This is a genomic window from Agromyces intestinalis, from assembly GCF_008365295.1.
Taxonomy (GTDB): domain Bacteria; phylum Actinomycetota; class Actinomycetes; order Actinomycetales; family Microbacteriaceae; genus Agromyces; species Agromyces intestinalis.
The window spans coordinates 1989743-2105085 of record NZ_CP043505.1 but is presented as its reverse complement, the minus strand read 5'-3'; the positions used below and the strand labels follow the sequence as shown (position 1 = coordinate 2105085).

Annotated in this window: 100 protein-coding genes and 1 tRNA gene (2 of these 101 running past the window's edge); 30 read left to right on the top strand and 71 right to left on the bottom strand. The window is 69.6% G+C overall.

Annotation, left to right across the window (positions count from 1 at the left end; translation table 11 throughout):
* The 3 genes from FLP10_RS09615 to dnaK form a co-directional block, all read right to left on the bottom strand.
* A protein-coding gene (locus tag FLP10_RS09615) for a DnaJ C-terminal domain-containing protein (RefSeq protein ID WP_149160662.1) crosses the window boundary here: on the bottom strand, positions 1 to 359 show its 5' end (the start). It extends 634 nt beyond the left edge of the window; 359 of the gene's 993 nt are visible here — the first part of the coding sequence; the start codon lies at positions 357 to 359; its stop codon lies off the left edge, out of view.
* Positions 360 to 485: 126 nt separating this feature from the next.
* Complete coding sequence (locus tag FLP10_RS09610; protein ID WP_149160661.1) at positions 486 to 1127, bottom strand: nucleotide exchange factor GrpE; 642 nt, start codon at positions 1125 to 1127, stop codon at positions 486 to 488.
* Between the two features lie 2 nt (positions 1128 to 1129).
* Positions 1130 to 2998 carry a molecular chaperone DnaK gene (gene dnaK, locus FLP10_RS09605; RefSeq protein WP_149160660.1) on the bottom strand — a complete coding sequence of 623 codons (1869 nt, stop codon included), beginning with the start codon at positions 2996 to 2998 and terminating at the stop codon, positions 1130 to 1132.
* Positions 2999 to 3274: 276 nt separating this feature from the next.
* Between dnaK and FLP10_RS09600 the strand changes: the two genes are divergently transcribed.
* From FLP10_RS09600 to crcB, 4 genes are all read left to right on the top strand, one after another.
* Complete coding sequence (locus tag FLP10_RS09600) at positions 3275 to 4477, top strand: GTP pyrophosphokinase (RefSeq protein ID WP_149160659.1); 1203 nt, start codon at positions 3275 to 3277, stop codon at positions 4475 to 4477.
* Positions 4478 to 4647: 170 nt separating this feature from the next.
* Entirely contained in the window at positions 4648 to 5166 is a 519-nt protein-coding gene (locus FLP10_RS09595) for a universal stress protein (protein ID WP_246149977.1), read from the top strand.
* Positions 5163 to 5606: a fluoride efflux transporter FluC gene (locus FLP10_RS09590; protein WP_149160658.1), complete on the top strand. Its 444-nt coding sequence runs from the start codon at positions 5163 to 5165 to the stop codon at positions 5604 to 5606. The genes FLP10_RS09595 and FLP10_RS09590 overlap by 4 nt, the downstream gene beginning before the upstream one ends.
* On the top strand, positions 5603 to 5980 hold the full coding sequence (crcB, locus tag FLP10_RS09585; RefSeq protein ID WP_149160657.1) for a fluoride efflux transporter CrcB: 378 nt from the start codon (positions 5603 to 5605) through the stop codon (positions 5978 to 5980). Before FLP10_RS09590 ends, crcB begins: the two co-directional genes overlap by 4 nt.
* Positions 5981 to 6364: 384 nt before the next feature.
* On the opposite strand, the gene FLP10_RS09580 is transcribed toward crcB, so the two are convergent.
* From FLP10_RS09580 to FLP10_RS09530, 11 genes are all read right to left on the bottom strand, one after another.
* The gene (locus FLP10_RS09580) at positions 6365 to 7342 is read right to left on the bottom strand and encodes a hypothetical protein (RefSeq protein ID WP_210418370.1); all 978 of its coding nucleotides are present in this window, start codon (positions 7340 to 7342) and stop codon (positions 6365 to 6367) included.
* Between the two features lie 202 nt (positions 7343 to 7544).
* Positions 7545 to 8051, bottom strand: a complete 507-nt coding sequence (locus FLP10_RS09575; protein WP_149160656.1) for a flavin reductase family protein — start codon at positions 8049 to 8051, stop codon at positions 7545 to 7547.
* 38 nt (positions 8052 to 8089) lie between these two features.
* Positions 8090 to 8809, bottom strand: a complete 720-nt coding sequence (locus FLP10_RS09570; protein ID WP_168209155.1) for a winged helix-turn-helix transcriptional regulator — start codon at positions 8807 to 8809, stop codon at positions 8090 to 8092.
* A 197-nt stretch (positions 8810 to 9006) separates the two neighbouring features.
* Complete coding sequence (locus tag FLP10_RS09565; RefSeq protein WP_149160654.1) at positions 9007 to 9420, bottom strand: acyl-CoA thioesterase; 414 nt, start codon at positions 9418 to 9420, stop codon at positions 9007 to 9009.
* Positions 9417 to 15056, bottom strand: coding sequence for a type I polyketide synthase (locus FLP10_RS09560; protein WP_168209154.1), 5640 nt, complete (start codon positions 15054 to 15056; stop codon positions 9417 to 9419). Before FLP10_RS09560 ends, FLP10_RS09565 begins: the two co-directional genes overlap by 4 nt.
* Positions 15057 to 15061: 5 nt before the next feature.
* Positions 15062 to 16102 carry an enediyne biosynthesis protein UnbU gene (locus tag FLP10_RS09555; RefSeq protein WP_210418369.1) on the bottom strand — a complete coding sequence of 347 codons (1041 nt, stop codon included), beginning with the start codon at positions 16100 to 16102 and terminating at the stop codon, positions 15062 to 15064.
* The gene (locus FLP10_RS09550) at positions 16099 to 17988 is read right to left on the bottom strand and encodes an FG-GAP repeat domain-containing protein (protein WP_149160652.1); all 1890 of its coding nucleotides are present in this window, start codon (positions 17986 to 17988) and stop codon (positions 16099 to 16101) included. The genes FLP10_RS09555 and FLP10_RS09550 overlap by 4 nt, the downstream gene beginning before the upstream one ends.
* On the bottom strand, positions 17985 to 18860 hold the full coding sequence (locus tag FLP10_RS17915; protein WP_425457643.1) for a DUF1702 family protein: 876 nt from the start codon (positions 18858 to 18860) through the stop codon (positions 17985 to 17987). Before FLP10_RS17915 ends, FLP10_RS09550 begins: the two co-directional genes overlap by 4 nt.
* Positions 18861 to 18919: 59 nt before the next feature.
* The gene (locus tag FLP10_RS09540; protein ID WP_149160650.1) at positions 18920 to 20242 is read right to left on the bottom strand and encodes an MFS transporter; all 1323 of its coding nucleotides are present in this window, start codon (positions 20240 to 20242) and stop codon (positions 18920 to 18922) included.
* Positions 20239 to 20658: an SRPBCC family protein gene (locus FLP10_RS09535; RefSeq protein ID WP_168209153.1), complete on the bottom strand. Its 420-nt coding sequence runs from the start codon at positions 20656 to 20658 to the stop codon at positions 20239 to 20241. Before FLP10_RS09535 ends, FLP10_RS09540 begins: the two co-directional genes overlap by 4 nt.
* Positions 20655 to 21854 carry an ABC1 kinase family protein gene (locus FLP10_RS09530; RefSeq protein WP_168209152.1) on the bottom strand — a complete coding sequence of 400 codons (1200 nt, stop codon included), beginning with the start codon at positions 21852 to 21854 and terminating at the stop codon, positions 20655 to 20657. Before FLP10_RS09530 ends, FLP10_RS09535 begins: the two co-directional genes overlap by 4 nt.
* 209 nt (positions 21855 to 22063) lie before the next feature.
* Here FLP10_RS09530 and FLP10_RS09525 point away from each other — a divergent pair, with 209 nt between their 5' ends.
* Together FLP10_RS09525 and FLP10_RS09520 are read left to right on the top strand one after the other, a co-directional pair.
* Positions 22064 to 23260: a HEAT repeat domain-containing protein gene (locus FLP10_RS09525; protein WP_210418368.1), complete on the top strand. Its 1197-nt coding sequence runs from the start codon at positions 22064 to 22066 to the stop codon at positions 23258 to 23260.
* Between the two features lie 215 nt (positions 23261 to 23475).
* On the top strand, positions 23476 to 24249 hold the full coding sequence (locus FLP10_RS09520) for a helix-turn-helix transcriptional regulator (RefSeq protein ID WP_149160647.1): 774 nt from the start codon (positions 23476 to 23478) through the stop codon (positions 24247 to 24249).
* 114 nt (positions 24250 to 24363) lie between these two features.
* Here the strand turns inward: FLP10_RS09520 and FLP10_RS09515 are convergent, their stop codons facing one another.
* Positions 24364 to 26016, bottom strand: a complete 1653-nt coding sequence (locus FLP10_RS09515; protein ID WP_210418367.1) for a SulP family inorganic anion transporter — start codon at positions 26014 to 26016, stop codon at positions 24364 to 24366.
* Positions 26013 to 26396 (bottom strand): ArsR/SmtB family transcription factor, encoded by a 384-nt coding sequence (locus tag FLP10_RS09510; RefSeq protein ID WP_149162189.1) that lies wholly within the window; start codon positions 26394 to 26396, stop codon positions 26013 to 26015. The genes FLP10_RS09515 and FLP10_RS09510 overlap by 4 nt, the downstream gene beginning before the upstream one ends.
* Before the next feature lie 283 nt (positions 26397 to 26679).
* Here FLP10_RS09510 and FLP10_RS09505 point away from each other — a divergent pair, with 283 nt between their 5' ends.
* Positions 26680 to 27558: a serine protein kinase RIO gene (locus FLP10_RS09505; RefSeq protein WP_246149976.1), complete on the top strand. Its 879-nt coding sequence runs from the start codon at positions 26680 to 26682 to the stop codon at positions 27556 to 27558.
* A gap of 34 nt (positions 27559 to 27592) precedes the next feature.
* Here FLP10_RS09505 and FLP10_RS09500 read toward each other — a convergent pair whose 3' ends face one another.
* Complete coding sequence (locus FLP10_RS09500; protein ID WP_149160644.1) at positions 27593 to 29155, bottom strand: YncE family protein; 1563 nt, start codon at positions 29153 to 29155, stop codon at positions 27593 to 27595.
* 127 nt (positions 29156 to 29282) lie between these two features.
* Between FLP10_RS09500 and FLP10_RS09495 the strand changes: the two genes are divergently transcribed.
* The 3 genes from FLP10_RS09495 (at position 29283) to FLP10_RS09480 (ending at position 35888) form a co-directional block, all read left to right on the top strand.
* Entirely contained in the window at positions 29283 to 30731 is a 1449-nt protein-coding gene (locus FLP10_RS09495; RefSeq protein WP_210418366.1) for an MFS transporter, read from the top strand.
* A 261-nt stretch (positions 30732 to 30992) separates the two neighbouring features.
* On the top strand, positions 30993 to 32426 hold the full coding sequence (locus tag FLP10_RS09490; RefSeq protein ID WP_149160643.1) for an FAD-dependent oxidoreductase: 1434 nt from the start codon (positions 30993 to 30995) through the stop codon (positions 32424 to 32426).
* A 186-nt stretch (positions 32427 to 32612) separates the two neighbouring features.
* Positions 32613 to 35888, top strand: a complete 3276-nt coding sequence (locus FLP10_RS09480) for an ExeM/NucH family extracellular endonuclease (protein WP_246149974.1) — start codon at positions 32613 to 32615, stop codon at positions 35886 to 35888.
* 54 nt (positions 35889 to 35942) lie between these two features.
* Here the strand turns inward: FLP10_RS09480 and FLP10_RS09475 are convergent, their stop codons facing one another.
* From FLP10_RS09475 to FLP10_RS09445, 7 genes are all read right to left on the bottom strand, one after another.
* Complete coding sequence (locus tag FLP10_RS09475) at positions 35943 to 36992, bottom strand: zinc-dependent alcohol dehydrogenase family protein (protein ID WP_149160642.1); 1050 nt, start codon at positions 36990 to 36992, stop codon at positions 35943 to 35945.
* Between the two features lie 182 nt (positions 36993 to 37174).
* Entirely contained in the window at positions 37175 to 38290 is a 1116-nt protein-coding gene (locus tag FLP10_RS09470) for an ABC transporter ATP-binding protein (protein WP_149160641.1), read from the bottom strand.
* Positions 38287 to 39423, bottom strand: coding sequence for an ABC transporter permease (locus FLP10_RS09465; RefSeq protein ID WP_149160640.1), 1137 nt, complete (start codon positions 39421 to 39423; stop codon positions 38287 to 38289). The genes FLP10_RS09470 and FLP10_RS09465 overlap by 4 nt, the downstream gene beginning before the upstream one ends.
* Position 39424: 1 nt before the next feature.
* Positions 39425 to 40405: an ABC transporter permease gene (locus FLP10_RS09460; protein WP_149160639.1), complete on the bottom strand. Its 981-nt coding sequence runs from the start codon at positions 40403 to 40405 to the stop codon at positions 39425 to 39427.
* Positions 40402 to 41499: an ABC transporter ATP-binding protein gene (locus tag FLP10_RS09455; RefSeq protein WP_149160638.1), complete on the bottom strand. Its 1098-nt coding sequence runs from the start codon at positions 41497 to 41499 to the stop codon at positions 40402 to 40404. Before FLP10_RS09455 ends, FLP10_RS09460 begins: the two co-directional genes overlap by 4 nt.
* Before the next feature lie 75 nt (positions 41500 to 41574).
* Entirely contained in the window at positions 41575 to 43242 is a 1668-nt protein-coding gene (locus tag FLP10_RS09450; protein ID WP_149160637.1) for an ABC transporter substrate-binding protein, read from the bottom strand.
* Positions 43243 to 43289: 47 nt separating this feature from the next.
* Positions 43290 to 45851, bottom strand: coding sequence for a beta-glucosidase family protein (locus tag FLP10_RS09445; RefSeq protein WP_246149973.1), 2562 nt, complete (start codon positions 45849 to 45851; stop codon positions 43290 to 43292).
* Positions 45852 to 46068: 217 nt separating this feature from the next.
* Between FLP10_RS09445 and FLP10_RS09440 the strand changes: the two genes are divergently transcribed.
* Complete coding sequence (locus FLP10_RS09440; RefSeq protein WP_149160635.1) at positions 46069 to 46707, top strand: TetR/AcrR family transcriptional regulator; 639 nt, start codon at positions 46069 to 46071, stop codon at positions 46705 to 46707.
* Positions 46708 to 46778: 71 nt separating this feature from the next.
* Here FLP10_RS09440 and FLP10_RS09435 read toward each other — a convergent pair whose 3' ends face one another.
* The gene (locus FLP10_RS09435) at positions 46779 to 47411 is read right to left on the bottom strand and encodes a MarR family winged helix-turn-helix transcriptional regulator (RefSeq protein WP_149160634.1); all 633 of its coding nucleotides are present in this window, start codon (positions 47409 to 47411) and stop codon (positions 46779 to 46781) included.
* 97 nt (positions 47412 to 47508) lie between these two features.
* Here FLP10_RS09435 and FLP10_RS09430 point away from each other — a divergent pair, with 97 nt between their 5' ends.
* Positions 47509 to 48228: a MarR family winged helix-turn-helix transcriptional regulator gene (locus FLP10_RS09430; RefSeq protein ID WP_246149972.1), complete on the top strand. Its 720-nt coding sequence runs from the start codon at positions 47509 to 47511 to the stop codon at positions 48226 to 48228.
* Between the two features lie 114 nt (positions 48229 to 48342).
* Here FLP10_RS09430 and FLP10_RS09425 read toward each other — a convergent pair whose 3' ends face one another.
* Positions 48343 to 49509 (bottom strand): hypothetical protein, encoded by a 1167-nt coding sequence (locus FLP10_RS09425; protein ID WP_149160633.1) that lies wholly within the window; start codon positions 49507 to 49509, stop codon positions 48343 to 48345.
* 121 nt (positions 49510 to 49630) lie between these two features.
* Positions 49631 to 50305, bottom strand: a complete 675-nt coding sequence (locus FLP10_RS09420) for a TetR/AcrR family transcriptional regulator (RefSeq protein WP_149160632.1) — start codon at positions 50303 to 50305, stop codon at positions 49631 to 49633.
* Positions 50306 to 50389: 84 nt separating this feature from the next.
* Here FLP10_RS09420 and FLP10_RS09415 point away from each other — a divergent pair, with 84 nt between their 5' ends.
* Positions 50390 to 51427 carry an alpha/beta fold hydrolase gene (locus FLP10_RS09415; RefSeq protein WP_149160631.1) on the top strand — a complete coding sequence of 346 codons (1038 nt, stop codon included), beginning with the start codon at positions 50390 to 50392 and terminating at the stop codon, positions 51425 to 51427.
* Here FLP10_RS09415 and FLP10_RS09410 read toward each other — a convergent pair.
* Together FLP10_RS09410 and FLP10_RS09405 are read right to left on the bottom strand one after the other, a co-directional pair.
* Positions 51420 to 51779 (bottom strand): hypothetical protein, encoded by a 360-nt coding sequence (locus FLP10_RS09410; protein WP_149160630.1) that lies wholly within the window; start codon positions 51777 to 51779, stop codon positions 51420 to 51422. The genes FLP10_RS09415 and FLP10_RS09410 overlap by 8 nt on opposite strands.
* Before the next feature lie 106 nt (positions 51780 to 51885).
* The gene (locus FLP10_RS09405; protein WP_149160629.1) at positions 51886 to 53421 is read right to left on the bottom strand and encodes an FAD-dependent oxidoreductase; all 1536 of its coding nucleotides are present in this window, start codon (positions 53419 to 53421) and stop codon (positions 51886 to 51888) included.
* A 227-nt stretch (positions 53422 to 53648) separates the two neighbouring features.
* Here FLP10_RS09405 and FLP10_RS09400 point away from each other — a divergent pair, with 227 nt between their 5' ends.
* Complete coding sequence (locus FLP10_RS09400; protein ID WP_149160628.1) at positions 53649 to 54263, top strand: flavodoxin family protein; 615 nt, start codon at positions 53649 to 53651, stop codon at positions 54261 to 54263.
* On the opposite strand, the gene FLP10_RS09395 is transcribed toward FLP10_RS09400, so the two are convergent.
* The 4 genes from FLP10_RS09395 to FLP10_RS09380 form a co-directional block, all read right to left on the bottom strand.
* Entirely contained in the window at positions 54264 to 55367 is a 1104-nt protein-coding gene (locus FLP10_RS09395) for a carboxylate-amine ligase (RefSeq protein ID WP_149160627.1), read from the bottom strand.
* Positions 55364 to 55855 carry a CinA family protein gene (locus FLP10_RS09390; RefSeq protein WP_149160626.1) on the bottom strand — a complete coding sequence of 164 codons (492 nt, stop codon included), beginning with the start codon at positions 55853 to 55855 and terminating at the stop codon, positions 55364 to 55366. The genes FLP10_RS09395 and FLP10_RS09390 overlap by 4 nt, the downstream gene beginning before the upstream one ends.
* A 93-nt stretch (positions 55856 to 55948) precedes the next feature.
* Positions 55949 to 56554 carry a dCTP deaminase gene (dcd, locus tag FLP10_RS09385; protein ID WP_149160625.1) on the bottom strand — a complete coding sequence of 202 codons (606 nt, stop codon included), beginning with the start codon at positions 56552 to 56554 and terminating at the stop codon, positions 55949 to 55951.
* 31 nt (positions 56555 to 56585) lie between these two features.
* Positions 56586 to 57443 carry a hypothetical protein gene (locus FLP10_RS09380; RefSeq protein ID WP_149160624.1) on the bottom strand — a complete coding sequence of 286 codons (858 nt, stop codon included), beginning with the start codon at positions 57441 to 57443 and terminating at the stop codon, positions 56586 to 56588.
* 162 nt (positions 57444 to 57605) lie between these two features.
* Between FLP10_RS09380 and FLP10_RS09375 the strand changes: the two genes are divergently transcribed.
* Positions 57606 to 57676: transfer RNA gene (locus tag FLP10_RS09375), tRNA-Gly, on the top strand.
* A 24-nt stretch (positions 57677 to 57700) separates the two neighbouring features.
* Here FLP10_RS09375 and FLP10_RS09370 read toward each other — a convergent pair.
* On the bottom strand, positions 57701 to 58540 hold the full coding sequence (locus tag FLP10_RS09370; RefSeq protein WP_149160623.1) for a nucleotide-binding domain containing protein: 840 nt from the start codon (positions 58538 to 58540) through the stop codon (positions 57701 to 57703).
* A gap of 91 nt (positions 58541 to 58631) precedes the next feature.
* Here FLP10_RS09370 and FLP10_RS09365 point away from each other — a divergent pair, with 91 nt between their 5' ends.
* From FLP10_RS09365 to FLP10_RS09355, 3 genes are read left to right on the top strand one after another with little or no spacing between them, the layout of a single operon-like run.
* Positions 58632 to 58982: a DUF2200 domain-containing protein gene (locus FLP10_RS09365; protein WP_149160622.1), complete on the top strand. Its 351-nt coding sequence runs from the start codon at positions 58632 to 58634 to the stop codon at positions 58980 to 58982.
* 44 nt (positions 58983 to 59026) lie between these two features.
* Positions 59027 to 59362: an L-rhamnose mutarotase gene (locus FLP10_RS09360; protein WP_149160621.1), complete on the top strand. Its 336-nt coding sequence runs from the start codon at positions 59027 to 59029 to the stop codon at positions 59360 to 59362.
* The gene (locus FLP10_RS09355; protein ID WP_168209151.1) at positions 59359 to 60228 is read left to right on the top strand and encodes an amidohydrolase family protein; all 870 of its coding nucleotides are present in this window, start codon (positions 59359 to 59361) and stop codon (positions 60226 to 60228) included. Before FLP10_RS09360 ends, FLP10_RS09355 begins: the two co-directional genes overlap by 4 nt.
* Before the next feature lie 48 nt (positions 60229 to 60276).
* Here FLP10_RS09355 and FLP10_RS09350 read toward each other — a convergent pair whose 3' ends face one another.
* Positions 60277 to 62940: a DUF1349 domain-containing protein gene (locus tag FLP10_RS09350; RefSeq protein WP_246149971.1), complete on the bottom strand. Its 2664-nt coding sequence runs from the start codon at positions 62938 to 62940 to the stop codon at positions 60277 to 60279.
* A gap of 206 nt (positions 62941 to 63146) precedes the next feature.
* Between FLP10_RS09350 and FLP10_RS09345 the strand changes: the two genes are divergently transcribed.
* Complete coding sequence (locus FLP10_RS09345; RefSeq protein ID WP_149160619.1) at positions 63147 to 64301, top strand: mandelate racemase/muconate lactonizing enzyme family protein; 1155 nt, start codon at positions 63147 to 63149, stop codon at positions 64299 to 64301.
* A gap of 61 nt (positions 64302 to 64362) precedes the next feature.
* A complete protein-coding gene (locus FLP10_RS09340) occupies positions 64363 to 65127 on the top strand; it encodes a FadR/GntR family transcriptional regulator (RefSeq protein WP_246149970.1) in 765 nt (254 codons plus the stop codon).
* Between the two features lie 9 nt (positions 65128 to 65136).
* Here the strand turns inward: FLP10_RS09340 and FLP10_RS09335 are convergent, their stop codons facing one another.
* From FLP10_RS09335 to FLP10_RS09320, 4 genes are all read right to left on the bottom strand, one after another.
* A complete protein-coding gene (locus FLP10_RS09335) occupies positions 65137 to 66084 on the bottom strand; it encodes a carbohydrate ABC transporter permease (protein ID WP_149160618.1) in 948 nt (315 codons plus the stop codon).
* Entirely contained in the window at positions 66071 to 66913 is an 843-nt protein-coding gene (locus FLP10_RS09330) for a carbohydrate ABC transporter permease (protein ID WP_149160617.1), read from the bottom strand. Before FLP10_RS09330 ends, FLP10_RS09335 begins: the two co-directional genes overlap by 14 nt.
* A gap of 170 nt (positions 66914 to 67083) precedes the next feature.
* A complete protein-coding gene (locus FLP10_RS09325) occupies positions 67084 to 68490 on the bottom strand; it encodes an ABC transporter substrate-binding protein (RefSeq protein ID WP_246149969.1) in 1407 nt (468 codons plus the stop codon).
* A gap of 18 nt (positions 68491 to 68508) precedes the next feature.
* Positions 68509 to 69501, bottom strand: a complete 993-nt coding sequence (locus tag FLP10_RS09320) for an aldo/keto reductase (protein WP_149160616.1) — start codon at positions 69499 to 69501, stop codon at positions 68509 to 68511.
* A gap of 103 nt (positions 69502 to 69604) precedes the next feature.
* On the opposite strand from FLP10_RS09320, the gene FLP10_RS09315 reads away from it, so the two are divergent.
* Positions 69605 to 70636, top strand: a complete 1032-nt coding sequence (locus tag FLP10_RS09315; protein WP_149160615.1) for a zinc-dependent alcohol dehydrogenase — start codon at positions 69605 to 69607, stop codon at positions 70634 to 70636.
* Positions 70633 to 71388, top strand: a complete 756-nt coding sequence (locus FLP10_RS09310) for an SDR family oxidoreductase (protein ID WP_149160614.1) — start codon at positions 70633 to 70635, stop codon at positions 71386 to 71388. Before FLP10_RS09315 ends, FLP10_RS09310 begins: the two co-directional genes overlap by 4 nt.
* Before the next feature lie 47 nt (positions 71389 to 71435).
* Here FLP10_RS09310 and FLP10_RS09305 read toward each other — a convergent pair whose 3' ends face one another.
* The 6 genes from FLP10_RS09305 to FLP10_RS09280 form a co-directional block, all read right to left on the bottom strand.
* Entirely contained in the window at positions 71436 to 71819 is a 384-nt protein-coding gene (locus tag FLP10_RS09305) for a hypothetical protein (RefSeq protein ID WP_149160613.1), read from the bottom strand.
* 55 nt (positions 71820 to 71874) lie between these two features.
* Complete coding sequence (locus tag FLP10_RS09300) at positions 71875 to 72258, bottom strand: SHOCT domain-containing protein (RefSeq protein WP_149160612.1); 384 nt, start codon at positions 72256 to 72258, stop codon at positions 71875 to 71877.
* Positions 72255 to 76970, bottom strand: a complete 4716-nt coding sequence (locus tag FLP10_RS09295) for an Ig-like domain-containing protein (protein ID WP_149160611.1) — start codon at positions 76968 to 76970, stop codon at positions 72255 to 72257. Before FLP10_RS09295 ends, FLP10_RS09300 begins: the two co-directional genes overlap by 4 nt.
* Positions 76971 to 77230: 260 nt before the next feature.
* Positions 77231 to 78082 carry a class II glutamine amidotransferase gene (locus tag FLP10_RS09290; protein WP_149160610.1) on the bottom strand — a complete coding sequence of 284 codons (852 nt, stop codon included), beginning with the start codon at positions 78080 to 78082 and terminating at the stop codon, positions 77231 to 77233.
* A gap of 27 nt (positions 78083 to 78109) precedes the next feature.
* Positions 78110 to 79495 (bottom strand): serine hydrolase domain-containing protein, encoded by a 1386-nt coding sequence (locus FLP10_RS09285; RefSeq protein ID WP_149160609.1) that lies wholly within the window; start codon positions 79493 to 79495, stop codon positions 78110 to 78112.
* A gap of 49 nt (positions 79496 to 79544) precedes the next feature.
* Entirely contained in the window at positions 79545 to 80867 is a 1323-nt protein-coding gene (locus tag FLP10_RS09280) for an ATP-dependent DNA helicase (protein WP_149160608.1), read from the bottom strand.
* Between the two features lie 132 nt (positions 80868 to 80999).
* Between FLP10_RS09280 and FLP10_RS09275 the strand changes: the two genes are divergently transcribed.
* Positions 81000 to 82046, top strand: coding sequence for a hypothetical protein (locus FLP10_RS09275; RefSeq protein WP_149160607.1), 1047 nt, complete (start codon positions 81000 to 81002; stop codon positions 82044 to 82046).
* Positions 82047 to 82183: 137 nt separating this feature from the next.
* On the opposite strand, the gene FLP10_RS09270 is transcribed toward FLP10_RS09275, so the two are convergent.
* The 12 genes from FLP10_RS09270 to FLP10_RS09215 form a co-directional block, all read right to left on the bottom strand.
* Positions 82184 to 84148, bottom strand: a complete 1965-nt coding sequence (locus FLP10_RS09270; protein ID WP_210418364.1) for a bifunctional copper resistance protein CopD/cytochrome c oxidase assembly protein — start codon at positions 84146 to 84148, stop codon at positions 82184 to 82186.
* 120 nt (positions 84149 to 84268) lie between these two features.
* Entirely contained in the window at positions 84269 to 84556 is a 288-nt protein-coding gene (locus FLP10_RS09265) for an HU family DNA-binding protein (protein ID WP_149160606.1), read from the bottom strand.
* A 198-nt stretch (positions 84557 to 84754) separates the two neighbouring features.
* Complete coding sequence (locus FLP10_RS09260; RefSeq protein WP_149160605.1) at positions 84755 to 85990, bottom strand: arginine deiminase; 1236 nt, start codon at positions 85988 to 85990, stop codon at positions 84755 to 84757.
* A 37-nt stretch (positions 85991 to 86027) separates the two neighbouring features.
* Complete coding sequence (locus tag FLP10_RS09255; protein WP_246149967.1) at positions 86028 to 87521, bottom strand: basic amino acid/polyamine antiporter; 1494 nt, start codon at positions 87519 to 87521, stop codon at positions 86028 to 86030.
* Positions 87522 to 87686: 165 nt separating this feature from the next.
* Positions 87687 to 87992 carry a 30S ribosomal protein S14 gene (gene rpsN / locus FLP10_RS09250; protein ID WP_149160604.1) on the bottom strand — a complete coding sequence of 102 codons (306 nt, stop codon included), beginning with the start codon at positions 87990 to 87992 and terminating at the stop codon, positions 87687 to 87689.
* 2 nt (positions 87993 to 87994) lie between these two features.
* On the bottom strand, positions 87995 to 88162 hold the full coding sequence (rpmG, locus tag FLP10_RS09245) for a 50S ribosomal protein L33 (RefSeq protein WP_149160603.1): 168 nt from the start codon (positions 88160 to 88162) through the stop codon (positions 87995 to 87997).
* On the bottom strand, positions 88162 to 88398 hold the full coding sequence (gene rpmB, locus FLP10_RS09240) for a 50S ribosomal protein L28 (protein ID WP_149160602.1): 237 nt from the start codon (positions 88396 to 88398) through the stop codon (positions 88162 to 88164). The genes rpmG and rpmB overlap by 1 nt, the downstream gene beginning before the upstream one ends.
* Positions 88399 to 88625: 227 nt before the next feature.
* Positions 88626 to 89024 (bottom strand): Fur family transcriptional regulator, encoded by a 399-nt coding sequence (locus FLP10_RS09235; protein ID WP_149160601.1) that lies wholly within the window; start codon positions 89022 to 89024, stop codon positions 88626 to 88628.
* A complete protein-coding gene (locus FLP10_RS09230; RefSeq protein WP_149160600.1) occupies positions 89021 to 89866 on the bottom strand; it encodes a metal ABC transporter permease in 846 nt (281 codons plus the stop codon). Before FLP10_RS09230 ends, FLP10_RS09235 begins: the two co-directional genes overlap by 4 nt.
* Positions 89863 to 90819, bottom strand: coding sequence for a metal ABC transporter permease (locus FLP10_RS09225; protein WP_246149966.1), 957 nt, complete (start codon positions 90817 to 90819; stop codon positions 89863 to 89865). The genes FLP10_RS09230 and FLP10_RS09225 overlap by 4 nt, the downstream gene beginning before the upstream one ends.
* A gap of 22 nt (positions 90820 to 90841) precedes the next feature.
* Entirely contained in the window at positions 90842 to 91699 is an 858-nt protein-coding gene (locus FLP10_RS09220) for a metal ABC transporter ATP-binding protein (protein ID WP_149160599.1), read from the bottom strand.
* Positions 91700 to 91703: 4 nt separating this feature from the next.
* Positions 91704 to 92798, bottom strand: a complete 1095-nt coding sequence (locus tag FLP10_RS09215; RefSeq protein ID WP_149160598.1) for a metal ABC transporter substrate-binding protein — start codon at positions 92796 to 92798, stop codon at positions 91704 to 91706.
* A 121-nt stretch (positions 92799 to 92919) separates the two neighbouring features.
* On the opposite strand from FLP10_RS09215, the gene FLP10_RS09210 reads away from it, so the two are divergent.
* Complete coding sequence (locus FLP10_RS09210; protein ID WP_168209150.1) at positions 92920 to 93402, top strand: GNAT family N-acetyltransferase; 483 nt, start codon at positions 92920 to 92922, stop codon at positions 93400 to 93402.
* 54 nt (positions 93403 to 93456) lie between these two features.
* Here the strand turns inward: FLP10_RS09210 and FLP10_RS09205 are convergent, their stop codons facing one another.
* The 4 genes from FLP10_RS09205 to FLP10_RS09190 form a co-directional block, all read right to left on the bottom strand.
* Positions 93457 to 94920: a dihydrolipoamide acetyltransferase family protein gene (locus FLP10_RS09205; RefSeq protein ID WP_149160596.1), complete on the bottom strand. Its 1464-nt coding sequence runs from the start codon at positions 94918 to 94920 to the stop codon at positions 93457 to 93459.
* A 60-nt stretch (positions 94921 to 94980) separates the two neighbouring features.
* Positions 94981 to 95940, bottom strand: coding sequence for an alpha-ketoacid dehydrogenase subunit beta (locus FLP10_RS09200; RefSeq protein ID WP_149162178.1), 960 nt, complete (start codon positions 95938 to 95940; stop codon positions 94981 to 94983).
* Between the two features lie 98 nt (positions 95941 to 96038).
* Positions 96039 to 97172, bottom strand: coding sequence for a thiamine pyrophosphate-dependent dehydrogenase E1 component subunit alpha (locus tag FLP10_RS09195; protein WP_246149965.1), 1134 nt, complete (start codon positions 97170 to 97172; stop codon positions 96039 to 96041).
* 29 nt (positions 97173 to 97201) lie between these two features.
* Entirely contained in the window at positions 97202 to 98320 is a 1119-nt protein-coding gene (locus FLP10_RS09190; RefSeq protein WP_246149964.1) for a histidinol-phosphate transaminase, read from the bottom strand.
* Positions 98321 to 98372: 52 nt separating this feature from the next.
* Here FLP10_RS09190 and FLP10_RS09185 point away from each other — a divergent pair, with 52 nt between their 5' ends.
* Positions 98373 to 98756: a phage holin family protein gene (locus FLP10_RS09185; RefSeq protein ID WP_149160594.1), complete on the top strand. Its 384-nt coding sequence runs from the start codon at positions 98373 to 98375 to the stop codon at positions 98754 to 98756.
* Between the two features lie 23 nt (positions 98757 to 98779).
* Here the strand turns inward: FLP10_RS09185 and FLP10_RS09180 are convergent, their stop codons facing one another.
* From FLP10_RS09180 to FLP10_RS09170, 3 genes are all read right to left on the bottom strand, one after another.
* Positions 98780 to 100246 carry a WXG100 family type VII secretion target gene (locus tag FLP10_RS09180; RefSeq protein ID WP_149160593.1) on the bottom strand — a complete coding sequence of 489 codons (1467 nt, stop codon included), beginning with the start codon at positions 100244 to 100246 and terminating at the stop codon, positions 98780 to 98782.
* Positions 100243 to 100581, bottom strand: a complete 339-nt coding sequence (locus tag FLP10_RS09175) for a hypothetical protein (RefSeq protein ID WP_149160592.1) — start codon at positions 100579 to 100581, stop codon at positions 100243 to 100245. Before FLP10_RS09175 ends, FLP10_RS09180 begins: the two co-directional genes overlap by 4 nt.
* A gap of 91 nt (positions 100582 to 100672) precedes the next feature.
* Entirely contained in the window at positions 100673 to 101650 is a 978-nt protein-coding gene (locus FLP10_RS09170) for an aminoglycoside phosphotransferase family protein (protein WP_149160591.1), read from the bottom strand.
* 76 nt (positions 101651 to 101726) lie between these two features.
* Here FLP10_RS09170 and FLP10_RS09165 point away from each other — a divergent pair, with 76 nt between their 5' ends.
* Together FLP10_RS09165 and purB are read left to right on the top strand one after the other, a co-directional pair.
* Entirely contained in the window at positions 101727 to 102254 is a 528-nt protein-coding gene (locus FLP10_RS09165; RefSeq protein WP_149160590.1) for a low molecular weight protein-tyrosine-phosphatase, read from the top strand.
* A complete protein-coding gene (gene purB / locus FLP10_RS09160) occupies positions 102251 to 103642 on the top strand; it encodes an adenylosuccinate lyase (RefSeq protein WP_149160589.1) in 1392 nt (463 codons plus the stop codon). The genes FLP10_RS09165 and purB overlap by 4 nt, the downstream gene beginning before the upstream one ends.
* Positions 103643 to 103726: 84 nt before the next feature.
* Here purB and FLP10_RS09155 read toward each other — a convergent pair whose 3' ends face one another.
* From FLP10_RS09155 to FLP10_RS09125, 7 genes are all read right to left on the bottom strand, one after another.
* Positions 103727 to 104002 (bottom strand): ABC transporter ATP-binding protein, encoded by a 276-nt coding sequence (locus FLP10_RS09155; protein WP_149160588.1) that lies wholly within the window; start codon positions 104000 to 104002, stop codon positions 103727 to 103729.
* Positions 103999 to 104622, bottom strand: coding sequence for a DUF308 domain-containing protein (locus FLP10_RS09150; RefSeq protein WP_149160587.1), 624 nt, complete (start codon positions 104620 to 104622; stop codon positions 103999 to 104001). Before FLP10_RS09150 ends, FLP10_RS09155 begins: the two co-directional genes overlap by 4 nt.
* Positions 104623 to 104836: 214 nt before the next feature.
* Positions 104837 to 106198 carry an NtaA/DmoA family FMN-dependent monooxygenase gene (locus FLP10_RS09145; protein WP_149160586.1) on the bottom strand — a complete coding sequence of 454 codons (1362 nt, stop codon included), beginning with the start codon at positions 106196 to 106198 and terminating at the stop codon, positions 104837 to 104839.
* Entirely contained in the window at positions 106195 to 108012 is a 1818-nt protein-coding gene (locus tag FLP10_RS09140) for a dipeptide ABC transporter ATP-binding protein (protein ID WP_149160585.1), read from the bottom strand. The genes FLP10_RS09145 and FLP10_RS09140 overlap by 4 nt, the downstream gene beginning before the upstream one ends.
* Complete coding sequence (locus FLP10_RS09135; protein WP_149160584.1) at positions 108009 to 108887, bottom strand: ABC transporter permease; 879 nt, start codon at positions 108885 to 108887, stop codon at positions 108009 to 108011. Before FLP10_RS09135 ends, FLP10_RS09140 begins: the two co-directional genes overlap by 4 nt.
* Positions 108884 to 109924 carry an ABC transporter permease gene (locus FLP10_RS09130; RefSeq protein ID WP_149160583.1) on the bottom strand — a complete coding sequence of 347 codons (1041 nt, stop codon included), beginning with the start codon at positions 109922 to 109924 and terminating at the stop codon, positions 108884 to 108886. Before FLP10_RS09130 ends, FLP10_RS09135 begins: the two co-directional genes overlap by 4 nt.
* On the bottom strand, positions 109921 to 111615 hold the full coding sequence (locus tag FLP10_RS09125) for an ABC transporter substrate-binding protein (RefSeq protein WP_149160582.1): 1695 nt from the start codon (positions 111613 to 111615) through the stop codon (positions 109921 to 109923). The genes FLP10_RS09130 and FLP10_RS09125 overlap by 4 nt, the downstream gene beginning before the upstream one ends.
* A 221-nt stretch (positions 111616 to 111836) precedes the next feature.
* On the opposite strand from FLP10_RS09125, the gene FLP10_RS09120 reads away from it, so the two are divergent.
* The 3 genes in view from FLP10_RS09120 to FLP10_RS09110 are tightly spaced (each overlapping or abutting the next) and all read left to right on the top strand, a layout consistent with a single transcriptional unit that may run on beyond the window.
* Entirely contained in the window at positions 111837 to 113273 is a 1437-nt protein-coding gene (locus FLP10_RS09120; RefSeq protein WP_149160581.1) for a GntR family transcriptional regulator, read from the top strand.
* Positions 113270 to 115285, top strand: a complete 2016-nt coding sequence (locus FLP10_RS09115) for an ABC transporter ATP-binding protein (protein ID WP_168209149.1) — start codon at positions 113270 to 113272, stop codon at positions 115283 to 115285. Before FLP10_RS09120 ends, FLP10_RS09115 begins: the two co-directional genes overlap by 4 nt.
* Positions 115282 to 115343, top strand: the 5' end (the start) of a protein-coding gene (locus FLP10_RS09110; RefSeq protein ID WP_149160580.1) for an ABC transporter ATP-binding protein. Its footprint extends 1738 nt past the window's final position; the window shows 62 of its 1800 coding nt (coding positions 1-62); its start codon is at positions 115282 to 115284; its stop codon lies beyond the right edge, outside the window. The genes FLP10_RS09115 and FLP10_RS09110 overlap by 4 nt, the downstream gene beginning before the upstream one ends.

Genomic DNA, 115343 nt, shown 5'->3' with positions numbered 1-115343 from the left:
TCGCCGCCCGCGCCCTGCTGGAACGTGAAGCGCTGGCCGCCGCCGCCCTGGCCGAACATGCCGCCGAAGACGTCCTCGAAGCCGCCGGCACCCTGCCCACCGGGGGCGGTGAAACGCGCGCCCGACCCCATCGCGCGGATCGCGTCGTACTCCTTGCGCTCCTCGGGGTCGGAGAGCACCGAGTTCGCCTCGCTGATCTCTTTGAACTTCGCCTCCGCCGCGGCATCGCCCGGGTTCTGGTCGGGGTGGTACTTGCGGGCGAGCTTGCGGTACGCCTTCTTGATGTCGGCGTCGCTCGCGTCCTTGGAGACGCCGAGCACCTGGTAGAAGTCCTTGTCGAACCAATCCTGACTGGCCACGGGCGCCTCCTCTCTCTGCTGTTCAGTCTGTCGTGCCGCCGAGTGTTTCCGTTCGCACCACTGGTTTCCGCTGGTACGGAAACGCTCGGCGCGAACGGAAACGCTCGGCGGCGGATGTGGCGTCCGTCAGGACGCCGGGGTGTGCACCACGACCTTCGCCGGGCGCAGCTGGACGCTGCCGAGCGTGTAGCCCGCCTCGACGACGTCGGCGACCGTGTCGGCGTCGACGTCGGGCGAGGGCTGCTGGAAGATCGCCTCGTGCCGCTGCGGGTCGAACACCTCGCCCACCTCGCCGAATCGCTCGAGCCCGAGCTTCTCGGTCGCGGCGCGCAGCTTGGCGGCGATCGTGACGAACGGGGTGTCGCCCTCGAGGTCGCCGTGCTTCTCGGCCCGGTCGAGATCGTCGAGCACGGGCAGCAGCACCGCGACCGCCGCACCGACCGCGCGCTCGCGCTCGAGCTCGCGGTTCTGCTCGGTGCGCCGACGGTAGTTGGCGTACTCGGCGGTGACCCGCTTGAGGTCGGCCAGGTGCTCGTCGGTCGGGTCCTGCACTTCGGCCTGCGCCGCGTTCAGGATGTCGTCGACGGTGAGCTCGCGCTCGTCGTCGCCGGCGTCGCCGTCCGCGGACCCGGGCTGAGCGGATGCCTCGTGCGAAACATCCGTCTCGCCCTGCCCCTCGGGCTGCCGAACCGCACCCGTCTCGGGGTCGATCCGCCGCTTGTCGCGGACGATCGGCTCCTCGTGGTTCCGGTCTTCCTCGGAAGCCATGGTTACTTCTTCTCGTCTTCGTCGTCGACGACCTCGGCGTCGACCACGTCCTCGTCGCTGGACTCGCCGCCCGCGGCACCGGTCGCCGAGGCATCCTCGCCGGCCGTGGCATCCGCCGCCTGGCCCTGCGCGTAGATCGCCTCGCCCAGCTTGGTCTGCGACTGCGAGAGCTTCTCGAAGGCGGTCTTCACCGCGTCGTCGTCGTCGCCCGCGAGCGCCGACTTCAGCGCGTCGACATCGCCCTGCACCTCGGTCTTCACGTCGGCGGGCAGCTTGTCGTCGTTGTCCTTGATCAGCTTCTCGACCGAGTAGGCGAGCTGCTCGGCGGAGTTGCGCTGCTCGGCGGACTCGCGGCGCTTCTTGTCTTCGGCGGCGTGCTCCTCGGCCTCGCGCACCATGCGGTCGATGTCGTCCTTCGGCAGCGACGAGCCGCCGGTGATCGTCATCGACTGCTCCTTGCCGGTGCCCTTGTCCTTTGCGGACACGTGCACGATGCCGTTCGCGTCGATGTCGAAGGTGACCTCGATCTGCGGGATGCCGCGCGGCGCCGGGGCGATGCCGGTGAGCTCGAAGGTGCCCAGCGGCTTGTTGTCGCGGGTGAACTCGCGCTCGCCCTGGAAGACCTGGATCGCGACCGACGGCTGGTTGTCGTCGGCGGTCGTGAAGGTCTCGCTGCGCTTGGTCGGGATGGCCGTGTTGCGCTCGATGAGCTTGGTCATGATGCCGCCCTTGGTCTCGATGCCGAGGCTCAGCGGGGTGACGTCGATGAGCAGCACGTCCTTGCGCTCGCCCTTCAGCACGCCGGCCTGCAGGGCGGCGCCGACGGCGACGACCTCATCGGGGTTGACGCCCTTGTTGGGCTCTTTGCCGGTCTCCTTCTTGATGAGGTCGGCGACGGCGGGCATGCGGGTCGATCCGCCGACGAGCACCACGTGGGCGATGTCGCTGATCTTCACGCCGGCCTCGCGCATGACGTCCTCGAAGGGCTTCTTCGTGCGGTCGAGCAGGTCGCTCGTCATGTTCTCGAACTGGGCGCGAGTGAGCGTCTCGTCGAGGTTGGCCGGGCCGTTCTCGGTGAGCGAGAGGTAGGGCAGCTGGATGCTGGTGCTGGTCGAGCTCGACAGCTCCTTCTTGGCCTGCTCGGCGGCCTCCTTCAGGCGCTGCAGGGCGATCTTGTCCTTCGAGACGTCGACGCCGGTCGACTCCTTGAAGCGCTTGATCAGGTGGTCGACGATGCGCTGATCCCAGTCGTCGCCGCCGAGGCGGTTGTCGCCCGAGGTGGCGCGCACCTGGATGGTCGAGAAGTCGTCGTCCTTGCCGACCTCGAGCAGGGACACGTCGAACGTGCCGCCGCCCAGGTCGAAGACGAGGATCAGCTCGTCCTCCTTGCCCTTGTCGAGGCCGTAGGCGAGCGCGGCCGCGGTGGGCTCGTTGATGATGCGCAGCACGTTCAGGCCCGCGATCTCGCCGGCCTCCTTCGTGGCCTGACGCTCGGCGTCGTTGAAGTACGCCGGCACGGTGATGACCGCGTCGGTGACGGTGTCGCCGAGGTACTGCTCGGCGTCGCGCTTGAGCTTCTGCAGGATGCGCGCCGAGATCTCCTGCGGGGTGTACTGCTTGCCGTCGATCTCCTGCGTCTTCCAGTCGGTGCCCATGTGGCGCTTGACCGACGAGATGGTGCGGTCGACGTTCGTGACGGCCTGGCGCTTGGCGGTCTCGCCGACGAGCACCTCGCCGTCCTTCGTGAACGCGACGACCGACGGGGTCGTGCGGAAGCCCTCGGCGTTCGCGATGACGACGGGCTCACCGCCCTCGAGGACGCTGACGACCGAGTTGGTCGTGCCGAGGTCGATTCCAACTGCACGTGACATGTGTGTTTCTCCTTCTCGCCCGGAAGGAACCGCACGGATGCCCCGTGCCGGACCCTTTCCGGACTGGTGGCCCGGCGGTGCCCGCCCGCGGCCGAAAGTCGGTGACGTCGAGACTTGAGTCTCAACGGCTCAAGTGTCACGCAGCGACTCGAACGTGTCAAGTCGAGATCGCGAAACTTGAGCGCATTTGACTCAACTCTCGGTGGGTGCACGGTATTCCACGGCGCTCGGGCTGCGGCACGGCCCGCGCGGGGCGACCCGCACTAGCCTTCCGGTGTGGACACGCGTGATTCGGAGGAGCGGCTGGTCGCGGCCGAGCTCGCCCGGTACGACCGCGAGCTTCGCCGGTACCGCGCGCTGCGCAGCCGCATCGAGGCCGACTTCGCTCGCCGCCTCGAGGCGGCGGGATTCAAGTACTTCCACGTCACTGCCCGGGTAAAGTCGCGCGAGTCCTTCGAGCGCAAGGTGCGTCGTGCGCCCGATCGCGAGGTGCGCGACATCCTCGGGGTCCGGGTGATCGCGCACTTCGAGGGCGACCTGCCCGCCATGGAGCAGGTCGTCCGCGAAGCCCTCATCGTCGACGACGACTCGTGGGTCGACAAGTCCGAGATGCTGCCGATCGACGCGTTCGGCTACCGCTCGGTGCAGTTCGTCGGCCGCATCCCCGAAGAGGGTCAGGAGCGCGTCGCCACCGGCGCGGTCAGGGCGGTCGGGTCGGATGGCACGACGGATGCCTCGGATGCTCCGCAGGTCGAGGTGCAGCTGCGCACCGCACTGAGCGACACCTGGTCGGAGCTCGAGCACGACCTGCGCTACAAGTCGGCGCGACAGCTCCCGCGCGAAGTCGACCGGCTCTTCGCGCTCTCGGCGGCGCTGCTCGAACAGGCCGACGACAACCTCGACCAGATCCGCCGGCAGGTCGAGGAGGCACGGGTCGCCCCGCCCTCGCGGGCCGACGGCGGCGGCGAGCGCGGGTACATCGGTCGGTTCATCCAGTACGACGGCGACTCGCGCACGCTCGACCAGCTCATCACGGCCGCGCTCGACGTGCCGTTCGGCGCCGTCACGGGCTCGGGCCGCGAGCTGCGCAGCGTCGTTCGCGCTGCCGGGTGGCACCGGTACGAGCAGCTCGCCGACGGCTTCGCCGAGTACTCCGAGCTGGGTCGTCGACTCGCGATCGCGTGCGCGAACACGACCCGTGACATCCTGCTCGCCGACGCCGAGCCGCAGCGACCCGCCCGATCGTTCCGCGGTATCGGCGTCTACTGGACGGCACTCTCGGCCGCGCTCGTGGCCGGCACCGCGGTGCGCGAGAGCCGAGTGCCCGACGGCCGCCTGGCCGAGTACCGCGTGGTGGCCGAGTACCTGAACGTGAATCCCGACGCCTCGGCGCTCAGCGTGCGCAGCCGGTACGTCGCCCTCGCCGCGCCGGCCGGCACGCTCGACGACGAGGGCTTCGCACCGATCAGCCTCGCGTGAGCCGGCGGCGCGCTTCCCCCTGCCCCCTTCTCTCGTGCAAGGCCGATCTGCGTGAGTGAGGTTGCGCCGCGCCGACCGTGGTGACGCGGATCGACCTTGCACGAGAGAAGAGGGGAGGGGGGGAGCGGTGTGGGAAACTGGATGCAGCGCTCAGGCGCCGAGGAGACCCCGTGACCGGCAGAACTGCAACCGTCGTCGTCGGCGTCACGTCGCACCAGCCCGACGTCGTCGTACGGCAGGCCGCGTCGCTCGCTGCTGCGCTGCACGCACGCCTCGTGTGCGCAGCCGTCGACCCCGGTCACTACGTCGTCGAAGAGCATCCCGACGGCAGTGTGCACTCGCTTGCCGTCGACCCCGACGCCGGTGATCTCGAGCCCGCCGACGGCGCGTTGTTCGATCCCGACCTGCTCAGTCGGCTGCACGCGCTGCTCGATCCCCTCGACCTGACCTGGGAGCCTCGGGCCCTCGCCGGCGACCCGACACGCGCGCTCGCGCATCTCGCCGAGGCGATCGACGCGGCGATGATCGTGGTCGGCACGCGCGAGCCCGGCGTGCGCGGCACGCTGCGCGAATTCTTCAGCGGCTCGGTGGCCGCACACCTCGCGCACCGCCAGCACCGACCCGTGCTCGTGGTGCCGATCGCCCCGGTCGGGTTCGCCGACGACGTTCCCTGGGACTCGACGACGTGAGCCGCGACAGCCGTCCGCCGCACCTGCAGTGGCGGCTGATCGCGCTGGTCGCGCTCGGGGGCGCGCTCGGCACGGCGGCCCGCGCGGGTCTCGGCGTCGCGGTCGCCGCGGCCTTGCCCGGCGCGGTGTTCCCGGTGACGACGTTCACGGTGAACCTGGTCGGCGCGTTCGTGCTCGGCATGCTGCTCGAAGCCCTCGTACTACGCGGGCCCGATGAGGGCGCGCGCCGAGGCATCCGACTGTTCATCGGAACCGGCGTGCTCGGCGGGTTCACGACCTACAGCGCGTTCTCGGCCGACACCGCCCGGCTGCTGCTCGACGGCGAGGCTCTCATCGCGGTCGGATATGCACTCGGCACCGTCGTCATCGGCGCCGTGGCGAGCCTCGGGGGCATCCTGCTCGCGCAGGCTGCGCATCGCGAGACGCGAGGTGCGCGGTGACCGGATGGCTCGTGTTCGCGTGCACCGCGGCAGCCGGCGGCGTGGGCGCCGCGCTGCGGTTCGTGCTCGACGGCCTCGTGCGCACCCGCTTCGGCAGTGGTCTGCCGTGGGGCACCGCGCTCATCAACCTGACCGGATCATTCGCCCTCGGGCTGCTCGTCGGTCTCGCGCAGCACCGCATCGGTGCGGATTGGGTCATGCTGCTCGGCACCGGACTGCTCGGCGGGTACACGACGTTCAGCACCGCCAGCGTCGAGACCGTGCGTCTCGCCCGCGACCGGCGCTGGCGCGCCGCGACAGGGTACGGGTTCGGCGTGCTCGTGGCGGGAGTCGCGCTCGCACTGCTCGGCATCTGGGTGGGGTCGGTCGTCTGAGCCGGCGCGGCTCGCCCGCATCGCCCGCGCGAATCGGCTCGCCCGCGCGAATCGGCTCGCCCGCCCCCGATCGAGTGGGCAGGGAACGTGGTGCCGACCTGCGTTCGGAACCTTCTCCGTCCGCGCCGTGTTCTCTGTGCTTCCGAAGGGCGCAGTCACGACGGCGAAGGGCGGCATTCGACCCGATCGGGTCGAATGCCGCCCGTGGCTGAGGTGGAACTGCTCGGAGGTCGGCGATCGACCGCGACCGTCAGTTCCCTTCAGGCCAAGTACGCGGGTCGACTCCACCAGGCTCACCCGGTTGATCTCCGCCCGGTAGATAGCTGTGCTCGGGATGCCGATGAGCCCGGAGGACGGATCTCACAGACACCGGACGGTGAATGCTCATACCCATGGGGCGATCGGGTACCACGGGATTACCCCGAACGTGGCCAGCAGTCGCAAGTCCCAATAGAGCACGGTGAATACTCCGAGCGTCAGCAAAGATGCCGCAGTGAATGTGTTCGCTCGGGTCGGGTCGACGCGGAACCAATTGAACACTCGTTTCGGCAGGATCAGAGCCAGCGTCAGGGCAATGACCGCCATGAGTGCAATATTCCCCAGCGATTGAAGCGAGAACACAGCAGCTGCGTACAACGGCGAGCCGATCTCGGCAGCATTTCGGAACAGTTGACGGAAGAGCGGGTAGGGGCGCCCGACGAGGAACCCGCCGATCAACATGCCGAGCAGCACCGTATGGACCTGCGGAAATCGCTTCGCCACCGCGGCCAACGGATCGGGCGTGACCCCGACAACGGTCAAGCCGAGGTAGATCATCGCGATGCCGACGACTCCGAAGACGACCATCGACTGAACCAGAACTGGCGGCATCTGCCCCGGCTCGGGAGGCGCGGTAGAGAACTGGGGGAGGTTGACACCAATCCAGCCGACCAGCACTCCATAGCTGACGGATATGACGAGCATCCCGACGGCGAGCCAGGCAAGGGCGCGAAGGGTGCCGAGCACCAGCGCCTTTCGTGAAGCGACGCCCGGGCCGAGGCACGGCGCTACAGCCCCGAACACGGCGACGTTGCATGCCGTGAAGGTTCCTGCGAGCCCGGAAACGAGGGCAAACACGATGCCCGCGACGGCGCCTTCGATCGGTGTCGCTTTCGCGTCGTGACCCAGGAGATAGTTCGCAACGTTGTCGCCGATGACGCTGTCGACAAACTGATACGACCAGAGTGCGGAAAGCGCGAACCCCCCCAGAATGCTGAGAAGGACGATCGGGATCGGTCTCCGCGGGAAATGGCCATCGATGAATGGTGCAGCTCGCGGCCTCGGCGATGAATCAACGGCTTCCATTACGTGTGAATCGAGCATTCCCTACTCCCTGCTACTCGATGGTTGGTGCCTTGATCATGACGGGAGTAGGACACGGCGAAAAGGCGCGATCGCCGCTTCCGCAATCTGCGATAAGCAGTGCGGTACGGCTCGGTCGTCGAGACCATCGAGGATGGCGTGCGAACGTCGCTGTGAGCATTCGCATCCGACTCGACTGGTTCCGCTCGACCCCTGCCTGGCGCTATGGCGAGATGTCCCTCAAGCGTCGGTATGCGCCCTTGAAGTAGAGGAGGGGCTCGCTCGAGGTCGAGTCTTGTGCGCTCGTCTCGCATACACGACCGACGACGATGAGGTGGTCTCCTGCTTCGTGTTCGGCCCACGTCTCGCAGTCGACCCACATGAGTGTGTTGCGTATCACGGGGTTGCCTGCGGCGCTTGATGCCCATTCGACGCCCGCCCACTTGTCAGTGTCACGCCGCGCGAACTGCTGTGAGATGTGGTCCTGGTCATGGGCCAGGATGTTGACCGCGAATCGGCCACGCTCCGCTATTCGCGGGTAGCTGGTCGAGGTCCGCATCACGCTGAACGAGACGAGGGGCGGGTCGATCGAAACGGAGCAGAACGATTGGCACGTGAAGCCGACGGGTTCGTCATCGTGAACGCCGGTGACGACCGTGATACCCGAGGCGTAATGGCCCAACGTATCCCGGAATCTTCGAGGACCGATAGAAGGAGCAATTCCACTCATGTACGGTTCCTCCTTTACGCGACGCGGCTGAGACGAGTTCAGGCGCTCGGGTTTGGCCCTCGTTCCAGCGCATCTGACGCATCGGCTTCCTCGGCGCCCAGACCTTCCTCGAATCCCATCACCACGAGACAGGTGCGCAGCGCATCCCGGCTTCCCTGGACTGATATGCGCCCCGTACGAAGCGCCTCACCGACATCCAAGTGACCTGATCCGATCGCAAGGAAGGTGTGGGCGTTTCCCTCGATACTGAGATCCGGATCACTTGTCGGTCCGCGTTCGGCACTCATCCGACCGTGGTCGATACGAAGTGAGAAGGCCTGATCGCCGATGCTGAACGTCCATGCCGCGTGACCTTCTCCCAGCAGCGCTGGCTGCGCCATGGCCTGTAAGGCGAGAAACGCCCACGTGGGATCTGGTTCGCCGTACCCCTCCGGTGATCCAGAAAGTGAGCGCAATCCCCACTGCGCGAGTGCGAGAACTGCCGGGCGCAACTCCTCCCCGGCCGCAGTCAGTTCGTAGACGCGACCGCGGCGGTCACCCTCCATGACATGCTGCACCGCGATGCCGTGTCGCACGAGGTGCTGCATGCGCTCGGAGAGCACAGTCGCGCCGATTCCATCGAGCGCCTGATGCAGTTCAGAGAAGCGACGCGGCGCGATCAGCAATTCACGCACGATGAGAAGTGTCCACCGCTCACCGACCACATCCAGGGCCAAGGCCAGGCCACAGGCTTGACGATAGCTCCGACGGTCGACCACGCGATCCCTTCGATGGAGCGCCGCTCCATGGGGGAAGCGAGCTGGCGGATCCCACCTGCTGTGGGGGGCTCGGAAGTCAATGTAGCAACGCATCGCTCGGTGTCCAGCAGATTCTCCACCCGGGAACCGGAGTGCCCAGCGCGGGTGCGCCTGGAGCAGCAAGCGGGATGAGGACGGCATTGCGTGCTCCTTTGGCATCAGCGGTGAGTGTGGAGCGCAGCTGTCAGGTCGTCGGGGATTGGGACAGGCACAAGGCCTGCGTGCGTGCGCCGGAGGCAGGCGACAGACTGCGAGCCTGTCGCGATCACCTCGTCGTCGCGCCGGTATCGGAATGTCATCGAGATGCGGTTTCGAGAGGTGGCCTGCAGGCTCATCTCGATGGTGATGACGTCGCCGGCGAAGGCCTCCGCGTGGAACTTGAGCGCGCAGTCGAGTGTCACGAGTGCGAGTTGCCCGCTGGAGACGGACTCCACCGTCGCCGGCGCGAAGTCGAACAGGAACTGCTCACGACATATTCCTTGCCACTTCGCGTACTCGGCGAAGTACACGTTGCCAACGAGGTTGGTCTCCGCAAATGTCACCACATGCTCTACGCGGTATGTGGCGCTCATCCTTCCCTCCAAGCGACCGCGACCGCCAGATCGAGGGATGTCCCGTCATGCTGAACCGTCAGCGTGCCCACGATGGCGGCGACTCCATCGCCACGCATCCGTACCAGTCCCTGGTCACGGGCATCGGCTCCCATGCTGGTGTCTGCGTGTCGACCGAGTTTCACGAGAGCTTCGCCCAGTGTCCATGCTTCGAGACCGTCTGGAGCCCGGTCATCCGTTTCCGACGGGATCGAAGCGCGTTGCCAGCGTTCGAGCGCCGGATCGGAGAGCACTGATCGTGGCCCGGTGACGACCTCAGCGTCGATTCCGATGCTCCTCCGACCGTCAACTCCATTGGCGAGGAAGAGGAGCCCCCCTGTGTGCGCGGCACTGGTGACTCCGCCGCTCTCGACGACGGGCCATCCCAGCGCCTGCATCGCGTCGGAGGATGCGGAATCCCCTTCTTGCACGATGATCTCGATCGCAGGGCCGCCGGCGTCGATGATGCACCGCGACAGCCACGGACCGAGGAGTCCGAGCGGAAGGCCTTCGGGCCAAGTCCCGGCGGGAAGATCACCGACGACTCGCAACCTCAGGCCGCGCCATGCGGCGACGATCTCCGTGCTGTCGTCGAGCAGATCCACGTCGAACACGAACTCGTCGGCCGAGTGCGATCGCTCGACGGCCTGCACACGCGAGGGAATCGAATCCGGTCGAGGGATGAAGAGGTAGTCAGCGGCGACCGGAAGGACACGTCGATGCGGCGCGGCGGCCATGAGCATATGCAAAGAGGCGTCGAGCGCTCCAGGATCACCCAACTGCAGGGCGGGAGGTAGGAGCGGGCCGAACCACGGTTCAGCCGTTGGCGTCGACAGTTGGGCGGCGAGCGTGAATGCCGAGAGCCGTCCATACGCCGCAACGCGCTCGAAGCGACGACCGTGGAAGAACAGGGGCCCATACCAAGCGGACGCGTCGACGTCGGTCCCGGTCAAGCGCACGGAATCGAGCTGAGGTATGTTCTCGGGCTGCGGCACGATGGTCATCGTGAATCGGGGGGAGGCGAAGTCATCCTGGTCGTCACGCACGACGGCCCGCCACTCATTCGCGATCGGCTCTGCAGCAACCGACGTCCGCAACACACGCGCGGTACCTTCGGGTACCACGATCGGTCGGTCGAACCTGAGCGATTCGAACGCCCAGGAGCGCTCCTTCCAGCCGGCCACACGGGCAACCTGCGTCACAGCCTCCAAACCCATCACGGCCGGCAACACGTGCATGCCGTCGATCTGGTGATCAGCGAGGGCACGATCGGTGACGATATCGACTCGGGTATCGACCACGGCCACGACGTCTTCGACGACCTCCAGCCGAGCCTCGTCGAAGCGGGAGAAGTCGGCTGATCCATTGCGGGGCAGCTGCAGTCCAGGACCGTCGGGGCAGCGTGCAGTCAACAAGACGGTTCGAGGTGTGTTCGGGGTGACCACGATGCCGCGGAGCAGGCTGGTGGCCTGCTTCGGCAGCAGCGGTTCGACACCCATTGCTCGAAGCGAGTCGAGCACTCCGAGCGATTCACCCATACCGCGTCCTGCCCAGACGGACCATTCGAGATAGTGCGTGCGAACGAGCAGGTGACGCTCGCCCCACGATTCCAAAATGGCGCGCATGGCGTCGTTCGCAGCCGCATACTCGGTCTGACCAGCCAACCCTCGCCGCGCGATGATCGACCCGAACGCGAGGAGCAGATCCAGATCGTTCGCAACGGGATCGAGCGCATCGAGGAGGTTCTCGAGCCCGAGCACCTTCGGCGCCCATGTGCGCTCGAACGACTCCACCGTCACGTCGTTCATTCGCTGCGGCGCATTCACCCCAGCTCCGTGGATGACTGCACGGATGGGGCCGAACGATCTCACATCCTCCACCAAGGCCCGCAGAGCTCTCGCGTCGGTCACGTCGCACGAGCGGTACTCGATGTGCGGTGGCAGTTCGGCTGCAGCGGCGCTGACGTCGGCCGCGTCGCTGGGGCGACGTCCGAGAACCACGACACGGTGGCGTATCGGATCAACGACCGCTTGGGCTACCGATGCCATGAGCCCTGTTACCCCTCCGGTCACCAATACCACTCCGTCGCGCAGGGTCGACGAAGCGTGTCCGTCGTCTAAGGCGAGTGAGCGCGTAACAGGCGACCACCACGAACCGGCGGCGTAGCGGTACTCCTGATAGCCAGGCCGAAGAACGGGCAACGACTTCGGCGGAGTCTGATCCTCGACGACGACCGTGAGCACTGCTCGATCGGGGTACTCCTCGGCGATGCAGCGGGCTAGGCCTGCAGCGCCGGAGGTGCCGTCGTGGACGACGACGACTGGCATCTCCGGTTCGGCGGTGGCCGACTCGAGGAAACGTACGAACTTTCCAGACGGTTGAGCATCGGTCCGGTCGGTATGGAGCTGGAGCACGTCCTCGGGCAAAGCGTCGACCTCGAGCGTCGCAGCCTCCCATCCGTGCTCGAACGCATGCGCCCATGATGGGCCGGGGGCCGCCGTCATCGGCTTCGCCCCTTCGACGTTGCCGATATGAAGGAGCGAGGCTACATCGCGCACGGTGGCCATTGCCGCATCCAACGGTTCCACGAGCGCGGGCCGTCCGTTCTCCTGCAGAACTTCCGTGACCAGTTGGCCCACCCGGAGTGAATTGAGATGCAGATCCCTCAAGAGCGAGCCATCTGGATCGATCGCAGACCTGGGCAGCTCGAGTCGGTCTGCGAGGAACGACGTCACTATGGCGAGAGCGGATTCCAAACTCAGTTCCACCACTGGCTCATCTTCGGCGACTGTGGAAGCCGCAGTATCTGCCGGCGAGACCGCCTGGGGCACGTCAGGGAACGATGCGACCGGCGAGGGCGCGACTGGTGTGCGATGAGATGATGCTCCGGCGCCGCGGTCCGGGCCGGCCGGCTCAGGAACGAGGAGCGATTCCAGCAGACGTGGCATCTCGCCCAGGTCGAGTGCGCGCAAGCCCTCGCCGAGATTGTCGAGCTGAGTGATGTCGATCCGGCCGGCCGCGTAGAGCGCGGCAAGTGCGCCCGATGTGGAGCGAGCGTCACCACCGATGTCGAGCGAGAATACCGCGCCGTGCCCGGCCCTGCCGCGCACCATGTCGCTGAGCAGCGTTCCGCTGCCCACTTCCACGATCACGTCACAGGCGAGGACGGGCTCGCTTGCCGAGTCGAACAAGACGGGACGTGTGAGCTGCTCGACGAGGTTCTGTCGCCAGTCGGCCTCAATCGAGAGGGTCCCGCCGGTGACGGTCGAGCGGATCGAGCGGGTTGGGGTCCGCAGGTCCAGCTTCGCAACGACGGTCGTGAACGGACCGACAACAGGATCCATCGCCGTGCTGTGGAATCCTCGTGAGACTGGGAGCCGTACCGCCCTTCGTCCTTGAGCGCTCACGGCGGTGATCGCTGCGGCGAGATTGGTATCGAAGCCTGCGAGAACGAAGTTTCCACCCCCGTTGCGGCAAGCCAGTTGCAGCCCGCTCGACGACGTCAGTGCCGCCACCGATTCTTCGTCGCCGTCCAGTCCAACCATGCCAGTACCAGAGACGCCTTGCATCTCCATCAGTTCACCGCGCCGCTCGGCGAGTGCGAGCGCATCCGCCGAGTGGAGGGCACCTGCCCAGACATAGGCCGCGATCTCGCCGAGGCTGTGCCCGACAACTTCGTCCGTGTCGTCGGGTTCGAGTTCGAGCTCCTTCAGAAACGCGAGCCCCGCGAGAGAGGAACGCAGGATGGCGGGCTGAGCGGACGCGGTGCCCGGACGATCTCGCGCCGCCGCGTCTGTGAGGGTAGGCGCCAGCGAATCGAATCGAGAGAGATCCCATCGCACCGGCGCAGCCTGACCGGGGAAGAGGAGCCCTACGCGAGCGCCGACACCATGGCCAGCCGATCCAGCGCGGCTGTGGACCATACGATCATCGGTTGCCGTCGCATCGATCAGTGAAGCAAGCCGACGTGCCTCGACAGCCGCCTCGGATTGGCTGGAAGCGTGGATCGCAGCCCGATGCTCCCACCGGCGGCTGTCGCCGAACCGACGATGCAGCGTCGCCACGAGCCGCTCGAACTCGACTTCGCTCAGCGCCTCCGACTGTTCCGCGAACGTGTCGAGATGCCCACGGAGCTGCGCCGATGTCGAGGCCGCGAGCGGCACGAGGACCGGCCAAACCATGCGGCCCGCTCCAGGCCCGGGGAGGCTCACCCCGACGAAACGTCTCGTTGCCGACGGCTCCGTGATGAGAAGGTGCGTGTTCACGCCGCCGAAGCCCATCGCTGAGATCCCCGCGATGCGGCGCGGTGAAGTCCATGCTTCCGGCTCGTCGAGCAGCCGAAGCGAGCTGGAGGCGCCCACGATCTCATGCGGAGTCTCGACACCGGTCGCCGGCGGCCGGATGGCAGCGTTGACGGCCATGGTTGCCTTGATCAGCGAGGCAACGCCCGCGGCTGCCTTGGTATGACCGATGTTCGCCTTTATCGAACCGATCGTCGCTGTCGTCTGACCGCCGCGTCGCACGTCGGCGAGCGAACGCAGTTCAACGGAATCTCCCACCGCGGTGCCTGTGCCGTGGCCCTCAATTATCCCGACTGCGTCCGGTTTGAGGCCAGCGCGATCGAGTGCCCGCTCGATCGCGAGAGACTGGCCAGCGGCTTCGGGCCGGGTGATTCCCCCCGCGCCATCGGAGGAGATGCCCCATCCAACGATGTCGGCATAGCGGCGGACTCCTTGACGCTCAGCGTCTGCTGCTCGCATGAGCACGACCAGCCCGCATCCCTCACCGGGAAGGAATCCGGTAGGGCGAGCGTCGTACACCCGCATCTCGTCGACGGCAAGCGCGCCGAGCCTTGCGAACCCGACGAGCTCAAGCGGATCGAGGCTGACATCGACGCCTCCGGCGATCGCCACATCCAGGTCGCCTGCGACGAGACTGCGGCACGCCTCGACGATCGCGAGGGAGCTGGATGCGCAGGCGCCGTCGATGGTGTAGCCGGCCCCGCGGAAATCGAAATGATTGGCTATGCGGCCCGCGATCGTGTTGCTGAGACTACCGGCGAGTGATTCCACGCCCTGCTCGGGAAGGGGGTTCACGAATGCGTCACGCGTCTTCGTCAGAGCAGAAGTGAGGGCTTCGCCCTGAAGCCCCGTTCCCGACAGGCCCACCCTCACAGCCTGCTCGACCCAGGGCCATCGCAGGCGGAGACCCATCTCGCGCGAACGCTCTCCGGTCAGGGTGTTGCCGACCACGACTCCGACGCGGTCATGCTCCAAGCCGATCCCGTGAGCGAATCCAGCGTCCGACAACGCCCGCGAGGCCACGTCGAGGGCGAGCCAATGCGCGGTGTCGACTGAGCGGTGCGTGGTTCCGTTCACGCCGAATGCTGCGCGGTCGAACGTCCAGCCCTCGATCAGACCCGCACGCTCGACATAGGTGCGGTCGACGTGGTCCGCGCTGCCACCGTAACTGGACAAGTCCAGGCGCGTTCGTGGAATGCTACGGAAAGCGGTGCGCCTCGTGAGCGTGAGCTGGAACAGCTCCTCTGGGGAACGCGCACCCGGATATTCGCAAGCGGCACCGACGATCGAGATCGCATCGGGGTCCGTGGTGGTCATCGACGTCATTGCCCGGATCGCGGGGCAGAAAGCTCGGCCACTGCGAGCGCACCTTGAGCGGAGTTCCTCTCGGCCAAGGGTTGAGGTGAGGTTCCGGGCCCCATCACCAGCCGGCGTGTGCGGGAGCCGAAGGTTGCGAACCGCTCGCGCTGACCCAGAAGCACGATGCCAGCCCCGCGCAGGCCACACGTGATCACCAGCGCAAAGAAGAGACCGAACGAGATGCCGAGGGTGACGAGCACGCCGTAGATCGTCGCGGTGGTGATCCCGAATGCCAGCTGTGCACGGCGCCCAGTCGGCGTCGTTGCAGGGTCGGTGATCATGTAGTTGGTGAACAGGATGAAGGCGACACCGGTCATCGGAGCGAGTGAAGCGACGAGTGATGCGTCAGTCAGAATCGTTCGCAATACGGCCTGAGCGACGAATCCGAGCACCCAGCCCAGTATGAGGGGCCATCGCCCGGTCAGCTTCGTATTCAGCATTGTGCCCAGCACGATGATCGCCATCGGGAGAAGCCAGTCGACGGGGCCCGTGACGTTCGCGGTGAACTGATAGGGAGGCGCGATACCGACCGACGGCAGCAGCAGTAGCACCGCGGCAATCCCGAAATTGGAGGGATTGAGATAGTGCCGCCATTTCCCATTCACCCGAACCTTGAACACGTACTTCGAGCCGATTGCGATCATCGTTGCCAACACGTACGGCATGAGGTTCGCGTTCGCGTAGAGCAGCATGGCGCACGCCAATGCGCTGATCAGCGCCGGCAGGAAGTAGTCGACGACGGCGCGCATGTTTCGTACCGCAAACGCGGGACGACGCCCTTCGGACCGAGCAGCGAGGCTCTCGAGCACCGCGTCGAACACGACAGCGACAACAACACAGATGATCGGGGTGATGGGAGCCTGCTCGAACCCCAAGACGGTATGACCGAGTACCGTGAGGGCGCTGATCGATAGGGCAAACCGACGGAGCGCCTTGATCCGTGGGTCGGCACCGCGGGTCACGGGGTTCTTTTCGTCCGTCTGAGTGAGTTGTTCGCCATTCATGAGATGCTCACCGTTCCGTCGGCGTGAAGGAGGATGTGTGAAACCGGCCCGTTGGGGACGTCGGTCGTCGCGGAATGCGCTCCGTTTGCGTCGCGCCAGCGGATCCGGACGGTGGTGGTGTCGTCGGTGACGGCGATATGAATGGCAGGCGCAGAGACACCCGCGTGGCCGTTGGCTGGGTAGAGCTGTTCGCGCTGGACGGATGCCTCGGCGGCATCGATTCGTACCTCAGCCCCGATGGCGGGCCTCTTCCCGCCGGCGATCCCCTCGATCTCGAGGAAGAGAGACCTCCCGGCACGCTCCACTGGCGAAGCATTGATGGCGATCGAGGACGGCACCCATTGCTTAGCGACGACGGCGTCCATGAGGCCGTCGGCGTTCAGATCACCGGTCGCGATTCCTCGCGACACGGTTTCCGCGTCGAGGCCCGAGGCTGCGCCCACGTCAGAGTACGTCTCACCGTTCCGGACCCAGAGTCGGTCGGGCTCGTGCCCGGATAGGTCAACGTGTTCGTCGACCCTCATCCAAGCCTCGGGGAACTGCAGGAGCGAGTCGTTCGCCATCGCCAACTCCTGAAGCTGGGGCCATCCGTTGCGGTCCCCGGCGACGAATCCCGTAGCCTGCAGGAACTCGTCGATACCGTCGTTGTCGAAGTCGGCGGCCTTCACATCCCACGACCAGCCCGACCGTGAGATTCCCCGCGCCTCGCTCTCATCGTGGTAGACGAACTTCCCCGCGGAGATCTCGGCTGGTTCTCCCGACGGAACGAACAGGAAGTTGGATTCCTGCAGCGCGAACTCGCTCGTGATGTTGCTCACCATGATCGTCGGGAGGGACGACGCTCTCTCGTAGCTGAAGGCGACGCCCATTCCCTTGAACGAGTCGTGGCCCAGTACTTTCGACTTCGGCGTGATCATGTCGCGCTCGCCTTCGATCTGGTCGAAGGCGATTCGCCCAGGCTCGGATCTGTTGACCAGCAGATTGTCCGGGCCGAAGTCGTTCGCAACGTACACCTCGGGAAGGAGGTCGTCCGTGAGGTCCTGTAGACCGAATGCGAGGGTCCACGATGTGGCTGAGTTCTTCGGCAGCGCCGTGCTCTGATCGCTCAGTCGCGGCATCGTGTCGGCGACGCCCGTCGGCTCGGTGAGGAAGACCCGGTTGACGCCACCGTTCTGCGCGAGCGACATCGAGTCCTGCATGACGGTACCTGTGTCGTAGGTCGCAGCGGGGTCGAGCACACGCGCGCCGTCGGGGAAGTAGTTGCCGATGATGAGGTCGAGGTGACCATCGCCGTCGAGATCTCCGACATTGAGAGCGGTGGTATTCCATACCGCTGCCGGAGTAACGAGTTCCTCGGCTCGGAACGAGCGTGATGTCGCTGGGCCGTCGGCCTCATCGGTGCGGAGGAACAAGATCGGAGAGCGCCCCCAGTAGTACGCGACGAGGTCTTGGTCGCCGTCCTCGTCGATGTCTACTGGCACGCAGCCCATCGGCGCCATGGTGTCGTCCATTGGGAGGTCACCGGCACGCAGGGTGAGGGGGCTGTAATCGGCCCGTCCAGGATCGGCGTTCCCGACCGTGATCGAATCATCACGTGGATCTACCAGGCAGTAGTCGGCCGCGTGCCCCGCGCCCGAGAGATCGGCAACGGCGACCGCTGCGCCCACCGCCGAGATCCAGTCGGCGATCCGCGCATACCGTGGCGCGACTGGTCGTTCGTGCGCAGGATCGGCCACATCCGTACGCAGCGCGGTTGTGTCGAACTGGATGTGGGTTGTCGCCTCCGTCGTCGCGAACGGCCCGACGGTGGCGACGATCGCTGCGCCGACGCTCAATGCCGCCGCGAGCGCAGGCACCACGAGCCGCCGATCTCCCCAGATGATCATGCTGCAACCGCCTCTCGTACGCGCCGACGCCACTGTTCGTAGGCAGCGATCGATTCGTCACCGGCAAGGCCCTCCAATGCGTCGTCGGCGATCGCTGTCGCTTGACGAGGCGAGAGCCCGAGAACGTTCGAAGCCATAGTTGGAGCGACTCCCTCCGAATGCCCAGACGTGTGATGAGCGACGACGCCGAAGAGCAACCCCTGCCGGAACGCGTTCTCACTGCGCCCGGAGAGTTCGGCCAAGTGACGAACTCGTGAGGCATCGGGGTCTGGTGCACCGGCGTATGCTGCGGCAAGTCCGACCCCTGCCCACAACTCCTCAGTGTCGACGGCGCTCGCGCTTGAGATGAGGTCCGCGATGCGCCCGGGGTCGGCGCAGTTTGCGAACCAGAGCGAGCGCCCGACTCCCGCGACCATGGCCGTTCGCCGAGCTCCGCGGGCGCGCTCGACGATGCGCAGCGCTCGCTTCGTCCCGCAGAAGAAGCCGAGCCCGAATCCGGCCCCGTCGAGTCCCAGCCATTTCAGCACCGGGGTCGGTGCGAGCGGAACGAGAGCGGCAGTGCGCAACGGGGTACTTCCCCACCCCCATCCGACGTGGATCAAATGGGGATACCGCGCTCCGCCGTAGGAGAGGAGATGGGTCGCGGTTGCGGCCCTCCCGCGTACGGTTCCCAGAAGGCCCCCGTACATCCCCGCGCCTTCATATGCGAAGCCTCGGAGTTCATCCGGCAGTCCAGCCAGGGCTTCATGCACGCCTGCCCAATCATTCGCGGCGAGATTGAAGCCTGTGATGAACGCATGGGCACGCTCCTCGAGGTGCTCCCGGGCACGGGCATCGTGCGTCAGGAATCCGCGTGTCCGGAAGTCCACCATTTCTGGTCCGAGTTGTGGTCTCATCTCATTCCTTGCTTCTCGCGCTCTCAGGGGTTCGGTCACTGGTCCCCGACCGCCGCAGCAGACTTGGTCGCCGACACGGAGCTTGGCACCGAGTCGGAACTCGAAACCCGGGTGGTCGAGGGCTTTGCGCGTCTGCGCCAGGGTTGGAAGAACAGCACCGCTGCGATGGCGCAGCAGCCCATCGCGACCAGCCCCCCGGCTCGGAGCGGTACCTCCGTGCCGAACGCAAGGAGCAGCCCACCGCCGATCATGCCGACCAGCTGCCCGGTCGATTCGCCTACGCCAATCAACCCGAACACCTTCGCGGCGCCCTCCCGCTCGCTGGCGTCCGAGGCCATGGCGTCGAGCGCCGGTTCAGACAACGCGCCCGCGATCGCCTCGATGACCTCGCCCATCAGGAGCAGCGGAAGCCACGTCAGTTCCGGATAGATCAGTGCGGTGCTTGCCGACACGAAGGTTCCGAGGAGCGCCATGGTCTTCCTGTTGACGCGGTCGGAGAGGCTTCCCGCAAGTGGCGCGAGGAAGAGGTATGGCAGCGCGAAGATGCTCCATGCCAACCCGATGACTTCTGGCCCCGCGCCACGCTCAGACAAGAACAGGGACCACGCCGAGTGGAACATGCCGATCAGCAGCGCGGCGGCGAATACTTCGATGAGGATGCCCGTGAGCAGGAGGCTGGGTCGGCGGCGAGTGCCATCGTGGGCAGAGGCATCCGGACCGTCGGATTCGGGCTCGTCTTCCACGAGCGCGACGCCGCGGAGCGTGGTTCGTGTGATCGGGACGGCGATGCCGATGGCCACAGCCGAAACGACGGCGCAGAGGAGGAAGATCGTCCGAGCATCGCTCAACGCGACGATCACACCCGCCGCGGCGGGACCGATCATGATGCCCATGATGCCTGCTCCGCCGAGCACCCCGAACGCCTTTCCCCGCGCGCCCGATGGCACGCACTGGGTGACGCACACACGTGAGCTCTGCGACACGAGTGCCTTGCCGAAACCTGCAACGAGTCGCGTCGCGCAGAACAGCAGGAAGGAATGCGAGAGGGCGAACCCAAGCGCAGCAATGGCTTCGACGGCAAGTGTGAATGCCACAACCCAATGCAGCCGAACGCGAGTCGCGAGCCACACCGCAGGCACCTGGCCGAGGAGTTGCCCGATAGCGAGGCAGGCGATGACGATACCGATCTCCGCACCGGTTGCCCCGTCCGCGTCGAGCACGAGCGGAATGAACGGAGCGGTTCCGTAGGAGACGGCAGTCACCAGCAGGTTCACGCCAACCATCGCCCAGAAGCGACGCGCCTGGCCCGCGTGCACCTCCACTCGCCAGAGGGAGAGGAATCGTGTGACGATATTCACCAGTACGTCACCCCGTGCTCGACCCAGAACTTCATAAGGGTCAGCGCCTCCCCCCAGCCGACGGCGCAGGAAACGAACCGCTCCGCTTCCTCGGCTGGAATGCCGCGCTCGGTGAGTTCGACGAGCGTGCCGTCATCCCGGGAGGAGAGAGTGACTGTGACGACGGACTCCGGCTGCCCCCACGTGAATTCGAATCGGAACGGCGGAGCGTACGCGAGGACGCGCCCTCGGTCTTCCATATGCTCCCGGTCGGGGCCGACGTCGGTCCACACCAGGTGGACGATGCCGTCGACTCGCGGTTCGATCGTCGTCCCGTTGGTGAACCACTTGTCCCACCCCTCGGAACTCGCGATCGCGGTGAAGACGTCATCGATCGGTGCTTTGACCAGCGTCGATGCCTCGATATCGCGACTCACAGCGTTCCTCCGCCAGTTCCGGACAGAGACATCGCGCGGTTGACAGCACGGAAGACGATCGGACGTGCAATCGCTTGGAAGTCGATGCCTGGATCGAGACTGCGCACCGTCCCGTCGACCATCAGCAGAGCGAGCAGTGGGAACACGAAATCCGATGAGGCGAAGACGCCGAAGTCCCGCTGCGCTGCGAACAGACGTCGAGCGAAATCCACAAAGTTGAACTCGTCGGCCGGTTTACCTCCGTACATGTCGACGAGGTTGTCGATTGCGTTCCGGAATCCAGTCAGGTCAGCCGTGTTGCGAACGCCAGCGCATGACGTGAGGATCGCATCCGCGCAGCCCGTCCCGTTGCGGAATCCAAGGTTGAGGAAGAAGCGGGCAAGAGCGATCCGGACCTCGTCGGGGATGACATGCACGAAGCCTGCGTCGAGGAGTGCGACACCTCCGCCGGTACGCCGCACCAGATTTCCGGGATGCATATCGCAATGGACGACGCCGGTCGTGAAGAGCATCTCGAAGACGATGGTCATGATGTCTCGAGCAGTGACTCGGTTTCTCCCCGCGTCCGGATCTCGCCAGTCCGACGGCGCCAGATCCTCGACATAGTCCATGACGATCGCCGACGACGAACAGAGATCGGGATGGGGATGGGGCACGGTCACCATCTCGAGATGCGCGCTTCGTTCGGCGAGCCCGGCCAAGGATTGGCGCTCGGTCACGAAATCGAGCTGGGTCACCACGGCCCGGCTGACCGCGAGCACCATCTCTTGCACGGGGACGTCGCGCAGGCCGGGCGATTTCGCAACGACGGAGGCGACGCGGCCGATCGTGCGAACGTCGCGCTGGACACGCGAAGCGATTCGCGGGCGCGCGAGCTTGACCGCGACGGGTCGCCCGTCCAAGCGTTCCGCCCGGTACACGCATGCGATGCTGCCGGCACCGACAGCAACCGGGTCGATGCTCTTGAAGGAAGTCCGGCCGCCGGGAACGCTCCGCGCCAGCGCATGGTCGAACTCGGTCCTGCTCATCGGTACAGCACGGTCCTGAAGCGGGACCAGCGCCTCACGGAGGAATTGGGGGAGCATGTCCTCGCGCGTGGAGGCGATCTGCGCGAACTTCATGTAACCAGGTCCGAAGGACTGCACCAGGCGAGCAATCGGAGCTCCGCGCTGAGTGATCGCAACGTCACGTGTCATCGCTGTCTCCTCTACTACACCAAGTGCCCGAGTCCGACGGTAGGGAACTCGATCCTGACGCGGATCCCGCGTGTGGAGGAAGTAGGAACAGCCCATACCGCAATCTGCGATAAGGCGCACGGAGTCCGATGGTTCCATACTCAGATCGCGGCAATTCACTACGGTTTCGTGTAGTGATCACCGCATCAACCGTCAGAAAGGTGATCCACATGGCTCTCTCGCACGACCACATGCTCAGCGCGACCGGGATCGACCCGTTCGCCGGACCGCCGGCGTCGCGATTCCACGACCCGGCTGAGCACCTGGACTTTGCCCGGCCCCTGACCGACCGATTCCTTCCGTACGACACCCGCTCCGACCGCCAGCTCCTGGCCGCCGCTCGTGAGGACGACAGCCCGCTCGAGCGCGAGCGCGCGCTGTGGGAGTTCGCCGACCGCACCGGCCCCGACGCGCTCGGGCTGGTCGACGAGATCATCCGGGAGGAGACCTCACGGGATGTCCGCCAGGGGGCACTCTGGCTCGCCCTCAAGCTCGCCGGCACGGCGAGTGCCGAGACCCTCGCCAACTACACCGACGACGTTGACCCGGAGGTCGCCGACTGGGCGCGAGTCCTGCTCGGAGACGTGAGCGGTGAAGCCGTTTCGCGCGTGTACACGACAGCACTCGTCGAAGAGACCGGGTACTTCGACCAGACCGTTCCGCTCGTCATCAGCGGAAACATCATCGTCCAGCTGCCGGGCGTCGGCGCGGCGCGTGCGGTGCTCTCGCCGTTGTGGTTCGACTCCATCCTCGGGCGAGTACTCGCGTGCACCAACACGGACACGATCCGTACGGATCTGACCGTGGAGAAGGAGCTCGACGCGTTCCACGAGGACGGCAGCGCCCACTACGAGATCTTCCCCTTCCGCGGCCACAGCGTCGAGTACGAGGGAAAGCTCCTCGAGCACAACTACATGTCCGACACCATTCGGCCGTACTACCCGAGCGGCCTCGTCGAGGTGGGCGAGGCGATCGACAGCCCGGTCTCACTGCTGCGCATCGCACTCACCCACCTGGCGGACCAGGACGAGTACGAGATCATCGGCGACGGGCCCCGAGCCGACCGCGTGCGTGCGGCCGAATTCCCGTTCGTCAAGAGCGTTCGTGGCCGCTTCTACGGCTTCGCGGCCACGAACCTCGAGGCGGCGATGGAAGCCGGCATCGTCCAAGCGGGCCACGTGCAGCTCGCGAACCCCTCGGACCCAGTCGCCGGTCCCGCGACGAACACGAAGATGTACGGCACGTTCCGCGGCAAGGCCGGCGACTACACCTCCGCGGACGCCTTCACGCTCAACGCCATCAAGTGCCACGGTCGTCCCGACGGATCGATCGATACCGTCACCGGCGGCGCTGAGCTCGGACGCTGACCGCAGGTCGGTTGAATCGGCGCCCGCACCTTCTGGTGTGGGCGCCGATTCTCGTTAAATCCCGTTCTTACAGGATTGCTAACCTGAGCGCACATCTAGCGAGGGGTGACCGTGTGAGGCAGCGCGAAGTCTCATCATCGTCGGAGCAATCAGCAACAGAGCGACCGCGTTGGGACGAGCCCCGATGGGCAGGAGTCGCGGCAGCGATCGAATCCATGCGCAACGACCTCGCGGCACCTCATCCGTTGCGAGAGACCGCAGAACAGCATTTCTACAGCAGCTACCATTTCCATCGCCTGTTCCGTCAGGCAACGGGCGTCCCGCTGGCGCAGTTCCTCGGTGCGCTCCGGATGCAGCGCGCGAAGGAACTCCTCGCGTTCACCGGCACCCCAGCATGGGAGATTGCGTCGATCGTCGGATACCAAAGCGTCGGAACATTCAGTACCCAATTCTCGAGACTGACGGGCATCTCACCTGCACGATTCCGAGAGGTCGCTCGATGGATCGGGGATATGACAGTTCAGGATGTGCTCGCGATCCTGCCCCACGTGAGCACACCCCAGATCCAGATCCGCGCGCACCACCCGCCGGACACCGTCGATCGCGCATACTTCTTCGGCATGTTCGCCGAGGCGATCCCAAGGGGCATCCCCTCGGTCTTCGCGTTCATAGACCCCGAAGGCCGCACGCGTCTCGAGGGCGGCACGATCGATCGACCCTACGTCGGTCTCGGTATGGCGGTTCCGATCAGTGCGCGCCTGATCGAAATCACTACGTACCATGAGGACATCCTCGTCGCGGGGCGGACAGTCGAGCCCGGAAATGAGACCGGGCCGCTCGATTTCACTTTCCGCCCCGCCGATCTGGGAGATCCGCCGCTCCTCTCCGCGGTACCGCTGACCTACTTGGCAAGCGTTGTGCCGACCGAGTTGGAACGGGCGGGGACACCTGCTGATACGGCGTGGTCTCGCGCTCAACCACCACTCTGAACGGGTGCCGGCCTCGGATACTAGTAGCCCGGCCCGGAGATCCCCTGCCGTGAGCGCCCTCATTTTCGAACGGGCAACCGGACTCGATACCCTGACGACGGGCCTGCGACGCGCCTACGCGCCGTGAGCCTCGGCCGCGCGGCGCACGTGGCTGCGGGCGTGCTCGACTGCGGGCGGCAACTCGTCGAACAGGTGCTTCTGGTGGCGCAGCGACCGCACCACGCCGACGCGTTCGGCGAGGCGCAGGTGGTGGCTGCGGATGCCCTTCACGAGCACGGTCACGCCGCGGCGTTCGAGTTGGGTGATGAGCTCGGTGATGACCTGGGCACCGGTGGCGTCGAGGATCTGCAGCTGCGACATCCGGATGATGACGACCTCGATGTCGCGGATGTCGCCCACCCGCTCGAGCACCCGCTCGGCCGCGCCGAAGAACAGCGCACCCTCGAGCCGGAACAGCGCGATGCGCTCATCGCCCGGCTCGGCCGGGCCGGGCAGTTCCTCGCGGTGCACCCCCGCAGAGTTCGCGAGCGCACGCAGCGCGAAGAACGCTGCTGCGGCGACCCCGATGAGCACCGCGTAGATCAGGTCGAAGCTCACGGTGATGACGGCGGTCACGACGAACACGATCGCATCCGAGCGCGTCGAGCCGACGACGCTGCGCACGGTCGCGATCGAGATCATGCGGGTCGCGGTCACCATGAGCACGCCGGCGAGCGCGGCGAGCGGGATGCTTCCGACGATGGATGCCCCGAACGAGACGACCCCGAGCAGCAGCACCGCGTGCACGACGGCCGCGAGTCGGGTGCGGGCGCCCGCCCTGACGTTGACCGCGGTTCGGGCGATCGCGCCGGTCGCCGGCATGCCGCCGAACAGTCCGGCCGCGATCGACGCGAGACCCTGGCCGACGAGTTCGCGGTCGGCGTCGTACGGCCCGGTATCGGAGATGGATGCCGCGACTCGCGCCGACAGCAGCGACTCGATCGCGGCGAGCGCGGCGACGGCGAAGATGGGGCCCGCGAGGCCGGCGAGCTGATCCCACGTGAACGTCGGCAGGGTCGGGGCGGGCAGCCCCGGCGGCAGCTCGCCGATCGTGTCGACGGGGAGGTGCGCGATGGCCGCGACCACAGTGACGAGGACGATCGCGACGATCGAACCGGGGAACCGAGGGTGGATCCACCGCGGCCCGAGCAACATGACGGCCGCCACGACGCCGACGATCCCGAGAGTCCAGCCGACCTCGGGCCAGGCGGCGGTCGGCAGCGACTCGACGCCCGCCACGAGGGCATTGGGGCTGGGCCCGGCCGTGGTGCCGAGCGCCGCGGGCACCTGCTGCAGGAAGATGATGACCGCGATGCCGAGGGTGAAGCCCTCGATCACCGGCCAGGGGATGTAGGACACGGCGCGGCCCAGCCGCAGCGCCCCGGCGGCGGCCACGACGAGGCCCGCGAGCACGCACACCACGGCGAGCACGCCGACACCGTGCGCCGCGATGATGGGCGCGAGGACGACGACCATCGCGCCGGTCGGTCCCGACACCTGCACGTTCGACCCGCCGAACACGGCGGCGACGAACCCGGCGACGATCGCGGTGACGAGCCCGGCTTCGGCGCCGGCGCCCGAGGTCACGCCGAACGCGAGTGCGAGCGGCAGCGCGACGATGCCGACCGTCACCCCGGCGAGCAGGTCGACGCGCCAGGTGCGCCCGAGCCCGCGATAGTCGGCGGCCGACGGCAGCAGGCCGCGCAGGCGTGCCGCGGTGCCGCTCATCCGCGCGCCTCGGCCCATGTGTCGGCCCGCGGGATTTCGGGCAGTTCGCGCTGCGCGACGAGTTGCTGCTCGGTGGTGCCGAGGATCTCGCCGAGCAGCACCCGGGCGACGCGCAGCAGGTCGGCGACCTCGGCGTAGGCGAGTCGGTAGTACACGAGGCTGCCGCGCCGTTCGGACTCGACGAGCCGGTTGCGTCGCAGCACGGCGAGGTGCTGCGACAGGTGGGATGCCTCGAGCGAGGTCTGCTCGAGCAGGGAGGCGACGGGCACTTCGGCGGCCGACGAGAGCACCTCGAGGATGCGGATGCGGATGGGGTGCGCGAGCCCCTTGAACAGCCCGGCTTTCACCTCGTACAGCGGGCGGGTGGGGTCGACGATCATGGCGGCTCCCGGATTCACGGTTTGAGAGAACCATCAAATCACATGCTGATCACGCCGGGTCGCGACTCTGGACACGCACACCACGGGCGCGTAGGCTCGCCGGCGGGCCTCAGCACGAGGCATCCGAGACATCCGGTGGAATCCCACCCGATCTCAGCCAGATCAGCGGAAGGAGCGAACGATGAACGCCGTCACTGTCGAGCGCATCGCAGACATCCTTCCTTCCGAGGCCACCGCCTAACCGCACTTCGCACCCGGTGGCCTCCTGATCCGGAGATCCACCGTGACATCCTCCAGTTCCACCGCGTCCTTCGACGCCGCGTCCTTCGACGCGTCCGCCCTCGCCTTCTCGCAGGTCGAGCCCGACGAGCACCAGCGCTGGTCGACCTGGCCCGCGACCACCCCGTCCGAGCGCGGCCCGCTGCCGCGCCCCGACTGGGTCGTGACCTCGGCCGCAGCCATCGACACCGAACTCGGCGTCGTGAAGAGCGGCAAGGAGGCCGACCTCTTCCTCATCGAGCGCGCCGTGCCCGGCGTCGAGCCCGGCGCGCCCGGCTCGACGGGGCAGTCGACGCTGCTCGCCGCCAAGCGCTATCGCGGCGCCGAGCACTCCGACTTCCACCGCTCGACCGTCTACACCGAGGGTCGCGGCACCCGCCGCAGCCGCGACGCTCGCGCGGTGAAAACGGGAACCACCTTCGGCCGCGAGGTCGCCCGCGTGCAGTGGGCGATGGCCGAATTCGCGGCACTCCGCCGGCTCACCGAGCTCGGCGCCTCGGTGCCGTACCCGGTGCAGGTGCACGAGACCGAGGTGCTCATGGAATTCATCGGCGACGGGCGGGTCGCGGCACCCCGGCTCGCCCAGGTGCGCGCGTCACACGACGAGCTGCGCGACCTCTTCCAGCAGGTGGTCCAGTTCATGCGGACCCTCGCCCGGGCAGGCCTCACCCACGGCGACCTCTCGCCGTACAACCTGCTCGTGCACCGGGGCCGTGTCGTGGCGATCGACCTGCCGCAGGTCGTCGACGTGGTCGCGAACCCCGCCGGATTCGACCTCATGCACCGCGACTGCGTGAACCTGTGCACATGGTTCACCCGGCAGCGGCTCGAATGCGACGCCGAGCAGCTGTTCGGCGAACTCGTCGCCGAGGTCGGGTGGTGAGCCGCGCCGCGCCCGTCATGGCGTGAGCGGCGGGTCAGGCCTGGCGGCGGCGAGCCGCACCCAGCGCGAGCAACGCCCCGATCAGCAGCAGAACTCCCGCCGCCGTCCAGGCGCCGGGCGCGGGCGCGTCGACACCCGACTCGGCCAGGCACGGCGGCCGGGTCGTGTCGGGGGTCGGCGCCGGGCAGGGCGTCGGCGCCGGCGCCGTCGTCGTCGGCACCGGTGTCGTCGGCACGGGCGTGGTCGGGACCGGCGTGGTCGGCACCGGCGTCGTCGGCGGGATCGGCGTCGGGATGACCGTGAGCAGCATGGCCTCGCTCAGCACCGGGTCGAAGAACGCGCTGGTCGCCACCACCCGGTAGAGGTTGCCCGAGTTCGCCAACTCACCCGGAACCGTGATCGACTCGCCGGTCGCATCGGCGAGGTCCGTCCACGTGGTTCCGTCGTCGGTGCTGACCTGCCACTGCAGCTCCTGCCAGAAGTCGTCGAAGACCACCGAGAACTCGGCGTCATCGCCCTCGTCGACCGTCTGGTCGGCGCCGGCGTTCGCCGTCGGCCGCGTGAAGACGAGCAGCTGGTCGGAGCCGCCGCTCGTCGCGTACAGCCGCTCGGGTGCGCCGGTGTCGTCGCCGACGACACTGACCGACTCCACGTTCGAGCCGATCGGCACGAGCTGACCGACGGGGTCGCCGGTCGTGTAGTCGGTCGCGAGGATTCCGCCGGTGAGGCAGGCGAGGTACGCCCGCGACCCGTTCGGGCTCGCGTCGCCGAGCCGCGGTCCACAGGGAACGGGGGTCGTGGTGACCGGACCGTCGGGCGGGTCGAAGCCCGACACCGAGGTCGGCGACCCCGAGTTCGAGTTGACGACGCGGCCCGCAGCGCCGACGTAGGTGATTCCCCAGGGAAAGTCGCCGGTCTGCGTGAAGACGCCCGCCGACAGGGTGCCGTCCGCTGCGACGTCGACGGCCTGCACGCCGCCGCCGGTACCGAGCGGCGCATGCTGGGTGAAGTACGCGGTGGCACCGTCGGTCGTCACGGTCACGCCTCGGGATCCCTGCGGCAGCGAGATGGTGCGGGGGTCGGCGCTCAGGTCGTCGGTGCGGAACTGGTACTGCGGATTGAAGAGGGTGGCAGCGTAGATGTACGCCCCAGTCGGGTCCTCGGTGAGGTCGACGAATCCACCGATGCCCGTGCGCACGATCGGGGTCGGTGTCGCGCCGGCGATGAGCTCGGCGGCGGAGAGCACCCAGATCTCGGCGGGAGTGTAGAACGACACCCACACCTGCGTGCCGTCAGGAGAGACCTGCACCGCGGTCGGATTGAACGATGCCGCCGCCCCGAAGGTGATGAGGTTCACCTCGCTGAAGTCCGACGTGTCGTAGACCCGGAGATCGGACGTACTGCCGTCGCCCCGCGAGATCACGAACACGTACGAGTCGTCGGGCATCGAATCGACGTCGATCGGGTACCGGCCCGCCGGGACGGCGAGGTAGGTCTCGGCGGGATCCGCCTGCGCCGGAGCGACAGCAGCCGTCACGACGAGCGCAGCGGCAACCGCGGCGATACCGAGGAACCGAATCCGGCGACGACGTGACATCCAAACCCCCTGTCCGAACGACCGATCGAGGCCGCTCTCAAAGTCTTCCACGCCGTCCCCGAACTGGGTAGGAATCGGCGAGACATCCGTCGCCCGCCGTTCACCCGCCGCGACTAGCCTTGCGTGCATGACCGACCGCACCGACGGGGCCGCGTCCGTCGCCCCCGCCTCCGGCTCCCCCGCCGACCTCCCCCCGACCGCGAACACCGGCGCCATCGCGACGATGGGCCTCGACCTGCAGGAGGGTCGACGCATCCCGCGCAAGCAGGTGTGGGGCTGGGCGCTCTACGACTGGGCGACGCAGCCGTTCAACTCGGTCATCCTCACCTTCGTCTTCACTGCCCTCTACCTGACGAGCGACTCGTTCCTCGATCCGGCGGTCGCGGCCCTCGGCGAGGGCGACCCCGCCTACGAGCGCGGGCTCGCCGACCTCGCCAGCGGCCTCGGCTGGGCGATCACGATCGCGGGCCTGCTCATCGCACTGCTCGCCCCGGTGCTCGGGCAGCGAGCGGATGTCACGGGCCGGCGCAAACTCTGGCTCGGCGGCGCGACGATCGCCCTGGTGGCCTGCATGTTCGCCCTGTTCTTCGTGCAGGGCACGCCCGCGTACTTCGTGCTCGGCGTCGCGCTCATCGCGGCCGGAACGGTGTTCAGCGAAATCGCCGGGGTCAACTACAACGCCATGCTCGTGCAGGTGTCGACGCCGAAGACGGTCGGTCGGGTCTCGGGGCTCGGCTGGGGCCTCGGCTACATCGGCGGCATCGTCGCACTCGTGCTGGTGGTCGTCGCGAACTCCTTCGACTGGTGGGGCATGCCGACCGAGAACGGCCTCGCCTACCGCGTGATCGGCGTCGGCTGCGCGATCTGGACGCTCGTGTTCGCCTGGCCGATCTTCGCCTGGGTGCCCGAGGCGCCGCCTGCCGCACACCGCGACAAGGTCGGATTCTTCCGCAGCTACGGGGTGCTCGTGCGCGACATCGTCGCGCTGTGGCATCGGTCGCGAGCAACGTTCTGGTTCCTGCTGGCGAGCGCGGTCTACCGTGACGGGCTCGCCGGCGTGTTCGCGTTCGGGGCGGTGATCGCGGCGGTGGCGTTCCGCTTCACGCCGAACGAGGTGATGATCTTCGGCATCGTCGCGAACCTCGTCGCCGGACTGTCGACGATTCTCGCGGGCCGGTTCGACGACCGGTTCGGCGCCCGCGCCGTGATCCTCTTCTCGCTCGCGGGCCTCGTGATCGCCGGCACGGTGGTGTTCCTGCTGCACGACGGCGGCAAGATCGTGTTCTGGATCTTCGGGCTCGTGCTGTGCCTCTTCGTCGGCCCGGCGCAGGCTGCGTCGCGCGCGTTCCTCGCGCGGGTGACCCCGGCGGGCCGCGAGAGCGAGATCTTCGGCCTCTACGCGACGACGGGCCGCGCGGCGAGCTTCCTCTCGCCGCTGCTCTGGGCTGCGCTCATCGGCGTGTTCGGGGCGACCTATTGGGGCATCCTCGGCATCGTGATCATCCTCGCCGCGGGCTTCGTGCTCATGCTCTTCGTGCGCGATCCGCGCCACGCCGGCGTGCGCGCAGCCGGGTAGCCCCGCGGCCGGACAGGCGGTGGGCGCGGCGGGATGGCGGCACGGACGCCCGCGGGTTCCTCGGCGTCTCGCACGGCACCGACTCCCCCGACGGCCAGCGCAGGATCGCGTGGCAGCGAATGCCCAGTCGCGATGGTGGAGGATGGCTATGCCCGGGTCAGCGCGTGACCATCGGCACGCTCGACACCATCGTGGTGCAGGCGGCCCGGCGAGGCATCCGCACGCCCGTCGTCGGCGGCGATGTCGTCAGCCTCAGTCCGTATGCGCCCCGGCGCTCGCAACTCCGCTTCGAAAGGCAACCACCCCGTGACCCTCGATCTCCGCGTCGCGATCATCGGCGCCGGCCCGGCCGGAATCTACGCCGGCAACATCCTCAATAACGTCGTGCGCGAGCAGGGCGGCGACGTCTCGATCGACCTGTTCGAATCGCTGCCGGCGCCGTACGGCCTGATCCGGTACGGCGTCGCGCCCGACCACCCGCGCATCAAGGGCATCGTGAACTCGCTGCACGAGATGCTCGACGCCGGCACCATCCGTCTGATCGCGAACGTCGAGGTCGGCCGTGACATCTCGGTCGACGAGCTGCAGGAGCACTACGACGCCGTCGTCTTCGCGACCGGCGCGATCCGCGACGCGGCCCTCGACATCCCCGGCATCGACCTGCCCGGCTCGTACGGCGCGGCCGACTTCGTGAGCTGGTACGACGGACACCCCGATGTGCCGCGCACGTGGCCGCTCGAGGCCGAGTCGATCGCGGTCATCGGCAACGGCAACGTCGCGCTCGATGTCGCGCGCGTGCTCGCGAAGCATCCGGTCGATCTGCGCAAGACGGATGTCCCGGCGAACGTCTACGCCGGCCTCGAGGCGTCGCCGGTCACCGACGTGCACGTGTTCGGCCGGCGCGGCCCCGCCGACGTGAAGTTCACGCCGATCGAGCTGCGCGAGCTCGGCGAGGTGCCGAACGTCGACCTCGTCGTGCACGACGAGGACTTCATCGCCGTCGACCCGACGCAGGCGCCCAACAACCAGGTGAAGATCATGCTGCGCACACTCGAGTCGTGGCGCGGCCGCGAGTCGACCGGGGCATCCCGCCGGCTGCACCTGCACTTCTACCACTCGCCCGTCGAGGTGCTCGGCACCGACCGCGTCGAGGGCGTGCGCTTCCAGCGCAACGAGCCGGTGCCCGGCGGCGCGTGGGGCGAGGTGCGGGCGACCGACGAGTTCCGGTCGTACGACGTGCAGGCGGTGTATCGCGCGGTCGGCTACTTCGGGTCGCCGATCGTCGGGCTGCCGTTCGACGAGCGTCGCGGTGTGATCACGAACGAGGGCGGGCGGGTGCTCGGCGAGTCGGGCGAGCCGCTGCAGGGCCTGTACGCGACCGGCTGGATCAAGCGCGGCCCGGTCGGGCTCATCGGCCACACCAAGAGCGACGCGATGGAGACCATCGAGCACCTTGTTGCGGATGCCTCGGCCGGCGCGCTGCGCGCGCCCGTCGTGGCCGACGGCGATGCGGTGCTCGCACTGCTCGACGAGCGCGAAGTCGAGTACTCGACGTGGGACGGCTGGCTCGCCCTCGACGCGCACGAGCGCTCGCTCGGCGAGACCGACGAGTTCCCGCGCGAGCGGGTGAAGGTCGTGCCTCGCGAGGAGCAGGTCGGCATCTCGCGGGGCGCGTTGGCGGCCTCGCCGGAGTAACCGGCCTCGCCGATCACTGCGCATTCGAGCGGATGTCTCGCCCTGCGCCGCGCATCCGCGCACGTTCACCCGTTGGACGCCCACCGGGGTCTTCCGTCGCGCGCCAGACTCCCCTAGCGTGACGCGAACGGGGGTCGATGGGACGACCCCGGGCGCCGATGGGGGCGCTGATCAGGGGGAGATCGCATGCAACCGTTCGCCAGAGGCGTCACCGCCACGCTCGCGACCGCCGCACTCGCGGCGGTCGGCGTCGTCGTGCCGGTGGCCGCCGCCACCGCCGCCGCACCGCCCGACCTGTTCATCAGCGAGGTGATCGAGGGGTCGAGCAACAACAAGGCGGTCGAGGTGTTCAACCCGACCGGCGAGCCGATCGCGCTCGACGGCGTCTCGCTGCAGATGTTCTTCAACGGCAGTGCGAGCGCAGGGCTCACCATCCCCTTGACCGGCACCGTGACCGCCGGCGACGTGTTCGTCGTCGCGCATGGCTCGTCGTCGGCGCCCATCCTCGCGCAGGCCGACCTCACGAATGGTGCGGGATGGTTCAACGGCGACGACGCGATCGTGCTGACCGCAGGCGGCGCGGTGATCGACTCGTTCGGCCAGACCGGGGTCGACCCCGGCACCGAATGGGGCACGGGCGTGACCTCGACCGCCGACAACACGCTGCGTCGCAAGGCGAGCGTGTGCGAGGGCGACACGAATCCCGCCGACGCGTTCGACCCGGCGATCGAGTGGGACGGGTTCGCGATCGACACGTTCGACGGACTCGGCGCGCACACCGCCGACTGCGGCGATGTCGAACCACCCATCGGTGACCCCGTGGTCAACGAGTTCTCGGCCTCGACGGCCGGCACCGACGTCGAGTACGTCGAGCTGCTCGGTACGCCGAACGCCGACCTGTCGGGCTTCACGTTGCTCGAGATCGAAGGAGACGCGCCGGTGTTCGGCGTCGTCGACGAGGTGGTCTCGTTCGGCATCGCCGACGCCGACGGACGTGCGCTCGTGACTCTGCCGGCGAACGCGCTCGAGAACGGCACGCTCAGCCTGCTGCTCGTCACCGGCACGCCCCCCGCGCTCGGTGCCGACCTCGACGCCGACGACGACGGCGTCATCGACGAGGCATCCGGCCTCACCATCGTCGACTCGGTCGCGGTGAACGACGGCGGAGCCGGCGACGTGACCTACGGGCCGGTGACCCTCGGCGTCGCGTACGACGGGCAGCCGTTCGCGCCGGGCGGCGCGTCGCGCATCCCAGACGGCACCGACACGGATGCCACGGGCGACTGGGTGCGCAACGACTTCGACCTCGCCGGCATCCCGGGCAACACGGGCACGCTCATCGACGGCGAGGCGGTCAACACCCCCGGTGCCGTGAACTCGACCGAGCTCGATGAGGGCCCGGGGCCGATCGAGGCCGACTGCGACGCGCCGACCGTGACGATCGGCTCGGTGCAGGGCGCGGGCGCGGCGACTCCGCTCGCGACCGGCACGCAGGTCGAGGTCGAGGGCGTCGTCGTCGGCGACTTCCAGACCGGCGGCTTCGACGGCTATTACCTGCAGGACGCGGGCGACGGCGACGCGGCGACCTCAGACGGCATCTTCGTGTTCGCGCCGGGCGGCGCAGACGTGGTGCTCGGCGACACCGTGCACGTCGTCGGCACCGTGTCCGAGTTCTTCGGCATGACCGAGGTCACGGCGGTCGCGGCATCCGTCTGCGCGACCGGCGGCACGTCCGCACTCCCGGCGCGGACCGAGCTGACCCTGCCGCTCGCGCCCGCCGACCGCGAGCGCTTCGAGGGCATGCGCGTGACGCTGCCACAGACGCTCTCGATCCTCGAGACCTTCGAGTACGGCCAGTTCGGGCTCATCACCCTCGGCACCGACCGCCAGTACCAGCCCACCGCGATCTTCGAGCCGGGCTCGGCCGAGGCGGTGGCGCTCGCGGCCGCGAACGTCGCCGACTCGATCGGGCTCGACGACGGACGCGGCATCCAGAACCCCGACCCCGCGCTGCACCCGAACGGCGAGGCGTTCACGCTCGACAACGCGTTCCGCGCCGGCGACCACGTGACGGCGGCGACCGGCGTGCTCGACTACCGGTTCGACCAGTGGTCGGTGCAGCCGACGCAGCCGGCCGAGTTCGCGTCGGTGCTGCCGCGCGAGAGCCTGCCCGACGTCGGCGGCGACCTGCGGGTGGCGAGCTTCAACGTGCTCAACTACTTCACCGACCTCGACCTCGATGTGCCCGGCACCGACTTCCGCGGGGCGAACACCGCCGAGGAGTTCGAGCGCCAGGAGGCGAAGATCGTCGCCGCGATCACCGAGATCGACGCCGACGTCGTCGGACTCATCGAGATCCAGAACAACAACGACGGCGCGGCGCTCGACACGCTGGTGGCGGCGCTGAACGAGCAGGCCGGTGCGGGCACCTACGCGGCGATCCGCACCGGAACACTCGGCACCGACGCGATCACGACCGCGCTCGTCTACCAGTCGGCGAACGTGACGCCCACCGGCGCGTACGCCGTGCTCGACTCGTCGGTCGATCCTCGGTTCGACACCAGCCGCAACCGGCCGGCCCTCGCGCAGACATTCACCTCGTACTCGACCGGCGAGGCGGTGACCGTCGTTTTGAACCACCTGAAGTCGAAGGGATCGGCCTGCTCGGGCGACCCCGACCGCGGCGACGGGCAGGGCAACTGCAACCTGACGCGGGTCGCAGCCGCCGAGGCCATCGTCGACTGGCTCGCCGGCGACCCGACCGGGCAGGGCACGGTGGGGCGCGAGCTCATCATCGGCGACCTGAACTCGTACGACCACGAGGACCCGATCGAGGTGCTGACGGGGGCCGGATACACCGACCTCGAGAAGCAGTTCACCGGCGAGGAGGCGTACTCGTACGTCTTCGACGGACAGCTCGGGTACCTCGACTATGCGCTGGCGGGCACCGGACTGGTCGGCGACGTGACCGGGGCATCCGCCTGGCACATCAACTCCGACGAGCCGAGCATCATCGACTACGACATGACGTTCAAGCAGCCCGCCCAGGACGCACTGTTCGCACCAGACCCGTACCGGTCGAGCGACCACGACCCGATCGTCGTGGGCATCCGGCTCACCCCGCCCGACACCACCGCGCCGACGCTGACGGTCACCGCGAACCCCGCGAAGATCCTCCTCCCGACGCTGACGTGGCGAACCGTGAACCTGAAGCCCGTGGCATCCGACGATTCGGGCCAGGCGACCGTCTCGTTCGTGAAGGTGACCACCACCGGCAAGCACGCGCAGGTGCGCAAGATCTCGGACACGAAGTTCGAGATCCGCGCGATGCCGGGCACGAGCTACACGTTCGAGTACCGGGCGACCGACGCGGCGGGCAACACGACGACCGCGACCGCGCGCACCGACGTCGGCACCGTGCGCGACCTCATCGAGACGATCCTGGATTGGTTGTTCGGGTGACGGTCCCGCTGGTCGAGGAGCGCCCCGCGGAGCGAACCCCTTCCGTCGGTCGGCTCACGGCCGCAGCAGCACCTTGATCGCGCGGCGCTCGTCCATCGCGGCGTACGCCTCAGCGGCGTCGGCGAGCGGCAGCTCGAGGTCGAAGACGCGGCCGGGGTTGATCGCGCCCGACCGCACGTCGGGCAGCAGCTCCTCGATGTACCCGCGCACCGGTGCGACGCCGCCGACGACGCCGACGTTCGTGTCGAACATGCGCCGGATCGGCAGCTCGGGGCCGCCGTTCGGCACGCCGACGAACCCGACCCGGCCGCCCGGCCGCGCCGAGCGCAGCGCCTGATCCATCGACTCCTTGGTGCCGACGCATTCGAGCACGTGGTCGGCGCCGATGCCTCCGGTCAGCTCGCGCACGGCGCGCACGCCCTCGTCGCCGCGCCCTTCGACGAGATGCGTCGCGCCGAACTCGAGCGCGAGCTCCTGGCGATCGCGGTGGCGCGATATCGCGATGATGGTGGATGCTCCGAGCCGACGTGCGGCGATCACCGCGCAGAGCCCGACCGCTCCGTCGCCGACGACCGCGACCGTCGAACCCGCGGTCACCCCAGCCGAGACTGCGGCGTGGTACCCCGTGCCCATGACGTCGGCGAGCGTGAGCAGGCCCGGCACCTCCTCGTCGGCCACCGGACCGGGCACGACCACGAGCGTGCCGTCGGCGAGCGGCACCCGCACGCGCTCGCCCTGGCCGCCGTCGGCGAACCCGCCGAACCGGTCGTCGCCGCCCCACCAGCTGCCGTTGAGACACGACGTCGAGACCCCGTTGCGGCAGTTCACGCAGGTGTTGTCGCACACGTAGAACGGCGCGATGACGAAGTCGCCGACCTGCACGAGGGCGACGTCATCGCCGACGGCCTCGACCACGCCCACGAACTCATGGCCGATGCGATGCGGTTCGCGGGTCGGGGTGATGCCCCGGTACGGCCACAGGTCGGAGCCGCAGACGCAGGCCGCGACCACGCGCACGATGGCGTCGCCGCCGGTCGACAGAAGGGGGTCGGGCACGGCTTCGACGCGGATGTCACGGGCAGCGTGAATGACGGTGGCGAGCATGGTTCGAGCCTATGCCGACCCCTGATCTGCGGTGCAAGGTCGATTCGTGCGAGTGAGGATGCGCCGGGGCATCCTCGGTCGCACGAATCGACCTTGCCGCAGGGGGCGGGCGGGGGGGGGCGGGAGGGGGGCGGGTGGGGGCGGGAGGGGGTGGGGGTGGGAGGGGGGAGGGGGTGGGGGGGTCAGCGGGTTGAGAGTTCCAGGGGCACCGGCTTCGGCTCGAAGCCCGCGGCGATCACGCGGCCCGGGTCGTGCCGCAGGCACGAGACCGTCCGGCGCGGGTCGTCGCCGTCGACGTCGGGGCGGCCCAGCTCGGGGTCGATGGCGGCGCAGGCGTCCCACGCGAACGCGCACCGATCGCGGAACGGGCACCCGCCGCCGAGCTTCGACAGATCGGGCGGCGAGCCCGGGATGCCGGTCAGCTCGCGGCGCGGGCCGCGCAGCGGCGGGAACGAGTGCAGCAGCGCCGACGAGTACGGGTGGCGGGGCCGGTGGTAGACGTCGAGCGACTTCGCGTCCTCGACGATGCCGCCCGCGTACATGATCGCGATGCGGTCGGCGATCTCGATGAGCAGCGACACGTCGTGCGTGATGAAGATCACCGAGAACCCGAGCCGGTCGCGCAGCTCGGCGATCTGCTCGACGATCTGGCGCTGCATGACCACGTCGAGCGCGGTGGTCGGCTCGTCCATGATGAGCACCTGCGGCTCGAGGGCGAGCGCCATCGCGATCATCACGCGCTGGCGCATGCCGCCCGAGAGCTGGTGCGGGTACGAGCGCAGGCGGTCGGGCGCGATGCCGACCAGCTCGAGCAGTTCGGCGGCGCGCTCGAGCGCCTCCTTCTTCTTCATGCCAGGCCGGTGCGCGATGATGCCGTCGGCGATCTGCGCGCCGATGCGGTGCACGGGGTTGAGCGAGTTCATCGCGCCCTGGAACACGATCGCGAGATCCTGCCAGCGCGAGGCGCGCAGCTGCTGGTCGTTCAGGCGCAACAGGTCGGTCTTCGTGCCGTCGCGGTCGGTGAACAGCACCTCGCCGCCGGTGATCAGCCCGGGCGGGGGCAGCAGACGGGTCGCCGCGTAGGCGAGCGTCGACTTGCCGCAGCCGGACTCGCCGGCCAGGCCCAGCACCTCGCCGCGCCCGAGGGTCAGCGACACGTCGCGCAGGACGTGCACCGCGTCATCCTCGTAGCCGTAGTCGACCGAGAGGTTCCTGATCTCGAGGACCGGGTCGGACGCTGCGGTCGCCGGGCGACCCGCGGCGGGTGCCGCCGCGGGGTCGGGAGTGAGGAGGGTCATGAGCGAGCTCCCTTCGCCGCGCGCTTGGCTTCGACCGCGCGTGCGGCGGTTTCGGTACGTAGGGCCGCAGCTGCGGCATCCGTGACATCGCGGCGGTCGGCCGCGCCGGGCGCCTCGTACACGACCGGCGTGAAGCCGATGCGCGGCCGGATGCCCCGCCTGCGCAGCGAGCGGGCGTTGAGGGCCGTCGACCGCAGGCGTGGGTTGACGAACTCGTCGATGCCGAAGTTGATGAGAGTGAGGCCCATGCCGAGCAGGGCGATGCAGAGGCCCGCGGGGATGAACCACCACCACGCGCCGCGCTGCAGCGCGAGCTGCGACTGCGCCCAGAACAGGATCGTGCCCCAGTTCCAGTCGCTGCCCGACCCGATGCCGATGAACGCCAGGGTGATGAGCGAGAGCACCGCGAAGGTGACCGTGCCGACGAAGCCCGACGCGATGATGGCGGTGAGGTTCGGCAGGATCTCGGCGGTGATGATCCGCCAGCTCCGCTCACCCGTGGCGCGGGCGGCCTCGACGAAGTCGCGCTTGCGCAGCGACAAGGTCTGGGCGCGCAGCACTCGAGCGCCCCAGGCCCAGCCGGTGACCGCGATCACGACCGCCACGGTGATGCCGCCGACGCTCGGGAGCTGGCCCGCGATGATGATGATGAGCGGCAGCTGCGGGATCACGAGGAACACGTTCGACAGCGCCGAGAGCGTCTCATCGCCGACACCGCCGAGGTAGCCGGCGGAGACGCCGATGATCACGCCGATCGCGGTGGCGAGGATGCCGGCGACGAAGCCGACGACCATGACGCCGCGGGTGCCGACGATGAGCTGGCTGAAGATGTCCTGCCCGAGGTGGGTGGTGCCCATCCAGTGCTGCCACGACGGCGGCTGCAGCAGGTCGTCGCTCTGCGCACTGGGGTCGTACGGGGCGATCCACGGGCCGATGATCGCGATGATCGTGAAGAACACGAGGATCGCGATGCCGGTCAGCGCCTTCGCATTGCGGAGGAACATGAAGCGGCGCGGGCCGTCCTTGCCGCGCTTGCGGTCGTGGGCCGCCGCGGCGACCGCGGTGGTATCGGGCGCCTGGTTGGGCCGATTGACGTCGTCGAGCTCCTCGACGATGCTGCTGTCGATCGTCATGTCAGCCCTCCTGCCGGGTACGGGGATCGAGGAACGCGTACACGAAGTCCGCGAGGATGTTCGCCGCGAGCACCGCGATGGTGATCACCAGGAAGCAGCCCTGCATGAGCGGGTAGTCCTTCGCGTTCACCGCGTTGAACAGGAGGAAGCCGATGCCCTGATAGGTGAACACCATCTCCATGATGAGCGTGCCGCCGACGATGAAGCCGAGCGACAGCGCGAAGCTCGATACCTGCGGAAGCACGGCATTGCGGGCGGCGTAGTTGAACATGACCCGGCGCTCCGAGAGCCCCTTGGCCTGTGCGACGGTCACGTAGTCCTCGCTCGAGACCGTCACGACCATGTTGCGCATGCCGAGGATCCAGCCGGAGATCGACGAGATGATGATCGTCAGCGCCGGCAGCGTGCCGTAGTAGATCACCGACGAGACGAACTCCCAGTCCCACGAGGGGATGAGCGACCGGTCGTAGCTGCCCGAGGCCGGGAACCAGCCGAGCGTCACCGAGAACACGAAGATCGCGATGAGGCCGAGCCAGAAGTACGGCACCGCCGAGAAGAACGTCGAGATCGGCAGCAGCGAGTCGGCCCAGGTGCCACGCCGCCAGCCGATGCCGGTGCCGATGATCGTGCCGACGAAGAAGCTGATGATCGTCGCGATGCCGACCAGGCCCACCGTCCACGGCAGCGCCTGCGCGATGACCTCGGTCACCGGCATCGGGAACAGCGAGAACGAGATGCCCAGGTCGCCGCGGAACAGGTTCGCCCAGTAGTCGAGGTACTGCTGCCAGAGCGGCACGTTCTCGTCGAGGCCGAACATCGCGTACAGCGCGGGGATCGCGTCGGTCGGGATCTTGCCCTGGTTCTTGGCGATGAGCGCCTTCACCGGGTCGCCCGGCATCATCCGCGGGATGAAGAAGTTGATCGTGACGGCCGCCCAGGCGGTGATCACGTAGAAGATGCCACGTCGGACGAAGAACCTCATGTGGATGCCTCCGTCCCACCGTTGGTCGAGTAGGGAGCGCCAGCGACCGTATCGAGACCCGGCCGCTCGCCGAGCACCTCGAGCACGTCGGTGACCTTCGGGCGATCGGGGCGCTCGGAGTAGCCCCAGCAGGCGGCCTGGCGGCCTTCGCCGACCTCGAGCAGCGGCGGCACCTCGGTGCGGCACAGCTCGGTCGCGAACGGGCAGCGCGGGTTGAAGCGGCATCCGCTCGGGGGGTTCACCAGGCTCGGCGCCTCGCCGCGCGCGCCGTGGGCGCGCGCCTCGAGGTCGTCGGGGTCGGGTGCGCTGCGCACCAGCAGCTGGGTGTACGGATGCTTCGGATCCTGCGTGACGGACTCGCTGTCGCCGGTCTCGACGATGCGGCCGGCGTACATGACCATGGTGCGGTCGGCGAAGTAGCGCGCCGAGGCGATGTCGTGGGTGATGTAGAGGATGGCGATCTTCAGGCGATCGCGCAGGTCTTTCAAGAGGTTCAGGATGCCGAGGCGAATGGACACGTCGAGCATCGAGATCGGCTCGTCGGCGAGGAGCACATCGGGGTTCGCGGCGAGCGCGCGGGCGATCGCGACGCGCTGGCGCTGGCCGCCCGACAGCTCGTGCGGGTACTTGTCGACGTAGCGCGCGGTGGGGGTGAGCTGCACGCGCTCCAGGAGTTCGTCGAGCGCGGCCTCGAGCTCGCGGCCCCGCAGCCGCCCGCGGTGGATCCGCAGTGCGCGGGTGAGGGTGTAGCGCACCGGGTGGATAGGGTTGATCGACCCGAACGGGTCCTGGAAGATCATCTGCACGCGCCCGACGTACCGGCGGAACGCGCGGCGGTTGTGCACGGTCGCGTCCTCGCCGTCGAGCACGATGCGGCCGGCCGTGAGCGGCATGAGCTGGGCGAGCAGCCGGGCGATGGTGCTCTTGCCCGAGCCCGACTCGCCGACGAGGGCGACGACGCGGCCGGCGTGGAGGTCGAGGTCGACGTCGTCGACCGCATGGACGACACCGCTCGTGCCGATGCCGCGAACCGGGAAGTGCTTGCGCAACGCCTCTGCGCGCAGCACCGGTTGCTCGGGTTGTGTGTTGCTCATTCGTTCACCTTCGAAACGGGCCCCGGAACAGGGTAAGCGGCGGGACCGCCGCCGAAGCGACGGTCCCGCCGACGATCACTCGGTCGGAACCAGCTTCGAGAGGATGAGCGCCGCCTGCGGCCCGGTGGGCTGCGGGTTGGCGTAGGGGTCCTCATCCGTCGGGAAGCCCGTGTAGTTCACCGTCGAGTACTGCGCGACGGCCGGCCGCTGCCAGATCACGAGACCGGGGGCGTCGTTCACGTACGCCTCCTGGATGGTCTGCATGGCCTCGGCGCGAGCCGCGTCATCCGATGCGGCCTTGAACGCGGCGAGCGCGTCGGTGACGGCCTGGTTGTTGTAGCGGCCGAAGTTCCAGTTCGCGGTCTCGCCGAGCGGCACGTAGGACGCGCCGTCCATGATGTTCGAGTACAGGTTCCACGGCGTGGAGCCGTTGTCGACCCAGTGCAGCGTGGCCTGGAAGTTGCCGAACGGGATGATGTCGTTGAACCAGGTGTCCTGCACGGCCGCCTCGACGGTCGCCTCGGCGCCGAGCTCCTTGGCGCCGGCCGCGATGATGTCGAGCGCCGAGAGGTAATCGCTCCAGCCGGCCGGGTTGGTCAGCACGAACGAGACCTTCTCGCCGTCGGGGTCGATGAGCGCCCCCGAGCCGTCCCACGTGTAGCCCGCGTCGGTGAGGATCTGCTTCGCAGCGTCGACGTCCACCGAGAGCTCCTGGCCCTGGAACTCGTCGGCGATGAACGCGTCACCGGTCGGGGTCGGGATGCCCGTCACCGAGGTGATCGTCGGCCAGACGCCGTAGCCCGCCTTCTTCGAGATCTCCTCGCGGTCCATGGTCAGGTTGAGCGCCTGACGGAACGCCGCGTTGTCGAACGGCTTCGTCTCGTTGTTGAGGAACAGCACGTCGGCACCGAAACCGCCGCCCGCCACCTGGTGGAAGTGCTCGGGGTTCTTGGCGATGAAGGTGTTCTCGTAGTCGGGGATGAACGTCCAGCCCCACTGCGCTTCACCGGTGGTGAGGGCGGTGGTCAGGCCGTTGTTGTCGTTGAAGGTGTCGTAGCGCAGCGCGCCCACCTTCGGCGCCCCGCCCCAGTAGTCGGCGTTCGGCTTCAGCGACACCGACTGCGAGGTGAACTTGTCGAGCACGAACGGTCCGGTGCCGATCATCTCGTCGTCGGTGAACTCGACGGGGTTGTCGACCTCGGCCCAGATGTGCTCGGGCACGATGAGCAGCTTGTACAGCTTGTCGCGGTTGACGTACTGCGAGGTCGTGAAGTTCACGACGACCTTGCCGTCCTCCACCGAGATGTCGCCGTACTGGTCGGGGAAGTCGATGTTCAGCTCGGGGTTGTCCTTGCGGAGCTGGACCGAGAACGCGATGTCGTCGGCCGTGAACTCCTCGCCGTCCGACCACTTCACGCCCTCACGGGGGGTGATGGTCGCCTGGGTCGAGTCCTCGTTCCACTCCACCGACTCGGCGAGCCACGGGGTGGGGTCGTCGGTCGGGTGCAGCTCGTTGATCTGCATCAGCGACTCGTACACCACGAACGCGTAGCCGAGCGAGAGCGACGCCGAGCCGGTCGCGAGCGGGTTCTGGTTGGGCGACTGCGGGCCGTTGGGCATGCCGACGACCAGCACCTTGCTGCTGGCACCGCCATCGTCACCCCCTGAGTTGCTGCTGCAGCCGGTGAAGACCAAGCCGGCGGCGACCAGGACGGCCCCGGCGGCGAGGATGCGCTTGCGCATTTCCATGCCTCCTTGCATTTCTTCGGATGTGAGCAGGTGCTCAGGTGTTACTTCGTGTCTCCGATGACGACCGGTGCTGCCAGTCGGAGGTCTCTGCTGGACCGGCCCACCCGGAGCTCGTACGCTCCGGCCGGAAGAGTCCATGCTTGCGTGTCCGTGTCCCAGATCTCGAAGGCGCGTCGCGCGATCGGGATCGACACGGATGCCTCGCCGCCCGCCGCGACGTCGACGAGCGCGAAGCCCGCCAGCCAGCGCTGGGGGCGCTGCTCGTCGGTGTCGTCGGGGGCGGAGAGGTAGGCCTGCACGACCTCTCGCGCGTCGACGGATCCGACGTTCGCGACGGTCAGGCGGGCGGTGACGAAGGGGGATGTCCCGTCGCCGGTCTCGACGGTGAGGCCGGTGTGGGTCCACTCACCGTAACCGAGGCCGTACCCGAACTCGCGGGCGGGGGTGCGGCCGAGGCGGTCCCACCCGCGGTGGCCGACGTGCGCGCCCTCGGTGTAGTCGATGTAGCCGTCGACGGGCAGCCCGTTCGGCACCGGCACGTCGGCCTCGCTCGCCGGGAGGGTCCACGGCAGCCGACCGCTCGGTTCGATCTCGCCGGTGAGCACCGCCGCGAGCGACGAGCCGGCCTCCTGACCGGGCAGCCACCACCAGAGCACGGCGGGCACCTCGTCGAGCCAGGGCAGGAGGACAGGTGCGCCCGCGTTCACGACGACGACGGTGCGCGGGTTCGCGGCCACCACGCGGCGCACGAGCTCGTCCTGCCGGCCGGGCAGCGCGAGGCCGGGGCGGTCCCAGCCCTCGGACTCGGTCTCGGGGTTGGTGCCGACGACCACGACCGCGAGGTCGGCGTCGGCGGCCGCGGCGACGGCCTGCTCGATCTCCTCGTCGACGGTGAGGCCGGGGGCGCGGTAGCGGAAGTGCACGCGCACGAACCGCCCGTAGCTCTCGCCGTCGATGACCTGCAGGTCGGCCTCGACGCGCACGCGGCGGTCGGCCTCGACCTCGATCGTCGACTCGATCATCGGCGGGTTCGCGTAGCTGGAGTTCAGCACGACCTCGACGCCGACCTCCTCGGTCGACTCGCCGCGCAGTTCGCCGTCGACGTCGACGCGGTGCGCGCCGACCGGACCGACCTCGATCACGTGACGGCCGGCGCCCTCGAGTGCGACATCGGCGGTCAGGCGGGCGGATGCCACGCGGGCGTCGGCGACCGGGAACCAGAGGCCCGTGGCATCCGGAACCTGGAGCGATTCGACCGTGGAGCCGTCGGCGGCGAGCAGATCGATGCGGATGCCGGGCTCGCCGTCGGGCGTGGTGACGAGGTCGCCGGGCACGAGCGGAGCGGTGACGGTCGTAGCGCCGCCGCGGAAGCGGGCGACCTCGGTGTCGGGCAGCGCGGCCCGCAGCGCCTCGAGCGGGTCGCTGATGTGGGGTGCGGTGACGAATGCGCTGCCGCCGCCTTGCGTGAAGGGCTCGACGGCGTTGTGGCCGATGAGCGCGACGCGCTTCGGGGCATCCGCACCGGATGCGATCGGAAGCAGCGCGCTCTCGTTGCGCAGCACGACCGTCGATCGCGCCGCGGCCTCGCGCAGCAGCGCGACGACCTCGTCACCGGCCGGGTCCTCGGTGGCGCCGGCCTGGTCGAAGGGCAGCACGTCGCCGACCACACCGCTCAGGGCGCCGACCCGCTCGGCGAGGCGGACGATGCGCGCCACCTTGTCGTCGATGACCGACTCGGAGACCTCGCCGGCCTCGACCGCAGCGACGAGCGCCGCACCCCAGGGCCCGCCCGGGCCGGGCATGATCAGGTCGAGGCCGCCCTCGGCCGACTCCGCGGTGTGCTTGGTGGCGAGCCAGTCGCTGATCACGACACCGTCGAACGCCCACTCGCCCTTGAGGATGCCGTTCAGCAGCGGGCCGTGCGCGGTCGCGGTCTGCTCGACGCCGTCGCGGCTGAGCCCGTTGTAGGCGGCCATGATCGTCCACACGCCGGCTTCGACGACGGCCTCGAACGGCGCGAGGTAGACCTCGCGCAGCGTACGCTCGTCGATGCGCGAGAGGTAGGTGGTGCGGTCGGTCTCGGTCTCGTTGCCGATGAAGTGCTTGACGCAGCCGGCGATGCCGCGCTCCTGGAGCGCGCCGATGAACGCGACCGCGAGGCGGGCGGTGAGCAACGGGTCTTCTGAGAAGCACTCGAAGTGCCGGCCGCCGACGGGCGAGCGCTGCAGGTTGACGACGGGGGCCAGCACGACGTCGACGCCCTTGCGGCGGGCCTCGGCGGCCATCAGCTCGCCGAGCGCGGCCTGGAGGCGCACGTCCCACGTGGCGGCGGTGGCGCTCGGCGCGGGCATCTGCGCGGAGGGCAGGCCGTCCTCGCCGGTGCCGCGAACGCCGATGGGGCCATCGGAGACCGTCATCGTCCGCAGGCCGAGCTGCGGCAGTTCGGTGAGGGTCCAGGTGGCGGCGCCGGTGAGCAATCGCACCTTGTCGGCGAGCGGGAGCGCGGTCGCGATGGCGATGGCGTCCTCGAGGGCGAGGGCGGTCGGATCGGGCCGATGTGCAGCCCGCTCGTCGGTTCCGCTGGCCGTGGTGGTCGAGGTCACGCCGTAGTCTCCTTCAGGGCTCGTCATTGAGTGACGCGAGCCATCGTGACACACTTACTGACTTGTAAGTAAGTTGAAGGGATAACGGTTCGGTAACGCGTCGCGCTCCTCGCATCGGCAGCGCGGACGTGCCATCCTTACGGTCAGCGCACGCGCGCGCCGACCGAAACGATTCGAGGCCGGATGCCGCGCAGAGCGCATCGGGAAGGAAACACTGGTGGACGCAGCTCGTACCGAGACCCGCGCGAAGCCCGCGGCCGAGCGGGTGCAGCGCCCGCAGGCACGCACGCTCGAACGACGTGAGGCCGTGCTCAAGGCGGCCATGAAGGTGTTCGGCGCACGCGGCTACAACAAGGGCGCGCTCGTCGAGGTCGCCGAGGAGGCCGGCATGACCCACGCCGGCGTGCTGCATCACTTCGGCAGCAAGGAGGGGCTGCTCGTCGCGATGCTGAAGTACCGCGACGGCGAGGAGGTCAACGGCGTGCCCGCCCGTGCGCAGACCGAGGGGCCGGCATTCCTCCAGCACCTGGTCGACACCGTCGAGGAGAACACGCACCGCCGCGGCGTCGTGCAAGCGTACTCGGTGCTCTCAGGGGAGTCGGTGACCGACGGGCATCCCGCCCACGACTACTTCCACGAGCGCCTGCACATCCTGCGCGAGAAGATCGCCGGGGTCTTCGGCGAGGTCACCGGCAACACCGACCGCCAGGCGCTGCTCGACGCGGCGTCGACCCTCATCGCCGTGATGGACGGCCTGCAGGTGCAGTGGCTGCTCGAGCCCGACGCGGTGGAGATGCCGAAGCTCGTGAGCACCGTCATCGACGAACTCGTCGCGCGCCTCGAAGGGGCGAAGTAGCCCCCGCTGGTTGAGGAGCGGCCGAGCGCAGCGAGGACGCGTCTCGAAACCCCGTGACCCGCACACCGGGCTCAGCCCCGCGGCCACCCCTCGACGAACCGCGTCAGCAGCCGCGCGAACTCCGCACGCTCGTCGGCTGAGAACCCCGCGAGCGCCGTCTCGATCGCCTCGCGCCGACGGCCGACGGTCGCGCTGAGCAGCGCGCGCCCCGAATCGGTCACGATCAGGATGCTCCGCCGCGCGTCGCTCGGATCGGGCTCGCGCCGCACGTGACCGGCGTCGACCGCAGCCTGCACGAGCCGGCTCGCCCGCGGCTGGTCGACGCCGATGTGCGCGGCGACCTCGGTGACCGACTGCGGGCCGTGCGCCTCGAGCGCCGCCAGCAGGCGGAACGCGGCGTGCCCGCCGCGGCCTCTGCCGGGGTGGCCCGGGTGCTCGTCGTGGCCATGGTGACCGTGCTGCGGACCACCGCGTCGACCGCCGAACGGACCACCGGGGCCGAACGGCCCTCCAGGGGCGCCACCGAAGGGACCGAACGGCCCGCGCGGGCCGAAGGGTCCGCCCGCGCCCGGCGGACCGAACCGAGCACCTCGTCGCAGCGAGCCGAGCGCCGCCTCGATCGCAGCCACGGCGTCGGTCGTGACATCCGCATCGTCGCCGGAACCTGAGCGTCCACCGGGAGCGGGTTGACGAGCGTCCGACATACATGTCATCCTACATATACATGTCAATTGACATGCAATAGGAATCGCGCATCGCGCGCCGGGCGCTCACCTCGAGCGCACCGAGAGAGGAAACACCATGACGAACCACGAGTTCACCGAGGCATCCGCCTCCGAGAAGCCCGAATTCCCGACCTCCCGCCGACCGCTCGGCTTCTGGCTGAAGCTGGTCGACCGCCGCATCTCCGACGAGATGGGCACTCTGTTCGCCGACGAAGGCGTCACGCGCCGCGACTGGCGCACGCTGAACCTGCTCGCCGGCGACGCCGAGGACGAGCGACTGGCGCACAAGCTGCGCCACCGGCCCGACCTGCTCGGCCGGCTGGCCGAGCTCGGCTGGGTCGATGTGCCGACCGACGCGCACGAGGGCCCGTCGCTCACCGACGCGGGTCGCGAGGCCCGCGACCGCCTGCTCGAGCGGGTGACCGGGCTGCGCGCCCGCGTCGCCGGCGCCGTGAGCCCCGAGGACTTCGCGACCACGCTCGCAACCCTCGAGGCGATCGCGCGCGAGCTCGGCTGGGACGAGTCGCAGCCGATGCCCCGCGGTCGACGCGGCGGCCGCGGCTTCGGCCGACGCGGCTTCGGCCACCGGCACGGCTTCGGGCACGGCCACGGGCACGGGTTCGGGCGACCGGGCTTCCCGGGCTTCGCTCCCGGCGACGGTCACGGGCACGGCTACGGCCACGACCCGCGGGCCGGCTCCGGGCCGCACCACCCTGCACCGCACCAGGACGTGCACGTGCACGTCCACGTGCACGAGGGTCACGGGCGCAAGCGCCGCCACGGCGACCAGGGCTGATCCGCCCCCGTCCTCTGAACACGTTTCGGCGCCCGATCACCCGATCGCGGCGCCGAAACGCGTCCGACCGCCGGCCGTCGCCAGACTTCGGCAACCTCCGGCAGCGACCCCGCCTCAGCGAAGCAGGACCGCGAAGAATCCGCCGACGAACTGCATGAGCCAGGGCAGCAGGATCACCCCGACGATGATGATCGGTGCCCACCGGATGCCCCGCGCGAGGCGCCGCCCCGGCGCGGCCACGCCGGGCGGTGGGCGCAGGGAATCGATCGGTGCGACGAACGGCAGCGGGGATGCCGTACGCCCGACGGCTGCGCCGCTCGCCGTCACGCTCAGCCGATCGTCGCGCCACCGCTCCCACCGCGTGAACTTGTCGAGCAGCGCGCCGACCACCGAGAAGAGCCACGCCCACGTCGCCGGATCGAGGGTCGAGAAATCGCGCTTGGCATACAAGAACATCCAGTCGTCGACGATCTCGACGTCGAGCTCCGCGGCGTTGTCGATCAAGCGGGCCATGATGTCGGGCGTGAACAGGTACAGCGCATCGCGCTCGTAGCCCTCGGGGCAGTACAGCGCGAAGTAGCGGTCGAAATCTCCCTCGAGGCTCAGGCGCTGAGCTCTGTCGAACGCCATCGGAAGGTTCGAGCCGAACAGCCCGTTGTTGCCGACCGCGTCGAGCACGATGTGCGGCAGCGGCACGTTGAGCTTGATGGCGACGTACCCCCATGTGTGCACGGTCTTGTTCTTGCCCGAGCCGGTCGTGTACTCGTAGTTGGCGAACTCGACGAACCGGGGCTGATACCCGCGCACCTGGTCGGTCGCCTGCCGCCCGCGTCCCAGTCCGAAGATCATGCCGGGCAGTCCCGGCGCAGCGAACGTCGGCTGATACGTCATGCCGTTGGCACGCGCGAAGCGGTCGAGTCGGAACCGGCGCTCGGCCCGCGCCGCCGCCCTCTTGCGCGCGACGACCAGCGCGCCCAGGCCGATCAGGGCGATGATCAGCAGTTGCATCGCCTGCGGCAGCCCGCCACCACTCCGGCCGGCCAGGATGCCGACGACAGCTGAGACCACCATGCTGAGCAACAGCAGTCCAGCGGCGACGCTGATGATGACGACGGCGAACTTGGCCGTCGAGGAGGAGGTGCCACCCGAACCCGACAGGCTTCGTGTCGAGGCCGCGATCTGCGCGGGATCGACGGGTTCGGTCAGCGGGCGGGTGTCGAACGGCACCGTCGCCGGCGGTGTCGGTGCACCGTGGGGTTGCCCTGGTGGGGGAAGGGTCATGGGGTCACCTCGTCGTCGTCCGGTCGGGTCGTCAGCGCAGCCCCATCCTCCCTCAGCGCGGGAGCGGACGTGTTCATGCAGCGTGCCCGCAGGGCCGGCCCTCGCTCGGCGTTGGAGCAGGTCAGGGACGCAGCGCTGCGCCCGGCTCGAGCACCAGGTCGGCGATCGCCGGGTCGGCGCCGGCCGCGAGCAGGCGGTCGCGGTAGGCCCGGCGCGCCCGCACATAGGGCTCGTCGGTGTCGCGGATCGTGGCGAGCAGGTTCATCCACTCGAAGAGCCCCTGCAGCTCGAACGCGAGTTGGTCGGGGTCGTCGAGGGCCGGCAGCTCGCCCTGCTCGTGCGCGTACCGGGCCGACACGGCGAGGTAGCCGACCCAGTCGGCGAGCTGCGCGGCGATGGCATCGCGCACCTTGCCCGGCTTCGAGTGGAAGTCGGCCGCCGCGGCCGAGAAGAAGCAGCCGCCCGGGAACACCCGATCCTGCGAATAGGCCACCGAACGGTCGAGGAGTGCGACCAGGCGACGGATGCCACGTGGTTGCACCCGTGCCGGATCGACCACGTGGTCGAGGAATCGCTCGCGCGCGGCCGCAACCGCGGCCAGCTGCAGGCGCTCCTTCGTGCCGAAGAGCGTGGCGACGCTGGATTTGCTCGTGAGCGAGACCGAAGCGATCCGCCCGATCGAGACCTGGTCGAGCCCCTCGACCGACGCGAGATCGACGGCGACGGCGAGCACCGACCGCCGCGAGGCATCCCCGCGCAACCGGCGACCGTCGGCCGTGACGCTCGATTCCTGCATGCCACTAGTGTACGAACGTTCGTTCGTATAGTCTACGTACGAACGTTCGTATAGATAGATCCGCCGAGCCCACAGGAGGCACCGATGCATCCGATCGTCACCACCGCGTTCGCGTCGCTCCGCGCCGCCGAGCGGGTGTCGCCCGCCCTCGCCGCGGGGCTCGCGATGCCGCTGTTCCGCTCGACCCGTCCGCCGGCCGGGGTTCGGCCAGGCGATCGTGCCGTCCACGATCAGGCGCGCGCGACGACCCTGCGCGTCGCCGGGCGCGAGGTTCGCGTCTACGAGTGGGGCTCGGGCGGCACCACGGTGCTGCTCAGCCACGGCTGGCGCGGGCGCGCGTCGCAGTTCGGCGCCATCATCCGCGAACTCCGACCCGAAGGGGTGCGACTCGTGGCCTACGACGCACCCGCGGCGGGCGGTTCGCCGGGCCGGCACGCCGACATCCGCGACTGGCTCGCCGTCATCTCCGAACTGCAGCAGCGGCACGGGCGATTCCACACGATGATCGGGCATTCGTTCGGCTCGCTCGCCACCCTCACGGCCGTGCGCGAGGGCATCGCGACGGGCGGCGTGGTCGCGATCGCCGGCATGGCCGACGCCCGGTACCTCGTCGACGGGTTCGGCACGCTGACCGGGCTCGGCCCGGCCACCACCGATGTGCTCGCCGCGCGCTTCGCTCGGATCATCCGCTCACCCGGGTTCGAAGCATCCGGTGCGTCGGCGGCACCCGGCGCGCGGGTCGCGACCGACGCGACCGGCTCACCGGACGGATGGCGCCGCTTCGACGCCGCCCGCGACCCCCTCCCGGCCGAGGTGCCGCTGCTGGTCGTCCACGACCGCGGCGATCGCGAGGTCGCGGTCGGCGAGGCGCTGCGACTGCACACCGCCCACGGCGAGCGCTCGCGGCTCGTGCTCACCAGCGGAGCCGGCCACAACGCCGTGCTCGGCGCGGACGCGACGCTCGACGCGGTCGTCGCGTTCGTGCAGGGCGGGCTCGCCGCGGTCGACGCGGCGAACCTGAGCGACGCGACGGACCTGAGCGACGCGTCCAACCTGAGCGAAGCTGCGAACCTGAGCGACGCCACGAACCTGGGCCGCGCGGCCGCGCGCCCGGTCAGCTGAAGTAGCGGTTGGCCGGCTTCGTGTAGAGCAGCAGGATTCCGACCAGCGCGAGCAGCCCCGAGAACAGCGACGACCAGAACGCGCCGGGTCCGCCCGCGAACAACAGGAAGAACGCCGACACCAGGTTGATCGCGAACACGATCGTCACGATGATGCGCGCGACGTTCGACCCTCGGAACAGCCCGAGGCTCACGACGATCGTGATGGCGCCGATGATGATCGCCCACACACCTGCGCCGAAGTTCTGGCCGCCGGGGAACAGTTGGATGACGCCGCCGATGATCTGCAACGCTCCCGAGATCCAGGCGATCACCGCGACGAGTGTCACGCCGCCGGGTCGTGGTCCGGTCATGTCGGTCCTCCCCATCTCGTGCGGCTCGCGGGCCGCCTCTGCTCGCCACGGTAGCGCGCTCCGGATGCCGCGGGAAGTCGCCGCACGGGCGCGTCACGCAGGCGGTTCACGCCGGGCGTCGCGCGAGTCCGCGCTTGGCGGGCCCCTCCAGCAAGCGGCCGTCGGCGGCGAAGCGCGACGCATGCGCGGGGCAGTCCCACGTGTGCTCGGCGTCGTTCCAGGTCACGATCGCGCCGAGGTGGGAGCAGATCCCCGACACCCGGCAGGTCACGCCGTCGACGGTCGAGACGGCGGTGGGGCGCGGCATCCGTTCGAACCATCCGCGCCCGTCTCCGGCGCCCCGCGCCCGCCCGACCGAGCCCTCCCCCTCGCGCGGCGCAGCTGCAGGCAGATCCCGCGTCATCGCCCGCGCCCACCCGACCGCGTAGTGCTTGGCGACCGCCGCGTTGATGCCGATCCCCACGCCGATCGCGCGTGGCAGCGTGACCCGGTGGCGCAGCGTCCGCGCCCAGTCGGGCAGCCCGCCCAGCAGATCGCCGGCCAGCGTCAGCCCGCACTGCACCGCGTTCGTCATACCCCACTTGTCGTACCCCGTCGCGAGGTGGACGCGGCCGCGCCCGCGCGGCAGCCAGCCGACGAACGGCACGCCGTGCGGCGTCTCGTAGTCCTGCGCGCTCCAGCGATGGGTCTGCACGGCGTCGGGCCAGACCTCGTGCGCCCAGCGGTCGAGCGCCGCCGCCCGCCCGGCGGGCGAGGGTTCGCGCCCGACCTCGTGGCCGTAGCCGCCGACGAGCAGCAGTTCGGGATTCGGCGCGTCGAGATCGGGATCGGGCGCGGTGCGGATGGATCGTGTCGGGGCATCCACGCTGAGGTACATGCCCGTCGGCAGCGGAGCATCCGTGCGGTACGCGGCCGCATACGAGCGGTTCGCGCGCAGCTTCCCGAAGTACAGGCCGCGATCGAGCGTCGGGATGCCGGTTGCGAGCACGAGCCGTTCGCAGGCGAACTCCCCCGCCGTCGTGCGCACGCGCACGGGGCGGCCAACGCGCACGCCGGTCATCCGGACGCCCGTGCGCACGACGCCGCCCAGGCTGCGCAGCTCTGCGGCGAGCGCGGCGAGCGCATCCATCGGATCGAGCTGCAGCTGGCCCGCAAGCCGCACCGCGCCGAAGGTTGCGAAGGGCAGGTCGGATGCTTCGCCGAACGTCACCGGCAGGCCGGCCTCGCGCGCGACCTCGAACTCCCGCTCGACCGTGCTGCGCCCGTCGGGCGTCGACGCGAAGCTGACCGCGTCGCGCACCTGCACGGGCAGTCCGTTGGCCTGCAGGTAGTCGGCCAGCCATCGCTGCCCGGCGAGGTTCGCCTCGACGTAGCCGCGCAGCACCCTGCCGTCGGTGCGGTGCAGGACGGTCTGCAGGTGCGCACCCTGCAGCACGCTGAGCTTCGCGGTGGTGTTGCCGGTCGTCACCGCACCGACCTCGCGCGCCTCGAGCACGCCGACCCGCCTTCCGGCGCGGGCGAGCAGCACCGCGGTCACGAGGCCGGTGAGCCCGCCGCCGACCACGATCTCGTCGAAGCTGCGCGGGGAGTCGGGCCCGTCGGTCGGGATCGCGGGCGCGGGGTCGAGCCAGAGCGAGGTCATGGGGCCGACGGTAGGCGCGGCCGGGGTGCGCGGCAACGGGTTGCGTGGATGCCGCGGGGCGCGTAGCTCCGAGGCATCCGACGCGTGACACGCTCGGCTGCGCGCGTCAAGCCGATGCGGCTGCGCCGAGGCGCGCCTACGGTTCGGAGCATGATGCAGTTCGGACTCGATCACGTCGAAGCGGAACTCCGGCCGGAACTGCGCGCAGCAACGAAGGAGTAGAAGTCATGCCCGATCTGCGAGTGCTCGCACTCAACTGCACCCTGAAGCCGTCGCCTGCGGCGTCGAGCACCGAGCTCATCTCCCGGCAGGTGCTCGACCTGTTCGAGGCCGACGGAGCGACGACCGAGCTGGTCCGCGTGGTCGACCACGACATCAAGCCGGGCGTCGAAGCCGACATGGGCGACGGCGACGAGTGGCCGTCGATCCGCGCGAAGGTGATGGCGGCCGACGTGCTGCTGTTCGCCACGCCCACCTGGATGGGACATCCGTCGAGCGTCGCCCAGCGCGCGCTCGAGCGACTCGACGCAGAACTCAGCGAGACCGACGACGCCGGCCGGCCGATCCTGGCCGGCAAGGTCGCCGCCGTCGCGGTCGTCGGCAATGAGGACGGCGCGCACGCGATCATCGCCGACGTGCAGCAGGCGCTCGTCGATGTCGGGTTCTCGGTCGCATCGCAGGCGTCGACCTACTGGAACGGCGAGGCGATGGGCAAGACCGACTACAAAGACCTGGATGCCACGCCCGACGCGGTGGCGACCACGAACGCGACGGTCGCCCGGCACAGCGCGCACCTCGCGCGCGTGCTGCGCGACGCGCCGTACCCGCCGCCCGAGAACTAGCTATTCGAAGAGCGCCCGGAGCGCAGCCCTGCCGCCTCCGGCGAGCGCGGCACGCTGCCGCTCCGCCCCCGATCCGCGGGCGAGCAGATCGGCAACGCGCTCGCGCACGTCGTCGGGCGCCGACGCGAGCGCGCTCGCCACGGCATCGCGTACCGGCACGAGGGCGCCTCGCACCGGATCGGGCACGGATGCCTCGTGCCCGTCGTGTGCGGCCGCCCACAGCGCCGCATCGATGAGTTCACCGCTGAACGGCGGGGAAGATTCGCTCGTCGCATCCGATTCGCTCGTGGCATCCGCACCCTGCAGGATGCCGCGCACCAGCTCGCGACAGAGCAGCGCGATCGCAACCGAATCGGCGACGTCGAGCTGCGCGTCCGCAAAGCGCAACTCGGCGGTGGGCAGGTGGTGCGAGAGCCGTAGCATCCAGGCGATGAGCGCGCGGTCGCGCGTGACGCCCACACCCACGAGCTCGGCGAGCCGCCGGTCGTAGTCGGCCTCGTCGGCGAATGGCGCGGGCACGCCGTTCGTCGTCCACCGGCGCAGCACGATCGTGCGCCAGCTTGCGAACCCGCTGTCGACGCCGCGATGGAACGGCGCGTTCGCGGCGAGCGCGGTGAGCATCGGGATCCACGGTCGCAGCCCGTTCAGCACGCGCACCCGGTCGGCGCGAGCGGCGATGCCGAGGTGCACGTGCAGGCCGCACACCTGGTGGTCGGCGATCATCGCGCCGATGTCGGCGTGCACCCGGGCATACCGGTCTTCGGGGAACACCTCGGGGTCGTCTTCGCTGTCGAAGGGCGTGCCGGTCGAGGCGGCGACCACACCGAGTTCCCGTGCGATGCCCGCCGCCTCGCGTCGGAATCGCACGAGCTCGGCGGTGGCTCCCTCGCCGTCGTGGAGGATCGGGCTCGCGAACTCGATCTGCGAGGCGAGGAACTCCGAGGTCGCCGTCTCGAATCCGGCGGCCCGGAGCCGGGCGAGCACCTCGGGGCCGACGGGCGCCGGCCGCAGCGTCTCGGGGTCGAGGAGCACGAACTCCTCCTCGATGCCGAACTCGGTCGCGTCGGCTGCGTCCGACGCCGTGCCCGCGTCCTCACCCGTCACGCGGGCGCCTCGAGCTCCCCAAGCAGGGCGCGAAGCGCCGCCTCCACGGTCTGGCGGACCACATCGGTCGGATCACCGTCGAACCGGTGCTCCTCGACGGCGATCCTGGCCGGAGCATCCGGATGCCCTACCCGCCCGTGCGCGATGAAGACCGTTCCGGCGGGCTCGCCCTCTTCCGGGCCCGGCCCGCCGGCCCCTGTGACCGCGACCACCGCCTCGACGGGCATGAGGTGCAGCAGCCCCTCGGCCATCTGCCGCGCCGCCTTCGCCGTGACGACCGGGCCGCGGTCGACGCCGAGCACGCCGAACTTCACCTCGGGGTCGTACGCGACCACACCGCCCGAGAACCACTCGCTGGCCTCGTGCGCCTTGCCGAGCGTGGTGGCGATGCTGCCGCTCGTGAGCGACTCCGCCACGGCGACGCGCACGCCCGCGGCGAGCGCAGCACGCGCGCACGCCTCGGCGAGCGCATCGGATTCCTCGACCATGACTCCTGCCTACCGGCTCACCGCCCGCGCAGACGAGGGGTTGACGGGGTGTCGCGTCGGCGGGGCATCCGGCGGTCGCGTCCCGTCCGCGGCCTACGCGCCCGAAGCCCCCGCATCCGTGATGCTCACATCGGTGCGATGGAAGTTCTGGAACGACCGCGACGCCGTCGGCCCCCGCTGCCCCTGGTACCGGCTCGAGTAGTCGGCCGAACCGTACGGCTTCTCGGCCGGCGACGAAAGCCGGAAGAAGCACATCTGCCCGATCTTCATGCCCGGCCACAGCTTGATCGGCAGGGTCGCGACGTTCGACAGCTCGAGCGTCACGTGCCCGGTGAAGCCGGGATCGATGAACCCGGCGGTCGAGTGCGTGAGCAGGCCGAGCCGGCCCAGCGAGCTCTTCCCCTCGAGCCGCGCCGCCACGTCGTCGGGCAGGGTGACCGCCTCGAACGTCGACGCCAGCACGAACTCGCCCGGGTGCAGGATGAACGCCTCGTCGGGGCGCACCTCGATCAGGTGCGTCAGCTCGGGCTGGTCTTCGGCCGGGTCGATGAACGGGTACTTGTGATTGTCGAAGAGGCGGAAGTACCGGTCGAGGCGCACGTCGACGCTGCTGGGCTGCAGCATGCTCGGATCGGACGGCTCGAGTCGGATTCGGCCGCCTTCGAGCTCGGCCCGGATGTCACGGTCTGAGAGCAGCACGGCAGCCAGCCTAGCCACGGCTCGGCGGATCTCAGTGCGTCTTGGGGAACTCCCGCAGCAGCGCGGTCTCGGGTCGGCACCCCAGTTCGCCGGGCTGGAGCTGGATCTTCTGCACGTGCACGCGCTCGGCCGCACCGTCTTCGGCGCGAACCAGCAGGCAGTCGCGCGCATCGCCCATCGCGAGGCCGACCCGGTCGCCCTCCCGCAGCACCCGCACCTCGGCGACCGGCGGCCCGTCGGGCTCTGGCGGCAGTTGCGCGGCGATCGTCGCGGCCAGCTCGTCGGCCGAGGCATCCGCTGCCGATGCGAGCACGGCGATGGCGACCGCCTCCGCGGAGTCGGGCACGATGGGTCGCAGGTCGGGCGGCGGCACGATCTCGGTGAGGGGGTCGGGGCATGCCGTGCCGCGCACCGAGCCCTCGATCCACCCCCACCGATCGAACTCGACGCGCACGCAGTGGTCGTAGGGAGGCCGGTCGTGATCCGAGACGACGGTCAGCCGACTGGCGAGCACCAGCGCGCCGACCGGATCGTCTCGCGACGCGTCGTCGTTCGGCTCGATCGCGACGAGTCGCAACGGCTCCGCGTGGTCGGGCGAGCCCGGGATCCAGCCGGAGTCGCCCTTCGGTTGCACGCCCGTGCCGATCAGTTCGTCCTGGATGTTGCGCGCGTAGGCGCCGATCGCGTCGGCGGGTGCGTTGAGACCCGGCGACTGCGAGACGAACCCGGCGCCGTCGGCCGCAGCGGCGACCTGCTCCTCGATGGCCCGCTCGAGTCGCTGCTGACCCGGTGACGCGCATCCGGCGAGCGACGCGGTTGCGGCGAGCGCGATGCAGACGGCGACTACGCGGCTGGTGACGGTGCGGCTTCGGCGATCCATGGCCCCCATGGGCTCAGCCTTCCGCACGCCGTATGCCCGATGTGGCACATCCCTTGCCGCGCCGGGTGTCGGACCGCTTCGCGGGGCTTCGGAGGCCGATGCGCCAGGAGGCCGGTGCGAGAACCGCCGTCGGCGTTGTTAGGATGATTCGACGCCGCGGATGCGGCGCACGCCGATGTAGTTCAATGGTAGAACTTCTGCTTCCCAAGCAGACAGCGCGGGTTCGATTCCCGTCATCGGCTCCGATTCTTCGCCTCCCGCAACGCTCACGCCCGATCGAGCGCCCGCACCCCGACCGCGTCGAGCACCTGCACGAGTGTGTCGGGCCCGCCGACGTTGCCCGGCACGACCGCGTAGAGCACCTCGCGCCCGTCGTGGGCGGTCATGCGCCACACCGAGACGCCCGGCAGCACCTGCCCCAGCACGACGGCCGATCGCGCGCCGATCCCGGTGCGGGCCACTTCCGCCGACGTGATGCCGCCCTTCGCCACCACGACCGACACATCGGGCAGCAGATCGCGCACCGCGGTCGTGAGGGCCGTCATGACGCGTTCACCGTGCGCGAGCGTGTTGTGCGACGCGGAACGGTCGCGCTCGGTGGTCACGAACGCGAGATCGCGGCCGGCCAGCGCCCGCCGCGCGGCGTCGGCCGCCGTATGACCGGCCGCGACCGGGTCGGTCAGCGCGGCATCCGTGTCGATCACGGCGGGCGCACCCCAGTCGGCGACGACCGCGTCGAGCTGCGCGGTCGCCCCGGCCGTGTGCGAACCGCACGCGAGCAGCACAGGGCCGACCCCGGACGCGATCGGAGCGGCCAGCAGCCTGCGGCTCGCGACGCCGGCGAGTTCAGCGGCCAGGGGCGACGCCGATCGCACGACGACCGTCGCACCGGCGCGGGTCGCGGCATCCGTCGCCTGGGCGATGAGCCGGATGTCGTCATCGTCGACCGCGTCGGGCAGCACCACCGCGCCCGCGGGAGCCTCGGCGAGCACCCGGGCGAGCGCGCCGCCGCGCACCTCGGCGAGCGGCACGTGGACGGCAGGCCGACTCGACTTCTCGGCGACGGGCCGTGACAGGCGACTCCGGCACTGATGCCACAGGCGCATCAGTGCCGGAGTCGCGAAGAAGAAGCCGGTCTACGCTGGAAGCGCCGCACCGTCGGGCGCGGCCACGGCAACGACGCGGGGAGGGCAACCCATGGCGCGCAACATCTTCCGCATGAGCTTCGCGAAGATCTATCCGCTCTACGTCGACAAGGTCGAGCGCAAGCAGCGCAGCCGGGCCGAACTCGACGAGGTCATCGAGTGGCTCACCGGCTACGACGAGGCCGCACTCCAGCGCGTGCTCGCCGACGAGGTCGACCTCGAGACGTTCTTCGAGCAGGCACCCGCGTTCAACCCGAACGCGACCCTCATCACCGGCGTGATCTGCGGCGTTCGGGTCGAGGAGATCGAGGACCCGCTCATGCAGAAGGTGCGGTATCTCGACAAGCTCGTCGACGAGCTCGCCCGGGGCAAGAAGCTCACGTCGATCCTGCGCGCAGCCTGATTCGTATCGGGTGCCGGTCGTCGGCACATGAGAACATATGACCTATGACTTCTACCGAACGGATCGCGCTGCACTCCGAGGTGCGCGACGGATATGTCGAGGCGCACGTCCGCATCCCAGATGACCTCGCCGAAGCCTTCCCGCGCGTCGGCATCCACGAGTGGACGATCTGGCGCTCGGGCAATCACATGTTCCACCTCGTCGCCTGTGACGACTGGGACGCCGCGGTCACCGCGCTCGACGACGAGCCTGCGAATGTCGACTGGCAGGCCACGATCGGCCCGTTCGTCGAGGTGTACCGCGACGCGAGCGGAGATCCCGGCTTCGAGCCGCTCGACATCGTGTGGGATCTGCGCGCACAGCGGGCGGAGGGGTTGTGACGATCGGCCTCGTCGACGCCCACGTGCACGTCTGGGATCCGGCGCGCCACGACTACCCATGGCTCAACGGAACCGACCTGCGCCGGCCCATGCTACCCGCGCAGATCGACCGTGCCGACGGAGCCGCGACGGGCATGGTCTTCGTGCAGGCGGGCGCGGCACCGCACGACGCGCTCGCCGAGGCGACGTGGGTGGCGCGTTCGGACTGGCCCGAGCTCATCGCGATCGTCGCGGATGCCGACCTGCGCGCCGCCGCCAAGTTGGGCCCGCATCTGGACGCCCTCGCCGAGCTTCCGCGCGTCGTCGGCGTGCGCGATCTACTGCAGGACGACTCGACCGACTCCTTCGCCGAACGCGCGGACGGGCTCCGGATAATCGCCGAACGAGGCCTCTCGTTCGACGCGTGTGTGCGGCATCCGCAACTGGACGCGCTCGTCGCGCTGCTCGAGCGGGTCCCAGATGTCACGGTCATCCTCGATCACCTCGGCAAGCCGCCCGTAGACGCGGGGATCGACTCACCGGCCGGGCGGCGCTGGTCCGATGCCATCATGCGCGTGGCGACGCGACCCGGAACGTTCGTGAAGCTGTCGGGGTTGACCGCGGAATCGTCCGATCCGACTGCGTTCGACCGCAACGCCGATGCGTTCGTCGAACACGCGCTCACCGCGTTCGGCCCGCAGCGCACGATGCTCGGCAGCGACTGGCCGGTCTCGGCGACCTTCGGCATTGGCGGTCGCTTCATCGACTGGGTCGCCCGGGTGCGCCGAGTGGTGGGCGAGCGCGACTGGCCCGAGGTCGCACAAGCCAGTGCGCGTCGGGCGTATCTCCAGCCCGATCTGATCGACCGAGGCTCGGTCGGTCCGTGAGTGAAGGCGGCGGCGACCGCCCGAGGGGGTCGCCGCCGCGTTCCGGGCTTACTCGACCGCCAGGTCGCTGAACACGTTGATCGCCCATTGCGAGCGATCATGCGAGGTGGAGAAGATGCCGCCGTCCTGCTCGTCGGCCGCTCCGGGCAGTGTGACCGCCGACCCGATCCTCACGTAGTTCACCCCATCGAAGGAGTACGAACCAGACACCTCGGACTCCGAGCGGGTGAGTTTCACCCAGATCGGTCGGAAGGTGTTGACGTTCGCTCGCGCGTCGGTGTCGATGTAGCCGTCGCCGTTCGAATCCCAGGCGAAGACGACACCGTTCCGCCGCGTGACCGCCGTCACCGCATACCCCGCGGAGGATCCGGACTCCGTGATGTCGTTACGGAGCATCACACCGGACTTCGCCCAGGCGTTGACGTCGTTCAGTGAGTTCACCCGCGCCACCACGGTGGACTCCGAGTCGACGGCGCCGGCCCGCACGATCGCGCCGAACTCGTCGTCGCGCTGACCACCGGCGCCCCAGATGTCGGACCCGGCTGCGGCGATGCCGAAGTCGGACCCGGTCTGGGCGAAGACGGTGCCTACACCCGGCGTCCCGGCCGTGCGGTGCTCGGCCCCGACCGGTGACTCGATCGGGCAGTCGGCGAGGCCGAACAGGTTGGCGTTCAGCGCGGTGCGGTACTCGATGCCGACGCCCGCGTCGCACATCACCTCACGCGCAGCCGTCGGCCACTCGTCTCCGGTCACCAGGACATTGCCGATCAACTGGTTGTTCTTCGCGGCCGCGTTCGGGATCTGCGCGCCGCCGGAGTTGTACCAGTTCTCCTCGAGCAGGTTGTCGTTCGTGTGGTTGCGCATGCTATAGGCGTTCGTGAAGACCCACGGGTTGCCACCCTGGAGCACGTTGTGCCGGTAGGTGGTGTACCGCGTGCCCTCGTCGAGGTACAGCGCGACGCCGGAGATGTTGTACAGGTAGTTCCGTTCGACGATCGTGCCCGGGCTCGCCGAGAGGTTGTAGAGGGTGCCCCCGTCGGCGAAGCGCGCCTTGGTGTCGTGCACCAGGTTGCCGGCGACGTAGTTGTCCTTCAGCGTGGTGGGCGTGTCATACCGGGGACTCCAGTTGTAGTAGCCCCGGTCCGCGTAGTCGTCGGAGCCGCCGGCGTCGTTGGCGCCCCAGCCGTAGCCGGTGTCGATGCCGTCGTACGAGACGTTGGCGACCTCGTTGTGGACGATCCGGGCACCGGTGACGTACGTGCTGAGGATGCCCGAGTTGTCCTTGTAGTCGACGGCGACCCGGTTGACGGTGTTGTGCTCGAGGCGGATGTCGCGGTTGGTCATCCGTTCGTCGCTCGGGTGGTGCGCGTCCGGGCGCACCCCGCCGACCACGATGCCGTGGCCGCCGACCTCGTTGAAGGCGTTCCCCACCACGGCGATGTCGCTCGCCCCGAGGCCCACGCCCGACCGAGTGGCGTTCGCGTCGTTGCCGATGCCGAGCGCCGACTGCCCGAGGGCAGTGAACGTGTTGCGAGTGAAGGAGACGTCGCTCGCGGCGGACACCTGCACGGCTGCGGGCTCCTGGTACCAGTCGTTGCGTGCGCGCTCGAACATCTCGCAGCCGCGGGAGCAGCTGGTGAACGCGTCGTCGGGCCGGTACTCGAAGACCCCCTTCAGGTAGGCGCCGTTCTGCTGGTTCGCGTAGCCGTCGACCGACGGACCGAGCCACGAGGTGCCCGAGAACCGGAGACCCTCGAACGCGAGACCAGTGACCGGTTCGTCGTAGGTCCCGCCGATGCTCACGAGCACGTCCAGACGAGGGAGCTCGATGTCCAGGTCGTTCGGGTCCACGCCCTCGGCCGCCTGGTAGTACAGCGATCCGGCGTCGGGAGCGAGATACCACTCACCGACCTCGTCGACGAACTCCAGCGAATTCTCGAGGTACCAGGTCGGCCCGGCGAGGAATGAGTTCTGGACGGTGTCCCAGCCCCAGGTGTTGTTGTTCCACGCGGGCTGGGCCATGGTGATCAGGTCGCCGCTGATGTGATCGACCGGCGAGTACCGGTTGGTGAAGTCACCCAGCGACTGGAACTCGATCCGATCCTGGTCGGGCAGGTCGGCGAGGTACCGGAGCGCCGGGTCGACGATGACGATCCCCGCCGCGGTGATCGAGACCGCCGAGTTCTGCAGCCGCATCGAGGCGCGCGGCGCGATGATGCCGTTGACGTACAGCTGCCTGCTGTCGACGCCGACCGGCACGTCGGCGACGTACACGGCGGGGTCGACCTCGGACGGACGCCACCCCGTGACCGCCGTGGCCCCCGTCAACTCGGGGTGGGCACCGGGGGCGGCCGCCCACGTGACGGTCCGGCCCTCCCGGCCGCCGTCCTCCGCACCGAACTCGAGCGGCTCGGCGATCCGGTAGGTCCCGTCGGCGAGCTCGACGGTGACATCGCCCTTGGCCTTCCGCACCTCGTCGCGCACGACCTGCTGCACGCGGTCGAGCGAACATGGGTGCTGCTCCTGGCATTGGCCGATATCCCGCCCATCGGGGGACGCATGGAACGTCCGGTCCTTGTCGGGCGGCGCGGCGTGCGCGCCGATGGGAACCAGGCTGACGACCAGTGCGCCGATCGAGGCCGCGGCGAGCATCGACGCTCGCATCGACCGTCGCACGGTGCGACGCGTCGTTTCCCCTGTCTTCGCTGACATGTCTCGAACCACCCCTTCGTACCTGACGGGCTGCAGTGCCCAGAGGACACGCAAGCATACGTATCACCTCTTTGCAATAGTACGTATGATGAAAGGGCTCGCCGATCCCCCGCAGCCGCTCCCGCCGGAGCGGCCCTCGCAGCAGGCGCGAACATGTGATGTATGCTGTTTCCTGTTCTCCAATTCGCTGAACGGTCAGGGACGACATGAAAATCACTGGATATCGCGAGCTCAGCAGCTTCCGCGACTGGGGTCGACCGATCGGCGATGTGAACGGATTCATCCGGTCCGGGGTCACCGAGGTGCCGATCGTGGTCCTCGAGACCGACGAGGGCATCGAGGGCATCGGCCTCGGCTCCCACGTCGCGCTTGACGTGCTGTTCCCGGCGCTCGAGGGCGAGGATCCGCGCGCCGTCAGCGCGCTCTACGATCGGATGCTCGGCCGGGTCTTCAAGTCGGGACACAGCGGTGCGACCTTCGGCGGGATCGGGTCGTTCGACATGGCGCTCTGGGATCTCAAGGCCAAGATCGCCGGCGAACCGCTGTGGCGGCTGCTCGGCGCCCGCGACCGGTTCGTCCCCGGCTACGCCTCCGGGCTGGACATCGCGCTCGACGACGAGTCGCTGTTCGCCTTCTACCGCCACATGGCCGAGCGCGGCTTCTCGGCCGGCAAGCTGAAGGGCGGCCGCGACCTCGACGCCGACATTCGACGGCTCGGCGTGATCGCCGACGCGCTCGCTCCAGCCACGGAGCATCCGGGCCTCATGCTCGACGCGAACGAGTCGTGGAACCTGAAGCAGGCCGTCCGGCATGTCCATGCCGTCGAGGAGGCCCACGACCTCACCTGGATCGAGGAGCCGCTTCGCCGGTGGGACGCCCCGGGTCACGCCCGGCTGAGCAGGTCCGTCCGGGCCGCCGTCGCCACTGGCGAGAACCTGACCGGGCTCGAGCAGTACCAGCGGCTCTTCGAACTCGGCGCCGTCGACATCGTGCAGGCCGGCGCGAACTGGGGCGTCACCCACTTCCTCCGCGTCGCGTACGCCGCCTACGCGCACGACCTGCCCGTCAGCCCGGTCGGGCTCACAGCTATGCCGACGGTCGCGCACGCGGCCGCGTCCGTGCCGAACCACCTCACCGCGGAGATCCAGGATCTCGGTGCGCCGTACGGCGTCACGGTCGACGAGCAGTACGCCGACGGCGGCATCGTGCTCGGCGATCGGCCGGGCGCCGGCATCGAGATCGACGAGGAGCTGATCGCTGCCGAGCAGCGGACGGCATCGTGGCTGGTCTCGGACGGCCCGCACGTCCGTGAAAACCGGATCGCCCCGATCGGCGGTTCGCGGCCGGCAGTGCGCAAGTAAGGTCGCACGACGCGGATGCGCAAGGCCCCGTCCGGACGGCCGTCCTCGATACACTGGGGCGGTGACTGAGCTGAGCAGCGAGTCCGAGATTCTTCCGGTTCTCGCGCCGGGGGCCGCCCGAATGCCCTCCGCGAGGCTCGGCGTCGCCGTCGTCCACGGCCTGGTCACGGCGATCGTGACCGGCGAGATCGCGGCCGGCGAGCTGCTCCCTCCCGAGCAACCCCTCACCGCGCATTTCGGCGTGAGTCGAACGGTCATCCGCGAGTCGGTCAAGCGGCTCGAGGAGAAGGGCCTCGTTCGTGCCGTGCAGGGACGCGGCACCGTTGTGCAGCCCCACGCCTCGTGGAACATCCTCGATCCGGTCGTGCTCTCGGTCCTCCTCGAACACGATGACACGCTCGGCGTGCTCGACGAGTTGACGATTGTGCGGTCGGCGCTCGAGGGCACGATGTCCGCCGAGTCCGCGCGTCGCCGAGACGACGGCGACCTCGCACGACTCGACGACGCGTTGTCGCGCATGCACGCCGTGAAGGACGACCCCGTCGCCTTTGCACAGGGCGACGCCGACTTCCACCACCTGGTGATGGCGATCTCGGGTATCGGGCTCGCCGAGAACATCACCCACATCCTGTACGAGCGGGCCCGCACCAGCGATCGCTTCGCCCGCAACCAGACGAAGACGGCGTTCGAGCTCACCCTCGAGGAGCACCAGCGGGTGCTCGATGCCATCCGGTCCGGCGACCCCGTGGCCGCCGAGACCGCCATGCGCGCGCATATCGACGACGCATGGCAGCGCCGACGGCCGACGAACGCCGCGCGAGGCTGAGCGACGCGCTCAGCCCTTGGTGCCGCCGGCCGTCATGCCGCTCACCAGGAAGCGCTGCGAGAACAGGAAGATCACGAGCACCGGGCCGACCGAGACGATGGTCGCCAGTGCCAGCACCGGTAGGTCAATGGTCACCGATGCCGCCGAGGTCGGGTTGAACAGCGGCACGTTCGAAAGCAGCTCGGCCAGCCCGACCTGCACGGGGGACTTCCGGCCGGGCACCATCACGAAGGGCAGGAAGAAATTGTTCCAGTTGCCGACGAAGCTGAAGAAGCCCACAAGCGCGATCACCGGCGTCGCCAGTGGCATCGCCACGCGGGCGAAGACCCGCAACTCCCCCGCGCCGTCGATGCGGGCGGCGTCGAGGAGGTCGCGCGACACCGCCGTCGAGAAGTAGATGTAGGTCAGGTACACCCCGAACGGGAAGAACGAGAACGGGAGGATCACCGACCACGGCGTGCCCACGAGCCCGACGGCGCTGAGTTCGAGGAACACCGGCAGCACCAGCGCCGTGTTCGGGATCAGCATCACGACGAGCGTGACGATGAGCAGCGGCCGTCGAAGCCGGAAGTCGGTCAGCGCGAGCGCGTACCCCGCCGGGATGCTCACCACCAGGGTGAGCAGCAGCGCTCCCCCCGAGTACAGCGCGGAGTTGCCGAGCCAGGTCCAGATGATGCCGTTCTGGAACGAGGCCAGTTCGGCGAAGTTGGTGCCGAGGGTGCCCAGCGAGCCGAACGCGAACGGATCGGCGACGAGCAGCTCGCGGGCGCCCTTGGTCGGCGCGAGCAGCAACCAGACCAAGGGGAGCACGAAGAACACCACGAACAACGCAACGACCGAGACCACGAGGGCGCGGCCGAGCCAACCCGAGGGGGAGAGCCGGCGTACGTCGCCGCGCGGGCGGCTGAGCCGCTTCCGAGTGCTTCGTGGGACGACGACCGCTTCAGTCGCGCTCAAACAGACCACCTCTTAGGACGAAGAATGCGGCGAGCCCGAGCGCCACGACGAGCAGGAGCAGGGAGATTGCGGCCGATCCGTTGAAATCTCCCTGGCGGAAGGCGTAGAGGTAGGCCAGCTGGTTCAGCGAATAGTCGGGCGGAACGACACCCTTACTGGCCTGGGAGAGGATGCGCGGTTCGACGAAGAGCTGCGTTCCGGCCGCCAGATTCATGATGGCCATGTACGTGATCCACTTCCGCATCATGGGAATCTGGATGTGCCAGGCGGTCTTGACCATGCCCGCTCCGTCGACCCGCGCCGCCTCCATCACCTCGACGCTGATGTTGTTCAGGGCGCCGTACATGATCACGATCCACCCGCCGGCGCCGGTCCAGAAGGCGATGATCGTGAAGATGATCGGCAGGTTCTGCACCGACACCGTCTGCACGAACGTCTCGAGACCCAGGACCCTGAGCACTCCCGAGACGGGGCTCACCGTCGGATCGAGCAGGAACAGCCAGAGCATCACGCTGGATGCTCCGGCGAGTGCGCCGGGGATGTAGTAGACGAACCGCACGGTCGAGGACAGCCACCGGACGCCGATCGAGTGGACGATCAGCGCCAGGACGACGACCAGCACGGTCTGCACGATCAGCCAGACCACCAGGTAGGTGGCGACGTTCTGGACAGCCGGGAGGAACCGGTAGTCCGAAAGCACGCGCGCGAAGTTGTCGACCCCGACGAACTGACCCGCCTTCGTGAACGCCAGGAACAGGGCGTAGGCGGCCGGGAAAACGCCGAAGAGCAGCAACAGCAGGGTGTAGCCGCTGGAGAAGGCGTAACCCATTGCGGCCTGCGAACGGCGCGGATGTCGCCGAGCCGACTTCGAGGTCTCCGGTCGGCTGCGATCCGCGCGCCGACCGGACGGTGTGAGCGCGGTCTGCGACCGACCCTCGACGGGGCCGGTCGCAGACCGCTGAGTCATGGTGGGGATGATGCCAGTCCTTGCCTTGTGGTCTATTCGACCGTGTAACCCTGAACCTGCGCCTGGTTCTCCATCTCCTCCTGCCACTCGGCCGTGAGGTCGGCGAGCGACTTGCCTGCGGCGAGACCGGGGACGACGACGTTGGCGTAGGACACCTCGATGCTGAAGCTCGGGAAACCCCAGCCGCTCCAGACGCTCGACGCGGCGGTGGAGACGCTCTCGGCGAAGTCGCCGACGTAGTATCCGCTCTCGGACTGCGTCGCGAGCCACTGGTCGGCCGCGGAATCGTAGGCCGGCAGTCCGGATGCGAGTTCGACCGCACGATCGGAGCTGATGGCGTACTCGAGGAACGTCTCGACCGCATCGAGGTTCTTCGAGTGGCTCGAGGCGTACCAGACTCCGCCGCCGACGTTGCCGGTGACCTCCTCGCCGCCCTCCCAGTGGAGGGGGTTGGCGGCACCGATCCGGCCCGCAGCGGTGTTCAGGCTGTCGGGGTTCTGGAAGAGTGCGCCCGAGAACCACACCGGGCCGGGCATCGCGACGATCTTGTCGGCGTACTTCGTCACGAACTCGGCGCCGAACACGCTGTCCTGGACCAGGGTTCCGTTGTCGAGCATGTGATCGATCAACTCGGTCATCCTCTGAGAGTTCTCGTCCGAGAAGTCGGACGAGAAGGTGTTGCCGTCGAGCTGAAAGATCGGCGCGGCCGCACCCCAGTAGTTGATGTACGTGGCGGTGAAGGCCTCGCCGACCGTGCCCAGGATGTACCCCGGGTGCTCGGCGGCGAGACGATCGCTCAGCGCCAGGTAGTCCTCCCAGGTCTCGGGAACCTCGTACCCGAACTCGTTCAACAGGGACTCGTCATACCAGAGCACGACGGGGGCCAGGTCGTTGCGCAGTCCGTAGACCGTGCCATCGACGGTCATCGGGTCGAGTGCGCCCGTCGTGAACCCGTCGAGGAACTCCTGGTCGAAGTACCCTTTGTTCAGCGGGGCCGCAAACGGCTGCGCCCCGTTCAGCTCTTGAGCCGCCCACGAGGTGTCGTTGGTCTGCGTGGAGAACACCACGTCGGGCCAGCCTTCACCCGACTGATCGAAGAGTGCGATCTTCGTGCGGAACGAATCGCTGCCGCCGGCGTTGCCGTCGTACGTCTCGATCTCGATCGGGATGTCGGGGTGGTCTTCTTCAAACGCCTGAGCGATGGGCTCGCGCGATGCGTCGACCCAGACGGTGATCGGGCTGTCGGGCTCCTGCTCGGCGATTGCAAAGCCGAACGAGTCGTCGACCGTCCCCGACGATCCGCCGGAACAGGCGGTCAGCGCCGCGATGGTCGCGACGGATGCGGTCAACAGGAGTGCGGAGCGACGGTGCTGTGTACCCATCAGGATTCCTTCTTCGGTCGGCGTCGTTGTCGACTCACCGCCATCGCGGTGATCCATTGGAGTACATCATACATGTTATCTCTCTGCAACCGCGAGCGGAGAGGCTCGGATGAGGGCGCGATCGTGCAGGGCATCCCAGAACGCGTCCGGGATCTCGGTCGCATACCGGCTCACCGTCCCCTCGATGTGCTCCGCGGTTCGGGCGCCGACCACGACCGATGCGACGACGGGATCCCGCAGCGGGAAGGAGACCGCAGCGTCGGGCAGCGTGATCCCGAACTCCTCGCTCACGTCGGCCAGCCGTCGTGCGTGCGCGATGACGGCGGCCGGCGCTGGACCGTAGTCGTAGTGCGCGTCGTCGGAAACCGTCGGCGCGGCCAGGAGCCCTGAATTGTACACGGCGGCAGCGACGATCCTGACCCCGCGACTACGGGCGATCGGCAGCAGGTCGTCCAGCGCGCCCTGTTCGTACAGGGTGTACCGGCCCGCGAGCATGACGACGTCGAGGTCGGCGCGGGCCACGAACCATGCCGGCATGGCGGACTGATTCATCCCCACGCCGACCGCATCGATCACGCCCTGTTCGCGCAGGTCGATGAGTGTCGGGATGGCGCCGTCGAGCGCCTCGGACTCATGCTCATCGGGATCGTGGACGTAGACGATGTCGATGCGGTCCGTCCCCAGGCGTTCGAGGCTCTGTTCGATCGAACGGAGCACGCCGTCGCGGGAGAAGTCCCAGACTCGGCGATGGTCGGCCGGCACGACGAATCCCTCGTCGTCGAGCCCGCCGGCACGCTCGGGGGTCGGCTCCAAGAGTCGACCCACCTTGGTGGAGAGCACGTAGGCGTCGCGCGGCCGGTCGGCGAGCGCGGCGCCGAGTCGGCGCTCAGAGAGCCCCAATCCGTAGTGCGGCGCCGTGTCGAAATAGCGGATCCCGGCGTTCCATGCCGCGTCCACGGCGGCGACGGATACCTCGTCCGTGGTCTTCCGATTGAGGTTGCCGAACTGGGCCACGCCCATCCCGATCTCCGTGAGCGCGAGGTGGTTGCGCAGTCGACGGCTCTTCATGCTGGTGGTGCCCTCCGCTGACGTTCGGGCGGCGATGATCCCCGCCGCGTCAAACATAATATGATTCCCGCAACCAATTCATATGATGACTGAGGAGTGTGCCATGCGCAGCGTCGCGTACATCGGGGAGAGCCGACTGCAGGTCGGCGAAGTCGAAGGTCGGCCGCCTGGCTCCGGCGAAGTCCGGGTCCGGGTCGCCTATGTCGGTCTGTGCGGCACCGACCTCCACATCCTGCACGGCAACATGGACGCCCGAGTCGACACGCCGCTGATCTTCGGCCACGAGATGAGCGGAACCATCGACGCCGTCGGCGACGGCGTCGACGGCTGGTCGGTCGGCGAGAAGGTCACCGTGATGCCGCTGGACTGGGACGGGACCTGCCCGGCCTGCCAGGCAGGGAACGAGCACATCTGCCAGAACCTCGATTTCATCGGCATCGACTCGCCCGGCGCGCTGCAGGAACTGTGGAACGTACCGGCGCGCACCCTCGTCCGCATGCCCGATCGCATCGCCCTCGACGCCGCCGCCCTCGTCGAGCCGGTCGCCGTCGCCGTGCATGACGTGCGCCGCTCGGAGCTCGAGCCCGGCCAGCGCGCAGTGGTCATCGGCGGCGGGCCGATCGGCGTGCTCATCGCGATCGTCGCCCGCCGGTTCGGCGCTGACGTCGCCGTGATCGAACTCGACGCGGCGCGACGCGCGCAGATCGAGGGGCTCGGGTTCCCATCGCTCGATCCACGGCAGGTCGACCAGGTGGAGTGGGTCGAGGAGTGGACCGCCGGCACCGGCGCCGACGTCGTCTTCGAGGTCTCGGGCGCGGCATCCGCCGTATTCGGCGCGACGGCGCTCGCGAAGGTGCGTGGCACGCTCGTGGTCGTCGCCATCCATCCGACTCCGCGCGAGATCGACCTCCAGCGGGTCTTCTGGCGGGAGCTTCGGCTTCTCGGCGCCCGGGTCTATCAGCGCGCCGACTTCGAGACCGCCGTCGAGCTCATCGCCGACGGTGTGATCCCGGTCGATCTGATGATCACCCGCATCGTCTCGATGGATGACACGCAGACCGCCTTCGCCGACCTCGAAGCTGGCCGGGCGATGAAGATCCTCGTCGAGGTCGGCCCCGAAGGAGGCCGCGCATGAGCCCATTCGACCTCTCCGGCCGTCTCGCCGTCGTCACCGGCGCCAAGCGCGGCATCGGATTCGGCATGGCGGTGGCGCTGGCCGAAGCGGGCGCCGACATCATCGGCGTGAGCGCCACGATCGAACCGACTGGAAGCGAGATCGAACAGCGGGTCACCGCCCTCGGCCGCTCGTTCGAGGCGCGCGCGGTGGATTTCGCCGACCGTGACGCCGTGATCGCGCTGGGTGAAGAACTCGCGGCGCGTGCACCGCACATTCTCGTGAACAACGCGGGCACCATCGAGCGGGCACCAGCGGCGCAGCATCCGCTCGATCTCTGGGATCGCGTCATCGACGTCGATCTCTCCAGCCAGTTCGTGCTCACCCAACGCATCGCGCGACCGATGCTGGAACGAGGCTCCGGAAAGGTCGTGTTCACGGCCAGCCTGTTGAGCTTCCAGGGCGGCATCAACGTGCCGGGGTACGCGGCGGCGAAATCGGGCATCGCCGGCCTCACGAAGGCGCTGGCGAACGAATGGGCGCCGCTCGGCGTCAACGTCAACGCGATCGCGCCCGGATACATCGCGACCGACAACACCCAGGCGCTCCAGGACGACCCCGTGCGATCCAGGTCCATCCTGGATCGGATCCCCGCCGGACGATGGGGGCGCGCCGCCGATCTCGCCGGCGCGACGGTGTTCCTCGCATCGCCAGCCTCGGATTACGTGTCGGGAGTCGTACTGCCCGTGGACGGCGGATGGCTCGGGCGATGAGGGCGGCCGTCAGCCGGAGATCGCGGCGGACCACACCGCGCCGCGGCTCAGAGGACGGCGTACACCAGGCCCTGCAGCAGCCCGACCGCCACCTCGACGACGACCACGGCGCCGATCGCCGCGCCGGCCGCAGCGAACCCGCGCGGGCGCCCAGGTCGCACCAGCCCGACGATGCCGAGCACCAGGGCGACCGCACCCAGCACGAACCCGAGCACCGACGTGATGAACGACGCCAGCTGGTACACGCCGTAGGCGCCGTCGGCCGCGAGGATCGCGGGAACGCTCAGACCGAAGATCACGCCGACGAGCTTGGATGCCACGCCGGCGATGAACGCCGCGACTCCGATCACGTTGCGAGGTCGTGCGTCGGGCGCGACCCCGTACGGCGAGGACGAGGCGGCGGGCGCGGGCGTCGAATCGGATTCGGTCATCCTGCCAGGATGCCGCATCCGCGGTCGTCCGGTCGAGCCGCCGTCGCACCCGACCCTAGAACTTCGACCCGAGTGCTTTCGCCTTGATCGCCTCGAACTCACCCGGCGTGATTGTACCGGCGTCGCGCAGAGCGGCGGCCTTGGCGATCTCGTCGGCCGGGTTCTGGAACGACTGCGAACGGATGGCCGCGACATCCTCATCGGGGTACTCGACCTGTTGGCGCGCCCAGCGCTGCGACATGCTGCCGCCGCGCACGATGAGGTAGACGAGCCCGGTGAGGAACGGCACGAACAGCAGGAAAACCAGCCAGACCGCCTTCAGCCAGCCGTTGAGCGTCCGGTCGCGGAAGATGTCGATGATGATGAAGACGATGACGCAGAAGTAGGCCGCGTAGACGAACACCCAGAACATCCACCAGAACCAGTCCCACACGTTCATTCAGACCTCCTCGATCGACGTCCGGCGAGCAACAGCCCGCCGACCAACAGGAGCACTCCCAGCCCGACGGGGAGGCTCGCGTCCGACCCTGCACTGGGCAGGGCGCTCACCGTGGTCACCACGAGTGAGACCGGGTTCGAGTCCGCGGTGCCGAGCACATCGGTACCGAGGAATCTCGCCGTGACGACGTAGGTGCCGGCCCGCTCGGGCGCGGTGAACTGCAGTACGGCCGGCGAATGCACGGTGCCGGTGCCGATCGAGGTTCCGTCGAGGAAGAATTCGACGGTGCCTCCGCTCGGCGTCGCCGGGCACCCGGCCGTGACGCCGGTGACTTCGGCCGTCGCCGTCACGGATCCGCCCGCCCGCACGGAGGCCGGGTCGAGGCTGAGTCCGACCTGCACCGCGCACGGCACGACGCTCAGCGGAGCCTCACCCACCGATCCGGCCCACGGGCTCAGCGGGTCGGGCGCGAAATCGCCGACGACCGTGTACTCGCCCGGCGGGATCCGGCTCCAGTCGACGTCGAGCGCGACCTCGCCGGTCTCGCCGTCGACGACGTCGACCGACGGCGAGATCGTGAACACGGTGTTGCCCGCCGAATCCAGGATGCGGAATCCCATCGTGCCCACCGGTGCGCCGAGCGCGGGACCGACCGCGGTCACCGAACCGCTCACCGTGATCGGTGCGCCCCATGCCACAGGCGAACTCGCCTCGACGGTCGTCGTCGTCGCCAGCCGCTCGAGCACGGTGAACTCGACAGGCGGGGAGCCGACGGCAGCGAACGGGTCGGCACCGACGAAGATCGATCGCACGAGGTAGTCACCGGGCGGCAGTGCGTCGCCGATCCCGACCTCGTAGCTGCCGTCGCCACCCGTCGTGGTCGTCGTGTACTCGGCGAGGGGCTCCCCGAGCAGGGGATCGTCCGCGTCGTAGACCCGCACGACGATCTCGCTCCCGTCGGGGATCTGCACGCCGATGTCGTTCTCGGACTGTACCCGGCCCGATGCGAGCGTGCCGATGCCTTCGTAGAACGCATCTTCGCCGAGATCCAGGCTGATCACGGTCGGTGCCGCGGCGATGGTCCCGATGAACGCCCCGCTGGCCGAACCCTCGAAGTTCGGCAGTTCATCGACCGGAACGTACATCGCCACCAGGGTGTGGGCGCCGACGCTGTAGGCGCTTGTCGGAAGCGGCACCAGGAGCGTGACCGATCCGTCGGGATTGACCGTGCCATCGGCGAGCGGCAGTTCGGCGAACGCCGTAGCTTCGCCGTCGGCGAACACCTGGACCACGCCCTCCTGCGGTGCGATCGTCGAGTCGGTGTTCCGCACGGTGATCGTCGCAGTGCTGGTGTCCCCGTACGGCACGGGCTCGGGCGCGAGGAAGTCGAACGACGTACTCGTGCGGGCCGGGTCGACCTCCACCTCGACGATCGTCGAGGTGCCGTCCGCGTAGCTGCCGTCGGTGAATGTGGCTGAGAGCTCGTAGGTTCCGACCGTCCGCGGTACGACTCCAGCAGGGAAGGCGAAGACCGCACGCCCGTCGACGACCGGCAGCGCCGTTGCGGTCTCGGTGCCGCCGCCCGGCCCGGTCAGGGTCACATCGACGGTGCCGCTGTTGGGCGACGGCACCTCCGGTGCGCCGGAGGGCAGCACATCGACGACACCGGTGATCGACTGCCCGTATCGAGTCGACGGGGCGTCCGGCGTGACGAGGACCTGCACCGGGGCCTCGGAGACGGTGAACCCGATCGGCGGAGACTGGGATGCCTCGATGTCGACGCTGCCCGAATACTGGGCGATGGCGAGGTAGGTTCCCGCGTCGAGGCCGGGGACGGTCGCGGTGAACGTGCCGTCCGTGAGCTCCGCCGGTATCGTCGCGACCGGCGAGAGCGGATCGTCGACGTAGACGACGATCTCGACCGTCCCGGTCGTGATCGGGGCCCCGCCGGGGTTGCCCACGACGGTGCCGGTCGCGGTCGCCGCGGCGTTCCAGGTGACATCGGGGATGTCGAGCGTGGTCGTCGTCCCCAACGTATCCACGTCGAACACGGCCGGCCCGGCAGTCGATGGTTGGAAGTCGGTGGTGCCGAGATACTCCACGGACGCCTCATACGAACCGGCCGGGTAGTTGCTGGACCAGACGGCGGTACCCGTGGCATCGAGGGGGATCGGGGCGGAGCGCACGGGTGACGGGCTCCCGTTGGGAGTCACGATGAACTGCACGAAGCCCGTCGGCACCGCGTTCGTGTCATCGTTCGCGACCGTCGCCGTCAGCGTGACCGGTCCCGGATAGGTGGCGTCCGACGGCTCGGCGGTCAAGGTGGTGGTGGTCGCTGCCGGGCTGACCGTGAAATCCACCAACCCGCTCGTGTTGGCCGGGATGCCGCCGCCGCCGTCACCGGCGTACGTCGCCTGCACCTGGTAGAAACCGGCCGCGAGTCCGGGCACGGTGAAGTCCGCCTCGGCCTGGCCGTCGTCGACCGCCCCTGCCTGGTAATCGACGGCGATCGGCCCGGCGACCTGCACACCGTCCTGGAACACACTCACCAAGCCGGTTCCGACCGGGTCGATGGAGAACAGCGGCGACTGGAGCGTGAGGGTCACCGTGGCGACGACGTCGTTGTCGTAGACCGTGTCAAGGCCGCTGAACGCGAACGACACCGACGAGGCGACGACCCTGAGCGGCTCACGCAGGCTCGTCGACGGCTCCAGGTTCTCGGTGCCGGCGTAGGCGACCTCGACATCGTACGACCCGATCGCGAGCGGATCGCCCCCCGGGATGGTGAAGCTGCCGGTGCCCTCCGTGATGGTGCCTGAGACCGCCAGCACGACCGTGTCGCTGCCTGCCTCATAGACCGTCAGCGTGGCGTCGCCACCGACGGAACCGGGCTCGTCGATCGTGACGGTGGCCTGGGCCGTGACATCGAACCCGTAGGCTGCCTCGGCAGGGAGCGATACGGTCGTGGACGTCGGGGTCCGGATGACCGACACCGCAACGGGTTGAGATTCGCCCGCGCCGACGGCGTCGGTACCGGCGAACACGCCGACGAACTGGTACGTACCGACCGGCTGGCTGGAGGTGAACGAGAAGACCCCTGTCGTGCCGGTCTCGGTCACGGCAACAGTTATCGGCGAGCCGCCGGTGGGCGTGACCCGCAGCGTGACGGTGCCGGCCGGCACCACCGCCGGCTGGCCGTTCGCGGTCGTCACGGTGATCGTGCCGGTGATCGGGTCGTCCCAGCCGACGGTGGGCGTCGGGATGTCGATCGTGACGACCGACCCCGTCTGGACCACCACGGTATCCACCGTGGCGCTCGAACCGGCATAGTTCTGCGTCGCCGCAGGAGTGAACGTCGCCCGCACCTGGTACTCGCCGACGGCGAACGGGCTGCCGAAGTCGAACGGCGTCGGCGAGCCGGGGTCGACGATCGTCGCGGTCGCCACCACATCGGACGCGGCATTGACGAGCTCCACGAGCAGGCTGCCCTGGGGGAGCAGGGTCGAGTTCGTCGTCAGCCCGACGGTTCCGACGATCGCGTCACCGTACGCGTACGACGCGGCCGCGGTCACGGTGGTCGTGGTGCTCGCCTGCGTGATGGCGAACGCGGTGCTGCCGGAGCTGCCGTTGAAGGCGCTCGCGGGCAAGGCGGGCGGCGAGTACACGGCGTTCACCGTGTAGCCGGAGCCGACGTTGGCCGTCGTCGGGATCGAGAAGGTGGCCGTCGAGGTGGTGGCGCCGGCGGCCGTGAGCGTCAGCACCGCCGCGGCGCCGCCGGGCAGCGAGACCGTCACCGGACCCACCGGAGCCGGTGCGCCGGGCGTCACCGAGGTCACCGTGACCGTGCCGGTCACCGGGCCGCCGAACACGAAGCTCGCGGCGTCGAGCGAGACCGTCGTCGTGGTGTCGACCGTCTGGTAGGTGAACTGGACGAGCCCCGCGCGAGCCGAGGCAACGGAGATCGTCATCCCGGCGGGCGCCGAGCTCGCGCCTCCGCCGCCGCCGGCGCCACCCGTGTTGTTCGCCGCAGCGCCGCCCTGGCCACCACCGCCACCGCCGCCGCCTGAGCCCGCGCTGGAGACCGCCCCGCCGGTGCCATTGCCACCCGTGGTTCCCGTCGCCGACGCATTGGTCCCTCCGCCGCCGCCGGTAGCTGAGTTGCACCCGAACCCCGTCGGGCTCCCACCCGCTGCGCCCGTCGTGCCGCCGTTCCCCCCAGCGCCACCGGAGCAGACGCCGAACAGGCCGCCGCCACCGCCACCGCCACCACCACCACCGCCGATGACCGGAGCCGAACCGCCGATGACGGCCGATGAGCCGCCACCGCCACCGCCACCGTTCGCGGTGAGGGTGCCCCCGCCTGAGGTCCCGCCGTTGCCCCCTGCGACGTATCCGCTTCCTCCGGCGGCGCCCCCGCCGCTGCCGGTCGCGGATGCGCCCTCAGCCGCCACGTGGATCGTGAGGTTCTGCCCCGGCGCCACGGCCAGCGTGCCGGTCGCCTGCGCGCCGAAGCCACCGACTCGCGCATTGTTGCCATCGCCTCGCCCACCGCCGGCACCCCGTACCGTCACCCCCGTGAGGGTGGTCACACCTTGCGGCACCGTCCAGGTGTAGGTGCCCGGGTTGCTGAACGTCACGACCTGCGGCGCCGCCTGTGCCGGCGCTGCCACGACCAGGGTCGCGGGCACGGCGAGCGCGAAGCTGGCGAGCACTGCCGCGAGTGTTCGCGTGCGTGGATGCGGCGCGGAGCGCCGAGACATCCTCATCGCGCGGCTCGCACCGCTTCGACCGATCCCAGTGCCTGTCGTCCAACTGCCGACCCAGCCCATGCGCACAGCCTCCCCCGAAGCAAGGCCCGCCGACGCGCGTTCGCGTGCGGGCCGCGACAGGGCTCACTCTATTGGACGATCGGCTCGAAGGGGAGAGCGCTTCCACGTTCGAGGTCGAGGCGGTCCGCCGCGTGCGCGAGCGCTCAGGCGGCCGCGAGGAACGGCTCCTGCCGGAAGTCGCCGCCGGGCCCGATGATCACAGCCGTCGCCTCCGGCACTTCGACGAACGCGCCCGGCAGGTCCGTGAGCGGCTCCGACACGACCACCCGGGCGGTCGGCCCGAACGTGTCGAGCCGTTCGAAGTCGGGATAGAGCTCGCGCAGCGAGGGGATGTCGATGGAGTGGAACAGCGACCGCGAGCGCCCCGAGCTCGAGTACCTGAAGGCCCAGATGGTAGCTCCATCCGTCACCGCGACGGTGCCTTGCATGGGCTGCGGCACGTCGTGCGCACGGCCCGCGTCCTCGACCCGACGGATGGCCCGACCCACCGCGGCGATCGGATCCTGCTCCAGCCCGAGGGTGAGCGCGAGGTGGAACAGCACCTCCGAGTCGGTGGTGCCGCGGATCAGCGGGAACAGCTCGGGGTCCAACTCCAGCATCAGATCGCGCCGGTAGCGGTGGAACTCGGCGAGCGCGCCGTTGTGCATGAACAACCAGCGGCCGTGCCGGAACGGGTGGCAGTTCGTCTGCTGGATCGGCGGCCCCGCGGCCGCGCGCACGTGCGCGAAGAAGAGCTCGGTCTCGATCGCCTGCGTGAGCTCGCGCAGGTTCTCGTCCCACCAGGCCGGCTCGATACTGCGGAACAGCGCGGGAACGCCCGCCCTGCCGTCGCCCATCGCCCCCATCGGATACCAGCCGAGGCCGAACCCGTCGCCGTTCACCGTCTCGGCGCCGAGTGGCGAGTTCAACGACTGCGCGACGAGCGAGTGCGCGGTGTCGAGCACCAGCGCCGACGGATGCAACGACTCACCCGAGTACGCCAACCATCTGCACATCGCCCTTCTCCGTTCCTCCCAGGAGGCTCAGCCCTCGGCGGGCGCCTCCTCGGCGGGCGCCTCCTCGGCCGGCGCCTCCTCGGCCGGCGCCTCCTCCGCCGGCGCCTCCTCCGCCGGGCCGCTCTCGATCGGGCACTTCGCGAGCGCCTTCATCTGCTCGGTCGCCTGGTCGGCCGACCACGGGAGCTCGATCAGCGGGCGGTCCTCGTCGGCGACGGGCGCCGTCTTCGACCCCAGCGAAGCGAATGCGAACGCCGCCTCGCGCACGAACTCGGCACCCGACGTGGAGTTGTTCAACACGACCACGACCGTGAGGCCGCTCTTCGGGTCGGTGAGCGACGCGGTCAGCATGCCCGGCGCCTCGCTCACCACGCCGCGCATGGTGCCGTACTGCATGCCGCCGATGCCCTGCGTCTGCCACGCGGGCGCGTCGGCTGCGATCGACGTCGTCGTCCACTGCTGTCGCTCGAGGTGGTCGCCGATGAGCGCACCGGTCGCGAACGCCTCGTTGAGCCGTGCCGCATCCGCGAGCGTGGAGACGGCACCCGCCGCCCCGCCGCCGATCGAACTCGACTGATCCGAGACATCCACCCTGGCCGCGCAGTCCGGCGCACCGTCGCCGCCGGGAAGCGCGGCGTACGCTCCCAACGCGCCTGACGGTGCGGCGGCCGTCGGCGACGGCAGCGACGTGTGCGCGAGACCGAGCGGGCCGAACACGTACTGGGAGGCCAATTCCTCCCAACTGCGGTGCGTCGCGCGCTCCGCGGCGAGCGCCGCGAGCAGGAGGTTCGTCCTCGACGGCGACCAGGTCTGGCCCGGCTCGCCGACCCGGTCGGATGCCAGCGACGACGCGATCAGCTCTCCCTCAGGCCAGACCCGTTCGGGGTTCCGCAGGAAATGGGTGCGCAGGGTGCTCATGTAATCGGCGAGCCCGGCCGTGTCACGGCAGAGCTGCTCGAGGGTGATGCCGTCGAGGCCGGGGATGTCGTCGACGTACTCCGAGACCTCGTCGTCGAGTGCGAGCTGCCCGGTCTCGGCGAGCTTCAGCAGTACCAGGCAGGTGATCTCGCCGGTGAGCCGGCCCATGCGGAACGGCGTGTCGGTGCTGACCGGCTCCGCTCCCTCGTCGAAACCGACCGTGCCGACGGCGCCCGACCACTCGCCGGCCCACGGCGCCGACACCGTCGCAAGACCGCCGCTCGCTCCGGCGAGCGCGACCGTCTCGGCGAGCAGCGCGTCGAGGCTCTCGGCCACCCCGGAGGTGAGGGGGGTCTCGACACCGCCGAGCCCCTCGGTCGGGTCGACCGTGCCCGTACACCCCGAGAACGCGAGCAGGGTGACGACGCCCACGGCGGTCGCGGCGACGACCGCTCGCGCCGAGCGATGTCGACCGACGCCCAGACCAGCTGACACTCGAGCTCCCCCCAGCCGCAGTGTGCAGCGATTCTAACCCGCCGGCGGGTCAGGGGCGTGCCGGCTCCGCGGGCGGGCCGCCGATCGAGCGCACCGCGCCCGACATGAACCGCTCGACGTTCGGATCGACCATGATGTCGCTCGGCCGCAGGGGGCGGCTGAGGTAGAGCCCGTCGAGGCTCGTGAGTCGCGAGAGCGCCACATAGGTCTGCCCGGGGCTGAACGCGCGCGGGCCGAGGTCGACGATCGCGGTGTCGTAGCTCGCGCCCTGCGATTTGTGGATGGTCACCGCCCACGCGAGCCGCAGCGGGAACTGCGTGAATTCGGCCACGATGTCCTTCGTGAGGCGCTTGCCGATCGGGTCCCACGAGTAGCGGTACCGCTCCCACGTCGCCGGCTCGACCTCGTGCTCGTCGCCGTCGACCTCGACCCTCAGCTCGCCCTGCAGCGAGGTGACCGTGCCGATCGTGCCGTTCACCCACCGCGGGCCATCGCCCCGCACCTGCGTGTCGTTGCGCAGGAACATCACCTGCGCGCCGATCTTCAGCTCGAGCCGCTCGTCGGCCGGGTACGCGCGACCGCCGAAGTCGCCGTTCACCTCTGCCTCGTTCGCGAGTGACTGACCGGGCAGCCGGTGCAACTGGGTGTGATTGATGCGGTTCACCGTGCTGTTCGTGGTTGCGAGCGTGATCGCACCATGCTCGGGCAGCGGACGCCGTGCGCCGGTCTCGTTGAGCAAGCCAGCGATCTCGGCGGTCACCTGGCCGTGCCGCACCGCGTTCAGCATGTGCTTGAACGCATCGTCGTGCTGGCGGTGCACCTCGCCGAGCTCGAAGATGCGCAGGGATGCCTCGTTCCACACCTTCGCGTCGAAGAACCACATCGAGGCGTACGTGTCGGCGAAGTAGCGGCGCTCGTCGCCGTCGCCCGGAACCGGGGCGAGCTGGTACGGGTCGCCGAACAGCACGACCTGCGCGCCCCCGAACGGCTCGGCCTTGCGCTGGCGCGCCTGGCGCAGCGACCGGTCCATCGCGTCCATGAGGTCGGCGTTCACCATCGACACCTCGTCGATGACGAGCGTGTCCATCGCGTTCAGGATCTTGCGCACCGCGTCGTTCTGTTCGATGTCGTGGTCGGCGATGACCCCGATCGGCAGGCGGAACAGCGAGTGGATGGTCTGGCCGCCGACGTTCAGCGCCGCGACCCCCGTCGGCGCGCAGATGACGATCTGTTTCTCGGTGCGCCAGTTCAGGTGCGTGAGCAGCGTCGACTTGCCGGTGCCCGCTCGCCCGGTCACGAACACGTGATCACGGGTGCCCTCGATCGCCTGGAACACCGCCTGTTGCTCGGGCGTCAGGGTCACGTCGATCACGGGTCGGCTCTCGCTGGCTTCGGATGCCTCGGGCGAAGCGGCATCCGCTCGAGGAGCGCCCGGGCGGGCGCGGGTCCCACTGTAGCCTCGCGGCCGATGGATGCTCCGGGGCCGGTGCATAGACTGGCCCCCATGGGGAGCCAGCTCGTGCGGAACGGTCGGGTGTCGCCGGCTGCCGTGCTCGGCTGGATCGGGCTCGGCGCCGTCGTCGTCACGGCGTTCCTCGCGGCGCTCGGCGGCCTCAACCAGACGCTGTACGGGGCATCCTCGTTCGTGACCCGCTACCTCGAGCTGATCGCCGACGACGACATCGCCCTCGCGGCCGCGACGCCCGGCGTCTCGCTCGACCAGGCCGACCTCGCCGCGCTCGGCCTGCCTGGCGACGTGTCGACGGCGATGCTGCGCAGCGGCGTGGTGAGCGCCACCCCCCAGGACGTGCAGATCGTCTCCGACATCGGCCACGACGACGGGTCGCACACCGTCACGGCGAGCTACCGCATCGGCACGTCGATCGTCGACACCGCCTTCGAGGTGCGCCCGATCGCCCCGCTGTACGGGGTGCTCAACCGGTGGGAGTTCGCGGTCAGTCCGATGGCGGTCATCGACGTGACCGCCGCGCACAACCCCTTCTTCTCGGTCGGATCGCTCGACCTCGACACTCGCGCCCGAAAGAGCGGCAACGACCTGGCGGCGTTCACGCAGACCGCGCCGTACCTCGCGATCGCGCCGGCCGCGTACCGGTTCAGCTTCGAATCGCCGTTGCTCATCGCCCAGACCGTCGACCTCGCCGCCGAACCGTCGACCCGCCCCGCCGTCACGGTCGACGCGCAGCCGACCCCCGAGTTCGTCTCTCGAGTGCAGACGCAGCTCGACGCCTACCTCGACGGGTGCGCGGCGCAGCAGGTGCTGCAGCCGACGAGCTGCCCGTTCGGCGAGGAGATCAGCGACCGTGTGCTCTCGGAACCGCAGTGGACGATCGTCACGTACCCGCCCGTGACGTTGAACGCCGGCGAGGCGGCGTTCGAGATGCCCCCGACCACCGGCGTCGCCCACCTGTCGGTCGAGGTGCAGTCGCTGTTCGATGGCGAGATCTCGCAGCTTGAGACCGACGACACCTTCCAGGTCGCACTCGACGCGAGCATCCAGCCCGACGGCTCGATCGCCGTGCAACTCAAGTAGCGCCCGCCGCGCACCGCGTGTGTCGGACATTCGCGCCGGTGTAGGACGTGTTCGCGCTCTCTCGTCATACCTAGGGCGGAAAGTCCGACACACCCTGCCCTGCACTGCGCGCGGGCGGCCCGAGGGGCGGCTGCGGGCTACGCGTTGTCGCGATCGGCGAGCGCCGCCAGCCGCGCGTTGTACTCGGCGAGCTCGGCGTCGCCCGTGCGGTCGGCGTGCCGGTCGCGGCGCCTCGACTCCTTCTCGTCGCTGCGCGCCCACTGGAACGCGACCGTGATCGCCAGCGCGACCGTCGGGATCTCGCCGATCGACCACGCGATGCCGCCGCCGAGCTGCTGGTCGACGAGCGCGTCGGCGCCCCACCCCATCGCGCCGTACCAGTCGGCCAACAGCAGCCCGGTGCCCATCATGATCGCGAGCCCGAAGAACGCGTGAAACGCCATCGTGCCGAGCAGCAGCAGCAGCCGGAACGGGTACGGCAGCCGGTACGGTACCGGGTCGATGCCGATCAGCGACTGCACGAAGAGGTACCCGGTGATCAGGAAGTGCGCGATCATCCACTCGTGGCCGATATGGTCGAGCATCGTCCAGCGGAACAGCGGCGAATAGTAGAACACCCAGAGCGACCCGGCGAACAGCACGGCCGCCACGATCGGGTTCGCGATGACCTGCGCGAACCGCGAGTGCACGGCGATCAGGATCCACTCGCGACCTCCGCGCGAGCCATCCTTGCGCGGGTGGACGGCCCGCGCCGCGAGTGTGACCGGCGCGCCGGGCACGAGCAGCACGGGCACCGCCATGGTGAGCGCCATGTGCCCCAGCATGTGCGCCGAGAAGAGGTACGACTCGTACGCGTTCACCCCGCCGTTCGTGATGAACGCGAGCAGCACGAGGCCGGCGACCCAGAGCACGGTGCGGTAGATCGGCCAGCGATCGCCGCGGCGACGCAGCCGCACCACGCCGGCGACGTAGAAGAAGATGCCGAACCCGCAGGCGAGCAGCCAGATCAGGTCGGGGCGCCACTCGGTGAAGTACCGCCACCATTCGGGCCAGGGCGGCAGCGGTTCGCCGGTGAGCAGCTCGGCGGGGGTCGGCACCGTCGGGAGCCGTTCGGCGACCGGCGGCGCGGTGCGCCCGAGAGCGGCGGCCACGCCCGCGGCGATACCCATGAAGGCGAGCTCCATCACCACGAGCGTCCAGAACGGGCGCGTCGCGGACGTCGCGCTCCGCGACATCCGGCCGATCAGCCAGCGCCGTTGCGCCGCACCGAACAGTCCCAGCGCGACCAGCGCGGCGACTTTGGCGATCACGAGCGCGCCGTACGGGGTCGCGAGGTCGGGCCAGTCGCCGATGCGCAAAGCCGCACTCGCATACCCCGAGATCGCGACCACGATGAAGCAGACGAGCGCCACGGTCGAGTACCGCGCCATTACCAGCACAAGCCGGTCGCGGCCGAGCGTGCGCTGCAGCAGCACGATCGTGACGAGCCCGCCGAGCCAGACCGCGGCGAACACGAGGTGCAGGCCGAGCGCGGCGATCGCCGCATCGTGTCCTGCAGTGCCTGCCGCGTGGCCCTGCTGCGCCATCGGCACCAAGCTCGCGACCGCGAGCACCGCGACGAACACGAGGGCGGTGTGGTTGCGCACCGCGAAGCAGAGCACGGTGACGGCCGCCGCGACGAGGGTGGTGATGAGCCACGCCTGACCGAGCTCGATCGTCGAGATGAACTGGCCGAGCTTGCGGCCGAACAGGTCGTCGAACGCGAGCGGTTCGCCGGTCACGTCGAGGAAGGTGATGAGGCCGGTCGCGGCGCTCGCGACCGTCATCACTGCTGCGGATGCCGCGGCGACATCGAGGGCCGCATCGAACTCGGGATGCTTCGGGCTGAGCGCCCACACCGCAAGCACGAGAGCGCCGATCATGCCGGCGGCGCCGAGGTTGACGAGCAGCTTGGCGACCGGAAGGCCCCAGCGCACCACCGGCCCCGGATCTTGGATCGCGAGCGGGTCGGCACCGCCGCCGACGAGGAGCCCGCCGATCAGCGCGGCGAGCGCGACGGCGAGCAGCGCGGCAGGGCCGAGCACGCGGACGGAGCGGGGCACCGCAACAGCCTAGGCGAGCACCCTGAGAGCGGATGTCTCGGGGCCGCCGCCGCCCGCCGGTCGGCGCAACGGCGAGGGGCGCCGGCCAATGGCCGGCGCCCCTCGGTCGCGGTGGCTGGACTACTTGGCAGCAGCCTTGAGCTTCGAGCCCGCCGAGACCTTGACCGAGTAGCCGGCCGGGATCTCGATGGTCGCGCCGGTCTGCGGGTTGCGGCCCGTGCGGGCGGCGCGGTGGGTGCGCTCGACGGCGAGCCAGCCCGGGATCGACACCTTGGTGCCCGAGCCGACGGCTTCGCCGAGGGCGTCGAAGAGCCCGCCGAGCACGCTGTCGACGGTGGCCTGGCTCTGACCGGTCGACGCCGCGATCTTCGCGACGAGCTCGGTCTTGTTCAGCGACTTGTCAGCCATTGAGTGTCCTCCTCGGACGTTCGCTGTCATTGCAGCTGGTTCAGTGAATGCACGGGAAACGATCGTTCAACCGCCCCCCTTGGCCGATCAGGCCGCCTCGAATGTAGCACCGATCCGCGGAAACACGCGGATTTCCGGGGCATTCGTGCACTTCGAGGCATCCGATCGGTCAGGTCGCGCACCCGACGCGAGGCCGGCTCAGAACTCGACCGGCTGCCGAGAGATCGGGCAGGTCATGCAGTGCCCGCCGCCGCGACCGCGGCCGAGCTCCGCCCCGACGATCGTGATGACCTCGACGCCGGCCTTGCGCAGCAGGGTGTTCACGTGGGTGTTGCGGTCGTACGTGAACACCACGCCGGGCTCGACCGCGACGGCGTTGTTGCCGCTGTCCCATTGCTGGCGTTCGCCCGCGTACCATCCGCCGCCGGGCTCGACCGTGCGCAGCTTCGGCAGGCCGAGCGCATCGGCGACCACCTCGACGAAGGAGTCCTTCTCGGTGGTGACCTCGACCCCGCCGTCGTCGGCCGGACGCAGCGAGAACGTGTCGATGCCGTCGACGATGTCGGGGTAGTAGGTGACGAGGTCGCGGTCGGCGAACGTGAACACCGTGTCGAGGTGCATCGCCGCGCGCAGCTTCGGCATGCCGGCGACCACCACGCGTTCGGCCGCGCCGGCTTCGAACAGCTTCGCGGCGACCTGGCTGATCGCCTGCCGCGAGGTGCGCTCGCTCATGCCGATGAGCACGGCGCCGTTGCCGACCGGCATGACGTCGCCGCCCTCGAGCGTCGCCTGCCCCCACTCCTGCTCGGGGTCGCCCCACCAGATCGTGTTGCCCGTGAAGTCGGGGTGGTGCTCGTAGATCGCCTTCATGAGCAGCGTCTCGTCGTGCCGGGCGGGCCAGAACAGCGGGTTCAGGGTGAGCCCGCCGTAGATCCAGCAGGTGGTGTCGCGCGTGTAGATCGTGTTCGGCAGCGGTGGCATCAGGTAGTCGTTGACGCCGGCGTCGTCGCGCGTGAGCGCGAGGTACGACGATCGGAACTCGTCGGGCAGCTCACGCGACGAGAGCCCGCCGATGAGGTACTCGGCAAGGGTCGCGTCGGGCAGGCTCTCGAGGAATGCCCTGGTGTCGTCGATCAGCCCGAGACCGACCTCGTTCGCAGTGATCTTGCGGTCGAGCAGCCACTGTTTCGCGCCCGGCACGGCGAGGGTCTGCGCGAGCAGGTCGTGGAGCTCGACCACCTCGACTCCGCGGTCCTGCAGCTTCAGCACGAAGTCGTGGTGGTCGCGTTTCGCGTTCTGCACCCACAGCACGTCGTCGAAGAGCAGGTCGTCGTTGTTGCTCGGTGTGAGTCGGTCGTGCGCGATGCCCGGCCGACAGACGAGCACCTTCTCGAGCTTGCCGACTTCGGAATGGACGCCGTAGGTGTTCGACATGTGACCCCCTGGTCTGGTTCGAATCGGTTCGGAAAGCTCAGATCTGCACGGCGCCGGTCGCGAGCAGCACGATGCCGATCACCGCGAAGACGACGATCACGATGAACGTCACCAGGCCGGGCAGGGTGAAGGTCTTCGCCCGCTGCTCACGGCGCGCGAAAACGTAGAGCACCGTCGCGGGCGCGAGCAGCAGGCATGCGAGGAACAGGAAGATGTAGCCGGCCGCCCACATCAGGAAGAGCGTGTACGCGGTCGAGATGATCGCGATGACCAGCTCGCGGGTCCGCACGCCCGGCCGCTCGCCGTCGTAACCGTCGCGGGTGATCGCGATCTTCACCGCATACGCGCTCGCGAGCGCGTACGGTGCGAGCGCGAGCGCGGCGGTGAGGTCGAGCGTGAAGTCGAGAGCGTTGTGCACGAACTGCACCGCGAAGAGGATCGCCGTCACGAGGATCGATGTCCACAGCACGGCATTGACGGGCACGTCGTGGCTGTTGAGCCGGGCGAACTGGTGGGGCAGGTCGTTGTCTTTCGCGGCGGCGTAGACCACGTCGGCCGCGAGCAGCTGCCATGCGAGGTACGCGCCCAGCACCGAGATGATGAGCCCCACCCGGATGAACGCGCCGCCCCACGGGCCGACCGCGGCCTCGAGCACGCTGCCGACCGACGGCTGCGGCAGCGTGGCGAGCTCGTCCCGCGGCAGGATGCCGTACGACAGGATCGAGATCGACGCGAACAGCGCGAGCACGGCGAGGAACCCCAGCACCGTGGCTTTGCCGACGTCCTTGCGTCGCTTCGCGTGCCGCGAGTACACGCTCGCCCCCTCGATGCCGAGGAAGACGAAGACCGTGATGAGCATGGTGCCCTGCACCTGCAGGAACAGCGAGTCGCCGCCGGGCAGGTCGTACCCGCCGGTGAGGTTCGCGGCGAACACGTCCCACCGCACGAAGAAGATCACGAGCACGAGGAACAGCGCGAGCGGCACGAGCTTGGCGACCGTGACGATGAAGTTGATGCCCGCGGCCTCTTTCACGCCGCGCCGGATCAGGAAGTAGAAGCCCCAGACCGCCACGGTGGAGATGGCGAATGCGATCCAGGTGTCGCCCTGCCCGAGCCAGGGCTCGAGCTCGGGGAAGAGCTGGCTCACCGTGGTCATGATGAGCACCCAGTAGAACGCGTTGCCGGCGCACGCCGATGCCCAGAACCCGACCGCCGAGAGGAAACCGGGGTAGACCCCGAACCCCTCGCGGGCGTAGACGTACACCCCGTTGTCGAGGTTCGGTTTGCGGTTGGCCAGCGATTGGAAGACGAGTGCGAGCGTCAGCATGCCGAGGCCGGCGATGCTCCATGCGATGAGCGCGCCGTAGACGCCGGTCTGGGTCGCGAACCGCGCTGGCAGCTGGAATACCCCCGCGCCGACCATCGAGCCGACCACCATGGCGGTCAGTGCGAGGAAGGTGAGCTTCGACGGATGCTCCGCCGCTCCGTTCCCGGTCGTGGTTCCCGATCCGGTCGTCGTGCTGTCGGCCACAGTCGTCCCCTCCCCGCGCGCGGGCTGCGCGACGCCCCGCCACGTGTCTACTACGACCGTCTCGCATGGGACAAGGGTTTCCGCCGCCTTGAGGGTTCCTCAGGGATGCGAAGAAGGGCGCCGGCCGAAGCCGACGCCCTCCTGGACGTGCTGTGCGCGAGCGGGTTACCAGCTCGACTTGGTGATGCCGGGCAGTTCGCCGCGGTGCGCCATCTCACGGAAGCGAACGCGCGAGACGCCGAACTTCGTGAGCACGCCGCGGGGGCGGCCGTCGATGGCGTCACGCGAACGGACGCGCACCGGCGAGGCGTTGCGGGGCAGCTTCTGGAGACCCACGCGAGCGGCCTCGCGGCTCTCGTCGGTGCCGTTCGGGTCGACGAGCGCCTTCTTCAACTCGAGGCGCTTGGCCGCGTAGCGGTCGACGACCACCTTGCGCTGGTCGTTGCGCGCGATCTTGCTCTTCTTGGCCATGCTTAGCGCTCCTCTCGGAAGTCGACGTGCTTGCGGACCACCGGGTCGTACTTCTTCAGCACGAGGCGGTCGGGGGTGTTGCGACGGTTCTTGCGGGTCACGTACGTGTACCCGGTGCCGGCCGTCGAACGGAGCTTGATGATGGGACGGATGTCCTGCTGCTTCGCCATTAGAGCTTCACCCCACGAGCCTTGAGGTCCTTCACGACGGCTTCGATGCCACGGGCATCGATGACCTTGATGCCCTTCGCCGACAGGGTCAGCGTGACGTTACGGCGAAGCGACGGAACGTAGTACGTCTTCTTCTGGATGTTCGGGTCGAAGCGACGCTTCGTGCGCCGGTGCGAGTGCGAGATGTTGTGACCGAAGCCGGGAACGGCGCCGGTCACCTGGCACACTGCTGCCATTGGTTTCCTCCAATACCGAGGGGCGGATGCCCCTCCCAAGGTCTCTTGTCTGCAGGCGATCCCCTCCGGTTGCCCGGTGAGATACAGGGGATTCGTCCACGGTCTGGGCAGTGGAAGTGCCCAGCCAAACGTCGAGTCTATCAGGCCGACCGTTGGGAGCCCGAATCGGGCGGTTCACGCGAGCCGAAGCATCCGATCGCCGACCTCACCAGCAGCGAGGCATCCGATCACTGCCCGTCGATCTCGGCCGAGCAGGCCGCGCACAGCCCGAACACGTCGACGACGTGCGCCGCCCGCGTGAAACCGTGCTCGCCCGCGACGCGCTTGGCCCACGCCTCGACCTCGTCGGCCGCGATCTCGACCGTGAGCCCGCAGTTGCGGCAGATCAGGTGGTGGTGGTGGCCGGTCGTCGAGCACGCGCGGTAGATCGCCTCGCCCTCGGGCGACTGCAGCGAGTCGGCCTCGCCCGCCGAGGCCAGGTCGCCGAGCGCGCGGTAGACCGTCGCCAGCCCGATGGGCGACCCGCTCGCGTGCAGGGCCGAGTGCAGCGCCTGCGCGCTGATGAATCCGTCGGTGCGGTCGAGCGCCTCGCGGACGGCCTCGCGCTGCCAGGTGTTGCGCTTCATGCGAGTCTCGCCTCCTCCGCGGTCTCGACGGGAATGTCCCGTCTCCACGGTAGCCGCCTCACCCGTCGGGCGATGAGGGCGATGAGGAAGAAGGCGGTGGCCGCGAGCACGATCGCCGGCCCCGCGGCGACCGCGAACGCACGCGAGGCGAGCACGCCGAGGATGCCGGACGCCGCGCCGATCGCCGCCGATGCGACGAGGATGCCGCGGAACGAGCCGAGCACGAGGCGGGCGGCCGCCGCGGGCGCCGCGATGAGCGCGATCGCGAGGATCGCCCCGACGGCGGGCAGCGCGGTCACGACCGTCGCGGCGGTGAGCGCCAGCACGAGCAGTTCGACGGGCCACGCTCGGTAACCCGCCGCCCGGTACCCGGCGGGGTCGAACGTCGAGAACGCGAGCTCCTTGCCGAAGGCGGTGACCGCGCCGATCGCGACGGCGAAGACGGATGCCGCGAGCACGATGTCCGCGGTCGTGACCGTCAGGATCGAGCCGACGAGCAGCGACTCGGCCCGCACCGGGATGCCCGGGATCGCGGCCTGCAGCAGCGCGCCCGCCGCGAATCCGCCGGTGAGCACGATGCCGGCGGCCACTTGCGAGCCCTGGCGGCGGGTTCGCGCGACGAGCTGCATGATCGCGACGATGGCGACGGATGCCACGGCCGCGCCCAGCGGCACGCTGGCGCCGATCGCGGCTGCGACCACCGCGCCCGGGTACGTCGCGTGCGTGAGCGCCTGCGCGAAGAACGTGCGGCGGCGCAGCACGACGAGGGCGCCGACGAATCCGCTGCCGCCGCCGATCACCGTCGCCGCGAGCAGCGCGAGCTCGAAGTACCCCGCGCTCATCCCCGGCCGCCGTTCAGGAAGAATTCCGCGACACGCCGACCGACGGGCGCACGTGCCGGCGTGTCGCCCCGATCTTCCTGATCGAGCGACGGCGCCGCCCCGGCGCGGGCCCTCGAGAACAGGGCGACGACGACGAGCAGCAGCCCGTAGAGGGCGACGAAGACGGCGACGACGGTCGCGCCACTGGGGAGGTCCGCGCCGGCCCCGACCGACACCACGAAGCCCGTCGCGAGGCCGAGCCACGAGGCCAGCGCCGCGAAGCCCGCGGCGAGGGGGAACAGCAGCCACAGCCGACGTGTCATGAGGCGCGCGGACGCGCCCGGCACGATGAGCAGCGCGAGCACCAGCAGCGACCCGACGGTGGCCGCGGCGGCCACGACGACGAGTGCGATCGCGGCGTTCAGCACGAGATCGAGCACGAGCCCGGGGTCGCCTGCCGCGCGACTCCCCCGCGCGTCGAACGCCCGGAACACCTGCTGCTTGAGCGTTGCCCCCACGGCGACGAGGGCGATCGCGCACACCACGACGAGCGGCACGACCTGGTCGGGCGGAATCGTCAGCACGCGGCCGAACAGCAGCGCCTCGAGCTCGCCCGCGTAGTCGTCGCTGCGCGACACGACGAGCACGCCGACGCCGAACGTGGCCGTCAGCACGATCGCGATCGCGGCATCCGAGGCGATGCCGGCGCGCGCGAGCCAGGTGAGCACCACGGCCGCGGCGAGTGCCGCGATCGCCGCGCCCGGCAGCAGCCCCGCCGTGCCGCCTACCGCGAGGCCGATCGCGAGCCCGGGGAACACCGCGTGCGTGAGCCCGTCGCTGATGAACTCGAGCCCGCGCAGGTTCACGAGCACGCCCACCGTGCCCGCGACCACGGCGAGCACCAGCAGCACGACGAGGGCGCGCGCCATGAACGGCAGGGCGAACGCGCCGAACAGCGCATCGACGAGGCTCACGGCCGCCCCTCCCCCACGGCCGTCAGCGCGACACCTCGTGCGCCGCGTGGCCGTCGTGCGCCGCGTGGCCGTCGTGCCCTTCGTGGCCCGGCACCACGAGTGTGTGCTCGTCGAGCTCGACCTCGACGCCCTCGAAGCAGTCCTGCACGTTGCCGAGCGTGAGCACGTCGTCGACGGTGCCGAACGCGCGCTGGTCGCCGTTCACGAGCAGCACTCGGTCGCACACCTCGCGCGCGAGCTCGAGGTCGTGCGTCGACACGAGCACCGCGACCCCGCGTGCCTTCAGGGCGCGCAGCGTCTCGATGAGCGCATCGCGGTTGGGCTGATCGAGCCCGTTGAAGGGTTCGTCGAGCAGCAGCAGGGCCGGGTCGGATGCCAGCGCGCGCGCCAGCAGTCCGCGCTGACGCTGCCCGCCCGAGAGCTCGCCGAACTGGCGTTTCGCGAGGTCGGCGAGGCCGACGGCGTCGAGGGCGGCGCGCACCGCGGCGCGGTCGGCGCGGCCGGGCCAGCGCAGCCAGCCGAGCCGGCGGTAGCGCCCCTGCATCACGACCTGTTCGAGCGAGATCGGGAAGTCGGGGTCGAACTGCGCGGTCTGCGGCAGGAAGCCCAGCTCGCCTCGGCCGGGCCGGCTGCGATCGGATGCCTCGGAGCCCGCGAACCGCACCGTGCCCGCCGTGCGCGGCACGAGGCCGAGCAGGCCCTGCAGCAGCGTCGATTTGCCGGCGCCGTTCGGCCCGATCAGCGCCACGGCCTCGCCCGGCGCGATCGAGAACGACAGTCCGTGCACGCCCGACCCGCTGGGATGCGTGAAGGCGGCATCGCGGAGTTCGAGCACGGGCTGCGACATCCGTCCGCTCTGCTCCCCCGCTGCGTCGCTCACAGCGTCATCCTCGCAGGGACGCGGGCGGCTCGGAAGCCTCGACGCCCCACGACTCGAGCATCAGCCGCACGTTGTGCACCGTCGACCCGAGGTAGGTCGCTCCCTCGGTGCCGGCCGCGCCGAGCGCGTCGCCGTAGAGGGCGTCGTCGCCCGAGTACACCGTCACGCCCGCCTCGCGGGCGATGGTTGCGGCGGTCTTCGGCGAGATCGCCTGCTCGGCGAACACCGCCTGCACGCCCGTCGCGCGGATCTTCTCGACGAGATCGTCGATCTCGGCCGCGCTCGGCTCGGCGTTGTCGTCGAAGCTCGGGATGACGCTGCCGACCAACGTGATGTCGTACTCGTGCAGGAAGTAGGTGAACGCGTCGTGGTTGGTCACGAGGAGACGCTGCTCGACGGGCACCTGCTCGACGTTCTCGCGGATCCATGCGTCGAGGTCGGCGAGGCGGGCCGTGTAACCGGCTTCGGCGGTTCGCACGGCGTCGGCGTCGATGCCCGGCACCTCGGCGAGGCCGTCGGCCAGGTTCTCGACCATGCGGGTCGCGTTCGCGGGCGAGGTCCAGATGTGGGGGTTGCCGTCGGCGTGGTCGTGATCGTGATCGTCGTGATCGTCGTGATCGGATGCCTCGTCGGCGGGCTCTTCGGCGTGCTCGTCTTCGGCGTGCTCGTCGTGGTCGTGGTCGTCGGTGCCGAACAGCTCGACGCCCTGCGAGGCATCCACGACCGGGCCGTCGAAGCCGGCCGAGTCGAGCGCGTCGTCGAGCCAGGTCTCGAGCCCGGCGCCGTTCACGAGCACCGCATCGGCCCGCGAGATCGCGAGCAGCTGCCCCGCCGATGGGTCGAACGAGTGCGCGCTCTGCCCGGGCTCGAGCAGCTGGGTCACCTCGGCCTGATCGCCGACCAGTTCGCGTGCGAAGTCGGCGACCTGCGTCGTGGTCGCGACGATCTGCGGTCGGTCGCCGGACCCCCCGGATGCCTCGCCGCCGGCGCAGCCCGCGAGCACGAGTGCCGCGGCGCCGGCGAGCGCGGTTGTCGCGAGCAATCGCCCGCTTCGGTGCGAGGCGCGGCGTACGGGATCACGGGAGAAGTCGGGGGCCATAGCTCCAACGTAGGCTTATTGATAATGATTGTCAAAACCATCTGCGCCCCGGCCCGTGTTGTATTGCCCCGCATGTGGACAGCTCTGGCGTGTCGCCGACGGTGATGAGAAGGTGAACCACGTGGAAGCCACCACGGTCCCCCTGACCCTGCACCCGTTCACCGTCACCGATGCCGAGCGCCTGCTCGCCGGCGAGGTCGACCCGACCGACGGTTGGGAGGGCGGCTACGCCTTCACCGAAGAGCCCGAGCTGATCGCCGAATACCTCGGCGCCGTCCGCGAGAGCGGCGACCCCGCCCCCTTCGGCCCCTACCTCGTGCGGCGCGGCGCCGACGGCGCCGCCATCGGCGGCGTCAATCTGTTCGCCACCGACGACCCGCGCGTCGTCGAGTTTGTGTTCGGGCTGGTGCCCGCCGCACGTGGCGAGGGACTCGGCACGCACACCGTGGTCGCCGTGCTCGCGCTCATCCGTTCGGTCGGCGCCGAGGTCGCGCGCGCCGAGTGCGAGGTCGCCAACCTGTCGGCCCGCCGCGCGCTCAGCACGGCCGGCATGCTCGAGTCGAGCCGCACCGGCGAGTCGGTCATCTACGAGCTGCGCTTCTGACCGCACTCCCCCGCCGCACTCCCCCGGCCCCCGCACCGCTCGCGCGCCCACCGGTTATTCGAGCAGGAGCGCGGGCTCCTCGATGATCGACGCGACGTCGGCGAGGAATCGGCTGGCGACGTCGCCGTCGACGACGCGGTGGTCGAACGAGCCGCCGATGGTCGTCACGAACCGGGGGCGCACCTCGCCGTCGACGACCCAGGGCTTCTGCTTGATCGTGCCGAGCGCGACGATGCCCACCTCGCCGGGGTTCAGGATCGGGGTACCCGTGTCCATGCCGAACACGCCGATGTTCGTCACCGTGATGGTGCCGCCCTGCATCTCGGCGGGCTGGGTCTTGCCCTCGCGGGCGGTGAGCGTGAGCTGCTCGAGCGCGGTCGCGAGTTCGACCAGCGACATCGCCTGCGCCTCCTTGACGTTCGGCACGATGAGCCCACGGGGCGTCGCCGCGGCGATGCCGAGGTTCACGAAGTGCTTCACGATGATCTCGTCATCGGTCCACTGCGCGTTCACCGTGGGGTTGCGCCGGACAGCCCAGATGATCGCCTTCGCCATGATCAGCAACGGCGACACCTTGACGCCGGCGTAGTCGGGCGAGGCCTTCAGTCGCTTGATGTACTCCATCGTGCGCGACGCGTCGACATCGACGAAGACCGATACATGCGGCGCAGAGAATGCGCTCGACACCATCGCCTGGGCGATGGCCTTGCGCACGCCCTTCACCGGAATACGGGTCTCGCGGTCGGCGGGCAGGTCGGGCGTCTGGATGTTGCGGAACACGCTGGCCTGGCTGGCCTCGCGGATGACATCGTCGCGTGTGATGTCACCGATGGGACCGGTGCCGGTCACCCGGGACAGGTCGACGCCGAGATCTTTGGCGAGCTTGCGGATCGGGGGCTTCGCGAGCACGGGCACACTCGGCTCGGCGAAGCGAGGAGCGGGTGCGGCAGGTGCGGCAGCGGCACCGGCAGCGGCAGCGGCAGCGGCAGCGGCACCCCCAGCGGTACCGGATGCTGCCGCCTCCTGTGCCGGCGGCACAGCGGGCGGCGCGGGCACGGCCGCGAGGTGCTCGTGTGCGCCGCCGGGCGCGGGATGCCGCCGACGACGACTGCGTGCGGGACCCGAACTGCCGTGCCCGACGAGCACAGCGCCGCCCGTCTCCTCGGCGACGGCCGGGGGAGCCGGCACCGCCGGGGCGGCCGGCTCGGGTGCGGCCTCGGCGACGACCGCGGCGGCAGCAGCGCCGCCCGAGCCTGCGGAAGACATGCCACTCGAGGCATCCGTCTGGATCACGAGGATCGGCGTCCCGACCTCGACGGTCGCGCCCTCGTCGACGAGCAGCTCGGCGACCACCCCGTCGAACGCGCTCGGCAGTTCGACCAGCGATTTCGCGGTCTCGATCTCGACGAACACCTGGTCGAGCTCGACGCGATCGCCGGGCGAGACCCGCCACTGCACGATCTCGGCCTCGGTGAGGCCCTCGCCGACGTCGGGGAGCGGGAAGCGGATCTCAGCCATCTGTTCAGCCTTTCAGCAGGTGTATCCGCGAAGCGGCATGTCTTCGAGCCGGCGGCGGCGTCAGTACGCGAGCGCCCGATCGACGGCCTCGAGCACACGATCGGGGCTCGGCAGGTACTCGGTCTCGAGCGCCGCCGGCGGGAACGGGGTGTCGAAACCCGACACCCGCAGCACCGGCGCCTCGAGCGTGTAGAAGGCGCGCTCGGCGACGGTCGCCGCGATCTCGGAGCCCACGCTGACGTTGCCGTACGCCTCCTGCGCGACAACCAGCCGACCCGTGCGGGCGACGGAGTCGAGGATGGGCCCGTAGTCGATCGGCGAGATCGAGCGCAGGTCGACGATCTCGAGGCTCGTTCCCTCTTCGGCGGCGATGTCGGCGGCCTGCAGCAGCGTCGCGACCATCGCGCCGTGACCGACCAGGGTGACGTCGGCGCCCTCGCGCACCACGCGCGAGGCGTGCAGCGGCAGCCCGGCGTGCTCGAGGTCGACCGGGCCTTTCGGCCAGTACCGGCTCTTCGGTTCGAAGTAGAGCACGGGGTCGTTCGAGGCGATCGCCTCCTGGATCATCCAGTACGCGTCGTGCGGGTTCGACGGCGAGACCACCCGCAGGCCCGGGGTGTGGGCGAAGTAGGCCTCGGGGCTCTCCTGGTGGTGCTCGATCGAGCCGATGTGCCCGCCGTACGGCACGCGGATGACGATCGGCATCGGCATGGCCCCGCCGTGCCGCAGGTTCTGCCGGGCGAGCTGCGTGGTGATCTGGTCGAACGCGGGAAAGATGAATCCGTCGAACTGGATCTCGATGACCGGCCGATAGCCGCGCATCGCGAGCCCGATCGCGGTGCCGACGATGCCCGACTCCGCCAACGGGGAGTCGAGCACTCGACGCTCGCCGAACTCGGCCTGCAACCCCTCGGTCACGCGGAACACGCCGCCGAGCTTGCCGATGTCCTCGCCCATGAGCAGCACCTTGGGGTCGGCGAGCATCGCCTCCCGCAGTCCCGCGTTGATGGCCTTGGCCATCGACAGCGTTCGCACGCCGCGCAGTTCGTGGTTCGAGGCATCCACCGGCGCCCCCGTCGCGTTGCTCACGCCGACCTCCTCATCGATCCCCGCCCCGCTCACGCTACGCCCCCGTCGAGGCTGCGCTCGAACGCGTCGAGCCACGCGTACTGCTCGCGCATCAGCGGGTGCGGCTCGGCGTACACGTGCTCGAAGATGACCTCGCGCGTCGGCGCAGGCATCTCGAGCGCGCGTCGGCGCACATCCGACGCGACATCCTGCGCCTGTTCGTCGACCTCGGCGAAGAAGGCGTCGGATGCTCCGCGGCCGGCCAGCCACGTGCGATAGCGCGTGATCGGATCGCGGCGGGTCCACAGGTCGACCTCGTCCTGCGTGCGGTACTTCGTGGGGTCGTCGGCCGTGGTGTGGGCACCCATGCGGTACGTGACCGCCTCGATGAAGCTCGGGCCTTCGCCCGAACGTGCATCCTCGAGCGCCTGTCGACTCACGGCGTAGCTGATCAGCACGTCGTTGCCGTCGATGCGCACGCCGGGCATGCCGAATCCTCCGCCGCGCAGCGCGATGGGGGAGCGGCTCTGCCGCTCGACCGGCACGGAGATCGCCCACTGGTTGTTCTGCACGAAGAACACCTGCGGCGTCTGATAGCTCGACGCGAAGACGAGAGCCTCGCTCGCATCGCCCTGCGAGGTGGAGCCGTCGCCGAAGTACACCAGCACCGCGGCATCCGTTTCGGGGTGACCGGTCGCGGTGGCGCCGTCGAAGGCCAGGCCCATCGCGTATCCCGTGGCGTGCAGGGTCTGCGACGCGAGCACCAGCGTGTAGAGATGGAAGTTGCCGTTCTCGGCCGGTTCCCACCCGCCGAGGGTGGCGCCGCGCAGCAGGCCGAGGATCTTCACGGGATCGAGCCCGCGGATCATGCCGACGATGTGCTCGCGGTACGACGGGAAGATGTGGTCTTGCGGGCGAGCCGCCCGCGCCGACCCGACTTGCGCGGCCTCCTGGCCGTGGCTCGGCACCCAGAGCGCGAGCTGGCCCTGCCGCTGCAGGTTGGCGCCGGCGATGTCGACCCGGCGCGAAATCGACATATCGCGGTAGAACTGCTCGAGCTCGACGTCGGGCAGGGCCTCGACGATCGGCAGGAACGCCTCGGCCTCTGGCGTCGGCTGCAGCTCGCCCTCGGGCGTCAGCAGCTGCAGCGTCGGGGCGGTGAAATCTCGATTGAGGGCTGCCACCGTTCCACGCTAACCCTCGCGGTCAGCGCCTACGCTTGTGAGGTTCCGACAAGCTGGCCCAGAATCTCGGTGAGAACCTCGACAGAGGATGCCTCGCCGACCGAGATACGGATGCCCTCGGGCGGGAACGCCCGGGCGACGACGCCCGCGTCGAACAGCCGCTCGGCGACGGCGACCGTGTGCTCGCCGGTGGGCAGCCACACGAAGTTGCCGTGCGCCTCGGGGATCGCCCAGCCCTGCGCGATGAGCGCGGCACGCAGCGCCTCGCGGCGCTCGACGATCACGTCGACCCGGCGGCGAAGCTCGGCCTCGGCGTCTGGCTCGAGCGAGGCGACCGCGGCGGCGGCGGCCTGACCGGTGACGCCGAGCGGAATGGCGGTCGCGCGCGCGGCGTCGAGGATCGGCACCGGGCCGATGGCGTACCCGACGCGCAGACCGGCGAGGCCGTAGGCCTTCGAGAAGGTGCGCAGCACGACCAGGTTCGGGTATCGGCCGGTCAGCGTCGCGCCGTCGACGGATGCCCCGGGGCCGGTCGACTCCGCCCGCACGAACTCGATGTACGCCTCGTCGAGCAGCACGAGGCGGTCGCTGGGCACCTTCGCCATGAACGCGGCGAACTCGTCGGCGGTGACGAGCGGACCGGTGGGGTTGTTGGGGGAGCAGACGATGATCACCCGGGTGCGGTCGGTGACGGCCGCGGCGAGCGCGTCGAGGTCGTGGCCGTGGTCTGGCCGGTTCGGCACCTGCACGCTCGTCGCGCCGGCGACGGTGCAGAGCCCGGGGTACGCCTCGAACGACCGCCATGAGTAGACGACCTCGTCGCCCGGTGCGCACGCGGCGAGGATGAACTGCGCGATGAGCGCGACCGAACCGGCGCCGACGATGATCTCGTCGGCGGTGACGCCGAATCGCTCGGCGAGCTTCTCGCGCAGCGCGAGCGCGGTCGCGTCGGGGTAGCGGTTGACGGATGCCGCGGACGCCGTGATGGCATCGACGACGACGGGCAGCGGGTCGAACGGGTTCTCGTTGCTCGACAGCTTGTAGCCGTCGGCGGGTGCGGGTCGGCCCTGCCGGTACGGGGGGAGTGCGGCGATCTCGGGGCGGAGTCGAACGGCGTTGTTCGGCGTCTCGGGTGCAGCTGGGGTCACGGGATCCACGGTACCCCTACGATCGCGGGCGGTCGTCTGCCAGAGTTGAGGCATGCGGTTCCTCTTGAAGGTCATCGTCTCGGCGTTCGCACTGTGGTTGACGACGCTCATCGTCGCCGGCGTGAAGGTGGTTCCCTACGAGGACACCGAGATCGCCACGATCCTCACCTACCTGCTCGTCGCGCTCATCTTCGGACTCGTGAACGCCATCGTCGGCACCGCGATCCGTATCGTGGCGTTCCCGCTCTACGTCATCACGTTGGGGCTGGTCTCGTTCCTGGTGAACGGGCTGCTGCTGCTCATCGTGGCGTGGTTCAGCGACCTGATGGGCTTCGGGCTCACGGTCGAGAGCTTCTGGTGGGGCGTGCTCGGCGCACTCGTGCTCGGGCTCATCAGCTGGCTCATCGGGTTGGTCGTGCGCCCCGGGCGCGACTGACGCCGGCACGCGACCGACGCCGTTCACTCGTCACGCGACGCGACCCACTCGGTGCGCACGCCCCGCGCGCCGCCGGTGAACTCCTGCACGAGCTGCTCGAACTCCTGCACTTTCGGATCGTCGAGGCCATCGACGCGGGCTGCCGTCGCCTGGTAGAGCTTGAGATCGTGCGCCGCGGCCGGCCGATCGAACTCCGTCTCGTCGAACACGCCCCTGGCCGACACCCGGATGCGATCGTCGGCGGCGGTGCCGCCGCCCACGGTCGGCACGAGGTCGTCCGAGTGCGCCACCTCGAGGAAGGGCGTCGCGCCGACGTCGACCTGCGACACCGGAGCGCCGAGTGACACCCCCGCGACGGTGTGCCACTCGGGGTCTTCGACGAGCCCGGCGGCGGTGATGCCGCCGGCCGAGAATCCGATCGGCAGCACCGGGTCGGCCGGGTCGGCGCCGGCGGCGAGCAGGGCGTCGCGCACCGCGCGACTCGCCGCGGCCGAATCCACGGGGATCAGCGCGGAAGGATCGAACCGCGACGATTCGGCGACCGACGCCAGGTCGTTCGTGCCGTCGAGCGCCTGTTCGCCGGGATCGATCGTGAAGTCGACCGTGCCGCCGATGTAGACGATCCATCGCGGCCGGCCGTCGACCTCGTACCGTTCGACGGCGATCTGCGGATCGCCCACCTCATCAGGCGACGGGACGCGCCGGGCGAGCTCGCCGACCCCGGCAGGCGGCGGCGTCGGCCGGCCGGCGACTGCCGACGCGCGACCGGCGGGCGGCAGAGCCGACTGCGGCGTCGGCGCCTGCCGCACCGTCACCGGGCCCTCGCGGAGGTACGACGAGCCCAGCAACCCGGCGAGCGCGGCCGCGTCGAGCAGGGCCCGCGCGTTCTCTGGCGCACCGCGCTTCGCACCGACCATGAGCGCGATCGGCAACGGAACGCCGCGCAGGCCGGCGAAGAACTCATCGACCGAGCCGCCGGCCGAGTGCAACGCGCGCAGCACCATCGGGTCGCGCAGCACGCGCGCGAACGCCGCGTCCGCCCCGCGCCGATCGAACGTGCGCCACCCGGCGAAGAGGTGCCTGCCGATGATCGCGCCGGGCAGCCACAGCGGCCACGCGAGGCCGGCGGTGTAGGCGGCCACCCGCGCGCCGAGATCCCCCATCGCGCTGATGCGCGCCTCGGTATCGCCGTAGCGCGCGGCCGCCTCGGTGAGCGACGTGCGAAGGTCGGCGAGCTCGGCGAGCAGGCGGTCGAGGCCGTCGCGGGCGTGCGCGAGGGGGATGCCGAACGAGTCGGTGCCGTATTCGGTCGCGTCGCGGATGCCCGAGGCCTCGAGCCCGAGCATCGTCACCCGCAACCGCTCGCGCCAGTCGTCGATTCGGTACGCGGCCGCCCCGAGCACGCTCGCCTCGGCGGCGATCGCCTCGGTCGCGACCCGGGCGGCGCCGCCAACGCCGCTCGAGGACACCATCAGGTCGTCGTCGCTCACCACCCGGCTCCGGGCCCGGCCGCCTCGCCGAGCGCCGCGTCGGCCGCCTCCGACCGTGCCTCGAGGCGGCGGACCCGATCTCGCAGCGCCTGTTCGGCTGCCTCGGCCTGGATCACGACGGCCGCGAATGCGGCGCGAAGCGCGTCGAGTCGCTCGGCGTATCGGTCGGCGGCCGACGACGCCCACCCCACCGGCGCCCCCACGGGCAGCACCGTGGGCCTGGCGCCGCTGAGTTCGTCGACGAGCGCCTGGAGGCGCCGAAGGCTCGCGCGCCCGGCCTCGAGCTGCTCGCGCGCGACGGCGCGTCCGCTGATCAGGTCGATGATGTCGGTCATCCCGCGATCGTCGCGCCGATTCGACACGGCGAGGCGCGGCAGAGCCCCGATGTGGACGTGGTCGGCGCGACGCCCAGGTGGGGAGGAGTGCTCAGCCCGCCTCGGCGACCACCTCGGCGAGCGCGTGCGCGCCGATGCCTCCGATCCTGCCGTCGACGCCGACCGCCGTCACGATCGCGAGCCCCAGCGCCACGGCCCAGCCGCGCGCGCGGCGCCAATCCGCGGCGTCCGTCTCGCGTCGCGCCTCGACCGCGGCGTGGAACCGTGCCCGCCCGGCCGCATCGAAGGTGAGCCACGCGGTCGCGAGGTCGCCGGCCGGGTCGCCCGAGGTCAGGTCGCCGAAGTCGAGCACGGCGGCGAGCGCTCCGGATGTCTCGAGCAGCAGGTTCGCCGGATGCGGATCGCCGTGCACCCACACCCGCGGCCCCGCCCAGACCGGCGCAGCGAGCGCGTCGGCGCGCACCGCGTCGAGCACGGTTGCGGCGGCGGCATCGATGAGGCCACCGGCCACGGCCGCTGCCAGCCGCTCGCGTGTGATCGCGTCGCGCTCGGCGAGCGGCACGCCTCGGAAGGGATTCGCCGGCGCGTCGGTCGGCACGGGTGCATCGGGATCGCCGAGCGCCACGAGGAAGGCGGCGAGACCGTCGGCGGCACCGATCCGCCCGGCGGGTGCGACGGATGCCGCGTCGACCCCGTCGAACCACGGCACGATGCTCCACGGGTATGGGTAGCCGAGCCCCGGCCGCCCTTCACGCGTCGGCGCGGGCACCGGCACCGGCAGCCGTGGGGCGAGCTCGGGCAGCCAGCGCTGCTCGCCGGCGACGAGCCGGGCGCCGAGCTCTCGTCGCGGCATCCGCACCGCCAGCCGCTCGCCCAGCCGGAAGACCGCGTTGTCCCACCCGCTCGCCGCCTCCCGCACCTCGCCCATCAGGTCGGGATGCTGCGCCGCGACGAGCGCGGCGACGAGCGGCGCGTCCAGTGCGACATCCGCCGGGGGAGCGTCGGCCGCACGGCGCGCCGGCGAGGCATCCGTCGCAGGCGACCGCCGCGAGGCATCCGAACCCGACATCCCCGCCCTCCGAACCCGGCCGCGCCCCCGAAAATCGCTGCTGCGCGGGCGCGCGATGTCCACCAGAATAGGGCGCATGACGCGAGCGGAACCCGCGGGGGCCGACGCAGCGCCGTTTCGGATCAGTTTCGTGTGCACCGGCAACATCTGCCGCTCGCCGATGGCCGAGGTCGTGCTGCGCTCCCTCGCCGAACGCGCGGGGCTCGACGGCGCGCTCGCGATCGAGTCCGCCGCGACCGGCGACTGGCATGTCGGCGAGCAGGCCGACCAGCGCACCATCGACGCACTCGACCGCGCGGGCTATGACGGCTCGAAGCACCGGGCGCGGCAGTTCGACCCGACGAACTTCGGCGAGCTCGACCTCGTGGTCGCGTTCGACCGCGGGCAGGCGCGCATCCTGCGCAACTGGGCGACGAACGCGACCGATCAGCACAAGGTGCGCCTGCTGCTCGAGTTCGAGCCCGAACTGGCGCCGCTGCAGGACGTGCCCGACCCCTATTACTCGGACGCGGAGACCTTCGATCGAGTTCTTGGGATGATAGAGCGGTCGACCACGGCGCTCTTCCGGCAACTCGCGCCGGCTCTCAGACAAGGAATCCGATGACTTCGCTGCCTCCCCAGCCGCTCAGCCCGCTCGATGGACGCTACCGCGCGGCGGTCGGATCGCTGGGCGAGCATCTCTCCGAGGCCGGGCTCAACCGTGCGCGCATCCACGTAGAGGTCGAGTGGCTGATCGCCCAGACCGACCGCGGATTCTTCGGCACGCAGCCGCTCACGCCCTCGCAGAAGGACGCGCTGCGCGCGGTCGTCACCGACTTCGGCCAGGCCGACATCGACGAGCTCGCCGCGCTCGAGGCGACGACCCGGCACGACGTGAAGGCCGTCGAGTACTACGTGCGGCGGCGGCTCGAGCTGCTCGGCCTCGACTCGATCGCCGAGCTCACCCACTTCGCCTGCACGAGCGAAGACATCAACAACCTCTCCTACGCCATCACCGTGCGCGATGCGGTGCAGCAGATCTGGCTGCCGAAGCTCGGTCTCGTGATCGCGCGACTGACCGAGCTCGCCGAGGAGCACCGGGATGCCTCGATGCTCTCGCGCACGCACGGCCAGCCCGCGACGCCCACCACGATGGGCAAAGAGCTCGCGGTGTTCGCGCACCGGCTGCAGCGCATCGCCCGGCAGGTCGAGCAGACCGAGTACCTGGGCAAGTTCTCGGGCGCAACCGGCACGTTCTCGGCGCACGTCGTCGCGGTGCCGGATGTCTCGTGGCCCGACGTGTCGCGCGAGTTCGTCGAGTCGCTCGGGCTCACCTGGAACCCGCTCACCACGCAGATCGAATCGCACGACTGGCAGGCCGAGCTCTACGCTCGCGTCTCGCACGCGAACCGGGTCCTCCACAACCTGGCGACCGACATCTGGACCTACATCTCGCTCGGGTACTTCCGGCAGATCCCGGCCGCCGGCGCGACCGGCTCGTCGACGATGCCGCACAAGGTCAACCCGATCCGGTTCGAGAACGCCGAGGCGAACCTCGAGCTGTCGAGCGCCGTGCTCGACTCGCTCGCCGCGACCCTCGTCACCTCGCGCCTCCAGCGCGACCTCACCGACTCGTCGGCGCAGCGCAACATCGGCGTCGGGTTCGGGCACTCGCTGCTCGCGCTCGACAACCTGCTGCGCGGACTCGGCGAGATCGACCTCGATCGGGCGCTGCTGCTCGACGACCTCGACCACAACTGGGAGGTGCTGGGCGAGGCGATCCAGACCGTCATCCGCGGCGAGGTCGTCGCGGGCCAGTCGACGATCAGCGACCCGTACGCGCTGCTCAAGGAGCTCACGCGCGGCAAGCGGGTCGGTGCGGCCGAGCTGGCGGAGTTCGTCTCATCGCTCGAGATCGGGGATGCCGCGAAGCAGCGCCTGCTCGCGCTCACGCCCGCGTCGTACGTGGGCCTCGCCGACGAACTCGTCGACCGGCTGGCGCCGCACGACTGAGGTCGATTTGCGCGTATGGGCCTGGTCTGGCCGAGCCTCAGTCGCTCAGATCGACCTCAGTCGCGAGCGAGGCAGTGCGGCGGGCTAGTGCAGGCCCGGGCGGTCTTCGGTGTGCTCGTCGGGGCCGTCGCCCTCGAGTTCGGCACGCTCGGACGCGTCGGGCTTGATCGCCATCTGCAGCAGCGCGAGCACGACCAGCACGACGATGAACACGCCGCCGGTGCCGATGAGCGCGGTGATCCAGTCGTGCGTGCCGGCCAGCACGATCACGCCGACGAAGATCGCCGCGATCGCGGCGCCGCCGACGTACTCGGCGGGGCGCAGCACATCGCGCTTGTTCGGCTTGTAGGGATCGGTCACGACTGCTCCGTTTCGGGTGCGGATGCCTCGGATGCCGCGGCCGGGCTCGCCGGCGAGGCATCCGAGGCCGGGCGGTTCGCCGCCCACTTGAGCGAGAAGCCGCCGATGAGCAGTGCCACGCCGATGATCACGAAGTAGACGCCGAGGAATCCGACGGCGGTGACCGCGTCGGGCGGCAGCAGCAGGAAGAGCACCGCGAGCAGCGCGGTGAAGGCGCCGACCGTCGTCCAATCGCGTGCTTCGGGCGCCCGACCGCGGCCACGCACGCCGAGGTAGAGTTCGGCGAATCCGGTGACGGCGGCCCAGACGCTGACCAGGTACAGCAGTACGGGCAGGCTCGACCCCAGGCTGAGCGCGAGGATGCCGGCGACCACGGTGACCACCGCGGTCACGGTTGAGACGCCCCGAACGACCCGATCGGGCTGGAGCCGCAGGGTGAGCGCGCCGACGACGGCGCCGGCGACGACGGCCCACCAGCCGAACACGCCCAGGCCGAGCGCGGGGGAGTGGTCTTGATTGAACGTGATCACCACGGCGGGCACGAGAGCGAGGATGCCTCGCACGACGGGGACGACCCAGGAGCCGGCCGTGCTCGGCGCAGCGTCGTGGACCTCGGCCACCGGGACCTCTTTCACGTCAGGAGGGATACCGACCCATCCTACGCGCGGGCTCGCTGGGAGGCGGCTGCGTCACGACCAGGCCGGCCGGTCCGTCGTCGAGTCGCGGGCGTGCGCCGAGCGTAGGAGTCGGCGGCCGACACGCCGGAGGCCGCGCCGCCCCGTCGGCGTGTCGCCGCGCGAGTCCTACGAGATGCACCGGCGACGTGGCATCCGATCAGCTCGCGAGCGCTCGCGACCCGGCCCGCTCGCGCTCGTCGGCCTCGATCAGGTCGTGATGCGGCAGCCCGAGGTGATCGCGCAGCGTCGTGCCCTCGTACTCGTGCCGGAACAGTCCGCGACGGCGCAGTTCGGGCACGACGTGGTCGACGAAGATCTCGGCACCCGACGGGAACGCGTCGGGCATGATGTTGAACCCGTCTCCGGCACCCGCCCGGAACCACTGCTCGAGCGTGTCGGCGATCTGCTCGGGCGTGCCGACCGCGAGCCGGTGCCCGCTGCGGATGCGCTTCACGAGCTGACGCGGGGTCAGGTTCTCACGCCGCGCCAGGCTGAGCTGCGCCTCGAGGAAGCCGTGGCTGGTGCGGAACGAGTCATCGGGCTTCGGGAACTTCTCCCACGGCAGCGGCGCGTCGAGGTCGAGCTCCCGCACGTCGACGCCGAGCCGCCCCGAGATCTGCGCGTACTCCTGTTCGAACGACAGGTGGGAGTCGAGCTCGTCCCAGCGTCGCTGCGCCTCCTCTTCGGTGGAACCGATCACGGTCGAGAGACCGGGCAGGATGCGCACATGGTTCGGATTGCGGCCGAAGGCCGCGGCGCGGGCTCGGATGTCACGGGCGAACGCGATGCCGTCCTCCAGCGTCGTCTGCGCCGTGAAGATCGCGTCGGCCCACCTCGCGCCGAGGTTCTTGCCGCCCTCGGATGCGCCGGCCTGCACGATCACCGGTCGGCCCTGCGGAGTGCGGGGCAGGGTTCCCGCGCCCTCGACCGAGAAGAACTCGCCCGTGTGGCCGATCGGCTGCACGGCGTCGGGGCGGCGATCGATGAGCCCGTCGGGTCCGAGCCGAGTCGCGTCGGGCGCCCAGCTGCCCCACGCCTTCGTCACGACGTCGATGAACTCGTCGGCGCGACGGTAGCGATCGGAGTGGAACGCGGCGCCGTCCTGCCCGAAGTTGCGGGCCGCGGCATCGCCCGCGGTGGTGACCGCGTTCCAGCCCGCCCGCCCGCGACTGATGTGGTCGAGCGAAGCGATCCGGCGGGCCAGGTTGTAGGGATGGTTGTACGACGTCGACGCGGTCGCGATCACCCCGATGCGCTCGGTCGCGGCCGCCACCGCGGTCAGCAGCACGATCGGATCGAGCTTGCCGCCGCCTGCTCGCCCACCCTGATACGCCGGACCGTCGGCGAGGAAGATGCCGTCGAGCGCGCCGCGCTCGGAGATCTTCGCGATGTTCACGAAGTAGTCGACATCGGTGGTCGCCGTCGGCGGCACCTCGTGGAGATGGGCTGCGGCGGCGTGCCCGCCGAGGCCGAGGACGTTCATCCCGAGGCTCATGCGGCGAGGTCGGTCTGCGGTCATCGTGGTGCGCCTTCCGTGGTGGTGGAGCTGGTGCGTCGGGCAGATGCAATGCTCGGAATCGCGTCGAGCAGGGCACGGGTGTACTGATGCGATGGACGGTGGAATACGGCGTCGGCCTCACCCGATTCGACGACGCGGCCGTCCTTCATGACGAGCACGCGGTCGGCGACGTGATGCACGACACCGAGGTCGTGCGAGATGAAGAGGTAAGCGACGCCGTACTCGCGCTGGATGTCCTCGAACAGGTCGAGGATCTGCGCCTGCACCGAGACATCCAGCGCGGAGACCGGCTCGTCGGCGACGATCACGTCCGGATCGACCGCGAGGGCGCGCGCGATCGCGACGCGTTGGCGCTGGCCGCCCGAGAGGTCGAGCGGCCGGCGTTCGAGGGTCGCGTGCTCGAGCCGCACCAGATCGAGCAGTTCGCGCTCCCGGGCGGTGCGCGCACCGCCTCGGATGCCGGCGACGCCGAGCGCTTCGTCGAGCACCTTGCGCACCGTGTAGCGCGGATCGAACGATCCGAGCGGGTCCTGCGACACCACCTGGATGCGTCGGCGGATCCTCGAGCGCTCAGCGCCGCCGAGATCCTGCCAACGCCGACCCGCGACGCGAACCTCTCCCTCGGTGGCGGTCTCGACGCCCAGCGCGATCCGCGCCACCGTGGTCTTCCCCGAACCGGACTCGCCGACGATCCCCAGCGTCTCGGCTCGTCCGAGTACGAAGGACACGTCGTCGACGACGGTGCGATCGATGCCGTCCGGTCCGCGGAATCGCTTCACCAGCCCGGATGCCTCGATCAGCGGGCCGCCGTCCGGCACCGAGTCGATCGCAGGCGATGGCGCCGTGGCATCCGCTTCGACCCGCCGCGCCGCCGACCGCCCGCGCGAGACGCCCGCGGGAGGTGAGTCGGGCGAGAGGCGCGAACCTCTCGAAGCGGCGGAAGGAATCGCAGCGAGCAGTCGCTTCGTGTACTCGTGCTGCGGATCGTGAAGCACGGCCTCGGTCGTGCCGGCCTCGACGATCTCGCCGTCGCGCATGACGGCGATGCGGTCGGCGATGCTCGCGACGACCGCGAGATCGTGGCTCACGAGCAGCATCGCGCCGTCATCCGACTTGAGACGTCCGAGCAGGCGCAGAATCTGCGCGGCCACAGTCGCGTCGAGCGCGGTCGTCGGCTCGTCGGCGATGAGCACCTTCGGGGACGCGGCGATCGCCGAGGCGATCAACGCTCGCTGGCGAAGGCCCCCCGACAGTTCGTACGGATGCTGCCGTGCGCGCAGTTCGGGCTCGGGGACTCCGACCTCGGTGAGCAACTCCACGACCCGTTGTGCGCGCTCTTTGCGCGTCAACCGGGTGTGCAGCTCGAGCGTCTCGCCGATCTCCCTGCCGACGGGTCGCAATCCGTCGAGCGACGCCAGCGCGTCCTGCAGTACGAAGCCGATGCGCGAACCGCGGATGCCTCGCCAGCTCCGTTCCGAGAACTGACGGGCATCGACACCGTCGATCGCCAGCCGATCGGCGTGCACACGCGAACGCTCGCCGGCCAGGCCGACCAAGGACCGCGACGTGACCGACTTGCCCGAGCCCGACTCGCCGACGAGGGCGAGGCATTCACCTGGCGACACCTCGAGCGAGATTCCGCGTACGACACGGCGCCAGCCGTGGTCGTGGTGGTGGAAGGCCACCTCGAGACCCGACACCTCGATCACCGGTGTGGGCGGCCCGCCGCCGGCCGACGAGCCCTCACGGCTCTCACGTGCCGCGCCCGAGCCACCCGCACCCGGGGCCGGCCGTTCCAAGACCTCGATCGTCATCCGAGGCCCCTCCCTTCGAGTCGCTGCTTAAGTTCCCGCCCGATCACGCCGACCGCGAGCACGGTGAGCGTCACCGCGAGCGAAGGCCAGAACACGAGGAGCGGGTCGTTGACGAGGAAGTTGCGAGCCGAGGCGATCATCGCGCCCCATTCGGCCTCCGGCGGCTGCGCCCCCAGGCCGAGGAAGCTCAGGCCGGCCCCCGCACCGATCGCACCGCCGATGCGCAGCGCGATCACCGGAATGAGCGGGCGGAAGGCGTTCGGGAACACGTGCCGCACGGCGATGAGCCCGCTGCCGATGCCGAGCGTGCGCGCGGCCTCGATGTATGGTGCGACGCGCACCTGATGCGACTGCGCCCGGATGATCCGGGCGTAGCTCGGGATGCTCGCGATGCCGACGGCGATGAGCGCGTTCATCGTGCCTCCGCCCGCGAGGGTGATCACGATCATCGCGAGCAGGATGTCCGGCACTGCGACCAGGCAGTCGACGAGACGCATGACGCTCGCGTCGGCCCAGCGCGGCCCGAGGCCGGCGAGGAGGCCGAGCAGGCTGCCGCCCACGACTCCGATGATCGTCGCCCCGAAGCCGATCGCGAGCGAGGCCGCCGCACCGTGGACGATGCGGCTGAACACATCCCGTCCGGCGTCGTCGGTGCCGAACCAGTGGTCGACGCTCGGCGGCGCGAGGATCGCCCGAAGGTCGACTTCGAGCGGGTCATAGGGAGCGAAGATGGTGGGGAAGAGCGCGGCCGAGATGATCAGAGCGAGGAACGCCGCCGAAGCGACGATGCTCGTACGCAACCAGAGCGGGCGCCGACGCGCTCGCGCGGGGGCCGCGACCGTCGCGTCGAGGACGGATGTCGTTGCCGCGCTCATGCCGTCGCCAGCCTCGGGTCGATGACGGAGTACAGCACGTCGACGACGAGATTCACGACGACGAAGACGAGCGCCGCGAACAGGACGACGCCCAGCACGAGCGGCAAGTCCTGGTTCTGTACGGCGGCGAGCGCGAGCCGGCCGATGCCCTGACGGCTGAACACCGTCTCGACCAGCACCGCCCCGCCGAGCAGGTTCGCGATCACGAAGCCCGTCATCGTCGCGATGGGCACGAGCGAGTGGCGCAGCGCGTGACGGATCTTGACTGCGGTGGCGCTCAGCCCGCGGGTGCGAGCGGTGAGGATGAAGGGCTGCTCGAGCACCTCGTCGAGTTCGGTGCGCATCACCTGGGCGAGCGTCGCAGCGATCGGCAGCGCGAGCGTGAGGACGGGAAGCACCAGCCGTTCGATGCCGTCGGTCCCTGAGGACGGGAAGATGGGGATCAGTGCGGCGAACAGGAAGAGCAGCAGGATGCCGAGCACGAAACCCGGAATGCTCGCGAGGAGGATGCCGGTGCCGGAGGCGAACCCGGTGAGCACCCGCCCGCGCTTCGCGGTCGCGAGGGCGACGACGATCGCGAGCACGACTGACACGCCCGCGGCGGTGAAGGCCAGCACCACGGTCGGCCCGAGTTGGATGCCGATCGCGTCGGCCACCGGCATCCGCTGCTGGTAGGACGTGCCGAGGTCGCCCGAGAGCAGACGGCCGAAGTACCGGGCGTACTGCTCCCAGATCGGACGGTCGAACCCCCACTCGGCACGCACCTGCGCCAGCACCTCGGGCGTGGGGTTCGCCTCGCTGCCTCCGAGCAGCATGATCGCCGGGTCTCCCTTCGGCACGTGGAGTGCGAGGAAGGTCAGCGTCGCGGCGCCCCAGAGCACGAGGATGCCGCTCAGGACGCGTCGCCCGACGGTCAGGCCGAGCGCGCGGACCGTGCGGGTCACGCGTCCCCGCGCGATGCCTGCGGTCCACGACCGCGTCGGCGACTCGGGGGCGGCGGACACTTCCGCCGCCCCGTCGACAGTCGTCTCGGTCATGGTTCGAGCCACGCGATCGTGAAGAGGGGCACACCGTGCGACGAGTCGGCGAGCACGCCATGGAGGTTGTCGTGCACGGCCCACGGCGTATAGAAGTCGTACAGCGGGATCGCCGGAGCGAGTTCGGCGAGCCTCGCCTGTGCCTTGCCGTAGAGCTCGGCGAGCTCCTCGGTGTCGGTCGTCTGGCGCGCGTCGAGGAGGATTCCGTCGAGCTCAGCGTCGGTCAGTCGGGAAGTGTTCTGCCCGATGCGCTCAGGTGAGGTGATCTCGCCGGATGCGTACACGATGTAGAGGGCGTCGGGGGTGTTCGTGTGCCACACACCCGTGCCGATGTCGTAGTCGCCGTTTCGGCGGCGCTCCTGCGCCTCGGCGCTCGGCAACTGGATGAGCTTCAGTTCGACACCCAGCTTCTTCAGTTCGGACTGGATGAGGTCGTTGAGCGAGCCAGGCGTGGCGGTCTCGGTGACGGGGAATTCGGCCGTGAGCCGCTGACCGTCCTTCGTTCGATACCCGTCGGCGTCGATCGTGCTCCAGCCCGCCTCGTCGAGCAGTTCGCCCGCGCGGTCGGGGTCGTACTCCCACGCCTCTTCGGCAGCGGGGTCGTAGTACTGCGTCGTCGGCGAGAGGAACGCGTGGCGCGGCTCGTACTCACCGAACCCGACGGCCTCCGCAATGCCCTCGGAGTCGATGCCGAGCGCGAGCGCCTGCCGGACCTTCAGGTCGTCGAAGGGCGGGCGTGAGGTGTTGAGCGTGATGCGCTGCGGGTTCCCGATGCGCGAGATGTTGTGGTATTCGATGGACGAATCCGCCTCGATCGCCGCGGCGTTCTGCGGGGCGATGTTGTCGGTCGCGTCGAACTCACCGCTGACAAGCGAGCTGTACCGGACAGCGGGCTCGGTGATGAAGCTGATCTCGATGCGATCGAGGTAGGCGGGACCGTCATGGTTCAGATAGTCGGCCGACCAGTCGTAGTCGGCGCGCTTGGCGAACGTGACGCCCTCGCCCGGCGTGTACTTCTCGACGACGTACGGGCCGCTGCCGATCGGCTGCAGGCACGTCTGCTCGGGGTGCTCGGCGAGCTGTTTCGGCGAGATGAGACCGAGCCACCCTTGCGCGAGCACGTAGAGGAACGGGCTGTACGCGTAGTCGAGCTTCACTTCGAGCGTCTCGTCGTCGATCACACGAGTGGAGGCGATCGGGTCGATGTACGCGGCAGCCAGCGGGGACTTGGTCTCGGGAGCGGCCATGTGATCGAAGTTCGAAACCACTGCTGCCGCGTCGAACGGCGTCCCGTCGCTGAAGGTCACGTCGTCGCGCAGGTGGAAGGTGTACGTGCGTCCGTCCTCGGAGATGTCCCACGATTCCGCGAGCCACGGCGACGGGTTGCCGTCGGCGTCGAGGCTGACGAGGTTGTCGTAGATGATGCGGCCGAGGAGTTGCAGCTGCGCGGTCGAGACCTGGTGGCCGTCGAGGCACACCGGGTCGGATGACGTCGAGAGGCGCAGCGTGCCGCCGGCGACGGCGTTCGGGTCGTCCTCGGCGGGCGGGCGAGCGAGGTCGGTCTGCGAATCCGCGGTCGGCACCTCGTCCTGAGCGGGGCCGGCGCAACCGGCGAGCATCGCGGCGGCACCGACGAGGGCGACGCCGGCGAGGACGAGGCGGGCCCGCGGATGCTTCGATCGGAGGGTCATGGTCTGCTTTCGGTTCTGGACCGCTCGGTGAGCGGTTGCTGTCGGTCGATGGCGGGGAATGCATCCGCCGTGACCGCAATGCTCCTCAGCAGACAAAACGGTCGTCAATCCGGGCCGGCGAATATGTTCTCCAATGTCTGCACATGACCTCGGATTACATTGCGGTTATGTTCGGATATGCTCGTCTCTAGTCTGAACATTCGTATGGGAAGGAGGAACCGATGGAGATCGCTACCGAGGGAACGCTCACGGCGCTCGACTTGGCGGAGCGGATCGGCGGCACCCGGTCCGAGGACATCCGCCGCACCATCGCCGACCTCATCACCTCGGGCGCCCTGCCGCCAGGCACCCGCCTGCCCACGATTCGCGATGTCGCCGCGGCGCTCGATACCAGCGTGGGCTCGGTCGCCGACGCGTGGACGGAGCTCAGGCGGCTCGGTCTGCTCGACACTCGGCGCCGGGGCGGCACGACGGTGTCGTCGCGCAGCGCTGAGACCCCCGGCACCGCCGGACTCGCCCTGGGCGATACGGGAGTCGGCCGCTCGAGCGATCCCGACGTCGCCGGGGCCTTCCTCCGACGCGACCGCATCGACCTCGGCCGTGCAAGCGCCGATCCCGCCTTCCTCCCCGACCCCACCGCGTTTCTCGTCGCCGCGATCGACACCACCGACGACTCCGGCAGCGACCTGATCACACCGGCCCTCCGCACGGCAGTCGTCCCGGGGCTCTCCTTCACCCCCCAGGCCGTGGCAGCCGCGCCAGGCATGCACGCCGCGATGCACCTGGCCTACACCGCTCTCCTCCGACCCGGCGATGTCGTCGCCGTCGAGGATCCGACGTGCGTGCGGAACCTCGCCCTGCTCCGCGCCGCGGGCGCGCGGGTGGTCCCCATCGCCTCCGACGCGGATGGTCCGCTGCCCGAATCGGTCGCGGCGGCTCTCGAGCAGGGCCTGACGATGCTGGCGTTCCAGCCGGTCGCCGCGGTTCCGCTCGGCGCTTCGCTCACCAGGCGTCGACGCGACGAACTCGCGGAGCTCATCGCGAATGCTCCGGCGCCGCCGTGGATCCTCGAGGAAGATCCTGCCGGGCCGCTCGGCGGCCGGCACCCCGGCGGTGGCACGACCAGGGGGGAGAGCCTCGGCGCAGTGCTGCCCGACCGAGTGCTCAGGGTCGTGCACCTCGCGCGCGCGTTCGGTCCGTTGCTGCAGACCGCGGTCCTCGCGGGCGGGAGCACCGCCGTTCACGCCGTCGCCGAGGTGCAGCGGCTCGAAGGCGCACGGCCGAATCCACTCCTGCAGGACGCCCTCGCCGCGCTCATGCGGGACGCGTCGGCCGACGCCCTGATCACCGCCGCTGCCGAGACGTACGCCCGCCGTAACCGCGCCCTGCTCGACGCGCTCGCAGCACGGGGCATCTCCGCGCAGGGGGCGGGCGGGTTCTTCGCCTGGGTGCCGGTGGCCGACGAGCGCGATGCGTTGCTGCGGTTGGCCGAGCACGGCGTCTCGGCCAGCCCGGGCTCGCGGAGCACCTTCGGCGACCTGGCCCCGCACATCCGGGTCGCCACGACCAGGCTTCCCGACGACCCGCAACGCATCGCCGAGCTCGCCGATGCGGTCGCCGCTGCGGCCGCGCACACCCTCGCCACGGAGGACGAATGACCGGTACCGCCGAGAGCTCGTTCAGCCGATCGCTGCTGCGCCTCTATCCTCTTTCGCGCGAGGTCGTGCCCCGGCTCGCGCTCGGCTTGACCACGGCGGTGCTGGCGAGCGCGGTCGCGCTCGCGATCCCGCAGGTGCTGCAGTGGATCGTGAACGGTCCGCTCTTCGCCGACTCCGACCCGGTCGCCCTGTGGTGGGGCGTCGGAATCGTGCTCGCGCTCGGCATCGCCGAGGCGGCGCTGCTCACCGCGCGCCGCCAGCTCGTGCTCGCCCCGGGCACGAAGCTCGAGGCGAAGCTGCGCGTGCGCCTCTACGCCCACCTCACCGAGTTGCCGGTCGCGTTCCACGACGAGTGGGGCAGCGGGCAGTTGCTGTCGAGGTCGATGAGCGACATCCGCCGGTTCCGCCGCTGGATCAGCTTCGGCATGATCATGATCTGCGTGAACGCGATCACGATCGCGATCGGCACGGCGCTCATGTTCGCCTCGAGCTGGCTGCTCGGCGTGATCTACGCGGCGGCCGCGCTGCCGGTGCTCGTCATGAGCTTCCGGTTCCGCCGCCGGTACCGCATCGCCTCGCGCCTCGCCCAGGATCAGGCGGGCGACCTCGCCACGGTCGTCGAGGAGTCGGTCCGCGGCATCCGCGTTCTGAAGGCCTTCGGGCGCGGGCGCGACGCGCTCGACTCGTTCGCCGCCCGCGCCGACGAGCTGCGCGAGACCGAGCTCTCGAAGTCGCGCTCGCTGTCGACCGTCTCGATGCTGCTCACCCTGCTGCCCGAGGCGGCTCTCGCGGTCGCGCTCGTCGTGGGCGCGTTCCTGGTCGCCGACGGCGACCTCACGGTGGGCGCGCTGGTCGCGTTCTTCGCGACCGCGGCCCTCGTCAACGGCCCGCTCGGCCGGCTGGGCGAGCAGTTCGCGATGTCGATGGACGCCAAGGCCGCGATCGATCGGTACTTCGAAGTGCTCGACGTACCGAACACGATCCTCGACCCCGCCGAGGGCGAACGGCAGCGCTTGGATGCCTCGATCGGCATGGATCCTTCAGACAGCACGGATGCTTCGAACAGCGCGGATGTCTCGGATGTCTCGGATGTCTCGACGGCTCGTTCGGGCCGTGTGGAGCGAGGCGTCCGGCTCGAGTTCGCCGAGGTGCGCTTCCGGTATCCCGACGCACCGCCCGAGGCAGCCGACCTGCTCGACGGTGTCGACCTCGTCGTCGAGCCGGGGGAGACCCTCGCGCTCGTCGCGCTCACCGGCGGCGGCAAGAGCACGCTCGCCCAGCTCGTACCGCGGCTGTACGACGTCACCGGGGGCGCGGTGCGGGTCGGCGGCATCGACGTGCGCGACCTCGACCGGCGGACGCTTCGCACGCACGTGTCGATGGCCTTCGAAGAGCCGGTGCTGTTCTCGGCATCGGTGCGCGAGAACGTGCTGCTCGGCGTGCCCGACGCGGGCGACGACGTGCTGCGGCAAGCGCTCGACGTCGCCGGCGCCGACTTCGTGCACTCGCTTCCCGGCGGCGTCGACGCGATGATCGGCGAAGAGGGCCTCAGCCTGTCGGGCGGCCAGCGCCAGCGCATCGCGCTCGCCCGCGCCATCGCCCCCGCGCCGCGGGTGCTCATCCTCGACGACCCGCTCTCGGCGCTCGACGTGCGCACCGAGGCGCTGGTCACCGAACGCCTGCGGGCCTCGCTGCGCGGCACCACGACGCTGGTCGTCGCGCACCGCCCGTCGACCGTCGCCCTCGCCGACCGGGTGGCGCTGCTGCACGAGGGCCGCATCGTCGCGGTCGGCACCCATGCCGAACTGCTCGCGACGCACGAGCTGTACCGCTCGGTGCTCGCCAGGCAGGCACGCCCGGTGCGCGAATCCGGAGCGGGTCCGATCCCTGCCGACGGTGCCGCGCGTGCGCGGCGCACCGCGACGGCGAAGCCGGCGGACGCGTCCGCGAAGCCGGCGGGCGCGTCCGCGAAACCGACAGGCGCCACGGCGATCGCGAGGGCACGACGATGAGCGGCGTCGCATTCGAAGACGACATCCAGCTCGAGCGCGAGCGCGCCCGCTTCGTGCG

What these genes read in the sequence shown, in the direction of transcription:
- FLP10_RS09120 (WP_149160581.1), top strand. Translation starts at nt 111,837, where the DNA reads ATGGAGATCGCTACCGAGGGAACGCTCACGGCGCTCGACTTGGCGGAG.
- FLP10_RS09520 (WP_149160647.1), top strand. Translation starts at nt 23,476, where the DNA reads ATGCGCAACGACCTCGCGGCACCTCATCCGTTGCGAGAGACCGCAGAA.
- FLP10_RS09370 (WP_149160623.1), bottom strand. Translation starts at nt 58,540, where the DNA reads ATGCGCCTGTGGCATCAGTGCCGGAGTCGCCTGTCACGGCCCGTCGCC.
- FLP10_RS09130 (WP_149160583.1), bottom strand. Translation starts at nt 109,924, where the DNA reads ATGACCGAGACGACTGTCGACGGGGCGGCGGAAGTGTCCGCCGCCCCC.
- FLP10_RS09330 (WP_149160617.1), bottom strand. Translation starts at nt 66,913, where the DNA reads ATGGGTTACGCCTTCTCCAGCGGCTACACCCTGCTGTTGCTGCTCTTC.
- rpmB (WP_149160602.1), bottom strand. Translation starts at nt 88,398, where the DNA reads ATGGCAGCAGTGTGCCAGGTGACCGGCGCCGTTCCCGGCTTCGGTCAC.
- FLP10_RS09275 (WP_149160607.1), top strand. Translation starts at nt 81,000, where the DNA reads ATGGGGAGCCAGCTCGTGCGGAACGGTCGGGTGTCGCCGGCTGCCGTG.
- rpsN (WP_149160604.1), bottom strand. Translation starts at nt 87,992, where the DNA reads ATGGCCAAGAAGAGCAAGATCGCGCGCAACGACCAGCGCAAGGTGGTC.
- FLP10_RS09215 (WP_149160598.1), bottom strand. Translation starts at nt 92,798, where the DNA reads ATGGCCCCCGACTTCTCCCGTGATCCCGTACGCCGCGCCTCGCACCGA.
- FLP10_RS09310 (WP_149160614.1), top strand. Translation starts at nt 70,633, where the DNA reads ATGAGCCCATTCGACCTCTCCGGCCGTCTCGCCGTCGTCACCGGCGCC.
- purB (WP_149160589.1), top strand. Translation starts at nt 102,251, where the DNA reads ATGACTTCGCTGCCTCCCCAGCCGCTCAGCCCGCTCGATGGACGCTAC.
- FLP10_RS09430 (WP_246149972.1), top strand. Translation starts at nt 47,509, where the DNA reads ATGACGAACCACGAGTTCACCGAGGCATCCGCCTCCGAGAAGCCCGAA.
- FLP10_RS09315 (WP_149160615.1), top strand. Translation starts at nt 69,605, where the DNA reads ATGCGCAGCGTCGCGTACATCGGGGAGAGCCGACTGCAGGTCGGCGAA.
- FLP10_RS09345 (WP_149160619.1), top strand. Translation starts at nt 63,147, where the DNA reads ATGAAAATCACTGGATATCGCGAGCTCAGCAGCTTCCGCGACTGGGGT.
- FLP10_RS09360 (WP_149160621.1), top strand. Translation starts at nt 59,027, where the DNA reads ATGACTTCTACCGAACGGATCGCGCTGCACTCCGAGGTGCGCGACGGA.
- FLP10_RS09185 (WP_149160594.1), top strand. Translation starts at nt 98,373, where the DNA reads ATGCGGTTCCTCTTGAAGGTCATCGTCTCGGCGTTCGCACTGTGGTTG.
- FLP10_RS09550 (WP_149160652.1), bottom strand. Translation starts at nt 17,988, where the DNA reads ATGATCATCTGGGGAGATCGGCGGCTCGTGGTGCCTGCGCTCGCGGCG.
- rpmG (WP_149160603.1), bottom strand. Translation starts at nt 88,162, where the DNA reads ATGGCGAAGCAGCAGGACATCCGTCCCATCATCAAGCTCCGTTCGACG.
- FLP10_RS09165 (WP_149160590.1), top strand. Translation starts at nt 101,727, where the DNA reads ATGACGCGAGCGGAACCCGCGGGGGCCGACGCAGCGCCGTTTCGGATC.
- FLP10_RS09305 (WP_149160613.1), bottom strand. Translation starts at nt 71,819, where the DNA reads ATGACCGAATCCGATTCGACGCCCGCGCCCGCCGCCTCGTCCTCGCCG.
- FLP10_RS09435 (WP_149160634.1), bottom strand. Translation starts at nt 47,411, where the DNA reads ATGTCGGACGCTCGTCAACCCGCTCCCGGTGGACGCTCAGGTTCCGGC.
- FLP10_RS09405 (WP_149160629.1), bottom strand. Translation starts at nt 53,421, where the DNA reads ATGACCTCGCTCTGGCTCGACCCCGCGCCCGCGATCCCGACCGACGGG.
- FLP10_RS09555 (WP_210418369.1), bottom strand. Translation starts at nt 16,102, where the DNA reads ATGAATGGCGAACAACTCACTCAGACGGACGAAAAGAACCCCGTGACC.
- FLP10_RS09200 (WP_149162178.1), bottom strand. Translation starts at nt 95,940, where the DNA reads ATGGCCAAGGCCATCAACGCGGGACTGCGGGAGGCGATGCTCGCCGAC.
- FLP10_RS09140 (WP_149160585.1), bottom strand. Translation starts at nt 108,012, where the DNA reads ATGACGATCGAGGTCTTGGAACGGCCGGCCCCGGGTGCGGGTGGCTCG.
- FLP10_RS09450 (WP_149160637.1), bottom strand. Translation starts at nt 43,242, where the DNA reads ATGCGCAAGCGCATCCTCGCCGCCGGGGCCGTCCTGGTCGCCGCCGGC.
- FLP10_RS09470 (WP_149160641.1), bottom strand. Translation starts at nt 38,290, where the DNA reads ATGACCCTCCTCACTCCCGACCCCGCGGCGGCACCCGCCGCGGGTCGC.
- FLP10_RS09325 (WP_246149969.1), bottom strand. Translation starts at nt 68,490, where the DNA reads ATGGATCACCGCGATGGCGGTGAGTCGACAACGACGCCGACCGAAGAA.
- FLP10_RS09425 (WP_149160633.1), bottom strand. Translation starts at nt 49,509, where the DNA reads ATGACCCTTCCCCCACCAGGGCAACCCCACGGTGCACCGACACCGCCG.
- dnaK (WP_149160660.1), bottom strand. Translation starts at nt 2,998, where the DNA reads ATGTCACGTGCAGTTGGAATCGACCTCGGCACGACCAACTCGGTCGTC.
- FLP10_RS09580 (WP_210418370.1), bottom strand. Translation starts at nt 7,342, where the DNA reads ATGCTCGATTCACACGTAATGGAAGCCGTTGATTCATCGCCGAGGCCG.
- FLP10_RS09390 (WP_149160626.1), bottom strand. Translation starts at nt 55,855, where the DNA reads ATGGTCGAGGAATCCGATGCGCTCGCCGAGGCGTGCGCGCGTGCTGCG.
- FLP10_RS09610 (WP_149160661.1), bottom strand. Translation starts at nt 1,127, where the DNA reads ATGGCTTCCGAGGAAGACCGGAACCACGAGGAGCCGATCGTCCGCGAC.
- FLP10_RS09350 (WP_246149971.1), bottom strand. Translation starts at nt 62,940, where the DNA reads ATGTCAGCGAAGACAGGGGAAACGACGCGTCGCACCGTGCGACGGTCG.
- FLP10_RS09575 (WP_149160656.1), bottom strand. Translation starts at nt 8,051, where the DNA reads ATGAGTGGAATTGCTCCTTCTATCGGTCCTCGAAGATTCCGGGATACG.
- FLP10_RS09170 (WP_149160591.1), bottom strand. Translation starts at nt 101,650, where the DNA reads ATGTCGGGTTCGGATGCCTCGCGGCGGTCGCCTGCGACGGATGCCTCG.
- FLP10_RS09510 (WP_149162189.1), bottom strand. Translation starts at nt 26,396, where the DNA reads ATGATCGTCGACCCCACCCGCCCGCTGTACGAGGTGAAAGCCGGGCTG.
- FLP10_RS09135 (WP_149160584.1), bottom strand. Translation starts at nt 108,887, where the DNA reads ATGAGCGCGGCAACGACATCCGTCCTCGACGCGACGGTCGCGGCCCCC.
- FLP10_RS09565 (WP_149160654.1), bottom strand. Translation starts at nt 9,420, where the DNA reads ATGAGCGCCACATACCGCGTAGAGCATGTGGTGACATTTGCGGAGACC.
- FLP10_RS09175 (WP_149160592.1), bottom strand. Translation starts at nt 100,581, where the DNA reads ATGACCGACATCATCGACCTGATCAGCGGACGCGCCGTCGCGCGCGAG.
- FLP10_RS09265 (WP_149160606.1), bottom strand. Translation starts at nt 84,556, where the DNA reads ATGGCTGACAAGTCGCTGAACAAGACCGAGCTCGTCGCGAAGATCGCG.
- FLP10_RS09400 (WP_149160628.1), top strand. Translation starts at nt 53,649, where the DNA reads ATGCCCGATCTGCGAGTGCTCGCACTCAACTGCACCCTGAAGCCGTCG.
- FLP10_RS09420 (WP_149160632.1), bottom strand. Translation starts at nt 50,305, where the DNA reads ATGCAGGAATCGAGCGTCACGGCCGACGGTCGCCGGTTGCGCGGGGAT.
- FLP10_RS09460 (WP_149160639.1), bottom strand. Translation starts at nt 40,405, where the DNA reads ATGAGGTTCTTCGTCCGACGTGGCATCTTCTACGTGATCACCGCCTGG.
- FLP10_RS09465 (WP_149160640.1), bottom strand. Translation starts at nt 39,423, where the DNA reads ATGACGATCGACAGCAGCATCGTCGAGGAGCTCGACGACGTCAATCGG.
- FLP10_RS09525 (WP_210418368.1), top strand. Translation starts at nt 22,064, where the DNA reads ATGGCTCTCTCGCACGACCACATGCTCAGCGCGACCGGGATCGACCCG.
- FLP10_RS09515 (WP_210418367.1), bottom strand. Translation starts at nt 26,016, where the DNA reads ATGAGCGGCACCGCGGCACGCCTGCGCGGCCTGCTGCCGTCGGCCGCC.
- FLP10_RS09490 (WP_149160643.1), top strand. Translation starts at nt 30,993, where the DNA reads ATGCGCCCCGGCGCTCGCAACTCCGCTTCGAAAGGCAACCACCCCGTG.
- FLP10_RS09475 (WP_149160642.1), bottom strand. Translation starts at nt 36,992, where the DNA reads ATGCTCGCCACCGTCATTCACGCTGCCCGTGACATCCGCGTCGAAGCC.
- FLP10_RS09365 (WP_149160622.1), top strand. Translation starts at nt 58,632, where the DNA reads ATGGCGCGCAACATCTTCCGCATGAGCTTCGCGAAGATCTATCCGCTC.
- FLP10_RS09560 (WP_168209154.1), bottom strand. Translation starts at nt 15,056, where the DNA reads ATGACCACCACGGACCCCGATGCGATCTCGATCGTCGGTGCCGCTTGC.
- FLP10_RS09260 (WP_149160605.1), bottom strand. Translation starts at nt 85,990, where the DNA reads ATGTCGAACACCTACGGCGTCCATTCCGAAGTCGGCAAGCTCGAGAAG.
- FLP10_RS09500 (WP_149160644.1), bottom strand. Translation starts at nt 29,155, where the DNA reads ATGTCACGTCGTCGCCGGATTCGGTTCCTCGGTATCGCCGCGGTTGCC.
- FLP10_RS09455 (WP_149160638.1), bottom strand. Translation starts at nt 41,499, where the DNA reads ATGAGCAACACACAACCCGAGCAACCGGTGCTGCGCGCAGAGGCGTTG.
- FLP10_RS09300 (WP_149160612.1), bottom strand. Translation starts at nt 72,258, where the DNA reads ATGAACGTGTGGGACTGGTTCTGGTGGATGTTCTGGGTGTTCGTCTAC.
- FLP10_RS09320 (WP_149160616.1), bottom strand. Translation starts at nt 69,501, where the DNA reads ATGAAGAGCCGTCGACTGCGCAACCACCTCGCGCTCACGGAGATCGGG.
- FLP10_RS09115 (WP_168209149.1), top strand. Translation starts at nt 113,270, where the DNA reads ATGACCGGTACCGCCGAGAGCTCGTTCAGCCGATCGCTGCTGCGCCTC.
- FLP10_RS09415 (WP_149160631.1), top strand. Translation starts at nt 50,390, where the DNA reads ATGCATCCGATCGTCACCACCGCGTTCGCGTCGCTCCGCGCCGCCGAG.
- FLP10_RS09380 (WP_149160624.1), bottom strand. Translation starts at nt 57,443, where the DNA reads ATGGGGGCCATGGATCGCCGAAGCCGCACCGTCACCAGCCGCGTAGTC.
- FLP10_RS09290 (WP_149160610.1), bottom strand. Translation starts at nt 78,082, where the DNA reads ATGTGCAGATGGTTGGCGTACTCGGGTGAGTCGTTGCATCCGTCGGCG.
- FLP10_RS09410 (WP_149160630.1), bottom strand. Translation starts at nt 51,779, where the DNA reads ATGACCGGACCACGACCCGGCGGCGTGACACTCGTCGCGGTGATCGCC.
- FLP10_RS09230 (WP_149160600.1), bottom strand. Translation starts at nt 89,866, where the DNA reads ATGAGCGCGGGGTACTTCGAGCTCGCGCTGCTCGCGGCGACGGTGATC.
- FLP10_RS17915 (WP_425457643.1), bottom strand. Translation starts at nt 18,860, where the DNA reads ATGGTGGACTTCCGGACACGCGGATTCCTGACGCACGATGCCCGTGCC.
- FLP10_RS09125 (WP_149160582.1), bottom strand. Translation starts at nt 111,615, where the DNA reads ATGACCCTCCGATCGAAGCATCCGCGGGCCCGCCTCGTCCTCGCCGGC.
- FLP10_RS09145 (WP_149160586.1), bottom strand. Translation starts at nt 106,198, where the DNA reads ATGACCGCAGACCGACCTCGCCGCATGAGCCTCGGGATGAACGTCCTC.
- FLP10_RS09495 (WP_210418366.1), top strand. Translation starts at nt 29,283, where the DNA reads ATGACCGACCGCACCGACGGGGCCGCGTCCGTCGCCCCCGCCTCCGGC.
- FLP10_RS09480 (WP_246149974.1), top strand. Translation starts at nt 32,613, where the DNA reads ATGCAACCGTTCGCCAGAGGCGTCACCGCCACGCTCGCGACCGCCGCA.
- FLP10_RS09235 (WP_149160601.1), bottom strand. Translation starts at nt 89,024, where the DNA reads ATGAAGCGCAACACCTGGCAGCGCGAGGCCGTCCGCGAGGCGCTCGAC.
- FLP10_RS09205 (WP_149160596.1), bottom strand. Translation starts at nt 94,920, where the DNA reads ATGGCTGAGATCCGCTTCCCGCTCCCCGACGTCGGCGAGGGCCTCACC.
- FLP10_RS09530 (WP_168209152.1), bottom strand. Translation starts at nt 21,854, where the DNA reads ATGACACGTGACGTTGCGATCACTCAGCGCGGAGCTCCGATTGCTCGC.